Raw genomic sequence first — 90,688 nt, forward strand, 5'->3', positions numbered from 1 at the left:
GACCCCCGTATCGGCCTGAACGGCCTCGTCCTCAATCGCCGGACAGGCTGACAGGTGCCCCTACCCGTCCGTCCACCAGCTCCACCACCCGGTCCGCGACAGCGAGCCGCGCCCGGTCATGCGTCACGAGGACCGTCGCCGTCTCCCGCTCCCGCGTCAGACGGGCCAGCAGGTCCATCACCGCCGCTCCCCGCTCGTGGTCGAGCGCGCTGGTGGGCTCGTCCACGAGCAGTACCGCGGGCTCGTTCATCAGCGCCCGCGCGATCCCGATCCGCTGCCGCTGGCCGCCGGAGAGCTGGTGCGGCCTGCGGTGCGCCTGGTCCGCGAGTCCCACCGCCGCGAGCAACTCCCTTGCCCGGGAACGGACTTCGCGCGGCCGCCGCCCGTCCAGGTGTGCCATCAGCTGGAGCTGCTCGACCGCCGTGAGCGAGCCCAGCAGGTTCGGCTGCTGGAACACGATGCCCATCCGGCGCCGCCGCAGCTCGGCCCGCTCGGACCGGGACAGCGCCCCCGTCTCCGTACCGTCGACGCACACGCGCCCCTGGTCGGGCGTCACCAGCGTCGCGGCGACCGCGAGCAGGCTGGATTTGCCGGAGCCGGAGGGGCCGACGACGGCGGTGAGGGTCCCGGCCGGGACGTCGAGGCTCACGGCGTCGAGGGCGGTGAGCCGGCTGTCCCCGTCGGGGTAGGTCAGCGTGATGTCTTCGAGCGTGAGGCTCATCGGGCACGTCCCAGGGCGGTGAGGGCGGTGAGTGCGGTGAGGGCCGGAGCGGTACGGGTCATCGGGCGCTTCCCAGCGCGGTCAGGGGGTCGACGGCGGTGATCCGGCGTACGGAGAGCCCGGCGCCCAGCGCGCCGAGGGCGATCATCACGGCGGCGGGCCACAGGACGGTCGGCGGGTCCAGGACGAAGGGCACGTCGCCGCCGCTGATCAGGCCGCCGACCGCGACCGCGATCCCGGTGCCCGCGGCCGTACCGGCGGCGAGCATGACCAGCGCCTGCCCGAGGGCGTCCCGCAGCAGATACGGGGTGGAGGCCCCCAGCGCCTTCAGAACGGCGATGTCCCCCGCTCGCTGGATCGTCCACACCGTGAAGAACGCCCCTATCACCAGCGCGGAGATGACGAAGAGGAAGCCGCGCATCAGCTGGAGCGAGCCGTTCTCGGCCTGGTAGGAGCCGATGGCGGTGAGCGCACCGTCCAGGGACTTCGTCTCGGTCCCGGCGGCCTTGTCGCCCGCCGCGAGGTCAGTGTCCCCGCTGGTGCGCAGGGCGATGACGGTCGCCTGGTCGCCGCGGTCCGTGCCGCGGTGGCCGAGCCGCTGCCAGTCGTCGAGGGCGGTCCAGACGACGGGCGTATGGCTGTACGAGGCGGTGCCCGCGATGCGTGCGACGCGCCCTTCGACCGCGCCGCCGAGCCGCACCGTGTCGCCGACCCGGACCCCGAGCTCGTCCGCCGCCTTCTCGGAGAGCACGAGCTGCCCCGGCCCGATTCCCCGGGGCGCGATCCCCGAGTCCGGCGCGACGCCGAAGGCGGACACGGCGGCGGATCGCTTCCCGGAGGCGGCCCGGTCCCCCGCCGTGGCGTTCAGGGTGCTGATCCCGATGGGCTCCGCCGAGCGCACGCCGGGCTGCCCGGCCCACTCCGCCCAGGTGCGCCGCTCTACCTGGGAGTTGGTGAAGGAGACGGACTGGCCGCCCGGCGGCGCGGCGAACGCGAGGTGGTCCGCGGGCAGGCCCGTGATCGCCGAGGTGTTCTCGCGGGCGAGCCCCGCGGTGAGCCCCGACAGCAGGCCGACGAGGAGGGTGATCAGCACGACGACGGTTCCCATCAGGGCGAACCGCCCCTTGGCGAACCGCAGGTCTCTCCATGCGACGAACATGGCCCCCACCCTGCGTGCCGGGCCCCCGCCCGGGCATCGCGCCACGGCACGCTTCACCCGAATCGAAGGAGGGAGGCGGGCTTCAAACTTTTGGTTGACGGAGGTGGGGCGGGCCCGGCTTACGGTGGCGGGGGCTCTGCGTGCGGGGCGGGGCGCTTCGGCCTCCGGGCCTGCGGCGGAGGGGCTCCGCTTACGCTGGAGGTGACCATGAAGCCCGCACAGCACACCCCCGTGGCCCGCGCCCTGCGCCTCTCGTTGCACGCCCTGCTCGTCGGGCTGCTGTGCCTCGTGGTGGTGCGGGCGCTGACCGGCGACGCGCCGCGGCCGGCGGCCGTCGTCACCGCGGCCGTGGTCATGGGCGCCGTCTACGCCTTGGGCGCCGCCCGGCCCTCCGTAGGGCAGGCGCAGCCCACCGCGGCACTCTGGCTCGCCGCGCTCGGCGCGACCTGGCTGGCGCTGCTCGCCCTCTCGCCCGACGGGCTCTGGCTCGCCTTCCCGCTCTACTTCCTCCAGCTGCACCTGCTGCCGCTGCGCTGGGGGCTGCCCGCCGTCGCGGCGACAGCGGCCGCCGCGATCGCGAGCTTCCTGCTGCACGGCGCGGAGGTCACGCCGGGCTCCTTCATAGGCCCCTTGCTCGGAGGGGCCGTCGCCGTCGCGGTCGTCCTCGGCTACGAGGCGCTGTACCGCGAGAGCGAACGCCGCCGTGAGCTCATCGACGAGCTCATCGCCACCCGCGCCGAGCTCGCCGCCGCCGAACGCACCGCGGGCACCCTCGCCGAGCGCGAGCGCCTGGCCCGCGAGATCCACGACACCCTGGCCCAGGGCCTCTCCTCGATCCAGCTCCTCCTGCGGGCGGCCCAGCGCGCGCTGCCCTCCGGCTCCCCCGCCGCCGCGCACATCGAGCAGGCCCGCACCGCCGCGCAGGACAACCTCGCCGAGGCCCGCCGCTTCGTCCGCGCCCTCACCCCGCCCGACCTCGCGCACGACTCGCTCGCCGGGGCGCTGCGGCGGCTGTGCGAGTCCAGCACCACGCCCCGGGTCCGCTGCACGGTGAGCGGCACCCCGACCGAGCTCCCGACCCCGTACGAGGTGGCCCTGCTGCGCGTCGCCCAGTCCGCGCTCGCCAACACGGTGCGGCACGCGGAGGCCGAGCGGGCGGAGATCACGCTCACGTTCATGGACTCCTCGGTGACGCTGGACGTGGTGGACGACGGGCGGGGCTTCGACCCGTTCGACCCGGGAGCGGAGCGCGTACCCCGGGTGGCGGAGGGCGGGTTCGGGCTGCCCGCGATGCGCTCGCGCGCCGAGTCCCTGGGCGGCACGTTCACCGTCGAGTCCGCCGCCGGACAGGGCACCGCCGTGGCGATGTCCCTGCCGCTGCCCGCCCGCCCGGCCCGCCCCCAGGAGCACTCGGCATGACCACCATCCGTCTGCTCCTCGCCGACGACCACCCCGTGGTCCGCGCGGGCCTGCGCGCCGTCCTCGACGCCGAGCCGGACTTCACGATCGTCGCGGAGGCCGCCACCGCCGAGGCCGCGGCGGAACGGGCCGCCGAAGGCGACGTGGACGTCGTGCTCATGGACCTCCAGTTCGGCGCCGGGATGCACGGCTCCGAGGCCACGGCGGCGATCACCGCGCGCGAGGGGGCGCCGCGGGTGCTCGTCCTCACCACGTACGACACCGACGCGGACATCCTGGCGGCGGTCGAGGCGGGCGCGGCGGGCTACCTCCTCAAGGACGCCCCGCCCGAGGAACTGGCCGCGGCGGTACGCACGGCGGCCTCGGGGCGCTCCGCCCTCGCCCCCGCGATCGCCCACCGCCTGATGGACCGCATGAGGGCGCCCGCCGAGGCCCTGAGCCGCCGCGAACTCGAAGTCCTGCACCTCGTCCGCGCCGGCCTCTCCAACCAGCAGATCAGCAAGGAACTGTTCCTGAGCCAGGCGACGGTGAAGTCCCATCTGGTGCACATCTACGCGAAGTTGGGGGTGGACTCGCGGACGGCAGCCGTGGCGGTGGCGACGGAGCGGGGGCTGATCCGGCGGGCCTAGGGACCGCCGTGTCGATCAGGCAGCGGCCGGTCACCACGCGCTGATGACCGGCGGCGCGTCGGGTTCGCGCTGCCGCCACGTCTCGTTGAGGCGCGTGAGCCGGTCGCCGGCGGCGATGCCGTACAGGGACACGACCTTGCCGTCACCGACGCCGAACGCCACCGCGCCCACGACCCGGTCCCCGACCACGGCGAGGACGGCGGGGACGCCGTTGACCAGCGCGATGTGCATCGCGGGGGTGCCGCCGGCGAGGCGCCGCTTCGCCGGGGTGGCCTTGAAGCCGGCCCGTACGAAGGAGGCGATGCGCTCGCGCGACGTGTACCGCAGCAGCCGCCTGGCCAGTCCGGCGCCGTCCGAGACCGCGGTCGCGTCGGCGGTGAGCATCTCCACCAGCCGTTCGGTGCGCCCCGACACGGCGGCGGTGAGGAACTCCTCCACGATCCGGCGCGCGGACGCGGGGTCCACCTCGCCGCCGCCGCGACGCTCGGCGGCGACCCGGCGGCGGGCCCGGTGGACGTGCTGCTGGCTCGCGGACTCGGTGATGTCGAGGATCCCGGCGATCTCGGCGTGGGGGTACGAGAACGCCTCGCGCAGCACGTAGGCGGCCCGCTCGACCGGCGCGAGGCGCTCCATGAGGGTCAGCACGGCCAAGGACACCGATTCTCGCTGCTCGAAGGTGTCGGCCGGGCCGAGCATCGGGTCGCCCTCGAGGAGCGGCTCGGGCAGCCAGGCGCCGGCCGCACGCTCGTGCCGCACCTGCGCCGAGCGGAGCCGGTCGAGGCAGAGGTTGGTGACGACCTTGGTCAGCCACGCCTCCGGTACCACGATGTGTTCCCGGTCCGCGGCCTGCCAGCGCAGGAACGCGTCCTGCACGGCGTCCTCCGCGTCGGCCGCCGAGCCGAGCAGACGGTACGCCAGCGAGGCAAGGCGTCCCCGGCCGGCCTCGAATCGGTCGAGGGCTGCACTGTCCATGCGGCGCAGCCTAGGCGGCGACCCGCACACCGGTGACCCGCTCGGGCTCGGTGGCCAGGCGGTGCCTGCGCTTCGGCATGCCGTAGGTCGGGTGGGCGATACTCCAGCCGGCCCCGGTGAGCACGCCCGACTTGAGGCGGGCGGCGGTGCGGCCGCCCAGGTACCAGGACTTCGACCGGACGTCCCGGCCCACCATCTGGAAGATCGCGTCCCGCCGCCCCAGGCTGATGTGGTTGCCCGGGTACTTCAGCCCCACGGTCGGGACCTCGCCGTCCGTGAGGCGCGCGACGATCGCGGCGGTCGCCTGCATGGCGGTGAAGCCCGCCGAGGCGCAGGACATCGGCATCGGCCGGCCGTTGTCGCCGATCACGAAGGCGCAGTCACCGGCCGCGTAGACGTCCGGGTGCGAGACCGAGCGCAGGGTGCGGTCCGCGGCGATCTGGCCGGTCGCCGCGACCTCCAGGCCGCTGGCGGTGGCGATGGGGTGCACGGCGAACCCGGCCGTCCACACGGTCGCGTCGGCCGGCAGCGACCTGCCGTCGGCGGCGATCGCCCGGTCCGGTTCGACGGCGTCGATGCCGGTGTGCTCGTGGACGGTGATGCCGAGCCGGTCGAAGGCGCGGCTCAGGTGGCGGCGGGCCTGAGGAGAGAGCCAGCCGCCCGGCTCGTCACGGGCGGCGAGCGCGACCGAGAGATCGGGCCGCGCGTCGGCGATCTCGGTGACGGTCTCGATGCCGGTCAGCCCCTCGCCGACGACCAGCACGCTGCCGCCCGCTTCGAGCCCGGCCAGGCGCTCGCGCAGCCGCAGCGCCGAGGACCGGCCGGTCACATCGAAGGCGTACTCGTGCACGCCGGGGACGCCCTGGTCGGCGACGGAGCTGCCGAGCGCGTGGACGAGCGTGTCGTACGGGAGTTGGCCGTCGCCGTCCTCGCCGGTCACGGCGACGGTACGGCGCTCGGGGTCGATGCCGGTCACGTGCGCCAGGCGCAGCCCTACGCCGGTGCCCGCGAACATGTCGGTGAGCCTGCGGACCGGGAGGTCCCGGCCGCTCGCGAGCTGGTGGAGCCGCATCCGCTCCACGAAGTCGGGCACGGCGTTGACGACGGTGATCTCGGTGTCGGCGGGCGACAGCCGGCGGGCCAGGCTGCCGGCGGCGAAGGCCCCGGCGTATCCGGCGCCGAGGACCACGATGCGGTGCTTCATGGCGTTGCTCCTGTCTCGTTCGCGTGCCTCCTGAACGAGACGGCGCCCCGATTGCTGACAGGAGCCGGGTGTGACCCCGGTCACCGCGTCGCGGCGCCCCGCTGCCCACCCGCACCGGCCCGGTCAGCCCACCGTCACGAAGTCCTGTGCCGACACCTTCCGCAGCGCCCGCCCAAGCCCCTTCGGCACCTCGGGCGCCCGGACCACGAGGACCCCGCACACCGCCCTCCGCAGCACCCGCCGCCGCACCCGGCCACCCCCACGCCGCGCGTGCGGACGGGACCCCACCACCAGCAAGTCGTCCTCCCCCGGCGCCATGTCGCACAACGCGGCCGCCGGGCGCCCCCGCACCACCCACCGTTCCACCTCGACGCCCCCCGGCGCACCCCCGAAGACCTCGTCGAAGGCCCGGTCCAGGCGCGCCCGCGCCTCGGCCTTCCAGTGCGCGGCCCACTCTTTGTCGGGGTGGCGCAGGTACAGGGCCTCCCCCTCCGGCGGCTCCCAGGCCAGGACCGCGAGCAGCGGACGGCCGCTGTTCCTGGCCTCCGCCGCGGCCGCCCGCAGCGCCGCGAGGCTCGCGAGTGAGCCGGTCACTCCGACGACGACGCGCCCTCTCGCCGCTTCCTCCTTCTCCGTTGTCCCCGTCCCCGTGCTCTCCGTACGCACTTCCGCCTCCCCTTTCCGTGCCAACACACCCGACTCTGTACTCTCATTGGCCTGGATGGCAGGGCCAATACGCAGGAGTTGGCATGGCAGAGGCACGAGTGGTCCACTCCGTGGACAGGCGGCTCGGCAGCAGGCAGCTGGCGGGGCTCGTCACGGCCGCGGGCGGGGAGCACCCGGGGTATCGCGCGCTCGCGCAGAGCGTGCGGACGCTGCTGCTCGACGGGCGCATTCCGCTGCACACGCGGCTGCCCGCCGAGCGGGAGTTCGCGGTCGCGCTCGGTGTGAGCCGGGCCACCGTCACCGCCGCCTATGACGTGCTGCGGGAGGGCGGGTTCGCGCGCAGCCGGCGGGGGGCGGGGACCTGGACCGAGCTGCCCGAGGGGAGCAGGCCCGCCAATCTGGCCGCCTTCCCGGTCGGTGACGGGATGATCGAGCTGGCCTCGGCGGCGCCCGGAGCACCCCGCGCCGAGCTCGCCGACGCGTTCGCCGCGGCCGGGGAGCAGCTGGCCCGGCATGCCCCGACCCCGGGCTACCACCCTTACGGGCTGCCGGAGTTGCGGGCCGCCATCGCCGAGCGGTTCACAAGGAGGGGGCTGCCGACTCTTCCCGATCAGGTGCTGGTGACCACGGGAGCCCAGCACGCCCTGTCCCTCACGCTCTCCCTTCTCGGGCGGGCCGGTGACCGGGTCCTCGTGGAGAACCCGTCGTACCCGAATGCCCTGGACGCGATGCGCCGCCAGGGGCTGCGGGCCACGCCGGTGCCGGTGACCACCGAGGGCTGGGACACCGACCTGGTGGAGTCCACGCTGCGGCAGGCGGCGCCCCGCATGGCGTATCTCGTGCCGGACTTCCAGAATCCGACGGGCGCCCTGATGCCGGAGGATCAGCGCCGGAAGGTGATCGGGACCGCGCGGGCCACCGGCACCTGGCTGGTCGTCGACGAGACCATCTCGGACATCGCGCTCGACGTGCCGCCGCCCGCGCCCTTCGCCGCGCACGCGCCGCACGGGGCGGCCGAACAGATCGTCACCGTGGGCGGGTTGAGCAAGACGCACTGGGGCGGGCTGCGGGTGGGGTGGGTGCGGGCCGGGTCGCGGCTGATCACCGAGCTGGCGACCGCGCGCGTGCCCTCCGACATGGCGACGCCCGTCATCGAGCAGTTGATCACGCTGCATCTGCTGGAGCGCACGGACGACGTGCTGCGTCAGCGCCTGCCGCTGCTGCGGGCCCAGCGCGACTCCCTCGCCGCCGCGCTCACGCACCATCTGCCGGAGTGGCGGTGGCGGCTGCCGGCCGGCGGGCTCTCGCTCTGGGTGGACCTGGGGCAGCCGGTCGCCTCGGCGCTCGCGCAGGCCGCGCTCGCCCATGGCGTACGGATCGAGAGCGGGGCCCGGTTCGGGGCCGACCCCGGCACGCACGAGCACCGGCTCCGGATCCCCTTCACGGCGCGCGCCGAGGTCGGCGAGGAGGGGGTGCGACGGCTCGCGGCCGCGCTCGCGGGCGGGCTGCCCGCGACGGTACGGGAGGACGGCCACCCGCACTGGGTGGCGTGAACTGTTCGTTCAGGCGGACTATTTGGGCAACTGCAGGGGCAGGTGGGGCGGCCTGGAGGGCAAGCGGCAGCGCTATCGAGAGGGCTCGCCGAAGAGGTCCACGGCGGCCCGCACCCCGCCGAGCGCGGCCGTCAGGGCGCTCACCGAGCCGATCGCCGCGGCGACCAGAAGCAGGGAGCGGCGCAGGCGCGGGACCTCGGGGAGGCCGCCCGCGGCCATCGCGGCGAGCGCGGCCAGCTCGTCCTCGGCGATCGCGCGGTCGGGGAACTCGGCGGGATGCGCGGCCAGTTCACGGCGCAGCCGGGCCACGGCGGTGCGCAGCTCCGCCACTCTGGGGTCCGTACCGGTGTCCGCCACTGTCCGCCGTCCCACACCGCGCAACACAGCTCTCCCCCTCGCACTCCGTTGTGCGATGCCGTCGTGATTCCCGTGAATCTCGTGATTCCCGTGCCGGATCTCTTACGAGGTTCCGCGCCCGGTCTCTTGCCAGTTCAGATGGCCTCCGGCGGGCGCTGGTCATACGCCCGGGGGCCGCGGGCCAGTAAACGCCACGGGACACGGGCGGCGCCACTTCGGTGGCCGGAATCCGACGCCTCACTTTCCTGTGGGATTCGGGGGGCATTGCGGTATCCAGGAGGCATGACGCGTACACCGGATTCGCCCGGTACCGGCCCGGCCGCGCCCGTCGCGGGCCTGCTGCTCGCCGCGGGCGGCGGGCGGCGGCTCGGCGGGCGGCCCAAGGCCCTCCTGGAACACCGCGGCCGCCTCCTCGTGGAGCACGCCGTGGACGTGCTGCGGGCGGGCGGCTGCGAGCGGGTGCACGTGGTGCTCGGGGCGGCCGGTGCCGTCGTACGGGAGCGGGCGGCGGCCGCGCTGGCGGGCTGCGCCGTCGTCGACAACCCGGAGTGGGCGGAGGGCATGGGGTCCTCACTGCGTGCGGGGCTCGCCTCCCTGCACGGGACCGGGGCGGACGGGACCGGGGCGCACGGGATCGGGGCGGACGGGATCGGGGCGGACGGGACCACTGCGGCCGCCGCCCTCGTCGTCCTCGTCGACCAGCCGGGCATCGGCGCGGACGCGGTGGCACGCGTCCGGGCCGCCTACCGCTCGCCCGAGACCCTCGCCGCCGCCGCGTATGAGGGGCGGCGCGGGCACCCCGTGCTCTTCGGGTCCGCGCACTGGGCGGGCATCGCGGCGAGCGCGGTGGGCGATCGGGGCGCACGCTCGTATCTGAAGGAGAACGCGGACGCGGTGACGCTCGTCGAGTGCGGGGACGTCGCGGAGCCGTACGACATCGACACGGAGGCCGACCTGGGCCGCCTCGCCTGAGCGAGGGGAACCCGGGCCGCCTCGCGTGAGCGACGGGAAGGCGGGAACCCGCCCCCGAGCCGTGGACGGGCCCGGTCCACATGGAGTGACCGGCATGGCACTCAGCGCCATGTTCTGTCGACGAAGAGAATCTCGACGTCAACAAACCATTGAACTTCCACTATGAGGAAACTAGTATCCACTGTTCAGAAGCGCCTTTCCGCTTCGAGAGCGCCTGCGACGGTGCTCGGAGCCCTGGGCACCCAGTGCCACGGCGCACGCCTGTAGAAGTAGTGAAGTAGCTCGCTGAAGGAAGTGACAGCTCATGTCCGCACCAGCGCCCTCCCCGCTGGCCATCGTCGACGCAGAGCCCCTGCCCCGGCAGGAAGAGGTCCTCACCGACGCGGCGCTCGCCTTCGTGGCCGAGCTGCACCGGCTGTTCACGCCCCGGCGTGACGAGCTCCTCACCCGCCGCGCCGAGCGCCGCGCCGAGATCGCCCGCACCTCCTCCCTGGACTTCCTGCCGGAGACCGCCGCGATCCGCGCCGACGACTCCTGGAAGGTCGCCCCGGCCCCGGCCGCGCTCAACGACCGCCGCGTCGAGATCACCGGCCCGACCGACCGCAAGATGACCATCAACGCCCTCAACTCGGGCGCCAAGGTCTGGCTCGCCGACTTCGAGGACGCCTCCGCGCCCACCTGGGAGAACGTGGTCCTCGGCCAGGTCAACCTCGCCGACGCCTACGAGCGCCGCATCGACTTCACCGACCCGAGGTCCGGCAAGTCGTACGCCCTCAAGGACGCCGACCAGCTGGCCACCGTCGTGATGCGCCCGCGTGGCTGGCACCTCGACGAGCGCCACCTGCAGATCGACGGCCGCCCGGTCCCCGGCGCCCTGGTCGACTTCGGCCTCTACTTCTTCCACAACGCCAAGCGCCTCATCGAGCTCGGCAAGGGCCCGTACTTCTACCTCCCGAAGACGGAGTCGTACCTGGAGGCCCGCCTCTGGAACGACATCTTCGTCTTCGCGCAGGACTACGTGGGCATCCCGCAGGGCACGGTCCGCGCCACCGTCCTCATCGAGACGATCACGGCCGCGTACCAGATGGAGGAGATCCTCTACGAGCTGCGCGACCACGCGTCCGGCCTCAACGCCGGCCGCTGGGACTACCTCTTCTCCATCGTCAAGAACTTCCGTGACGGCGGCTCGAAGTTCGTCCTGCCGGACCGCAACCTGGTGACGATGACCGCCCCGTTCATGCGGGCGTACACCGAACTCCTCGTCCGCACCTGCCACAAGCGCGGCGCCCACGCCATCGGCGGCATGGCGGCCTTCATCCCGTCCCGCAAGGACGCCGAGGTCAACAAGGTCGCGTTCGAGAAGGTCAAGAACGACAAGGACCGCGAGGCCGGCGACGGCTTCGACGGCTCCTGGGTCGCCCACCCCGACCTGGTCCCGATCGCGATGGCCTCCTTCGACGCGGTGCTCGGCGAGAAGCCGAACCAGAAGGACCGCCTGCGCGAGGACGTCTCCGTGGCCCCCGGCGACCTGATCGCCATCGACTCGCTGGACGCGAAGCCCACGTACGACGGCCTCGTCAACGCCGTCCAGGTCGGCATCCGTTACATCGAGGCGTGGCTGCGCGGCCTCGGCGCCGTCGCGATCTTCAACCTCATGGAGGACGCGGCGACGGCGGAGATCTCCCGCTCCCAGATCTGGCAGTGGATCAACGCGGGCGTCGTCTTCGAGAACGGCGAGACGGCCACGGCGGACCTCGCGCGCAAGGTCGCGGCGGAGGAACTCGGCAAGATCCGCGAGGAGATCGGCGCCGACGCCTTCGCGGCGGGCAAGTGGCAGGAGGCCCACGACCTCCTCCTCCAGGTCTCCCTGGACGCCGACTACGCGGACTTCCTGACGCTTCCGGCGTACGAGCGGCTGGTCTGAGCCGGCGAGCTGAGCCGGGCGGCCCCGCCGCCCCCGTCATGCCTCCGGGCCCCGGCGCCGCACTGCGCCGGGGCCCGGTGCCGTTGTCGCCCGCCGGTCCTTACGATGTCGGTCGTCGATGTGGGACGACCGGACGGGGGCAGATGGTGAACAGCGGGCCGTACACGCAGTGGCCACAGATCGGGGGGCCAACTCCCTGGACCCCGTTGGACGATCACCTCCTCTATACGTGCCATGTCGTCGAGGACCTCGTGGCGGGCCGGCTCGCCGACCGGACGCCGATACCGTCGATGGCCCGCCTGGCGCCCGGGGAGCTGTCGCTCGCGGTGGGGCCCGCCGCCCGCGCCACCTGGCGGGGTCTCGGGGACGGCTCCTACACGCACACCTCGACGCTGGCCGTGGGGCGGACCGGGTTCGTGATCGGGAGCATGGTCGGCACGGCGCTCGGCAACGCGGCGCGGCGGCGACAGGCCGCGGCCAACGCCCAGGAGCGCTGGGTGCCCGACGGCCAGGGCGAGGTGACCGTCACCGACCGGCGCGCCTACTTCGGGCACCCGCAGAACTGGCTCGACCTCGGCTGGAGCGGCCTCGACACGGCGGACCTCGTCGCCCCCGACATCTTCCAGTGCTCCTTCCGGGACATGTACAACGGCTCGGCCCAGACGGTTCAACTCCACAGCTTCTGGGCGTCGTTGGTCTTTGTCCTGGCCGCGCATTCCGCCTTCCCCGCGCATCCCCGCCTCCTGGGCGGCACCTGGCTGCCTCCTGAGTTCGAGGCCAAGTGCCAGGCGTACGGGCGCACTTGCCCGCAAGTGCGCTGAGGTCGACCCCACCATGAGTCAACGTCTTTCCCAGCGTGCGCACGAAGAGCGGCGCGGCCTGCGGCTCTGGCCCGTCGGCACGGTCCTCGCCCTGGCCTTCGTCGTCGCTCTGCTCGTCGCCGCCGGGGTCTTCTACACCGCCTGGGACCTGCTGGGAGCACGGGAGTTGAAGCCCGAGCGCCGTATCGACTCCACGACGCTGTTCGACCTCGTCAAGCTCTCCTTCGGCGTGGTGGCCGGGGCCGGTGCGCTGGTGGCCCTGATCGTCGCCTACCGCCGCCAGCGCGTCGACGAGGACGGCGCGCTGCGGGACGCCACGCGCCTGCACACCGAACGCTTCACCGCGGCGGTGTCGCAGCTCGGCGACGACTCGGCCGCGGTGCGCCTCGGCGGCGTGCACGCGCTGGCCGGGCTCGCCGACGACGCCCCGACCCGCGAGCTCCGCCAGACCGCCATCGACGTCCTGTGCGCGTACCTGCGCCTCCCCTACGTCGCGGAGGCCGACCTCCCCGACGGCGACGCGCAGGCCCGGCACGCGTACCAGGCCCTGCGGGAGGTGCGGCACACCGTCATCCGGCTCGTACGGGATCACCTGCGGCTGGCGGCCGGGCATCCGCACTCGTGGCAGGGGCACGACTTCGACTTCACCGGGGTGGTGTTTGACGGCGGGGACTTCAGTGAGGCGGTGTTCTCGGGCGGGAAGGTCAGCTTCGGCGGGGCGGCCTTCTCCGGAGGGGAGGTGAACTTCGGCTCGGCGGTGTTCTCCGGGGGCGAGGTCAGCTTCCGGGAGGCCGCCTTCTCCGATGGTGAAGTGAGCTTCCTCGGGGCGAAGTTCAGCGGTGCCACGGTCCACCTCCTGAAAGCGCAGTTCTCCGGCTGCGGGGTCAGCTTCCTCGGGGCCAAGTTCTCCGGCGGCACCGTCTTCTTCACCGGGTCGGTGTTCTCCGACGGCTGGATCAACCTCTTCGGCGCGCAGTTCTCCGGAAGCGAAGTCGTCCTCACCGGGGCGGTGTTCTCCGGCGGCAGGGTCGACTTCAGCGCGGCGGAGTTCGCTGCCGGGGACGTCGACTTCCAGAGCGCGACGTTCCACGAAGGCACGGTCGACTTCGACAACGCGGCGTTCCTCGGCGGCACGGTCGACTTCAAGAACGCGACCGGCAGGGCGCCGCACCATCTGCTCCCGCAGTACGGGGAGACCGTACCGGCCGGGGTGGTCCTGCCCCCGGCCTGGCTCACGGGCCGCCCATAAACGGCCACGCCCCTACCCCTGCCTGTTCCGTGTGCACGCCCACAGCACCAGCCCCAGGCAGCTGAACCCGGCGCCCAGCCCGCACACCGCGCCCCAACCCGCCACCGCGTAAAGGGACGTCGAGGCGATCGCGCCGGTCGCGCTGCCGATCGAGTAGAAGATCATGTAGCCGCCGATCAGCCGGCTGCCCGCCTCCGGGTGCAGCGCGTAGATCAGCGTCTGGTTGGTGACATGGACCGCCTGCACGGCGAGGTCGAGCAGGAGCACCCCGAGGAACAGCGCCCAGAGCGAGCTCCGGGTGAAGGCCAGGGGCAGCCACGAGACGGCCAGCAGGGCCAGCGCGCCGCCGGTCGTACGCCGGGAGAGCCCGCGGTCGTTGAGGCGCCCCGCCGCGTTCGCGGCCAACGCGCCCGCGACACCGATCAGGCCCAGCGCCCCGATCTCGCTGTGGGACATGGAGTACGGGGCCTCGCTGAGCGGCAGCGCGACGCTGCTCCACAGGGTGCTGAACGAGGCGAAGACCAGCAGGCCGAACAGGGCTCGCAGCCGGAGCAGCCGCTCCCCCGCGAACAACGTGACGGTGGAGCGCAGGAGTTGACCGTAGCCGAGGCGCGGGGCCGTAGGCGTGGCCCCTCCGTGGCGCGGCAGCACGCGGTGCAGGACGAGGGCGAGCAGCGCGGTGAGCGCCGCCGAGGCGGCGTAGACGGAGCGCCAGCCCGCCAGGTCGGCCAGGAGGCCGGACACGGTGCGGGCCAGCAGGATGCCGATGACCACGCCGCTGGTGACCAGGCCGACGACCCGGCCGCGTCCGGCGGGCGGGGCCAGTGACGCCGCGAAGGCGACCAGTGTCTGCGTGACCACGGCGAGCAGCCCCGTGGCGGCCATGCCCACGAGCAGGATCGCCGCGGTGCGGGCGGTGGCCACGCCCGCCGACGCCACGACGAGGAGCAGCAGTTGGGCGACGACGAGCCTCCTGCGGTCGGTCACGTCGCCCAGCGGCACGAGGAAGAAGAGCCCCAGGCCGTAGCCGACCTGCGTGAGGGTGACGACGCTGCCGACGAGTGCCGGGCTCATGGAGAGGTCGTCGCCCATGGTCACGAGGAGCGGCTGGGAGAAGTAGACGTTGGCGACGGCGGCGCCGCAGGCGACGGCGAAGAGGGTGACGACGGCGCGGGAGAGGACGAACTCCTCGGAGCCGTCCCCCCGCGCACCGTCCCCCCGCGCACCGGCATCACAATGGCCCGTCGCCGTCACGCAGTTGCCCGACATCAGCACCCTCCCCATCCTGGTTGCAACTTGCTACCAGCGAGGACGGTAGCCCCACTGGTAGCATGTTGCAACCAGATCGGAGCTGCACAGCTGGGGAAGGAAGAGAGGGCGGTCGCCATGGTCACCAGAACCCGCTTCGACGACAGCGAATGTCCCGTCGCCCGGTCCGTGGACGCGATCGGCGACTGGTGGTCCCTGCTGATCGTGCGGGACGCCTTCGACGGCAGCCGGCGCTTCGGGGAGTTCCAGCGCAGCCTCGGCGTCGCGAAGAACATCCTCACCACGCGCCTGCGCACCCTCGTCGCCGGGGGCGTCCTCGAATCCGTCCCCGCCTCGGACGGCAGCGCCTACCGCGAGTACGTGCTGACGCCGAAGGGCAAGGCGCTGTTCCCCGTCATCGTGGCCCTGCGGCAGTGGGGCGAACAGAACTTCTTCGCCCCCGGCGAACCGCACTCGGAGCTGGTCGACCGCCGCCGGGGAGAGCGCCTGCGCGCCCTGGAGGTCCGCTCGGCGGACGGGCGCCGCCTGGATCCCGACGACACCACGGTCCACAAGGTCTCGGCGCAGTGACCCGAGTTGACCTCAGTTCCACGGATCCGTGAACGACCGGCCGGGGACCGGCTTGGCGATGAGGGCCACGGGGGTGAAGAAGTTGACCTGGCCGATCGCGAACATCAGCGTGGCGAGCGCCTTCGGCTCATAGTGCTCGGCCGCCAGCGCGTACAGCTCGTCGGAGACCCGCTCGCCGTCCGCGGTCGGCTGGAGCACGGCCTCCACCAGCGCCAGCGCGGCACGCTCCGCACCGGTGAAGTACGGCGAGTCCTGCCAGGACGCCACCGACGTGATCCGCTCCTGCGACTCCCCCGCCTTGTTCAGGAATCCCGTGTGCAGAACGGTCAGGTAGGTGCTGCCGGCGATCTGTCCGGCGCGCAGCTGGACCAGGCTGATCGTCGAGCGCGGCACCGAACCGTTGCCGGTCACCTTGAACAGGGCCGCCGACACCTCCGCCATCCCGGGAACGAGCCCCGCCGGGTCCTCCGTCATCCTCGGGGTCATCGGAACCTCTGCCGTGATCGATCGCGTTGCCATCACTGTCTCCTTGGGGCATTCGAATCGCTTTCACTGCCCTGACGGATCGCGAGGGAGAAGTGTGACCGCCCGCCGGGACTTGTCCGGTGCGAGGGCTTGCGGATCGGCGGAGAAGCGGTGCGCTGGTGGACACGAGCTACCCGAGGAGGAACGGCATGGCCCACGTCACGTCCCGGGACGGAACACCCATCGCCTTCGACCGTACGGGAGCCGGCCCCGCCCTCGTCCTCGTCGGCGGGGGCCTGGACGACGGCGCCGAGAACGCCCCGCTCGCCGTCGAGTTGGCCGCCCACTTCACCGTGCTCAACTACGCCCGCCGGGGCCGGGGTGAGAGCGGTGACACCCTGCCCTACGCCCTGGAGCGGGAGTTCGAGGACCTGGAGGCGCTGATCAACGAGCTGGTCAACGGGACCGACAGCCGGTCGGTCCACGTCTACGGCGTCTCGACCGGCGGCGCGCTCGCCCTCGAAGCCGCCGCGGCCGGAGTCCCCGGGATCGGCAAGCTCGCGGTCTACGAAGTCCCGTACAACATGGCGGCGGACTGGCCCCGCCAGTGGCAGGCGTACGTCCGCGAGCTGCACGCACTCCTGGAAGCGGACCGCCGTGGCGACGCGCTCGCCCTGTTCATGCGCCTGGCGGGCACCTCCGAGGAAGACATCGCGGAGGCCCGGAAGGCGCCCTTCTGGCCGGGCCTGGAGCCCCTCGCGCCCACGCTCGCCTACGACGCGGCCTGCGCGGGCGACGGGCAGCCGCCCACGGCCCGTCTGGCCCGCATCGCCCAGCCGACCCTCGTGGTGACGGGCGACGAGCGCCCCGCCGACGCCGCGCTCTGGGTCCGGGCCCTCGACCGGGCCGCCGACACGATCGCCGCGAGCATCCCGCACGCGCGCCGGGCGACGTGGCCGGGCCAGTCGCATGTGGCGGACCCGAAGGTGGCCGCGCGCGAACTCGGCCGGTTCTTCGCGGGCGGATGAGAGGCCGGCCCCTCCGCCGAGACGGCCGGGTCACCTCGACTCGGCGCACAGATATCCGCCGCTGATCAGGATCCGCTCCCGCGCGGCCACACCCGACCCGCAGGCTTCCTCTCCCAGCACCTTCAGATGCTGGTCGGTGCCCTTGACCCGCACCTCGTAGTCGGCGGCCTCCGCCCAGCAGGGCACCTTGCCCCACTCGGACGAGCCCTCGCCGTCGCCCATGGAAACGTCCCTGTACAGGCAGTCGCCCACATCGGCCGACTCGACGGAGCCGTGCCATTCGCGGCTGACGAACCCGGAGAAGCCCTGGTTGGTGGCGTACAGGAGCAGGGCGAGGCCGAGGGCGACGACGACGGCCATGAAGCAGCCGCCGGAGGAGGATGACGAGGAGGAGGACGACGACTTCGAACTGCCCGGGGAATGGGCGCTGTTCGGGGATCTCGAGCCGCTCTTGGGCTGCTGCCGCGCGGTCCCCTGGGGCTTCGGCCGGGACGTCGCCGTGCCCCTGCTCGCCGCACTCCCCGCACTCGCCGCGCTCAGACTGCTCCCCGGCGTCAGCACCAGGCCCGTCCCCTGCACGCGAGCCGTCAGCCGCAGGGTCGTCCCCGCCTTCACGTATGTCTCGTTGGGCGCGCTCCGCGGCCCGCCGGTGATCCACGCGCGCACGTCGCGGTCGCCCGCCTCGATCTCGAAGGTGCCGGTGCGGCCCACCGGGATGCGCCCGACGAGCACGTCGTCGACGAGGAGCCGCAGGAGCGTGCCGACGTCGTTGGTGACCTTCAGCGTCGCCCGCTCAGCCCGCCCCCAGCTCCCGGCCCGCCCCGGGCTCCCGGCCCGCTCAGGCCGCTCGGTCCGTTCCGCGCGCTCCACCTCTTCCTGCTCTTCCTGCTCTTCCTGCTCTTCCAGCTCTTCCAGCTCTTCCAGCTCTTCCAGCTCTTCCAGCAGCTTGGTGGTGCCATCCGAACCCCCGCCCCCCGGCGCCGACTTGAGCATCTCCTCGGCCTGCTCCATCGAGGGCCGCGCGTCCGGCTCCTTCGCGAGCAGACGCGTGATCAGCGGTTCGAGGCGCCCGGCACGACGCAGCGGCGGCGGGTCGTCGTACGCGACCGCGTGCAGCGAGGCCGCCGCCGTGTCCCGCTGGAACGGGCTGCTCCCCTCCGCCGCCTCGTACAGCGTCGTGCCCAGCGAGAAGAGGTCGCTCGGGGTGCCGCCCCGGTCCCCCAGGGCGCGTTCCGGCGCGAGGTAGGGCGCGGAGCCGATGACCGCGCCCGTCACGGTCAGGGAGGTACCCTCCTCGGATGCGGCGATGCCGAAGTCGGTGAGGAGGATCTGCCGGTCCTCGGTGAGCAGTACGTTGGCGGGCTTCACGTCGCGGTGCACGATGCCCGCACGGTGCGCGGCGCCGAGCGCGGCGAGCAGCGCGGCGGCGATGTCCTCGACGGCGGACGGCGCCAACGGCCCGCTCTTGAGGCGGTCTTGGAGCGTACCGCCGCTGACGAGCTGCATCACGATCCAGGGGCGGTCGTCGTGCATGACGACGTCGTGGACGGTGACGACGTTCGGATGGTCGCGCAGCCGCGCGGCGCTGAGGGCCTCCCGTTCGGCGCGCTTGAGCCGCGCGGACTGTTCCGCGGCCGACAGCTCCGGGCGCAGCCACAGCTCCTTGAGCGCCACCCGGGTCTCCAGGCGCCCGTCGTGCGCCTCCCACACGCGGCCCATGCCGCCGGACCCGAGGACCCGGACCAGCCGATAGCGGTCCGCGATCACGTCGCCCTCGCACGCCCCCTGCGTCACAGCTCCCCCTGCCTGCCACCTGAGCGGAGTCCCGCATCGTAGAGCGCCTGGGGGCACGTTCCGGTTCCACTCAACCGGAGCCATCTCAAGGGGAGTTCACCCTCGATCAACCATCGATCAGCCCTCGATCGGCCCTCGATCGGCCCTCAACAGGAACTCACCGCGTCTGCGGCCTCCCCTGCAAGTCCGGCACCCTCTTCAGCCACGCGGGCCGCCCCGCCTCCACCGCACGCGCCCGTCGCACGTCCTCCGAGGCGAGCTCGTCGCGCGAGGGGAAGCCGTCGGGCAGCCACGCCGCGGAGGACCGGGCGCGCTCCGCGAGATACGTGACGTACGCCTCCCGGACCTCCTCGGGGCCGGCGAACCCGGGCTCCCCCGCCAGCCACGCCTCCGGCACCTCCGCCACGATCTCCCGCAACAGCTCCTCGGTCACCTGCGGCGCCAGCTCCGCGTCCGCCGCCCGGGCGTCCGGCCCGTAGCCGCCGAGCGCGTGGTGGCGGAAGTCGTACGCCTTGTCGGGCGCCGACGTGCCCCAGCGGTGGTGGAAGACCAGCGCCGCCCCGTGGTCGATCAGCCAGAGCCGGGGCGGCTGCACCCCGAACGTCGGCCAGATCATCAGGTTCGAGCTGTGCACCGTGCGGTCCACGTTCGCGGTGAGGGCGTCGAGCCAGACGATGCGGCCCGCCTCCAGCGGGTCCACGTCGATCGCCTCGGGCGTGAAGTCGGCGGCGCCCGGCAGATAGTCCATGCCCAGGTTGAGCCCGGCGCTGGCGTGCAGCAGGTCCTGGACCTCCTGGTGCGGCTCGTCGGCGGCGACCGCCGGGTCGAAGTGGACCAGCACCAGGTCCGGGAAGCGCAGCCCGAGGCGGCGGGCGAGCTCGCCCACGATGATCTCGGCGACCAGCGCCTTGGTGCCCTGCGCGGAGCCGGTGAACTTCACGACGTACGTACCGAGGTCGTCGGTCTCCACGACGCCGGGCACGGAGCCACCGGCCCGCAGCGGGGTCACATACCGGACAGCAGTCACTTCTCGCAGCACACCGGCCACCTTAAGCGGCCGCGCGGCCGCCCCGCGATCAGGTTTCCCGCAGGGCCGCCAGGGCCTTGGCGAGGCGGCCCTCGCCCGTGACCTCGATGCGGCCGTCCCGCACCCCCTCCGCGAGCGTCACCGCCCCCCGGCTCACCTCGGCGCAGGTCTCGGCGGACAGTGCGAGGCGGACGTCGGGGTCCGTGGGCGCCGGGCCGTCGCCGTACCCGGTGTCACCGGCGGCGTCCCCCACCGGCGTCTCCCCCACGCGCACGTGGAACTGCCCCTCGTCCAGGCGCACTTCCGCGACCCCCGGCACCCCGAGCCCCGCCAAGTGCCGCAGCAGCGGCAGCGCGAACCAGTGCGCGCGCACCGCGTCCGTGTCCCTGCGCTCGGCGAGGGCCGGGGCACCCCACGTGCCGAGCGCCTGCAGGACGGGGAGCAACTCGCGCCCCCGGCCGGTGAGTTCGTAGACGGAGGCCGCCGCGGGCGGCGGGAGCCTGCGGCGGGTCACCAGACCCTCGCGCTCCATGTCCTTGAGGCGCGAGGCGAGGACGTCCGTACTCACGCCCGGGAGGTCGGCGTGCAGGTCCGTGTAGCGGCGCGGCCCGACGAGCAGCTCGCGGACGACCAGCAGGGTCCAGCGGTCGCCCACCGCGTCGAGGGCGCGGGCGGCCGCGCAGTACTGGTCGTAGCTGCGCCTGGAGGGTGTACGGCGAGGTGGCATGCGACGCAGTCTAAGCAATTTGTTGGACTTTCCAAGGTGCTACTTGGTAAAACCAAGTCACTAACGTCACAGGAGGCGCGTCGCATGGAGTTCCGGCAGTCGAGCAAGCTCAGCGAGGTCTGTTACGAGATCCGGGGCCCCGTCATCGAGCACGCCAACGCCCTGGAGGAGGCGGGCCACAGCGTGCTCCGCCTCAACACGGGCAACCCCGCGCTGTTCGGCTTCGAGGCGCCCGAGGAGATCGTCCAGGACATGATCCGGATGCTCCCCACGGCCCACGGCTACACGGACTCCCGCGGCATCCTCTCGGCCCGCCGCGCCGTCGCCCAGCGCTACCAGGCCCTCGGCCTGACGGAGGTCGACGTCGACGACATCTTCCTCGGCAACGGCGTCTCCGAGCTCGTCTCCATGGCCGTCCAGGCCCTCCTGGAGGACGGCGACGAGGTCCTCATCCCGGCCCCCGACTTCCCGCTCTGGACCGCCGTCACCACCCTCTCCGGCGGCAAGGCCGTGCACTACCTGTGCGACGAGCAGGCGGACTGGTACCCCGACCTCGACGACATGGCCGCGAAGATCACCGACCGCACCAAGGCCGTCGTGATCATCAACCCGAACAACCCCACCGGCGCCGTCTACCCCCGCGAGGTCCTCGAAGGCATCCTCGACCTGGCCCGCCGCCACGGCCTGATGGTCTTCGCCGACGAGATCTACGACCAGATCCTCTACGACGGCGCCGTCCACCACAGCGTCGCCTCGCTCGCCCCCGACCTGGTGGTCCTGACCTTCTGCGGCCTCTCCAAGACGCACCGCGTCGCGGGCTTCCGCTCGGGCTGGATGGTGGTGACCGGACCCAGGCAGCACGCGAAGAGCTACCTGGAGGGGCTCACCATGCTCGCCTCCATGCGGCTGTGCCCCAACGCCCCCGCCCAGTACGCCATCCAGGCCGCGCTCGGCGGCCGCCAGTCCATCCACGAGCTCACCGCCCCGGGCGGCCGCCTCCACGAGCAGCGCGACAAGGCGTGGGAGAAGCTCAACGAGATCCCGGGCGTCAGCTGCGTGAAGCCCAAGGGCGCGCTGTACGCCTTCCCGCGCATCGACCCGAAGGTGCACCCCATCGTCGACGACGAGAAGTTCGTCCTCGACCTCCTGCTCCGCGAGAAGATCCAGGTCGTCCAGGGCACCGGCTTCAACTGGCCGCGCCCCGACCACTTCCGCATCCTCACGCTGCCGTACGCCGACGACCTGGACGCCGCGATCAGCCGCATCGGCCGCTTCCTCAGCGGCTACCGGCAGTGACGTACCGTCGGTCCGCATGAGCCACGACTGCGCCGCCTGCCCGCTCCCCTCGTACACCCAGTTCGCCTCGCCCGAGCTGGTCGGGCCGATCGTGTACGAGGGCCACGACCGCGCCGACGACCCCGCCTGGCGGGAGTCCGGCGCGGCCACGCTCGACGACTACGCGCGCTGGTGCGGGCACCTGTGCGGCCTCACCTGCTTCCGCATGGCACTGGGCCCCGCCGCCCCCAGCCTCTTCGAACTCCGCGACGGGGCGCTGAAGTTCGGGGCCTACACGGAGGACGCGGAGGGCGAGATCCGGGGTCTCGTCTATGCGCCGTTCGCGGAGTACGCGCGCGAGGTGCACGGTGTCGGCGCCACCGTGCACCGGCATCTCTCGGTCGACGAGGTCATCGGCCTGCTCGACGAGGGGCGCACCGTCATGGCCTCCGTGCACTTCGAGATCCGGCGCCCGCAGCGCCCCGCGCCCGGCCGGGGCGGGCACCTGGTGCTCCTGACCGCCCGCACCCCGGACGGCAGGCTCCACTTCCACAACCCCTCCGGCATCGACGCCGCCACCCGCACCGCCGCCCTCGCACCGGAACACTTCGAGCCGTTCTTCGCGGGACGCGGCGTGTCCATGTACTGACGGAGGGTGCTGACAGCGGGTCATCGCTGCTGCCAGGATGGCCGGATGATGCGTGGAGGCAGGGTCGCCGTCGTGGGCGGCAGCATCGCCGGGTGCGCCGCGGCCGTCGCCGCACACCGGGGCGGCGTGGACGAGATCACGGTGTACGAGCGGGCGGCGGGCGACCTCGCGGAGCGCGGCGTCGGACTCGCGGCACACAACTCCCGTTACGCGGAGCTGGAGTCGGCCGGGTACATGGACGCGGGCATGCCGTGGGTGCAGCTGGTGCGCCGCCGGTGGTACGTGCGCGACGAGGCGGGGCCGGGCGCGGGGGCGAGGTCGGGGCCGGGGTCGCTCGGACGCGAGTTCGCCGTGACGCCGTTCCCCTTCCGTACGTACAACTGGGGTCCGCTGTGGCGGGAGTTGCGCGAGCGGGTACCCGCGGCGGTGCGGTTCCGGGAGGGCGCTCGGGTGGTCGCGGTGCGACCCGGCCCCGACGGCGCCGAGGTGGAGACGGAGAGCGGGACCGGCGAACGCTTCGACCTGGTGATCGGCGCGGACGGCTACCGCTCGGTGGTCCGCGAGTCCTTCGCCGAGGTCCGCCCCGCGTACGCCGGGTATCTCGCCTGGCGCGGCGCCTACCCCGAACACCGGCTCCCGCACCCGGAGTTGTGGGCGCGCGAGGACGCCGTGTACGCGGTCTTCCCGGGCGGCCACCTCATCGTCTACCGCATCCCGGACGACCACGGCGGCGACCGCGTCAACTGGGTCCTCTACACCGCCCCGCCGGCAGACCTGGACCTCGGCCTCGACCGGGACCTGGGCCTCGCGACCCCGACCAGCCTCCCGCCCGGCGGCCTCACCAAGGCCCTGGACGACCACCTCAGCTACGTGGCGGAACAGCTGCTGCCGCCCTACTGGGGCGAGTTGGTGCTCACGACCGCGCCCGCCGAGCGCTTCCTCCAGCCCATGTACGACTTCACGGCGCCCCGCTACACCGCGGACCGCGTCCTGCTCATGGGCGACGCGGCCACGGTCGCCCGCCCGCACACCGGCGCGGGCGCGGTCAAGGCGCTGCAGGACGCCACGGTCCTGGAGTCCGCCTTCGCGACCGCCACGACCTGGCCGGACGCCCTCGACACGTACGACACCGACCGCACCGTGGCCGGCCGCACGATGGTCGACCTGGGCCGGGCGCTCGGCCGTGCCCTCGTACAGGAGACGCCGGACTGGCGCGCGCTCGACCAGGCGGGCCTGGAGGCGTGGTGGAAACAGGCGGACGGCTCCGGGGCGTTCGGGGGGCGCGAGCTGCGGCGGTAGCGCGGGGCGCGGAGCGCGCGGCAGCGGGCGCCCGGAGAGCGGCGACCGAGGGGAGCGCGGCGCCCACGCCGGTGGGCAGCGGACGATGCGCCGTGCGAGGCCCGGATCCGCCTCCCGTTTTGGGGTTGTCGCCCCAAGATCAATAGGATCCGGCGATGATCACAAGACACCGGCCGGCGGGCTGGGCGCCGGCCCTGCTCGCCGCCCTGACCGCGGGGCTCGTCGCCGTGGGCGGCCCCGCCCTCGCCGACGACGAGGCGCCCGACGAGCCGCAGCAGGCCGCGCCCAAGGTCGAGTTGATGCTCGACGTCAGCGGGTCCATGCGGGCCAACGACATCGACGGCCGCTCCCGGATGGCCGCCGCGAAGCAGGCGTTCAACGAGGTGCTCGACGCGACGCCGGACGACGTCGAGCTCGGCATACGCACCCTCGGCGCCAACTACCGCGGCGACGACCGCAAGACGGGCTGCAAGGACACCGAGCTCCTCTACCCGGTCGGCAAGCTCGACTCGGCGGGCCGCACCGACGCGAAGGCCGCCGTGGCGACGCTCGCGCCCACCGGCTGGACCCCGATCGGCCCGACGCTCCTCAAGGCCGCCGACGACCTGGACAAGGGCGACAAGGAGGCGAGCCGCCGCATCGTCCTCATCTCCGACGGCGAGGACACCTGCCAGCCGCTCGACCCGTGCGTGGTCGCCCGCGACATCGCCGCCAAGGGCATCCACCTCACCATCGACACGCTCGGCCTGGTGCCGGACGCCAAGACCCGCGACCAGCTCAGCTGCATCGCCGAGGCCACCGGCGGCACCTACACCTCGGTCCGGCACACCGACGAACTCTCCGGCCGCGTCAAGCAGTTGGTGGACCGCGCCGCCGACCCGGTGGCCACGCCCGTGGCCACCGAGGGCGCCGCGCAGTGCACCGACGCGCCCGAGCTGAAGTCCGGCCTCTACACCGACCGCGAGACCTTCGGCGAGCACCGCTACTACCGCGTTCCCGTGAAGCCCGGCCAGGAGCTCCGCGCCTCCGTGAGCGTCGGCGCCGACCGGGCGGTCGACCCCGACTACGGGGTGCTGCTCACCGCGTCCACCGAGAGCGGCCGCGAACTGGTGCGCGGCGCCGAGGCGGGCGACGGCCGCACCGACGTCATCTCGACCGGCCTGCGCTACCCGAAGGCTGAAGCCGAGGACGACGAGGACGAGGACCAGGCCGAGTCCGTCTGCCTGCGCGTGAGCAACTCCTTCTCCGCGCCCGCCTCCGTCAAGCGCACGCCCGGCCTGCCCGTCGAGCTCGCCGTGGACGTCGTGGACGGCCCGGACCAGGCGTCCGACGTGGCCTTCTTCGGACTCGGCCACGGCTGGTGGCTGCTCGGCCTGCTGGTCCTGACCGGCTTCGTCGGCGGCGTCATCTGGGGCTGGCTGTCGCGCTGGCGCTTCGCGGTGTGGAGGACCAACTGATGCGTACGGTACGTGTGTTGCGCAACTCCGCACTCCTGGCGGGGGCGGCGCTGCTGGCCCTCGCGGGCCCGGCGACGGCCGACAACGGCGACAAGGACAGCGAGTCGGCACCCCCGTCCCAGGCGGGCACCTCCTTCCGCACCGCCACCGCGCTGACCCCCGACGCGGACGAGGCGGCCACGGCCGACGCCTCCACGGGCGACTACCTGTACTGGTCGTTCCCCGCGGACGCCGGGCAGCGCGCCACCGTGCACACCACGGTGAAGCTGCCCGAGGCCGCCGCCCGGCACGCCGCGTCGACCTGGCAGCTCGACGTGTACGACGGGCTCCGCCGCCACCAGGCGTGCCGCCTCGGCACGCCGACGAGGACGGCGGCCCAGGACGCGGGCTCGGTCTCGCTCTCCTGCACCCTGCGCACGGTCAGGTCCTGGTCGGAGCAGTGGGCCAACGACCCGCTCCCCGGCACCTATTACGCCCGTCTGACCGTCACCGGCCTCAAGGCGGACGACCTGGGCGCGCCCGTGCGGGCCGAGGCGAAGGTCACCACGACCGACGCGGGCGGCGCGCAGGCCGTCGACGGCAAGCTCGCCGAGCCGCTGGTGCCCGGCGCGGGCAGCGCGGGCAAGACGGTCGCCGACGCCGAGCCCGAGGACGGCTGGGCCTCCGGCTGGTGGTCCTCGCGCTGGATCTGGACCGGCCTCGGCGGCGTCCTCGCGGCGCTCGCCGGCATCGGCGGCTATGCCCTGACGCGCGGCTCGGGCCGCCCTTCGAGGGTGCCGCCCGCCGTCTGACCTGCCCGTCATGGCAATCTCGGTGGTGGCCGTGCCACACGGCAGGGCCACCACCGAGCGAACGGACGGTACGCGAACCATGGGTGATCTGCTCCTCGTGCGGCACGGCGAGACCGAGTGGTCCCTGAGCGGCCGGCACACGAGCTGGACGGAGATCCCCCTCACCGAGAACGGCCGCAGGCAGGCCCGTTCCCTCGCCCCGCTGGTCGGCACGTACCGCATCGGCGCGGCCTTCACGAGCCCCCGCGAGCGCGCCCGCGAGACCGCGGCGCTCGCCGGGTTCCCGGACGCGACGGTGGACCCGGACCTCGCCGAGTGGGACTACGGCGCCTACGAGGGCGTCACCACCGTCGAGATCCACCGCACCCGCCCCGACTGGTACCTGTTCACGGACGGCGCCGCCCCCGGCCCGCCGGAGCACCCCGGCGAGAGCCCCGAGCAGGTGGCGGACCGCGCGGACCGCATGCTGGCGAAGGTCGACGCCGCCCTCGCCAACAACGAGGGCAGCGTCCTCCTCTTCGCCCACGCCCACTTCCTGCGCGCCCTGACCGCCCGCCGCCTCGGCCTGCCCGCGTCGGGCGGCTCGATCTTCCTGCTCGCGACGGGGACGGTGAGCCGCCTCAGCACGGAGCATGGACGGCCGGTGGTGGCGAGCTGGAACGTACGGCCGTAACAGCGCGAGCGAGAAAGGGGGATTGACAGGGGATTGACAGAGATGTCCGCGATATCCAAATGGTCCGAACGCCACGCCTTGAAGCTGCCCTGGATCATCGTCCTCGGCGGCGCCGCATCGGTATTCACCGGAGACCACCTGTGGCGCTGGGCCGCCTCCCTGGGCCCGGGCGCGGCCGCCGCCTTCGGCGCGTTCTGCGGCAGCGCGGCGGTCTGCGTCTGGACCCTGGCCGCCGCCACCTTCGAGCGCCGCCAGTGGCTGCGCCTCTCGGGCACGGTGGCCGTGGGCGTGGTCGCGTTCCTGGCCCTGGCCTGCTTGATCCCGGGCCGCCGCCGCCTCACCGGCTCCCTCGCCCTGCCGGACGACCAGCGCATGTGGGTGGAGGAGCACCCTTCGGTGTGGTGGGCGATCGGGGGCGGCGTCGCGTTCGGGGCACTGGCGCTCTGGCAGGCGAAGCGATCGGCGAGGCCACCCCGCTGATCACTCCATGTAAGGTCCCGTCTCCCTCGGCCTGGGACATGTGGCCGTCGTCGCCGGGGCGTTCTGAGGTTTCCCTCGGACCGGCAGGCGCTCAGTCCGTCGCGGGCGGCGCCACCAGCCCATCGTCCTGCCCCGCCCGCCGCAGCGACTCCGCCACGAAGCCGCTGCCCTTCAGCTCCTCGACCACCTCGGCGAGGAACCGCACCGTCTCGGGCCGCCGCCCCTTCGTCGTCCCCACCGCCTGCCGGATCTGCATGAACCGGTCCTCGATCAGCCGGACTTCGGGGTGCGCGGCGACGTACGCGGTCATCGGCTGCCGGATGCCCGCGCCCGCCTCGAGGCCCTCCTCGCGGAACGTGTCGACGCCCTCCGCGCCCCGTACGACGGTCGCGTGCCGCAGGGTCCGGGTGAGGAACAGGTCGTAGGCCGACCCCTTCTTGACGCCGATGCGGACGCCGTCCCGGTCGACGTCGGCGGCCTCGGTGAAGTCCGCGTCCTGGGGCACCACATAGACGCCCTCGATGACGACGTACGGCGCCGTGAAGGCGACCTCGGCCTCCCGTGCGGGCTCCACGGCCAGGAAGCACAGGTCGGCGCGGCCCGTCGCCATCGCCTCGTACGAGGCCCGCGCCGCGTCGAAGCAGAGGAACTCCACGGGAAGCCCGAGCCGGGCGCCGACCTCGCGCGCGATGTCGACCGTGATGCCGCCGGGCGCCTCCGGGGTGCCCTGGGCGAGGACCGGGTTGCCAAGGTTGATGGAGGCACGCAGCACGCCGGTGGGCGCGAGGTCCTCGGCGACGGCGGGGCTCGGGGCGGCGGCGGTCGGGTTGGTCATGTGCCGGAGTGTAGGTCCGTACGGGATCAAGCGCCCGAATCCGGACCCGTACGTGATCAAGCGCACTCCGCCCCAAGAGAGTTCCGGTTTCACGTGCCGCCGGGACTGCGAAAGACTCGTGATCATGCGATACGGCGTGAACCTTCTCAACTTCGGCCCCGGCACCACCCCCGACTCCCTCGTCCGGCAGGCGGCCGACGCCCGCGCGCTCGGCTTCCGCTTCGCGATGATCTCCGACCACATCGCGGTCACCCCCGATGTGCACGAGGTCTACCCCGCCCCGTTCTACGACCAGTTCGTGCTCGCCGCCCACCTCGCGGGCCGCGTCCCCGGCCTCCAGCTCGGCACCACGATCACCGTCATCCCCTACCGCCACCCTCTCCAGACGGCCCGCCTCGCCGCCAACATCGACCGCCTCAACGACGCCGGGTTCATCCTCGGCGCGGGGGTGGGCTGGTCGCGCGCCGAGTACGAGGTCCTCGGAGTGCCCTTCGAGGAGCGCGGCGCGATCACGGACGAGTATCTGACCGCGATCCGGGCGGCGTTCAGCGAGGAGCAGGTCTCCTTCCAGGGCCGCTACGTCTCGTACGAGGGCGTGCACACCACCCCCACCCCCGCGACCCGCCCCCGGCTTCCCGTCTGGGTGGGCGGCAACTCGCCCGCCGCCCAGCGCAGGGCGGCCCGGCTCGGCGAGGGCTGGCACCCGTTCATGCCGACCCTCGACGCGCTGCGCACCGCGCTCCCTCGGATCGCGGCCGAGGCGGAGGCGGCGGGCCGCCCGGCGCCGGAGCTGGTGCCCCGCCTCCAGATCCGCCTCACCGAGGGCTCCGCGACCCCCGACACCGCCGACCGCCCGCTGGGCCACGGCAGCGTCGACCAGCTCCGCCGCGACCTGACCACCCTCGCCGAACTGGGCACGACCCACGTCCTGTTCGACACCTACCCGGGCTCCCCCGGCGAGCGGGGCAGCGCGGCGGACGACCTGCGCGTGCTTGAGCTGCTGGCCGAGAAGGTGGTGGACGTGGAGAGCGGAGAGGTGCGCTGAGCCGGGACGTGCGCTGAGCGCGCCTCCGGTCGGCCACCTCGGACGGCGATTGTCAGTGGGGCGGGGCACCATCGGTGTCATGGGGAAACCGACGACGGCGGCACAGCGCCGCATCATCGAGGCCGCGGACCCGGAGACGGGCCGTCTGACGGGAAGCGAGGCCCAACTCGCGGGCCTGGTGCGGCTGCGCCTCGCGTTCCGGCATCCCCGGCCGCCGCATGCGTACTTCCTGACGCCTGCGGGCCATCGCATACGGGAGGGAGAACCGGACCCGGCACCGGCACCCCGTCCCCCGGCGGCGGACAGCTCGGCCTTCGCGGCCCGCACCGGGACGGAGCAGACCGTCCCGGCGACCACCGGGCCTGCCCGGGCCCGGGAGGTGCGCAGCGCCTGGGAGGGCCTGATCGAGCTGCGCCGTATGACGAACCCGGACGGGTCGCGGGAGCGCCCGTGCGGCTGGGAGCGCTCGCATCTCGTACAGGCCGCGGCCCTCGCCCTGGAGTCGGCGGGCTGCCACCCCGCAGGCCCCTCCGAAGAGGGCTACCGGGTGGAGAGTTCGGCCCAGCCGGAGGCGGTCACGGTGCGGGCGCCGGGACCGGAGGCGCTGCGGGGCTGCGCGGCAGCGCTGGAGGGGGCGGGCTGGCAGGTGAGCGAGCATGCGGAGCCGCGGGCGCGGGGTTCGCAGGGTGCGCGCTGTCTGCTGGCGTCTCCGCGCCGTACGTGACCCCGAACCGACCACGAAGAACTGCCAACGTCGAAAGGACCCCTGTGACCGACCGCACCGAGCCGACCGAACTGACCGAGCCGGCCGAACCGTTCGCCACCCGCATCACCGTCCGCGGCTACGAGACGGACTCGCAGGGCCACCTCAACCAGGCCGTCTATCTCCAGTACGCCGAGCACGCCCGCTGGGAGGCGATGCGCGCGGCCGGGATCCGGCAGACCGACCTGCTCGACAAGGGCGTCGGCCCGGTCGCGTTGGAGACGACGGTCCGCTATCTGCGGGAGCTGCGCGCGGGCGACGAGGTGGAGGTGACGTGCCGGTTCGTCTGGGGTGACGGCAAGTCGTTCCGCATCGAGCAGACCATCCGCAAGGCGGACGGCACGACGGCGGCCACGGTGAGCGGGGTCGGCGCCCTCCTGGACCTCAAGGAGCGCCGCACCGTGACCGACCCCAAGTCGTACTTCCGCGCGCTCGCGTCGGACCTCGGCATCTTCGGCCTCTGACTCCGCTGACTCCGCTGACTCCGAGGGTGCTCAGAGGCTGTGGGCGGCGATGTCGCCGTGGGCGGTCGTGGCGTGGATGTCGAGTGCGGGGGCGCCGTCGTTCTTGAGGGCGTTGCTGACGCGGCCGTAGCCGGTGGTGGCGGAGAGCGCGGCGGAGACCCCGGCGGCGGCGCCGATCGAGATGTCGCCGGAGCCGGTGGTGAGGCTGACGGTGCCGCGAGCGGCTTCGGTGACGTGGATGTCGCCGCGTGCGGTGCTGATCTGGGCGGGGCCGCGCAGCCGGCCGACCTTGACGTCGCCGTCGGTGACGACGAGGCGGAGGCTCTCGGCGTCCTCGACCGTGAACTGTCGCTGTGCGCCGTCGACGGTGACGTCACCGAGTCGTCCGGTGCCGTGGAAGTCGGCGCCGCCCGACCTCGCCTCGACCCGGGAGCCGACGGGCAGGTGCACGGTCACCTCGACCGAACCGGAGGGGCCGAGGATCTGCTTCTTCGTACGGGACTCGATGCGCAGGACCCCGTCGGCGCAGGCGATCTCGGTGCGCTCCGCCGCCTGCACGTCGCGGCTGTTCGCGGGGTCGGCGGGGCGGACCTCGACCGTGGTGTCGGCGCGGTCGGCGGCGATGAACCGAATGTGCCCCGCGGGGATCTCCAGGACGGCCGAGACGGGGGCGGGGGTGTCGAACGTCAGCATCGTGCGCTCCTACCTGTAACTGCTGCCTGCTCCTGTGGTCCGCGGACTCCTGCGGTCCGCGAACAAGAAGGACGCTAGAGGCGTTGCCACGGCCTTGGCATGCTGCTTGAGCAGGATTCGGGGCGGGACATCCGGCTCGACGTGCTGCGCGACCGCGTGCTGCGCCGCCTGCCGCCACCCCCTACTAAGGTCACCCCATGCGCGTACTCGTACTGGGCGGCACCGCCTTCATCGGCCGGGCCATCGTGGAAGAGCTGCTGCGGAGCGGCGCCGACGTGACCCTCTTCGGGCGCGGGAAGACAGGGACCGGGCTCTTCCCTCAGCTCACCCGGCTCATCGGGGACCGGGACAGCGGCGACTACGAGCCCCTTCGGCACGGCACGTGGGACGCCGTCGTCGACGTGAGCGGCTATCTGCCCCGGCACGTGGCGCAGTCCATGCGCGCGCTGAGCGGGGCCGGACGCGTCGGCCGGTATCTGTTCATCTCCAGCCACGCCGTGTACCGCCAGGACGGACTCGCCCCCGGATCCGACGAGGACACCCCGCGCCGCACCCCCGTCCGCGACACCGAGGTCCTGGACGGCTCCACCTACGGCGCCTTCAAGGTGGCCTGCGAGGACGACGTGCTCGGGCGGTACGGGGACCGGGCCACCATCGTGCGGGCGGGCAAGGTCGCCGGGCCGCACGACCCGTCCGACACCTTCACCTACTGGGTGCGGCGGGCCGCGCGGGGCGGGCGGATCGCGCTGCCCGCCGACCCGGCCCAGCCGGTCCAGGTCATCGACGTACGGGATCTCGCCCGGCTCGTCGTGCGCCTGCTCGACGACGACCGGGGCGGCGCGTTCCAGGCCGTCGGGCCCGCCGAGCCCGTCACACTCGGCGGGCTCATCGAGACCTGTGCGCGGGTGGCCGGATCGGACATCGAGATCGTGCCCGTCGACGTCGACCCCGCCGACCTGCCGCCCCTCTTCCCCCTCGTACGGCCCAACTGGGCCACCCAGCAGCGGAGTTCGGAGCGGGCGCGGGCGGCCGGAATGCCCGCGACCCCGCTCCACGTGACCGCCGCCGACGTCCTGTCCTGGGACCGCGAGCGGGGCGAGCCGCCGCTCAGCAAGGGGTTCACACCCGAGCAGGAGCAGGTCCTGCTCGACGGGCACCGGCGCAGCTGAGAGTCAGTCCGCGTACAACTGCGCCCGCGGCACCACCTGTTGCTCCTGCCCGGGGCTCGACCACAGCAGCTTCATATGGGCCTCGCCCGTCTGTTCCGCGTACTCCACCTTGATCGCGTGGCGCTTGCCCGCCGTGAGGGCGATCTGGGCCTTGTCGGTCTTCGGCTCGTGCGGGGACCAGGAGTCGATGACGAGTTTGCCGTCGATCCAGACGCGGGCCATGTCGTCGGAGACCGTCGTGAGCGTGTAGGTCTCCGTGCGGCGCGGCACGATCGAGCCGGTCCAGCGGATGCTGAACCTGTCGGACGGTATGGACGCGTCCGGTGAACCGGCGAACTTCCAGGCGTGGTTGACCGTCGGGTCGGTGCGGGTGACCTTCGGGGTGCCGCTCAGGTCCGCGTTGTCGAAGATCTGCTGCTTGAGGCCCTTGCCGCGGCCCGCCGGTGCCGTCGCGCCCGGGTCCACCGTCAGCTCGACGACCGTCGCCGTGTCGTTGGTGGCCGCGCCGGACGGCGTCACGTCGTAGCCGTCTCCGGACTTCGCCACCGTGACCTTCTGGTCGCTGCCCAGCACCCGCGCCGACTTCACGGCGAACGACGGCGTACGGGACTTCAGGTGCAGCGAGCCGCCCGCCGCGGGCCACTTCGTGACCGCCGCGTACAGCTTGTCGCCCTTCCTGCTCACCGAGCCCCAGTCCGGCTCCTCGACGAGGCCGCCGTAGCGCGCGCCGAAGACCGCGTCGCCCTGGCCCGCCGTGCGCAGCCAGTCGCCCATCTGCCGCAGCCGGTCGACGGACGGGGTGGGGATGCGGCCCCGGGAGTCCGGCCCGACGTTGAGGAGATAGTTGCCGCTGCGTGACGTCGTCGAGAGGAGGTTGCGCGTCAGCGTCGTCGCCGACTTCCAGTTCTGGTCGTAGCGCGCGAAGCCCCAGTGGTCGTTCAGCGTCATGCAGGACTCCCACAGCTGGCCGTCCACCGGCGCTCCGGGGATCTCCTGCTCGGGGGTGCCGTAGTCGCCGTCGGTGACCCGGCGCTTGCCGACGCGGTTGTTGATGACCAGGTCCGGGTCGAGGCCGCGCAGATACGACTCGAGGCGCTCGCCGTCCTTCGACGTCCACGGGTTGTGCGGGTTCTCCGTGTCCCACTCGCCGTCGAACCAGAGCAGCGCCGGGTCGTAGGTGTCGATCAGCTCCTTCAGCTGCGCGTACATGCGCTTCTCGTACTTCGGGAAGGTCGCCGGGTCGGCGAAGTCCGGGTCGTGCCAGTCCCAGATCGAGTAGTAGAAGCCGAGCTTGATGCCCGCCTCGTCGGCGGCCTTCTTCAGCTCGGCGAGGATGTCGCGGTTCTTGTCGAAGGCGGAGTGGTCGCGGAGGTTCCAGCCGTTCACCTTCGTCGGCCACATCGCGTAGCCCTCATGGTGCTTGGAGGTGATCACGATGTACTTCATCCCGGCGTCCTTGGCCGCCTTCACGACGGCCTTCGCGTCGAAGTCGGCCGGGTTGAAGGCGGCGGCCTGCTTCTCGTACTCGGCCATGGGGATGTTGCACTCGCGCCTGATCCACTCGGCGTTGCGGCACACCGAGCCGTCCGGGCGCTTGTATTCGCCCTCCAGGTTCGAGTACGCGCCGAAGTGGATGAACATCCCGAAGCGGTCCTGGCGGAACCAGTTGGTGCGATCGGCCGTGAAGGGGTCGTCCTTCGCGTAGTCGGTGCCGGGGCCCGCGGCCCGGGGGCGGGGTTGGGGTGCGGCTCCGGCTGCGGTCGCGGTCGCAGCGGGGACTGCGGTGCTCAGTAGCGCCGCCGCGAGCAGGAAGCTGAACCCGGTGACTCTTCGGCGGACGACTCGGCGGCTTGCACGTGCGGGTGTTGCGCGCATGGGGCGGCTCCCGAGGTTGTGGGGTCGCTCGGGAACGTAGGGACGAATACATCCGATGTCAACGGGGCCAACTCGCCGACTTCGACAGCAAGTTGGCCCCGTCCTTCAACATCCGTCCGATGACTACTCGCCAGCTGCCCTCTGGCTGCCCGCCGGCTGCCCGCCGACCGCCCGTCGGCTAGCGGAAAGCCTCCACGTGGTCGTCCACCCAGTCCCCGTACGTACGGGGCCTTCGGCCGAGGATCTCCGCGACCTCCTCCGTGAGCCGGAGGTTGCCGCCCGCACGGATGAACGCCATGCCCTGTTGGACATCCCGGGCGTACTCGGGCTCCATGCCCGCACCGGTCAACTGCCCGAAGACCGCGTCCGCCGGCACCTCCACGGTCTCGACGGGCCGCCCGAGCGCCGACGCGAGCGTGGCCGCCTGATCGACCGCGCTGATCGCCTCGGGCCCCGTCAGGGTGAGCACCCGGCCCGAGTGCCGTGCGGAGAGGAGCGTCTCGGCGGCGACCTCAGCGACATCGCGCGGGTCGACGACGCCTTGGCGGCCCCCGCCCGTGAAGTTCGGGACGGGGGTGCCGGAGCGGATCGGCTCGGCCCACTGGAGGGTGTTCGAGGCGAAGGCGGAGGGGCGCAGGACGGCCCACTCCAGACCGCTGTCCCGGACGGCCTCCTCCCCCGGCAGATGCCGCGTCCCGACCGCACCGAGCCTCGCGTCCCCGGTGCCGATCGCCGAGAGCTTCACCACGCGCCGCACCCCGGCCGCCCGCGCGGCGGCGACGAGAGGGAGGTCGCGGTCGCGGTACCGGGGACCCAACACCCCTATCAGGAAGGCGGATTCGGCTCCGTCGAAGGCGGCCTTGAGGGAGTCGCCGTCGTCATAGTCCCCCGCCGTGATCTCGACGCCGGACGGAAGGAGGGCCTCGGCCCGCGCCGGATCGCGGGTGAAGGCGCGGACCTGTTCGCCGCGCTCGGTGAGGTGGCGGACGAGTGCGCTGCCGATGGTGCCGGTGGCACCGGTGATCAGAATCATGCGCTCAACGGTGGTGCGGGCGACGGCGGTTCGCTAGGAAGAACCGGCACGGATCGGTACGGTCGCCGGGCCCCGCCCGCCCGGCAGGGCGCGTTAGCGTGGAGCGGTGACCAGCGACGCCCTCGGCCGCATCGGCACCCATGGCCGCATCGGCACCCATCGCCACATCGGGGCCCACGGCCGCATCGGCATCCTCGGTACCCCCTGGCAGGCCGTACCGCCGCTGGCGGCGCTCGCTCCCTGGGTCACCGACATCGGGGCCACTTCCCTGGACGTGGAGCGGGGCACGGGCCGGGACTCGTTCATGGGTCATGTGCCGGACTCCGCGACGAAGTTGGTGTTCCGCCTCCCGACGGAGGGGTCCGGGGGCGGCGGCGACTGGCTCGTGCTCGGGCCCCGCACCCGCGCCTCGTACTTCGTCGGAGGCAAGCGGCTGCACGGCTGCCTGCAGCTGCGGATCCGGCCGGGCGCGGCGCGGCCGCTGCTCGGGGTGCCCGCGCGGGACCTGGTGGGGCGGGTCGTGCCGCTGGCTCAGCTGCCGGGTCCCGCGGGGCGCGCGCTGGCGCGGGGCCTTGCGGACACGGAGCCCGAACCCGCGTCCGTACTGCGGTACTTGGCCGAGGAGCTGCCGCGCCGCCTGACTCCCGGCACACCGGCCGAGCGGGCCCGGGACGCAGTGCTGCGCGCGGCCGTGGCGGGGCTCTCGGCGGGAGCGGCATCGGAATCGGGACCGCCACAGGCACGCGTGGCGGAGCTCGCCCACCGACTCGCCGTCAGCGAACGGCAGTTGCGCAACCTCTTCACGGACGCCGTCGGCGTCTCACCGAAGCACCACGCGCGCATCGACCGCGTACGACAGATCCTCCTCCGTGCCCCGCAGGGCAGCACCCCCGACTGGGCCCGCCTCGCCGGGGCCACCGGGTACTACGACCAGTCGCACATGGGGGCGGAGTTCCGGGAGCTGATGGGGGTGGCGCCCACGGCGTACGTGGCGGGGCGGCTGCCCGCGGGGACGCCGTGCCACCGCTCTGACCGGAGGGCGGGGTGAACCCCTCCCCCACCACCCGGAGGCGGCCCTCCGCCCCCACCACCCAGAGGTGACCTTCCTCCCCCCACCAGCGGCCAATTCCGGCCCACCCGGCCCGCACTCCGCCCCTCCCGCCCCCTCCCCCGTTTCGGGACCCCACGGGCGTGGGGAAGCCATTCCCGGCGCCCGGCCAGGAACCATGTACGCGACCGCGCGCGGCCACACCCAGCACGCGCACCACTTGCACACGCCGAACGGACCCGCACCCGAGCCGAACCCGGAGCCCCGAAGATGTCACCCCTGCCCCGCCGCACCTTCCTCAGCGCCCTCGCCGCCACCGCAGCCATCACCTCCGCGTCCGCCTGCTCCCCGACCCCCGCCGACAGCGTCCGGTCGAGACAGAAGGCCGGAGCAGCCGGGGCGACCGGGCCCGCCGAGGCCGCCGCGGCCGCCGCCCGGCGACTGCTGCCCCGCCACCACTCCCAGCTCACCTTCGTCACCGCGCCCCGCAAGCCCGGCCATCAGGACGCCTTCCGTGTGAGCGGCAAGGAGGGCGCCATCACCATCAGCGGCACCACCGCCGCCACCCAACTCACCGGGCTGCACACCTACTTGAAGCACTCCACCGACAGCCACATCTCCTGGGCGGGCGAGCAGCTCGACCTTCCCGAGCAGCTGCCGGCCCCGGCGGGTGGCGCGCCTCTGACCCGCGAGGCGAACACCCCCCACCGCTTCGTCCTCAACGACACGAACGACGGCTACACGGGCGCGTACAACGACTGGACGTACTGGGAGCGCGAGCTCGACGTCCTCGCGCTGCACGGCTACAACGAAGTGCTGATTTACGTCGGTGCCGATGCCCTCTATCACCGGGTGTTCCAGGAGTTCGGGTACGGGGACGAGGAGCTGCGCAAGTGGATCCCGAGCCCGGCCCACCAGCCGTGGTGGCTGCTCCAGAACATGTCCGCCTTCCCATATCCCGTCTCCCGCCAACTCCTGGACAAGCGCGCCGAGTTGGGGCGGCGCATCGCCGACCGGGTGCGCCAGCTCGGCATGAAGCCGGTCTTCCCCGGCTACTTCGGGACCGTTCCGCCCGGGTTCGCCGGGAAGAACCCGGGAGCGAAGACCGTTCCGCAGGGCGACTGGATGGGGCTCGCCCGTCCCGACTGGCTGGATCCGCGCACCGAGCACTTCGCGCGCGTGGCCGCCGCCTTCTACCGCACGCAGGACGACATGTTCGGCGCGTCGACCCTCTACAAGATGGACCTGCTGCACGAGGGCGGCAGCGCGGGCGACGTGCCCGTAGGGGCCGCCGCGAAGGGCGTCGAGAAGGCACTGCAGGCGGCGCATCCCGGTGCCGTCTGGGTCATCCTGGGCTGGCAGAAGAACCCGCCGAAGGCCATCGTCGACGCCGTCGACAAATCCCGCATGCTCGTCGTGGACGGGATCTCCGACCGCTTCCCCACCATCACGGACCGCGAGAAGGACTGGAACAACACCCCGTACACCTTCGGCTCCATCTGGAACTTCGGCGGCCACACCGCACTCGGCGCCAACACCCCGGACTGGGCCGCGCTCTACGAGAAGTGGCGCACCAAGTCCGGCAGCAAGCTGCGCGGCGTCTGTCTGATGCCGGAGGCCGCCGACAACAACCCCGCCGCCTTCGAGCTCTTCTCCGAACTGGCCTGGCGGGAGGGGAGCCTGGACCTCGCCGCCTGGTTCAAGGAGTGGTCCGTCGTGCGGTACGGGGGCGCGGACCGGCACGCGGCCGCCGCCTGGGACGTGCTGCGCCGCACCGCCTACGGCACCACCCGCGCCGACTCCTGGGCGGAGGGCGCCGAGGGCCTGTACGGGGCGCGGCCCTCGCTGACCGCGAAGAAGGCCGCGTCCTGGTCGCCGGAGGCCATGCGCTACAAGCCCGCGGACTTTGAGCCCGCGCTCGGCCATCTCCTCGAAGTGGCCGAGAAGTTGAGGGGGTCGTCCGCGTACCGGCGCGACCTGCTCGACGTCGCACGGCAGGCGCTCTCCAACCGCAGCCGCGTCCTCCTCCCGCAGATCAAGAAGGCGTACGACGCCAAGGACAAGGCCGCCTTCGACCGCCTCACCCGCGTCTGGCTCGGCCACATCGACCTGCTCGACCGGCTCGTGGCCACCGACTCCGGCCATCTGCTGGGCAGTTGGGTCGCGCAGGCCCGCGCGTGGGGCGCCGACGCGAAGGAGCAGGACGAGCTCGCGTACGACCAGCTCTCGCTGGTCACCGTGTGGGGCAACCGCGCGGGCGCCGAGGGCGGGCTGCACGACTACGCCAACCGGGAGTGGGCGGGCCTGGTCGGCGGGCTCTACCGGCTGCGCTGGGCCACGTACTTCAAGGAGTTGAAGGCGGCGCTCGACGAGGGGCGCGCGCCCAAGAAGATCGACTGGTTCGCGCTGGAGGACCGCTGGATCCGCAAGCCGGGCCAGCTGGCGACGAGCCCCACCGGGGACACGTACCGGCTCGCCGTCGAGGTGCGGGACCGCCTGAACGCGACGCGCTAGCACGCCACTTGGCAGCCGATGGGCGGGCCTCTCCCGGCGCAGCGGGAGAGGCCCGCCGTCTGTGGAGTCTCACCCTCCGCAAGAAAACTGAACAGTTCAGTTGACCTCAGAAAACTGAACCGTATAGTTTTCACTGCGTCGGGGGGGCGGCGGTCGAGCCACTCCCGAACAGCCCCGATCCGCCCACCACTCCTAGGAGTTCACGATGAGCGCCCTCACGTTCCTTGCCATCTCCGGCAGCCTGCGCGAGTCCTCGCACAACACGGCCCTGCTGCGCGCCGCGGCCAAGCACGCCCCGGGCGACGTCGAGATCGAGCTCTACGACGGCCTGCGCGACATCCCGCCCTACGACCAGGACCAGGACGCCCCCGGCAGCCGCCCCGCCGCCGTCGAGGAGCTGCGCCGCCGGATCACCGAGGCCGACGGAGTCCTCATCGCCACCCCGGAGTTCAACTACTCCATACCGGGCGTCCTCAAGAACGCCATCGACTGGGTCAGCACCGACTGGACCCGCGAGGAGGGGCTGCCGCTGCTCCGCAAGCCCGTCGCCATCCTGGGCGCCGCCCCCACCAACTTCGGTTCCGTGCGCGCCCAGTTGGCGCTGCGCCAGGTCTTCGTCTGGACGAACTCGGACCTCGTCGTCAAGCCCGAGGTGATCGTCTTCCGTTCGCACGAGCGCTTCGACGACGCGGGCAACCTCACCGACGAGACCACCATCGGCCTGGTCCAGGAGCTCGTCGCGGCCCTCGTCGAGAAGGCCCGGGGCAACTGAGTGTCCACCCCGATCGAGCGTGCCTTCGCGGCACATGAGGCCGTCCGGATCCGGCCCCTCACCCCGAGCGGGCCGGACAGCGTCGAGAGCCAGCGGCGGACCCTGGAGGAGACGGCGGCCCTGGTCGCGCCGCCCGCCGACGCCGTCTTCGAGAGCGTTCCCGGGCTGCCGGGGCTGCTGACGACCGTCCCGGAGTCCGCGGCGGACCGGGTCGTGCTGCAGCTGCACGGCGGCGGCTACCACGTCGGATCCACCGCCGTGCAGCGCGACCTGACCGCCCGCATCGCCCGCGCGGCCGGGGCCAGGGTGTACGGCATCGACTATCCCCTGGCCCCCGAACACCCCTTCCCCGCCGCGGTCCTCGCGGCCAGGAAGGCGTACGAGTGGCTGCTCGCGCAGGGGTACCCGCCCGAGCGGATCGTCCTCAGCGGCGACTCGGCCGGGGGCGGGCTCGCCCTCGCGACCCTCGTCGGGCTGCGCGACCTCGGGCGGCCGCTGCCGGCCGCGGCCGTCGTGATGTCACCGTGGGTGGACCTGACCACCGGCGGGGAGTCGGTCGAGGGCAGGGCGGAGCGCGACCCCATGATCTCCGTGCCGGGCATCCGGCAGTGGGCCCGCTCCTACCTGGCCGGAACCGACCCCCGCGACCCGCTCGCCTCCCCGCTGTACGCCGATCTGACCGGGCTGCCGCCGCTGCTCGTCCAGGTCGGCACGGAGGAGGTCCTCTTCGACGACGCCACCCGGCTGTATGTGAAGGCGGCGCGGGACGGCGTGGACGCCACCCTCGAAGTCGCCGAGGGGATGCCGCACATCTGGCAGATCTTCGCGGGCTACCTGCCCGAGGCGGCCGCCGCCGTCGAGAGCCTGGGCCGCCACGTGCGCGCCCATGTCCCGGCTGTCCCGGGCGACTTGGGCGTCCCGGAAGCGCCCGTCAGCGCCGCTTGAGCCAGGCGCAGCAGACGAGGACCGCCGCCCAGCCTCCCGTGCAGATCACCTGCGTACGGGAGTCCGGCTCCAGCACCATCATCAGCAGCACGCCGCCGATCGTCAGCAGCGCCAGCCAGGTCAGGTAGGGGAAGAGCCACATCTTCACCACCAGCCGCTCCGGCGCCCGCTGTTCGAGCCGGCGGCGCAGCCGCAGCTGGGACGCGGCGATCAGCAGCCAGACGAGCAGGATCGTCGCGCCCACCGTGTTGAGCAGGAACGGGAAGACCGTGTCCGGCCACGCCGCGCTCAGCAGCACCGACACGAAGCCGAAGGCCGCCGAGGACAGGACGGCGGCCCGCGGCACCCCGCCCGTCACCCGGCCGAGCACGCGGGGCGCGTCGCCGCGCCGCACCAGCGCGTACAGCATCCGCGACGAGCCGTAGATGTTGGCGTTCATCGCCGACAGCAGGGCGATCAGGACGACCGCGTTCATGATGTGCCCGGCGCCGGGAATGCCGAGCGTCTCCAGCGCTCCGGCGTACGGGGCGTTCGTGGCCGGGGAGTTCCAGGGCAGCAGCGTCACGACGACCGCCATGGAGCCGACGTAGAAGACGAAGATCCGCCAGACCACGGAGCGGGCCGCGCGGCCCACCGCCCGCGCCGGGTCGTCGGACTCGGCGGCCGCGATGGTGACGGTCTCCAGGCCCCCGTACGCGAAGACCGCCGCGACGAGCCCGAGCGCCGCACCGTGCCAGCCGTGCGGCAGGAAGCCGCCGTGGCCGGTGAGGTGCGTGGTGCCGGGTGAGCCGGGCGCGCCGGGCAGCAGGCCGAGGACGGCGAGGGCGCCGAGGAGCAGAAAGGCGCAGATCGCCGCTATCTTCAGCCCGGCGAACCAGAATTCGAGATCTCCGAAGCGCCGCACGGCGGCCAGATTGCTGCCCGTGAACAGCGCCATGAACACGGTCATCCAGACCGGCCCGGGTATCTGGGGCAGCCAGCCCGTGACGATGTCGGCGGCCCCGATCGCCTCGGCGGCCACGCTGACGACCAGCAGCGACCAGTAGAGCCAGCCCGCCGTGAGCCCCGCCCAGGGGCCGAGCGCCCGCGCCGCGTACACGGAGAACGACCCCGTGGCGGGCTGTGCGGCGGACATCTCGGCGAGCATCCGCATCACCAGGAGCACGAGCAGGCCCGCGACCACGTACGAGACGATGACCGCCGGACCGGCCGCCCTGATCCCCACGCCCGACCCGACGAACAGCCCGGCACCGATCGCCCCGCCGAGCGCGATCATCGACAGATGGCGCTGCCGGAGTCCGGGCGGCAGTTCGGTGTCGGCGACAGTCGGCGCGGACCGCGGCCCGGCGGCGGACGACGGCGGTGACGGTCTAGACGGTCTAGACGGTCTTGACGGTCTTGACGGTCTTGACGGCGGGGACGGTGAGGTGAGCATCGCTCGGCAGTCCAGGAGTTCGGCGGACGCGGACGCGTATCTCTATCCGCCGCCGCTCACGCCCGCCAAGCCCCCGCCGCGCACGTCTCAGGATGCGGGAGCCCGTCCCGGTGCATACCGGGCCAGAAAGGTGTCGACCCCGGAAGTGATCACCCGGGTCAGCTCCTCGGCGTCGAACTCCGCGTCCGGCCGGAACGTCCTCACCAGCTGCGGGACGCCGAGGCTGACGGCCACCAACTGCTGCACCGCGAGGACCGGATCGGGCACGTCCAGCTCCCCGCGCTCGCCGAGCTCGGTGAACGCGGCGATGAGCGGGCCGTTGTTCATGTCATAGCTGACCCGGTACCAGAGGTCGCCGAGCTGCGGGAAGCGGCCGACCTCGCCGATGCACAGCCGGCGCAGCCGCATGATGTCGTCGCTCAGCAGGATCCGGGCCCACTCGCTGCTCAGCTCGATGAGGGCGGCGCGCAGGTCGGGGGCCTCGGCGATATGGGAGTTGAGCGGCTTGAGGTCCGCGTACGCCTTCGGCAGACAGCCCGCGACGACGGCGAGGAAGAGCCGCTCCTTGTTGCCGAAGTGCTTGTAGACCGTCGCCTTGGAGACGCCCGCGCCGGAGGCGATGGTGTCCACCGAGGCCGCCGCGTACCCCTGGGCGAGGAACTCGTCCGTCGCGGCCGCGACGATGGACTCCCGCTTGCGCTGGGACACGTTCGAGACGGCGGGGACGATCGGGATGCCGAACTCGTCCCGCTCGTCGGCGATGGGGTCGGGGCTCATGCCATCAGACTATACCGTTCAGTTCAGTTGTGGTGACCCCCCTGCGCCTGCCCCCGGCGGCCGGGCCATGAGCCGCCGGAGGCAGACGCCGTCACGCGCGTCAGCACCGCACGCGCGTCACTTCTTCGGGCACTCCTTCCACGCCATGTGGTAGATCGTGCTGATGTCTCCGTCCGTCGAGTCCATGGTCATGAAGCTCGTCTTGGCCGGGTCCGACGTGCCCGCGTCGACGCGGAGTTCGGTGTTGATGTTGAAGTTGCGTTCCTCACCGCAGGGCTTCCACACCAGGTGGGCGTAGTCGGTGGTGTCGGTGGCCTGCCAGTTGTCGTTGAGGGCGCCGGGGAAGTCATGGCTGATGGAGGCCGTGTTCGAGGAGCCCTGGAAGTAGTACGACGCCTTCTCGGTGCCCTTGGCGCCGGGCTGCAGCGAGGCATAGCCCCGGTAGTCGGCGCTCGCGATCGCGTACGTGAAGCCCTGCGGGACGTGCACGATCAGATTGAGCTGGCAGTTCTTGCGGAACGAGACCGGGTCGGAGTTCCCGCCCACCCGCGCGATGTAGCTGCTGTAGGTGACCGTGAAGGCCGTGTTGTCCTCGGAGACCGCGACGGCGGCGGTGTCCTTGGGACAGCCGGAGCCGTTCACGGTGGCGACGTCGATGACGATCTTGTCCGGGGGCGGGTTGTCGAACGAGGACGGACTCTGCGTGGACAGCGGGGTCGTGAGCAGCGCGGCGACCGCACCACTCACCAACAGGGCACCTGCCATGGGAATCTCCCATCCATTCCATTGCATCAGGACCCGGCGCGGCAGCCGGGCATGCGGGGACGCGGGAGCGCAGGGGACGGCGTCCGGGCAGCACGGGGCGCGGCGGGGCGGGGGGTTTGGAGCTGTGCAAGGAGGAACACGGCACCACGGCAGAGGGCACGGCGGCGCCGGTTGGAGCTGAACCGGATGGAGCCGAAGTGGAGCGGAATCACTTGAGCGAGGGGATCGTACGGACCAATGGCGGCCGTCGGTAGGGCGATGTCCGGCCACATCCGGATCCTCAACTTCCTTTGGCCTGGACCGCCTTGACCATCCGGACCGTCTTGACGGGTATACGTCACTCCGGATCTCTGGTAGGAAACCTTCCTAACAGAACGCGGACCACCCACCGCACTCCCCTGGAGGCCCCGTGCAGTCCCCCCACATACGCACGCACCGCCGCACCACCTCCCGCCGCACCCTCCTCGCCGCGCTCGGCGCCGCCGTCGTCGCGGGCCCGATCGTCGCGACGCAGGCGGCGAACGCGGGCCAGACCCGCGACACCGGCAGCAGCGCGGCCGGCGGCCTGGACGATCCGGCGAAGAAGGAGATCGCCATGAAGATCGTCTGCAGCGCCGAGAACTCCGACCTGAACTGGAAGAAGTGGTACAGGTACTGCGAGGACATCGACGACGGCCGCGGCTACACCGCCGGGATCATCGGTTTCTGTTCCGGCACCGGCGACATGCTCGACCTCGTCGAGCTCTACACGGACCGCAAGCCCGACAACATCCTCGCGAAGTACCTCCCCGCGCTCCGCGAGGTCGACGGCAGCGACTCGCACGAGGGCCTCGACCCGACCTTCAAGCCCGACTGGGAGAAGGCGGCGGAGGACCCCGAGTTCCAGAAGGCCCAGAACGACGAGCGCGACCGCGTCTACTTCAACCCCTCGGTGAAGCAGGGCAAGGACGACGGCGTCGGCACACTTGGCCAGTTCTGCTACTACGACGCGATCGTGATGCACGGCGACGGCGGCGACAGCACGAGCTTCCGCAACATCCGCAAGCGCGCGCTCGGCGACGCGAAGCCCCCGTCACAGGGCGGCGACGAGACGGACTGGCTCAACGCCTTCCTGGACGCGCGCGTCTGGGCCATGAAGCAGGAAGAGGCCCACTCGGACACGAGCCGCGTCGACACGGCTCAGCGGGTGTTCCTCAAGAAGGGCAACCTCGACCTGGACACGCCGCTGGAGTGGAAGGTGTACGGGGACTCGTACCGCATCGACTGAGCGGACCCCGAGGCCCTCAGACCCTCAGGGTCCTCAGGTCCTCATTTCCCCTTGACCGGGCGGGGCGTACGGCGCGGGCGGGTGCCGTACGTCCCGCCCTCATGTTGTGTGTTCTACCTCTTGCCTCTCACCTACACGTGCAACTAGCGTCCCGCCAGCCACATCTACGCGCGTTTACCAGCCACGAAGTGAGAGCCCATGATCAAGCGCATGACGTTCCTGGCCGCAGCGGTGTCCCTGGCGGCCGCCAGCACGGGAGCCGCGACCGGCGCGACCGGGGCCACCGGCGCCGGCGGCTGGGTGCAGGTGGGCTCCGGCATGACGGAGGGCATCAGCGGCCTCGCCGCGTCCGCCCACTCCGCCCACTCCACCCGCTCCGGCGACACCGTGCGGGCCCTCGTCGTGCGCGACAACAAGAAGCCCGGCGAGAACCGGGTGGCTCAACTCTCTTACGGGGATGGGGCGTCGTCCTCGGCCTCCGTCACTCCACTGAAGTGGGCGGGGGTCGGCGAGCCGATCGACCTGGAGGCGATAGAGGCGGTCCCGGGCGGCGCGGACGGCGAGTACGTGGCCCTCGCCAGCCGTGGCCTGGTCTACCACCTCACGGTGAAGGGAGACACGGCGAAGGTCTCCGACATCTCCCCGCTCCCCGCGATCCGCGAGGGCGACGACTACGAGAGCTTCACGCTGATGTCGCGGCACGGGAAGCTGGCCGCGGTCTGGGCGGACCGGGGCGAGGGCAAGAGGCGTCCCTCGACGGTGCGCGCGGCACCCTTCTCCTTCAACAAGTACGGGGAGGCGGAGTTCGGGGCGGTGCGCACGGCCACGTTCCGGGCCCCATACCCGAAGGGTTCCGTCCGGCACGCCTCGGACATGACGGTCACCGACTCCGGCCGCCTGCTGGTGAGTTCGGCCTCCGACGCGGGCGACGACGGCCCGTTCGACTCGGCGGTGAGCGATGCGGGCCGGGTCACCGTCAGCGGGTCGGGCAAGGTGCGCCTGAAGCTGTCCAAGTCCCCCGATGTCCTGCGCAAGTTCACGGGGCACAAGATCGAGGCGGTGGAGTGCGCGCCCGGCACGTCCGGTTCGGCGGTGCTGGGGACCGACGACGAGAACGGGGGCGGGGCGGTGCGGAGGGCTTCGCTCTGCGGGGACCACTGAACCCGGCGGGTGGCAGCTGAACCCGGCGGGTGGGAGCTGAACCCGGCAGGTGGGAGCTGAACCCGGCGGGTGACGGCGTTGGGCCATTCGAGGGGCGGGGGATCGATTCTCCGGGGCGCGGGGCGAGGGGGCGTTGGGAACGTGGCGGCGGGGGCGGGCTCGCGGCCCGCTTTCTCCAACTCCCCCTCCGTACCTCGCACAAGGAGCAGTCCATGCGTATGCGCAACGCGGCCGTCGCCGCCCTCGGTGCCTTCATGCTCGCCCTGGCCGTCCCGTCATCGCCCGCGGCCGCCGCGGACGGTGAGTTCCGGTACATGTACACCGGCCTCGACGGCACTCCGCGCGTCGCCGTGCTGCTCGACCCGGTGGACGGCGAGTGCATCACCCTCCCGGAGGTCGCCGACCCCGGCGCCGGCGAGCCCGCGCACTCGCCGCGCAACCGGACCACCGAGTGGGCGACCGTCTTCACCGAGCCCGGCTGCGAGGGCGACTACTTCAGCCTCCGCCCGCTCAGCGGGTACGGAAGCGAGCGGCTCAAGCTCCGGTCGGTCGTCTTCGGCACGACCCCCGAGGACTCCTAGGCCCTGCCCCGGGGGGGGGACGGGGGATGCCCTCCCCCTCCCCCCCCGGGGAATAGCCCCTACCCGTACGGGACTTGGCCACAGTCATGAACGCCACTCCATTCGACCCCCGCACCCTGCTCGCCGAGAGCCGGCTCGGCGTCCTCGCCACCATCAAGGCGGACGGCCGCCCGCAGCTCTCCCCCGTGCAGCCCTACTACGACCGGGACAGCGACCTCCTCTACGTATCGATGACGGAGGGCCGGGCCAAGACGGCCAACCTCCGCCGGGACCCGCGCGCGACCCTGGAGGTGACGCGCCCCGACGGCCTGGCCTGGGCCACCGCCGAGGGCACGGCGACGCTGACCGGCCCCGGCACCGACTCGCACGGCGCCGAGGTCGAGGCCCTCGTCCGCTACTACCGCCTCGCGGCGGGCGAGCACCCCGACTGGGACGAGTACCGGTCGGTGATGGTGTCCGATCGCCGGGTGCTGATGACGATGACGGTGGAGCACGTGTACGGCGAGCGGATCGGCTAGCCCCGGCCGGAGTCGTAACCCCACCGCGCGCGGCCGTCCTTGCCCATGAAGCACTTGGCGGGACGGCCGTCGAGCGTGGTGCCGATGGCGCCCACCGGGGCGCAGAAGCGGCCGAAGTTGATGGCGGGGCGGCCACCGCCCGAGCCCCCGGGGCGCGATGGCGTGGCCTGCGCGGTGGGGGTCGTGGTCGGCTCCGGCGTCGGTGTCGGCTCGGGTTTCGGCTTCGACTCCGGCTTCCGCTGCGGCTTGGAGTCTTCACCGGGCGTCGCCGTGACCGTCGCCGTCGCGGTCCTGGTGACCGTGACGGTGGCCTTCGGCTCCTGCTCGGTGAGGGCCCCGCCCGACACGGCGTCGCCGATGGCGAAGACCGTGAGGAACGCGAACCCGGCGAGGACGCACGCGAGGACCAGCTTGTGCTTGACCTGCATCCCGCTGAGGAACGCGACGAGGGAAGGGCGCATCGCCCGGACGATACAGGGGCGTTCGCACGCGCCGGACGGGCGGTCGCCGATCGCTCGTCGCCTACCGCGTGGCCCCACTGGCAGGGGATCCTACGTCCGGCCATTCACGAATTGTCCTGATGTACAGCTGGATCCATACGTCCAACCGAATGATCCTCGCCTTCCTCTCTTTGGCCTCATTCGCACCTTTGCCGACACCTCGGCCGCCCCGATGGTGGGAGCTGCGCCGCCGACAGCCCGTCGGCGGCGGCGCAGCTCCCAGGAGAGAGGAAGCCCACGCATGGCCCCGATCCCGGTGAAGCCCGGCAAGTACAAGATCCACGCGCACATCATCGGCCCGTCGTCCCTGCTGACGGCCACGGAGTACGCCGTCAAGAACGGCGCCCCCGTCATCACCGACCGCTTCAACCCGCTCCCGATCGAGCAGGACTGGATCATCGACACCGCCGATCACGAGACGGTGGGGTCCCCGTACGTGATCCACCTCGCCTACCACCCGGCCGCCGGCCTCGTGGTCCACGAGGACAAGCTCTTCGTGAACAGCGTCCCGCGGGCCGAGTGGGCCAAGTTCACCTTCGAGCAGGTCATCGGCGGGGTCAAGATCCTCTCGGAGAAGGGGCTCGCCATGCGGGCCGGGCACCGGGGTGCCCAGATCGAACTTGTGCCGCCCAAGCCGGAGTTCCAGGAGACCTGGACCCTGGAGTATCAAGGCCCGATCCCGGAGGGCGAGGAGTAAGGGACAGCCGGGCCCAGACCGTCTTCCCGACCTCGCGCCCGGCCACGCCCCACTCGGCGGCAAGCGCCTCGACCAGGTGCAGCCCCTGCCCCAACCCGCCGTCACCCCCGGCGGGTTGGGGCTCCTTCCGCTCTTGGCGCTCTCTCCGCTCCCTCGGTCCGAACTCGGGCCGCGGGTCGCTGACTTCAATGCGGATCTCCTCTTCCGTGTACGTCAGGCAGAGCTCGAAGTCGCGCCCCGGCACCCGCCCGTGCGTGATCGCGTTCGCGGCGAGCTCGGCGACGATCTGGGTCGCGGCCTCCGAGGGCTCGGTGAGGTAGGGGACGCCCCACTCCGCGAGGTGGTACTTCGTGAGACGGCGGGCGAGCCGGGCGCCACGGGGCGTGGAACTGAAACGCTGCGTGAACGTACGTACGGGTGTGGGGAGTTGAATGTGCGGTGGCATGGCGCCCACTGTGGCCCGGCCCCACCCCCGCCACCAGGGACCAAACTCGTACAGTCCGCATCTGTACGAGTACGGAGTGTGGACAGTACGGGTAACCGTCCGTGACCATGGGCGAGTTGGCGGGGACGGTACGAGAGCGTCGGGGGTACACCCGTGATGTCTGCAAGCACCAACAGGGAGCCGGAGCCGTCCGACGGCCTCAAGACGTTCGGGGCGGTCCTGAAGAGCTTCCGCAAGAGGGCGGGGTACACGCAAGAGGGGCTGGCCCCGCTGATCGGCTGCTCGGCCCACTTCCTCGCCTCCGTCGAGCAGGGGCGGCGCTATCCGCCGCCGGGGTTCGTGGACCGGTGCGAGGGGGAGCTGGATGCGTTCGGGACGCTGCGGGTGGGGGCGAATCAGCTTCGGCGGCAGAAGGGGCTGGCTTCTTGGTTCCGGGAGTGGGCGCGGCTGGAGCAGGAGGCGATCAACCTCTACACGTATGAATGCCGGTTGGTGCCGGGCCTGTTGCAGACCCCGGCGTACGCACGCGCACTCTTCAACGAGAGGGTGCCGTCCCTGTCCGACCAGCAGGTGGAGGACCAACTGGCCTTCCGCCTTGAGCGGCAGAAGCTGCTGCGCGAGCACCCGAACACGGACTTCAGCTTCATCGTCGACGAGCACGTCTTCCTCCGTCCCACGGGCGGAGCCGACGTCATGCGCGAGCTCATCGAGCACGTATTGGAGGCCACGTCTCCCCGCAACGTCGAGTTGCAGATCATGCCGCTGTCGCAGGGCGTGCACCCTGGCCTCGACGGCCCCCTCCGGCTTCTTGAGACCCCGGACAACCAGTGGTTCGGGTACTCCGAAGGGCAGAAGAGCGGGATGCTCATCTCCGACCCGAAGGTGATCAGCACGCTTCAAACGCGGTATGCGAAACTGCGCTCACAGGCCCTCACACCCGAGGATTCCGTGAGCCTGCTGGAGCGACTGCGAGGAGCACAATGAGCACCAGTAGCGAACTGGCGTGGTTCAAGAGCAGCTACAGCGGCAGCGACGGCGACGACTGCGTGGAAGTCGCCCTCGACTGGCACAAGTCCAGCTACAGCAGCGGCAGTGACGGCGACTGTGTCGAGATAGCCACCTGCCCCACCACCATCCACATCCGCGACTCCAAGAACCCCGAGGGCCCCCGGCTAGCCCTCGCCCCCACGGCGTGGACCGGCTTCCTCACGTACGCCGCGCAGACGCCCGCGCAGGCAGCAACAGACTCCGCCGCTCCTCGGCCGTAAGGTCGCGGAAGGCACGTGAACGGGCGCGCTCCAGCAGCCCGTTCACGTCTTCCGTGGCCCGCCATACCCGCACCGTCCGGTCACGGGAGACCGTGGCGATCAGCGTGCCGTCCGGAGACCACGCGAGGTCGTTGACCTGGTCGTTGTGGACGCCCACGACGGCCAGTTCACGGCCGGTGTTCGGGTCCCACAGGCGGACCGTGTGGTCCCAGGACGCGGTCGCGAGCCGGCGCCCGTCCGGGGACCAGGCGACGCCCGCCACCCGTTCCTCATGCCCGCGCAGATTCGTGAGCTTGGCCCCTGTGTACGGGTCCCAGATCCGCACCATACGGTCACGCGACCCGGTCGCGACGCGGCGGCCGTCCGGGGACCAGGCGAGGCTCCAGGTGTAGTCGCCGTGGCCTTCGAGGAGGGTGAGGCGTTCGCCGGTGCGGGTGTCCCAGACGCAGGCCGAGCCGCGCGTGAGGGAGGTGGCGAGCCGGGTGCCGTCGGGGGACCATGCGGGGCGGGCGTACGACTGGCGGTCGCCCTCCAAGGTGAGAAGCGGGACCCTTTCGGCGGCGTCCCAGATGCGGGAGTCACCGTTGTTCTCCGTGGTGGCGACGCGGGTGCCGTCGGGTGACCAGGTGACAGAGACGAACTCGGTCTGTTCCCTGATGAGTTCGAACCCCATCCCCTGCTGAGGGGCATCGGTCCAGCCTCCCGACTGGGGAGAGCTGACCAGCAACAGCAGCCGCGCCTCGTCCGGAGAGAACACCGCGTCCACCACACCGTCGAAGTACTGCCCCCGGTTGAGCAACTGCCGTCGGGAAACGTCCCATGTCAGCGGCCTTCGGCTGTCCGCCACCACGAAGAGCCGCTCCCCGTCCGGCAGCCACTCGACGCGCCGTAGCCCTTCGACACCGCGCAGAGAGACCTCCTCCCCGCCCACCGGTGCCTCCGCGTCCCACAGGGAAACCGTCCCGTCGCGGGACGCCGTGGCGATGCGGTCCCCGTGCCAGGAGATGTCGTTGACACAGTCGGTGTGACCGTCCAGCCAGATGGCCGTGTTCACGGACAGATCCCAGAGGTGCACGGTGCGTTCGTTGTCTCCGTAGGCAAGACGGAAGCGGCTGGGTGCCCAGGTCACGCACGGCAGCGGCGCCCCGGCATGCTGCACGTGCGCCACTTCCCAGGACTCCCCCGGGGGCGGCACCCGCCAGACGACGACCCTGCGGTCCGCCGCGACCGAGGCGAGCCACTTCCCGTCGGAAGACCAGGCGACGTGGGCGACGCTCGCCCGGTGCTCGCGCAGCTCGGTCCGCTGCTCCTGACCGTCCGTGCCCCAGATCAGCACCGTGCCGTCGTCACCCGCGCCCGCCAGCCACGCCCCGTCCCACGACCAGGCGATCCGCCATACCGGCGGCCGGCGCTCCCAGCCCTCGGCCAGCTCGACCACCATGTTTCCGGTGCCCGCGTCCCGGACGCACACGCCCTCCCGTGACGCCACCGCGACGCGCGCGCTGTCCGCCGACCAGGTGACGCTGCCGCCCCAACTCCCGCCCAGGGAAAGGCATTCGGACCAGTCCTCTGTGTCCCAGAGGACGGCGAGACAGTCGCGGTACCCGGCCGCGAGCCGCTTTCCGTCGGGCGACCAGGCCACCGTGAACGCGTTGTCGCCCGCACCGCCGGTGCGCGCAAGCACCACGGGCTCGCGCGCCACGTCGTCCGGCCCCGACGCCCAGACCCGCACCTTCCCGTCCTCGTAGGCGACCGCGAGCCGGGCACCGTCCGGCGACCAGGCCACCGCCCGCGCGTTGCCGCCGTCGCAGCGGAGGACCGCGCACCGCCACGTGGAGTTCAGGGCGGTGTGCAGCGCGCGCTGGACGACGGGGATCGGCGCGCATTCCTCCGCAGCCGCCAACGCTGCGAGCAGCGCCAGCTCCGGGGTGCCGCGCGCGCCTTCGATGGCCCGGCGGGCCACCGCATCGGCCACCTGGGCCATGGCGGCACTGTCACGACGTATGGACTCCTCAAGGAATGCCGCGACCAGCGGACCGCCGCCGACTGCCTCGGGCTCGGCGGCAACCCACCCCCGCGTAACAGCCAGCCTCTCCCCTCCCAGCAAGTACCCGTCCCGCCGCCCCGAATGCTCCCAGTCCTGCGCGGACCGCTCCAACTCCGTGCGCCTGCGCAGCATTTCAGCGGCCCCGGCGACAGCACCACGCAGCGGCGCCCACTGCCGGAAGAGCGCCTCGTGGCTGACGTCGACGACGTCACCGTCACTCGTGAGCAGCCTCCCGGCCACGAACGCGTCGACGACGGCCCGCTCCCCCGGCGCGAGATCGCCCCGCCGCACGCGGCGCCGGGTCGGCTCCCCGTGCTCCAGGGTGACGAACTTCAGCAGCGCCCCGAGCACGGGCGCGCCGGGATCGGCGCCCCGCAGCTCGTCGGCGATCCGATCCGCCTGTTCGGCCAAAGCACCGGCCACACCCCCGAGTTGAAGGTAGTCAGCCTCCCGTACAACACCGTCGTCGGCAGCGCGGGCCCGCAGGTACAGCGCCTGCAAGGTGTAGGCGAGCAGCGGCAGGGCGTCCCCGCCGCCCGTGTCGTCGACCATGCGGGCGACGAGCCCGGGGGCGAAGGTCAGCCCGGCCTGCTCACCGGGCTTCTCGATGACGTCGACGATTTCGGCGCGCCCCAACACGCTGACGAGCAGCGGCTGTTGGCCGAGAGCGCCCGCGTACCCCGTCTCCAGCAGATCCGTCAGGAAGTCCGAGCGCAGGGTGGCCACGACCCACAGCCGAGGCCGTGCGGCGACGGCCTCCCCGATCCGGACGAGAAAGGCGTCGCGTTCGCGCGGCCCGGCGAGCGTGAACAGCTCCTCCAGCTGGTCGACGACGATCAGTACGGGCCCACCCCGTTCAGGCAGGGCCTCGGCCAGGGCGGTTTCGAGCCGCCCGACCGGGTCCTCGCCCGGCGTGAACGGCGGTACGACGACCCACCGTTCTCGTCGCCGGGCGAGCGCGGGCAACAACCCGGCCAGCACCAGCGACGACTTTCCGCTCCCGGACGGCCCGATGACGGAGACGACGCGCCCCGCAGGGCGGCCGCCCGCCACGGGGTGCAGCCGGGCGACCAGCTCCCGTACCTCCCGGTCCCGCCCGAAGAAGACCCCGCTGTCGGCCTCCGTGAATGCCTCAAGTCCCGGATAGGGAGGCTGGGTTGCATCCCATGCGCGCCGCACGGCGGCGACCGGCCGCTCCAGGACGTGCAGCCAGACGGCACAGCCGATGAGCAGCAGGATGGTCCCGCCGAGCAGGGGCAGCGACCAGTCCCGCAGCACGCGCAGGATCCACGGGACGTGATCGGTGCGGCTGGTGGCGTAGTTCGCGGCCATTCCCAGCAGGGTCGTGGCCACCAACGCCAGGACATTCACCGCGAGTTGGGCACGCCGTCGATCCACGCCCTCAGTGTGCCACCGCGCCCCCTACGCGGAGGGCGCGCCGTTCACGGCGTACTCGACCCCCTCCGCGTACGGCAGGGCGAGTGCCTCGGCGTAAGCGCGCTCGTAGTCCTCGTCGCCGATCTGCTCCCGTACCTGCTCCGCGCAGCGGCGGTGGGCGGCGGTGAACTCCCTGAAGCCGCGTTGCGCGGGGCCCGCGAAGTCCCAGGCGTGCTGGCCGACGGCGAGGATCCGGGCGGCCTGGTGGCCGTCGCCGGTGGCGCGGACGGCGGCCGCGAGGGCGTCGAGGCTCAGCGCGGCGGGGATCGTGCTGCGCATCGCCGCGTGACCGGCCACGGCGTCGCGGGCCAGGCGTACCGCCTCGTCCGGTTCGCCGCGCAGCAGCGCGATCCGCACGAGGAAGCACTCCGCGACGGAGCGGCACCAGCCCTCGCCGCACCTGCGGCTGGCCTCGCACAGGTCGACGAAGACCCGCTCGGCCCGGTCGTAGTCACCGCGCCCCAGCCACGCGTACGCGACCGCGGTGCGGTGCTGGAGGTCGGCGGCGCCCAGCCAGTCCGGACCGGGGTCCGGCCGCGGCACCAAGGACAGCGACAGGTCGACCTCGTCATACCGGCGGGTGAGGACCTTGTGCGCCATGTCGGGGTAGGTGGCGGCGAGGACGATCCGCGGGTCGTCCCGGAGGTCCTGGTCTTCCGCCAGGCGCTCGCACACCGCGCCCCAGCGGCGGACGGCGTCCAGGTCGCCCTGGAGGGTGGCCACCGCCGCCCGGGTCCACGCGGCCTGGAAGCAGGCGGGGCCCGGCTCCGGGTCCGCGGTGAGCACGAGGTCCAGGCAGTGCTGGGCCTCGCGCAGATAGCTGGTGTACCGCCACAGGAAGCCGATGCTGCCCGCCATTTCGAGGGCGACGGCGCGGTCGGGGCCGGCGAGGGCGTGGTCCATGGCGGCCTGGAGGTTGGTGTGCTCGGCGATGGTGCGCTCGCTCCAGCGGATCTGCTCCCCGGTGTTCCAGGTGGCGCACGCCTCACGGGCGAAGCCGCGGTAGAAGTCGCGGTGGCGCAGCCTCAGGGCGTGCTCCTCGCCCAGCTCGCGCAGCCAGTCGAGGCCGAACTCCCGGACGGTGTCGAGCATGCGGAGGCGGGCAGGGTCGGTGCGGTGGCGCACGACGACGGACTTGTCGAGGAGCCCGTCGAGGAGTTCCGTGAACCGCTCGGGCGCGAGCGGCCCGCCCACGCAGACCCGCGCGGCGCCCTCGGCGGTGAAGCTGCCCGCGAAGACGGAGAGCCGCGCCCACAGGAGCCGCTCCAGCGGGGCGCAGAGTTCGTGGCTCCAGCCGATGGCGGTACGGAGGGTCTGGTGGCGGCGGGGGCGCGGGTTGCGGCGGCCCTCGCAGGCGGCCAGCAGGTCGAGGGGCGAGGGCACGCGGTCGCCGAGCGCGGTGTACAGCTCGTCGACGGACAGCTCGGAGAGCCGGGCGGCGGCCAGCTCGATGGCAAGGGGAATCCCGTCGAGCCGGGAGCAGATGGCGGCCACGGTGGGGTGGCTGGCGTCGTCGAGGGTGAAGCGGGGGTCGACGTGGGTGGCGCGGGCGGTGAAGAGGGCGGTGGCGTCGGAGGGGCAGCTCTGTGAGTCGGGGGCCGTGCCCGACCCTTCGGTGCGCCCGGACAGGGGAAGCGGAGACACCTCCACGCACTGCTCCGCGGGGATCCCCAGCGGCTGGCGGCTCGTGGCGAGGAGCCGGGCTCCCGGGGCCGCGGCGAGCAGGATCGTGGCGAGCTCGGCGCAGCCGGACCGTACGTGTTCGCAGGAGTCGAGGATGAGCAACGCCCGTTTGTCGCGGAGCGATTCGGCCAGCACCTCGGCCACCGGACGGGTGGTGCGGTCGGCCAGGCCCAGGGCCTCCACGACGGCGAGGCCGACGGTGGCCGGGTCGCGCAGGGGGGACAGTTCCACGAGCCACACGCCGTCCGGGTGGGCGGGGTGCGAACGGGAGGCGGCCCGCAGGGCGAGCCGTGTCTTGCCGACGCCGCCGACGCCGACGAGGGTCACGAGCCGGCTCCCGGCACGACCGGCATCTCCGGCACCCCCGGCCCGGCGCGCACTGGGGGCGGGTGCCCCGCTCAACAGCTGCTGGAGACGGTCCAGTTCGGCCCGCCGGCCGACGAAGCTGGTGGCCTCCTCGGGCAGATTGCCCGCGACCTCTGTGACGTGGTGCTGGGACACGCGGCTCTCCTCGCCCGCTGCCTGTGAAGGCCCTGGTCAGGGGGCGTCACCCGCCCCGGCCCGCAACTGAGGGAGGACAGTCTGGCCGAGACCCGGCCGGTCGACCGCCGCATCCCGGCAAGTGATCAGAACCGGACGTTCCCCATCACAACCTGCCGCCTTGCGCCCGACACCTTTCAAGTCCCCCCGCCCCCACCGGGTTGGGTGAAACATGGCCCCTCACTACGGCCGTGCCCGACCTCCGAGGGGGAGCAGCAGCTCATGACCGCCGACAAGAGGGTGGGCGGGGCGGGTCGGCCACGCAGGCGTCGCCCTCTACTCCCACGAATCCCCCTGCGCCATCTCCTGCCGCTGCTCCCTCCCCTGGGAATCTGCGCGCTGCTCACGGCCCTGGGCTTTCTCACGCATGTCCTCTCCCCGCTCTCGGGCCTGCTGCTGCTCGCCCCCGTGCTCGCCGGGCTCCGACTCGACGCCCGGCACACGGCGGCGGTCGGCGCCGTCGCCCTGCTCCTCGGGCTCCTGGTGGACGGCCGCGCCTGGAGCCCGGGGTTCGCGGCGCACTGGGGCGGGCTGCTCACGGGCAGCGTCCTGAGCGTGCACGCGGCGGCCCGCCGCACCGCCCTGGAGCGGGTCCTTGCGCGGGTCAGCGAGGTGTCGCGGATCGCGCAGGCGGCCATCCTGCCGCCGGTGGCCGAGGAGTTCGCCGGGACACTCGTACGCACGCGCCACTACTGCGCGGCACCGGACGCCACGGTGGGCGGGGACCTGTACGACTGCGCGCTCACCCCCTTCGGCCTGCGCGTCATCGTCGGGGACGTACGCGGACACGGGGCGGAGGCGATGCCGCTGACGGCGGCGACGATCTCCGGCTTCCGCGATCTGGCGTACCGGACAAGGGAGTTGAGGTCGGTGGCGATCGGCCTGGACGCACGTCTGACGCCGCGCCTGGCCGACGAGGAGTTCGTCACGGCGGTCCTGGTGGAGTTCGGCAACTGCGAGATCCGCACGGTCAACTGCGGCCACCCCCCACCCCTGCGCGTGGGCACGGACGTGAAACTCCTCGAACCCCCCAAGCCCGCGCTCCCGTTGGGCCTGCGCCCGGACCCGGAGCAGTACCGCTTCCGCCTCTCCCCCGGCGACCGTCTGCTCCTCTACACGGACGGCCTGATCGAGGCACGCAACACGGAGGGCACCCACTTCCCCCTCCTCGAAGCAGCGGCGGAGGCCCTCACCGACCCCCTCCCGGAATCGGCCCTGGCCCGCCTGTACGAGCAGGTGACCGCCCACTCGGGCGGCACGCTCACGGACGACGTGGCGCTGGTCCTCTGCCAGCCGTCGGACCTGCGCACACACACTGGGCTCACCCCCGGGTCCCACCCTGGAGCTCCCGAACCACCTGGACTTCTCGGACCACTTGAACCGCCGCCCACGCTGAGCGGCTGACGCCTCGTCATCTCCGGGGACGCGGGGGCTCGTACGGTATCGGCGCGAGCGCACGGGACGTGGAGGGAGTGAAATCTGCTGAAGTCCCGCTTCCCGTACGGCTGTCGCCTGGCAACTTCACACGCTGCTGTTTGCCCGTGCCCAGGTCCTTCGCGCTCACGTGCATGATGCCGTTGGCGTCGATGTCGAAGGAGACCTCGATCTGCGGGACGCCGCGGGGCACGTGCGGGATGCCCGTGAACTCGAACATTCCGAGCCTCTTGTTGAACGCCGCGATCTCGCGCTCGCCCTGGTAGACCTGGATCTGCACCGACGTCTGGTTGTCCTCCACCGTCGTGAAGATCCCCGAACGCTTCGTCGGGAACGTGGTGTTGCGCTCGATCAGCTTGGTCATGATGCCGCTCTTGGTCTCGATACCGAGGGACAGCGGGGTCACGTCGAGGAGCAGGACGTCCTTGACCTCACCCTTGAGGACACCGGCCTGGAGCGAGGCGCCGATGGCGACGACCTCGTCCGGGTTCACACCCTTGTCGGCCGCCATGACCTTGTCGGCCTCCATGCCGCCGGTCAACTCCCTGACCAGGTCGGCGACGGCGGGCATGCGGGTGGAGCCACCGACGAGAACGACGTGGTCGATCTCGGTGGGGTCGACGCCGAGATTCTTGTCGGCGGCATCCTCGATGACACGGTGGAACGGCGTCTTGCAGCGCTCCAGGAGGTCGGACGTCAACTGCTGGAACTGGGCGCGCGTGAGCTTCTCGTCCAGGTGCAGCGGCCCCTCGGCGAATGTGGCGATGTGGGGCACGCTGATCGTCGTCTCGGCGGACGAGGACAGCTCGATCTTCGCCTTCTCGGCGGCCTCACGGAGGCGCTGCAGGGCCGTCTTGTCCTTGGAGAGGTCCACGCCGTGGCCGGCGTTGAACCGCTGGACCAGGTGGTCGACGACGCACTGGTCCCAGTCGTCACCACCGAGGCGGTTGTCGCCGCTCACCGCTACGACCTCGACGACGCCGTCTCCGACCAGCACCAGGGACACGCTGAGGTGTCCGCCACCGAGGTCGAAGACCAGAATGGACTGGTCGTCCTTGTCGAGGCCGTAGGCGAGAGCGGCGGCGGTGGGCTCGCTGACGATACGAAGCACGTTGAGCCCGGCGATCTCACCGGCCTCCTTGGTGGCCCACCGCTCGGAGTCGTCGAAGTAGGCGGGGACGGTGATGACGGCGTCGATCACCTTCTCACCGAGGTACGCCTCGGCCTCCCGCTTCAGCTTCTGCAGGATGAAGGCGGAGATCTGCTGGGAGTTGAAGTCCTTCCCGTCCAGGCTGATCTTCCAGTCGGTGCCCATGTGACGCTTCACGGACCGGATGGTGCGGTCCGCGTTCGTGACCGCCTGACGCTTGGCGGCCTCGCCGACCAGCACCTCACCGCTCTCGGCGAAGGCGACGACGGACGGCGTGGTCCTGGCGCCCTCTGCGTTCACGATGACGGTGGGCTCACCGCCCTCCAGAATGCTGACGGCGGAGTTGGTCGTGCCCAGGCTGATGCCCACCGCCCGGCCCACGAAGGGGCGGGCGGACGCGGTCGCGGACTTCGAGGACGCCTTGGCAGCCGCCAGTTCGCTCCAGAACACGCGGCTGGCCTCCGCAGCCTTCGCGTCGGGCCAGTTGGTTCCGTACAGCCGCACCAGAACCCGCCGGAAATCCTCGTACCTACGGGCGGCGGCCCCAGGGTTTCCCCCACGTCCGACGAGCTCTTCCTCATCCAGATACAGCCGGGGCTCGGCCTCACCGTCGCCACCCGTCGGTGCCCGCCTCTGCTCGCTCGAGGGCGGGCGATACCCCACGTTGCGGGCGACGATGAGGTCCGCGACGGTATCGGTGCCCTGCCTCCGCGGCCTCGGGAGACCCCGGCTCTTGAGACTCCGGTAGAGACAGCGGTAGAGATCGTCGAGCGTCAGATCTGCCGGCGCCTCGGGGTCGCCCTGGGTGAGCAGCCTGAGCAGCTGTGCCGTGAAAGCCGTGTTGCGCTCGCCGGGCGGGGCAAGGGCGGTCATCCCTGCCGGAGTGGCGGTGAGCGTGTACGTTCCCGTGATGTCGACCTGGGCCAGCACCAGATCTTCGAGGGGAGACATGACACCGAGCGCACGGCCGGAGAAGCAGCAGTCCAGGATGACGACGCGGTTGCGTGCGGGGCTGTTGGCGACGAGTTCCCTCAACCCGTCGAAGGGCATCGCGCCGTAGCGCAACAGATCGCCGCGTTTGGTGTGCGACAGCCCCAGGTGCAGCTGGCCCCGGCTGTCGAGCAAGCCGTGACCCGCGTAGTAGACCAGCAGCAGATCCTCGGCCTGCGGAATCACGTCGGCCAGTCGCTCTCCCAGTTCCGACGGGGTCCTGGGGTTGGCGATCACCTCACAGTGACGCGGGTTGAACCAGCCGTGCACGGACTGGCCCAGTGCCTCGACGATGTCGGTCAGGTTGTTGAGCACCGGCGGCAGGGCCGGCAGGTCAGGGTCGCGTGTGTAGTCGGCCGTGCCGATCAGCACGACGCGGGACCGCTCACCGTTCGGCAGTCTCATCGGGTTCCGCGTCCGACGGCTCACGGCTCAGAAATGCGCAGAACTCACTCACCACGGCATCAGGATCGCTGACCCGGCGAAGATCGATCTCGAAGCTCTCCCCGGTGGGCCTGACCGCCTTCACCGTCACATCGCTCTTGCGCTGCTTCACCCACTCGACAACAGCCCGGGCGAGGACAGTCGCCGAGCCGCCCGCCGAGACCGCGACCACCAAAGCCTCGGGGAGCCCGCCCATCTGGCCGGAATCGACGTCCGCATGCTCCAACCGCGCCTTGCCCCGCAGGTCCTCTTCATAGCGCAGCCAATCAGCAAGAGCCAGCAGAGATTCCGAAGCCCGTTCAAGATCGGCATCCTCGACGAGAAGCCTCATTTCAACAGCGCCCCCGTATCGCTCAGTTGACGGAACATCAGAGTACGCAACCCGGCCGCACCGAGGAAGATCGGATCAGCTCCGGCAAACCAACCACGCGGCTCCTGCTGCCTCTTGGTGGACCTGGCCCCCCTCCCCATACTCGCGCTGGCCACCTTGTTCCGTCACACTCCCCCTCCATAACGTCAAGCCCATGACCAAGGACAACACCCCACACACCTACGTCCTCGTACACGGCACGAACAGCGCGGGCGCGTTCTGGCAGCCGTACGCATCGGAGTTGGCCTTGCGCGGCCACCGGGTGGTGGCCCTGGACCAGCCCCTGCACGGCGCGGCGGCGTACTACCCACCCGCGTACCAGACCCAGGACCTCACGGCCCTGGCAACACAGCCCACCCCCCTGGCGAAGATCGGCCTGGCCGACTTCGAGCGCAGGGTCACGGAGACGGTGCGCCGCGCGGCACGGCACGCGGCGAACGGCAAGGTGATCCTGGTGGGCCACAGCCTCGGCGGCCTCTCCCTCTCCCGCGTCGGCAACTCGATCCCCGAACTCCTCCACCACCTCTGCTACATGGCGGCGTACTGCCCGAGCGAGAGCATGCCGACGACCGAGGCATGCATGACAGCACCGGAGTCGGCGGACGCGATCACGCCCGCGGACCAGGTGATCGGCGACCCGGCGAAGCTGGGGGTGATCAGGCTCAACCTCCGTACGCAGAACAGCAGGCACTTGGCCACACTCAAGGAGATGACCTGCGCGAACTACCCGGAGGCGGCGTTCCACCGCGTCCTCGCGGGCCTCCAGCCGGACGAGTCCACGCGCCCACCGGCGGAGCGGGCGGCGGGCGAGGCGGCGACGTGGGGCACGGTCCCCCGCACCTACTTGCGCTTCGGCAAGGACCGCCTGGTGACCCCCGCACTCCAGGACCGCATGATCGCGGAGGCGGACGCCCTGACCCCCGACAACCCTTTCCGCGTACGGAACTTCCCCTCGGCACCGCACATCGGCCCCCTCGATCCGGGGCCGGTGACGGAGGCGCTGCTCGCACTGGGAGGGGACCGGCACCAGTAACTGACCGCCCTTTCCTAATGGTTCAGACCGTTTCGGTCGGTGCGTTTGCTCTGGTGTTCCTCAATTCCCTTGTCCGGACTGGATCTTGGCTGAAAATATCCAGCCTCGTGCCCGGCGGTTACCGCCGGAAGCACATCCAGGAATGTCATTCCAGATCGGGGGATCATCCATGAAGGCTCGCACCAAGCACGGAATGGTGGCGGCGCTCAGCGCTGTCGCCGTCCTCGGCGGAACCGCGACCGAGGTCTTCGCCGCGGACGCCGCCACCGTGACCAAGCAGACCGTCACGCAGCAGGCCACCGCCCAGCAGAGCGACCCCGCCGCCACCCCGGCCGCGTACGTCACCTACCTGCGCCACTCCCACGAAGAGGGCGCGGCTGACACGCTCAAGAAGTTCAAGAACCTGACCCGGGTCCAGCAGCACAAGTACCTCGGCTACCTCCACGACCCGGCCCTGTTCAAGGCGTTCCTCGACAAGGGCACGGCGGCTCAGGGAAAGGGCATTTCCGTCCATTCCCAGAACGCCAGCAGCACGACCTCGCTGCGGGGCGGTGACGTCACCATGGGGCAGGAGCGCACCTTCAGCGGTCTCGACGCCGCCGCGAAGAAGCGGAAGAAGCCGCTGCCCAGGGGTGCGCACTCGGTCAAGTACAACGCCTATGTGAAGTACTTCGGCATCAAGGCCATCCGGTTGACGCTGAAGGTGAACTTCCACAGCAACGGCCGGGACATCGACAAGATGTACAAGGCCGAAGCCACCAAGCGGAACCTCAGCGGCGTCATCAGCCTCGACCACAAGAAGACGAAGCAGTGGCGCTCCAAGTGGATGTGGTGCCCGGTGGGCAAGCCCTGCTCCAACGGCCACAACGCCAACGCCTCGGTCATCTGGGAGGGCAGCGTGGTGATGAAGGGGAGCACGTTCCAGCTCGACAAGAAGCAGAAGGCGCAGGGGAACATCTACGGCCGGCTCTCGAACTACTCCCTCAAGAACGTCTAGACGTCTCGACGCCTCGGCGTCTGAGGGAAAACCACTGAGCTGATCCAGCGCCAACCGGGCAGGGGCGCCCTTCCGAGGGCGTCCCTGCCCGTCGTCGTGCCGGGAACAGTCGGTCCGCCCGAGGCTGTTGCACGGAGTGATTGAGTGAGGGACCGGCGTCGCACGCCGCCCCGCACTCGCCCCACGACACGCTTCCGCAGGAGGACTCCTTCATGACTGACCGCCCCTTGACCCTCATGGCCGTGCACGCCCACCCCGACGACGAGGCCACCAGCACCGGAGGGGTCCTCGCGCGGTATGCGGCGGAAGGGATCCGCACGGTGCTCGTGACCTGTACCGACGGCGGTTGCGGGGACGGGCCCGAAGGCGTCAAACCGGGTGATGCCGGGCATGACGCGGCGGCCGTCGCCGCGATGCGCCGGCAGGAGCTCGAGGCGAGCTGCGAGGTCCTGAAGGTCAGCGATCTGGAGATGTTGGACTACGCCGACTCCGGGATGATGGGCTGGGCGAGCAATGATGCCCCCGGTTCCTTCTGGCAGACGCCCGTCGAGGAAGGCGCCGCGAGACTCGCGGAGCTCATGCGCCACTACCGGCCCGATGTCGTCGTCACCTACGACGAGAACGGCTTCTACGGCCACCCCGACCACATCCAGGCCCACCGCATCACCATGGCGGCGGTCGAGATGACCGCACGGGACGCGGAGCCGCTGGCGCCCAAGGTCTACTGGACGACCATGCCGCGCTCGGGCATGCAACGGTTCGGGGAGATCATGCGCGAGTTCCACCCGGACATGCCGGAGCCGGATCCGGAGGAGGCCGCCGCGATGGCCAAGATCGGGCTGCCCGACGACGAGATCAGCACCTGGGTCGACACCACCGCGTTCAGTGATCAGAAGTTCGACTCGCTGGCCGCGCACGCCAGCCAGGGCGAGAACATCTTCTTCCTCAAGATGGGCAAGGAGAGGTTCGGCGAGCTGATGGGCGTGGAGACCTTCGTACGGGTCCAGGACGCCACCAGCGCGGCCGTACCCGAGAACGATCTCTTCGCCGGGCTGCGCTGAGCCGGCCGGCCCCCGTCGAACGCACAGCAAACGCAGAGCGCGCCGCCCCAACTGGCAGGGCGGCGCGCTCACTTGGCAGGGAAAGGACGCCGAGCGGCAGCGCCCCTGGGACACGTAACGGAATCAGTGCGCCGCCACCTGCCCCGGCACCTCGGCACTCTGCACGCGCGACTCCGAGATCTCCCGTCCCGACTCCATCGGTGACGTCACGTCGTCGTCGCCGCTGCGCTTGCCGATGTGGTTGAAGAGGAGGTTCAGGACCACCGCTGCCACACAGCCCGTGGAGATGCCCGAGTCGAGGATGATCTTCGCGCGCTCGGGGAACGCGTGGTAGAACTCCGGCGCCGAGATCGGGATCAGGCCGACGGCCAGCGAGACGGCGACGATCAGGACGTTGTTGTCCTTCTCCAGGCCCGCCTTGACGAGGGTCTGGATGCCGCTCGCCGCGACCGAGCCGAAGAGGACGACGCCCGCGCCGCCCAGGACCGGGCGCGGCACGACCGCGATGAGCGAGGCCGCGACCGGCATCAGGCCCATGAGGACGAGGAAGCCGCCGCCGACCGCGACCACGAAGCGGCTGCGGATCTTCGTCATCGCGACCAGGCCGATGTTCTGCGCGAAGGCGCTGCACATGAAGCCGTTGAAGAGCGGGCTGAGGGCCGAGCCGAGGGTGTCCGCGCGCAGGCCCGCCGCGATGGTCTTCTCGTCCGCGGGGCGGTCCACGATCTCACCGAGGGCCAGCATGTCGGCCGTTGACTCCGTCATGGAGACGACCATCACGACGATCATCGAGACGATCGCCGCGCCCGCGAACTGCGGGGCGCCGAAGTGGAACGGGGTCGGGAAGCCGACGATGTCCGCGTCACCGATGGCGCTGAAGTCCGTCATGTCGAAGGGGATCGCGACGATCGTGCCGAGGACGAGGCCGAGGAGCACCGCGATCTGCTTGACGAAGCCCGTGGTGAAGCGGCGCAGAAGCAGGACGATCACCAGGGTGATGCCCGCGAGGGCCAGGTACTTCTCCGCGCCGTAGTCCTTCGCCGCCGGGTTCGGGCCCTGTGCCCAGCCGAACGCCACCGGCATCAGCGAGATGCCGATGAGGGTGATGACCGTGCCCGTGACCACCGGGGGGAAGAAGCGGATCGCCTTGGAGAAGAAGGGCGCCGCTATAAAGCCCAGGACGCCTGCGACGATCACCGCGCCGAAGATGATCGGCAGCGCGTCGTCCTTGTCCTTCGTCGAGTCGACGACCGCGAGCATGGGGGCGACGCCCGCGAAGGTGACGCCGTTGACGAAGGGCAGCCGGGCGCCGATCTTCCAGATGCCGAGCGTCTGGAGGAACGTCGCGAGGCCCGCCGTGAAGAGGCAGGCGCCGGTGAGGAAGGTGAGTTCCTTGGGAGACAGGCCGACGGCCGCGCCCACGATCAGCGGGGGTGCGACCACTCCCGCGTACATGGCCGCCACATGCTGGAGGCCCGTCGTGGCCATCTTGAGTGGGGGGAGCTTCTGGTCGACGGGATGGACCCCGTCGGGGGTCGTCGCGTCGGGGGACGCCTCCTCCTCGGAGGCGGTACTGCCTTGCTTGGTGAACCTGGGCTCTGTAGCCACTGTGGCTCCTCCGGTTGTTTTCCAGTACCGGCTGCGGACCGGCACTTTGCTTCTGGGAGGTGGGGGGTGATGCACGTGGTGCAAGGACTTGCTCGGTGTTCGGTTGTGCTGTTTCGCGCCCAGGTAGTACTTGAGTGAGTACTGACCGCCCCGGTGACGTGAGGCTTTGGGCCACGTCCCGGGGCGGCACTTGAGCAGCCCGCTCGGCTGCTCAAGTCCGGTCAGGGGCCGTCCCCCCTGACCGGAGATCCAGGGTCAGCTCGTCGCGGCGATGCGCGCGAGCCGCTGTGCCTCGTCCCGCGTGGAGCGGGCGATGGCGTCCTCGTCGGCGGTGAGCAGGCGTCCGTTCTCGACGACCGGCTTGCCATTGACGAGGGAGAGGGTGACCGGGGCCGCCGCGCCGAGGACGATGGCGGTCACCGGGTCGGCGATCGAGGAGTGTCCGATGCCGTCGGTCTTCCACAGGACCAGGTCGGCGAGTTTGCCGACTTCGAGGGAGCCTATGTTGTCGGCCCTCCCCAGGACTTGGGCTCCCCCGTACGTGCCGAGGCGCAGGGCCTGGCGCGCGGTGAGCGCCGCCTCGCGGTGGGCGCCGAGGCGGTTGATGAGCAGCGCGTTGCGCAGCTCGGTGTGGAGTTCGCCGGACTCGTTGGAGGCGGTGCCGTCCACGCCGAGGCCGACCGGGACTCCGGCGGCGAGCATGTCGGGGACGCGGGCGATGCCGGCCGCGAGGCGTGCGTTCGACGACGGGCAGTGCGCAACTCCCGTACCGGTACGGGCGAATGCCGCGATGTCGGAGTCGTTCATGTGGACGCAGTGCGCCATCCACACGTCGTCACCGAGCCAGCCCGTCGACTCGAAGTAGTCGGTGGGGCCCATGCCGAACAGCTCGTGGCAGAACTTCTCCTCCTCGACCGTCTCACTGCCGTGGGTGTGCAGCCGCACCCCGAGGCGGCGTGCCAACTCGGCGCCCTGGCGCATGAGTTCGGTGGAGACGGAGAAGGGCGAGCAGGGGGCCACGGCCACCTGCGTCATCGCGTCGAAGGAGGCGTCGTGGTGCTTGCGTACCGTCTCCTCCGTCGCGGCGAGCGCGCCGTCGAGGGTCTCGACGGCGAAGTCCGGGGGCAGGCCGCCGTCCTTCTCGCTGCGGTCCATGGAGCCACGGGCCAGGGTGAAGCGGACACCCGTCTCGGAGGCGGCCCGGATGATCGAACCCGACAGGTCGCCGGAGCCCTGCGGGAAGACGTAGTGGTGGTCCATCGCGGTGGTGACACCACCGCGGGCCATCATCGCCAGGGAACCCTGCGCCGCCGCGTACGTCATCTGCTCGTCGATGCGCGCCCACGTCGGGTACAGCGCCACCAGCCAGTTGAAGAGGTTGTGGTCCGTGGCCAGGCCCCGGGTGATCCACTGGTAGAAGTGGTGGTGCGTGTTGACCAGGCCCGGGGTGACCAGGTGGCCGGTGGCGTCGACGCGACGTACGACGTTCTCCAGGCCCTCGGGGGCCGGGCCCGCACCGATCGACTCGATCGTGTTGTCGGCGACGACCACGTGACCCGAGGCGTACTCGGTGTCGTGGGCGTCGACCGTCGCGATCGCGGCGTTCTCGATGACGATGCGCTGAGACACTGTCGCTGGCGCCATGGTGCTACCTCCGTGAAAGGGGTGGGGTGGGCACGGCAGGACCCTAGGAGGATTTGAGTGCCGCGGCGGTGGTGCTGCCGCGGGTGCCGAGGTGGTGGAAGAAGAGGTTCAGCGAGACGGCGACGAGCGCGCCGGCGCTGATGCCGGAGCCGAGCACGGTCTGCGCCCAGGCGGGGAAGTCGGCGTAGAAGGTGGGCGCGGCGAGCGGGATGATGCCGCAGCCGAGCGAGACGGCCACCAGGATGATGTTGGAGCTGTCGTCGAGTCCGGCCTCGGAGAGCGTACGGATGCCGCTGACCGCGATCGAGCCGAAGAGGACGATGCCCGCACCGCCGAGCACCGGCATCGGCACCGTGTTGACGACCGCGCCGAGCACCGGGAAGGCGCCGAGCACGATGAGCGCGCCACCGGCGACGGCGACGACGTACCGGCTGCGGACACGTGTCAGCGAGACGACGCCCACGTTCTGCGCGAAGGCCGAGGTGGGGAAGCCGCCGAAGACGGGGCCGACGAGCGTCGCGATGCCGTCCGTGCGCAGGCCGCGGGTGATGGTCTTCCCGTCGGTCTTGCGCTCGCAGATCTCTCCGAGGGCGAGCATCCCGGCCGAGGACTCGGTCATCAGGACCAGCATCACGATGCACAGCGAGAGGATCGCGGCGGGCTGGAACTCGGGGGCGCCGGAGGCGAAGGGCGTGGGGAGCGCGGCGACGGGCGCCGACTTGAGGGAGCTGAAGTCGGCGAGGCCGAACGGGATCGCGGCGAGCGTTCCGATGAACAGGCCCATGAGCAGGGCGACTTGCTTGAGGAAGCCGCGGCCGAAGCGCTGGAAGAGCAGGATCACGACGAGGGTGAACCCGGCGAGCGCGAGGAAGCGCATGTCGCCGAAGTCGGCGGCTTCCTTGTCACCGCCCTGCGCCCAGGTGACGGGCACGGGCATCAGGGTCACACCGATGAGGGTGATGACGACGCCGGTGACGAGCGGCGGGAAGAAGCGGAGCAGCCGTCCGAAGAACGGTCCGACGGCGAGGCAGAAGACGCCCGCGACCATCACCGCGCCGTAGATGGCGGGGAGTTGATGGCCCTTCGCGCTGTTCTCGGCGATGGCGAGGATGGGCGCGATGCCCGCGGAGGAGGCGGCGTTGACGAAGGGCAGCCGGTTGCCGACGAAGCCCTTGACGCCGAGCGTCTGCAGGATGGTGGCGAGCCCGGCGATGAGCAGGCTGGCCGCGATGAGCCGCGTCTGGGCGGCGGTGTCCAGGCCGACGGCCTGGCCGATGATGAGCGGAGGGGTGACGACGCCGGCGTACATGGCGGCGATGTGCTGGAGAGCGGCGGGGACGAGCCGCGAGAAGTGGAGCTTTTCATCCACCGGGTGACAGGCGGCAGTTGAGTCGCCGTCAGCTGTGTCAGCCGGTGTGCCGGCCTTCTCCGGTGGGGTGGAACACGGGCCCTCGGCTGCTGCCGGCCCCTTTGCTGGCTGTGCCATTGCTGTCGTTCCCTCCGGTGTGGCGCGCCCCCGCTCACTGCGGCGGAGCGGGGGCGCGCGTCCCGCGTCAGAGGTTGGTCATGTCGACCGGGATGCGCTGGTCGGCGCCGTCCCGCAGGATCGTGGCCTCGATCAGGCCGTACGGGCGGTCGGCGGCGTAGTACACGGCGCCGTCCTTGGCCTCGTTGTCCACGCCGCAGAAGGAGAGGTCCTGGCGGAAGTGGTGCTTGTTGGGCGCCGAGATGCGGATCTCGTCGATCTCGCTGCGGTTGTTGATGACGCGCGAACCCATCTGGAAGAGGGTCTGCTGCAGCGAGAGGGAGTAGGTCTCCACGAAAGCCTGGATGATGTGCTTCTTGGCCTGCTCGTAGGACTTCTCCCAGTTGGGCATCCGCTCTTCGTCGGAGGTCCAGGTGTGGCGCCACCAGGTGGACAGCGACGTCGCGAGGATGCGGTCGTAGTCCTCCTTCAGCGTCGTGTAGCGGTCCTTGATGTAGCCCCAGAACTCGGAGTTCGTGGTGTTCATGACCGTCAGGTCCTTCAGACCCGACAGGACCTCGAACTTCTCACCGTCGTAGGTGACCTGGACGAGCCGCGTCTCCTGGCCCTTGCGGACGAAGGAGTGCTTGACCTCGTCGGAGCCGATGAACTTGGAGTTCGAGTCGGACCCGGCGATGCGCTCCCAGGAATACTCCTCGATGCGGATGCGCGCCCGGTGGATCGAGGGCTGGCTGTCGACGAAGTGCCGGGCCAGGTGGATGCCGTACTGCTCGGCGGACTCGATGCCGAATTCCTTGGCGAACGCGAAGCAGGTGTTCTTCGTGGTGTCCGTCGGCAGGCAGTTGGCGTTCGAGCCGGTCAGGTGGACGTCGTCGAGGTCACCGGAGAGGGCGACCGAGACGTTGAGGTCCTTGATGTGGTGGGTGTCGCCGTCCCGCGTGATCTTTACGACCCGGTTCTCAGCCTTGCCGTACTGGTTCTGACCCAGAATGGTGGGCATGTCTGCTAGCTCCCTCGGTAAACGGAGTAGCCGAACGGGTTGAGCAGCAACGGCACGTGGTAGTGCTCGCCCGGCTTGACGGCGAAAGTGATCGCCACCTCCGGGAAGAACGCTCCGTTCGTGCCGCTGTCCCGATTCGCGGGGGCGTCCTGCTGCGCCTCGGCTTGCTGGTTGTTCTTGCTCAGGAAGTACGCCTCGGTCTCGAAGTCGAGCCGTACGTGGGTGGTGCCCTCCGGCAGCGCCGGGAGGTCCTTGCAGCGCCCGTCCGCGTCGGTGGCGCTCTTGCCGAGGTGCTGCCACGCGGCGTCGCTGCCCGAGCGGGCGGCGAGCGAGATGGCGACGGACTCGGCGGGGCGGCCGATGCTGGTGTCCAGGATGTGCGTGGACACCGAAGCGGTGGTCTCGGTGCTCATCGGTCGGGTCACTCCCCTTCTTCTACGAGGCGGTTGAGACGGATGCGGTTGATCTTGCCCAGTTCGGTGCGGACGATCTCCCGCTCCTGCTCCGCGTCGTTGTCGATCCGGACCTTGATCTGGCCGAGCATGAACTCGGCGGTGGCGCCGGTCGCGCAGATGAGGAAGACGTGTCCGAACTTCTCCTGGTAGGCCAGGTTCAGTTCGAGCAGTTCGGCCTTGAGCTCCTCGGAGGCCCCGGCCATCCCGCGCTGCTCGCGGGCGGAGGTCGGGTCTCCCGGCTTCGGGCGCCCGATCGGCGGGTGCCCCGCCATCGCCTCGGCCAGGTCCTCGGCGGTGAGCTCGGCCATGGCGGCGTCGCTCGCGACGAGAAGGGCGTCGACGGCGGCGAAGGGGCGCTGGGCAAGCAGCTTGCTTCCCCACGCCGAAGAGGCGCATGCCTCGTGGAGCGCGGCGGTGGCCGCGGCCTCCTCCAAGGCGTTGAACCGGGAAAGTCCCGGGGTATTGCTCGAAGTCACGGGAAGCCTCCGTGGCCTTGTGCTGGACGGGCTGCGCATTAGCTAAGACCTTCAACAACACCGCGTCAACACTTTGTTGAAATCTCTTGAACAAAGAAGCCGCCACCCGGCATTTCGGGTGACGGCTTGCTTGCTCTTAGTGACGCGAGGCGCTCTCCGTGACCGGGCGACTCCTCCGCGACGACCGCGCTATTTCTCCTTGGCGGCGGAGTTTTCCCTGTTCAGGTAGTTGTACACAGTGAAGCGGCTGACGCCTAGGGCGCTCGCCACAGTCTCCACGCCATGGCGCACGGAGAAGGCGCCGCGCGCCTCCAGTATCCGTACGACCTCCTGTTTCGCCTTCCGGTCGAGCTCGGCCAGGGGGCGGCCCTGCTTGCGCTCCAGGGCGAGCAGAATATGGTCGAGCGAGTCGGCGAGCTGCGGCAGGCGTACGGCGATTACGTCGCGGCCCTCCCAGCTGAGTACGACGTCGTCCGTACCCGCCTCGTCCGGGTCCAGCATCTGGCCGCCCATCGCGTCGACGAGCGGCTTGACCGCCGTGACGAAGGGGTCCTCCCCGATCCCGGTCATCTGTCAGCCCCCTCCACCGGCTCGTCGGGTTCACCCGACTCGCCGACCACGTTCACCTGGAGCGAGACGCGCGTCGCACCCGCGGCCAGGGACTTGCGCAGCAGCGCGTCGACCGCGGTGAGCACCGCGTCGGCGCCGCCCTCCGCGGTGTTGCCGAACGGGCCGACATCCACCGCGTCCAGCTGGGCCCCCTGAATGACCTCACGGGCGACGACCGCGTGGGGCGGGGCCTCGTCGAGGTCGAAGGGTTCGGTCGTGAACTCCACTCTCAATCGCACGGCGACAACCTACTGCGCGGTTCTTGATTTCTGGCAGCCCCCTCTTGACAGCTTCGACGGATCGCAGGCAGTCTTCCATCAAGCAGAAATGAACTTCCGCAATACGGAAGGAGCGCGGAACTCCTCATGGCGTACACCGACCAGCGCTTCAATGTGAACCTGTCGATCCTCTTCACCGAGCTCCCGCTCCTGGAGCGCCCCGCGGCCGCCGCGGCGGCCGGCTTCACGGCCATCGAGCTGTGGTGGCCCTGGGTCGACGCCCCCACCCCCGAGCAGGCCGAGCTCGACGCCCTGAAGAAGGCGATCGAGGACGCGGGCGTCCAGCTGGTGGGCCTGAACTTCTACGCGGGCCAGCTCCCCGGCCCCGACCGCGGCGCCCTCTCCGTCCCCGGCGAGGAGAGCGACAAGTTCCGCGCGAACCTCAAGGTCGCGGCGGACTTCGCCCAGTCCCTCGGCTGCAAGGCGCTCAACGCCCTCTACGGCAACCGCGTCGAGGGTGTGGACCCGGCCGAGCAGGACAAGCTCGCCCTGGAGAACCTGGTGCTCGCGGCCCGTGAGGCCGACCGCGTCGGCGCGATCCTGCTCATCGAGGCCCTGAACAAGCCCGAGTCGCCGCTCTGCCCGATCGTCAGCGCCCCCAAGGCCATCGAGATCGTGGACAAGGTCAACGAGGCGACCGGCCTGGGCAACGCGAAGTTCCTCATGGACCTGTACCACCTCTCCATGAACGGCGAGGACCTCCCGTCGGTCATCGAGCAGTACGCCGCCAAGACCGGCCACGTACAGATCGCCGACAACCCGGGCCGTGGCGCTCCGGGCACCGGCTCGCTCCCCCTCGAGGAGCTCCTCGACCAGCTGAAGAAGGTCGGTTACGAGGGCTGGGTCGGCCTGGAGTACAAGGCCGCCGACGCCGCCGCCTCCTTCGAGTGGCTGCCCCGCGAGGCCCGCGCCGCGCGCTGAGCGCCGCCCGCCGGACGCCTTCGCTGAGCGCCGGGCGCCTTCGCTGAGCGCCAACTCACCCTCGTACACCAGTAGTTGAGAAAGGCAGTACCCTCATGAGCAACCTCCCCAAGATCGCGTGGGTCGGCCTCGGCATCATGGGCTCGCCCATGTCCGAGAACCTGATCAAGGCCGGATACTCCGTCACCGGCTTCACCCTGGAGCAGGACAAGCTGGACCGCCTCGCGGCCGCCGGCGGCACCGCCGCCACGTCGATCGCCGAGGCCGTCAAGGACGCCGACGTCGTCATCACCATGGTGCCCGCCTCCCCGCAGGTCGAGGCCATCGCGTACGGTGCCGACGGCATCCTGGAGAACGCCAAGTCGGGCGCGCTGCTCATCGACATGTCGTCGATCACCCCGCAGACCTCGGTCGACCTGGCGAAGGCCGCCAAGGACAAGGGCATCCGCGTCCTGGACGCCCCCGTCTCCGGTGGCGAGGCCGGTGCCATCGAGGCCGTCCTGTCCATCATGGTCGGCGGCGAGAAGGCCGACTTCGACGAGGCCAAGGCCATCTTCGACGCTCTCGGCAAGACCATCGTGCTGTGCGGTCCGCACGGCTCGGGCCAGACCGTCAAGGCCGCCAACCAGCTCATCGTCGCCGTCAACATCCAGGCGTGCGCCGAGGCCGTGGTCTTCCTGGAGAAGTCCGGCGTGGACCTGAAGGCCGCGCTCGACGTCCTGAACGGGGGGCTTGCGGGCTCGACCGTCCTGACCCGCAAGAAGGACAACTTCCTCAACCGCGACTTCAAGCCCGGCTTCCGGATCGACCTGCACCACAAGGACATGGGCATCGTCACCGACGCCGCCCGCAATGTCGGTGCGGCCCTCCCGGTCGGCGCCACGGTCGCCCAGCTCGTCGCCTCCCTGCGCGCCCAGGGTGACGGCGGCCTGGACCACTCCGCGCTGCTCCGCGCGGTCGAGCGCCTCTCCGGCGCCCAGCTGTAAGACCAGCTGCAACGCCTGCTGTGACGGCGGCCCACCCGCCGCCACAGCGGCTCACAGACTTCCGGGTCGCGGCGGCGCTGACACCTGTCCTGTCGCGCCCAAGCGTCGCCGCGGCCCGGAACCATGCCCGTTCACTCAACTTCAACAAACTGTTGACTTAGCTGGTCAGGCGCTCTTAGTCTCGCGTCACCGTCAGCAGTTCCAGCAGTTCCGTACGGAAGGTCACCTCGCCACCATGTCGAAGCGTGTGCTCACGACCGAGTCCGGCGCTCCCGTCGCCGACAACCAGAACTCCGCCACCGCCGGCGTCGGTGGCCCGCTCCTCCTCCAGGACCAGCACCTGCTGGAGAAGCTCGCCCGCTTCAACCGTGAGCGCATCCCGGAGCGCGTCGTGCACGCCCGTGGCTCCGGCGCGTACGGCTACTTCGAGGTGACCGACGACGTCACCGGCTTCACCCACGCGGACTTCCTCAAGGAGGTCGGCAAGCGCACCGAGGTCTTCCTGCGCTTCTCGACCGTGGCCGACAACCTCGGTGGCGCGGACGCCGTCCGTGACCCCCGCGGCTTCGCCCTGAAGTTCTACACCGAAGAGGGCAACTATGACCTCGTCGGCAACAACACCCCGGTCTTCTTCATCAAGGACCCGCTGAAGTTCCCCGACTTCATCCACTCCCAGAAGCGCGACCCCTTCACGGGCAAGCAGGAGCCGGAGAACGTCTGGGACTTCTGGGCGCACGCCCCCGAGGCCACGCACCAGATCACCTGGCTCATGGGCGACCGCGGCATCCCCGCCTCGTACCGCCACATGAACGGCTACGGCTCCCACACCTACCAGTGGACCAACGCCAAGGGCGAGGCGTTCTTCGTCAAGTACCACTTCAAGACGAACCAGGGCATCCGCTCCCTCTCCTCCGAGCAGGCCGCCGAGATCGCGGGCAAGGACCCGAACTCGCACCAGACCGACCTGCTGCAGGCCATCGAGCGCGGCGTGAACCCGTCCTGGACCCTGCACGTGCAGATCATGCCGGCGGCGGACGCGGCGGAGTACCGCTTCAACCCGTTCGACCTCACCAAGGTGTGGCCGCACAAGGACTACCCGCTGCAGCGCGTCGGCCGCCTGGTCCTGGACCGCAACCCCGACAACGTCTTCGCCGAGGTCGAGCAGTCCGCGTTCTCCCCGAACAACTTCGTGCCGGGCATCGGCCCGTCGCCGGACAAGATGCTCCAGGGCCGCCTCTTCGCCTACGCGGACGCCCACCGCTACCGCCTCGGTGTGAACCACACCCAGCTCGCGGTGAACGCCCCCAAGGCGACCCAGGCCGACAACTACGGCCGCGACGGCCTGATGGCGGCCAACGCCTACGCCCGCTCGCGCAAGAACTACGAGCCCAACTCGTACGACGGCCCGGCCGAGACCGGCCAGCCGCTGTCCGCCCCGCTCGCCATCAACGGCTACACGGGCACGCACGAGGCCCCGGCCCACACCAAGGACGACGACTTCTTCCAGGCCGGTGAGCTCTTCCGCCTGATGTCGGAGGACGAGAAGTCCCGCCTCGTGGCGAACATCGCCGGCGGCCTCTCGCAGGTCTCCCGCGACGACGTCATCGAGAAGAACCTGGCCCACTTCCACGCCGCCGACGCCGACTACGGCAAGCGCGTCGAAGAGGCCGTCCGCGCCCTGCGCGAGGACTCGGACCAGTAGTGACTCCCCAGCTTCGCCGGTGAGTTGACGGGAGGTCGACTCACCGGCGATGAGCCCGCACCACGGACCCGGATGAGGGGTGGTCCCGTGGCACGGGCAAGGCGAGGACCGCGGCGGCTCGCGAGCCAGTGCGGTGGTAAAGGTCCTGGGCTCCCCTTCTCGACCTGAGGGAAGAGGAACCCACGGTCCGTCGCTGCCGCCGCGGTCCCACCCATCGCCTCCACAGAATCCGCCCGGCGACAGGTATGCATGTCCTGCCAGTCGCCCGTCGTCGGGCGGCAGCAACTAGCGGCGAGCACGGGACGGTCCCCGTGCTCGCCGCTCTCTTGTGCCCGTGCTCGCCGCTCTTTTGTGCGTGCGCGCCCGGGCCGTGTGCGTGCGCACCCCCGCCTGGGTATCGGTCAGCCATGCCGCAGCAAGGCGACCTGTACCGGCGCTGGCCCGCCGACGACATTCCCAACTTCGTGGTCTTCCGCCTCGCGGGGCTCTCCATGTCCCCTTCCGGGGGCGCCCGTTGGGACCGCCGCCGCGCGCTGTGCTTCGCTCTCGTCTCCGCCGCCCCCTTGCTGCTCATGGGGGTGGCGATCGGCACGGGTCTGGCGCACGAGCTGAAGATCCCCTCGTATGTGCTCTGGACCGCCTGGTTCGTCGTCCTCGACGTCTTCGGCGTCGGTGCGCACTGGTACGTGTGCCGCCTCTTCCTCGGCGTCGCCGAGGACCTGGACCCCATGCTGACCCCGGCGGGGCGCACGGCCGTGCACGCCTGGCTGGACACCGTGACGTCCCGGTGGCGGCAGCTGCGGGCCATGGCCGTCGGCGGCGCGCTCTTCCCCGGCTGCCTCCTGGTGGCCAACTCGCTGTCCGCGAGGGGCGTCCGGCTCGGCCACGGGCCCTTCCTCTTCATGTCGCTCACGTCGTACGCCGCGGTCGCCTGGACCGGCGCCCTGTTCGGCTCCTGCGGCTACTGGCTGCTCAAGGGCGGCCACCTCACCACCCTCGTCGCGCACCGGGGCAACGTGAAGCTGCTCTGGTCCGCGCCCGCGCGCACCCCCGGCATGGAGACGCTGTCGTCGGCGTACCGCCTGGCCTCGCTGATGGTCACCCTCGGCACGGTGGCCGGGCTGTTCCCGGTCCTCACCTGGGCCTACTCGGGGCCGCCCGGCGCGACCAGCGTCTCCGTGGTGAAGTGGGCCGTCATCACCGTGACCCTCCTCATGGACGCCGCCTTCTCCCTGGTCCCCCAGTGGCGCCTGTCCATGGCCATCCGCGCGGCCAAGGCCGAGAGCCTGCGCAAGATCTCGGAGCTGCTGCCGGAGGAGGTGCCCACGGCCCGGCGCCCGGTCGACGAACAGACCGCCCGCAACATCGAGTTGCTCGCCATGGTCGCGAGCAGCCCGAGCTCCACGATCACGGGGCAGACCGTGGCGGGGGTGATCCTGGCGCTGGCGGGGGCGACGGTGCCCTGGCTGGCGCAGGTCGTCTTCTGAGCGGCTCAGCCGGCCCGACCTCGCCTTCACCGCGAACATCAACAGCCACTATTCTCAACCGGGTTGCGCCAGTGACCGGGCGAGATCAGTCGGGGGATTCAAAGCATCATGAGTGGTACGAACGAGGACGACCAGGACGACTTCGTCGACGGGGGCATCAAGCCGCTGCTGGTGAGCGACCCCGCGCGCATCGGGCCGTATCTGCTGCTCGGGCGCCTCGGCGCCGGCGGCATGGGCCGCGTGTTCCTCGCGCGCTCGGACAGCGGGCGGACCGTCGCCGTGAAGGTCGTGCACGAAGAGCACGTGTCCGACGCCCAGTTCAGAGCGCGCTTCCGGCGCGAGATCGAGGCGGCGCGGCGGGTCGGGGAGCAGTACACGGCGCCGGTACTCGACGCGGGCCCGGCCGACGCGCCGCCGTGGGTCGCCACCGGCTATGTCCCCGGGCTCTCCCTGGAGCAGGTCGTACGCCGCCACGGGCCGCTCCCGGCCGAGTCCCTGCACGCGCTCTCCGACGGCCTCCTGAAGGCGCTCAAGGACATCCACGGCGCCGGGATCGTGCACCGCGACCTGAAGCCGTCCAACGTGATGCTGACCGTGGACGGCATGAAGGTCATCGACTTCGGGATCGCCCGGGCGATGGAGACATCCGTCGAGTCCCTGCTGACCAGCACGGGAATGGCCGTCGGCTCGCCCGGGTTCATGTCGCCGGAGCAGGTGCGCGGCGAGCGCGCGGGCGTGAAGAGCGATGTGTTCACGCTCGGCTGCGTGCTGACGTACGCGGCGACCGGGCAGCTGCCGTTCGGGCAGGGAGCCAGCAACCAGCACGCGGTGATGTTCCAGATCGTGGAGGGCGAGCCCGATCTGACGCGGATCAAGGACGCCCCGCTGCGCGCGTTCATCGCCCGGTGCCTGACGAAGGACATCGACGAACGTCCGGGCGTCGACGAGCTGTTGGCGGACGACGAGCGCCCGCGCCCCTCGTCCACCCGCGCCGCCTGGCTGCCCGCGAAGGTCGTCGCGCGCCTCGCCCAGCAGTCCGCGCAGCTGCTGGACGCGGAGGCGACACCGCTGCGTGAGGAGCCCGTACAGGAGGCTCCCGTGGACCGGGCGACGGTGGGCCTGCGCCCCAAGGACGACGAGCGCAGCCCGGAGGCGGCCGCCGCCGCGGTCATCGCGGCGCGCGGGGCCGCCACGGCCGAGGACTCCGAACGGCGCCCCCGCCGGCGCCGCACCCTCATCGCCCTGCCCATCGTCGCTGTGCTCGCCATCGGCGGCGGCACGGCCGCTCTGCTCCAGCTCCAGCCCTTCGGGAAGGACGGCGGGGACGGGACGCAGGCCAAGCCGCCGGGCACCAGCCAGAGCGCCACCCCCGGCGCCGACAACTCACCGGCCACGCCCAGCAGTTCCCCCTCCAAGAAGAAAAAGAAGGACGGGGACGCCGACAAGGGCAAGGACGGCAAGAAGGAGGACGACAAGAAGGGCAAGGACGACCCGGACTCCGAGGAGAGCGAGGGCAGTTCGGGCAAGCAGGGCGGCGACAGCGGCGGCAGCGCGTCCGGCGGGGGCGGCGACACCGGCTCCGTCGGCGACGGCGGGTCCAGCTCCGACGGCGGCGGTTCCGGCTCCGGCGGCTCCTCCGGCTCGGACAGCGGCGGCAGCTCGGGCGGCTCGTCCGGCTCCGGCGGCTCGTCCAGCGGCTCCAAGCCGCCCGCCCTGACGGCCTACAAGCTCGAGTGGGTCCACGGCTGCGTGGGGGCCTGCGACATGCCGCTCCGGGTGACCTGGGACGCGATCCCCCGGGCGACGAAGTACGACATCCACTACACCAACAAGGGCAGCCAGTACACGAAGAAGAACGTCGACACGATCCTCTCCACCGGCAACACCAGCTACACGATCAACGGCCCGTACTCGGGCGACAAGATCTGTGTCGCGGTCCGCGCGGCCAACAGCCACGGGGCCTCCGCCTGGGCGGAGACGTGGTGCGCCGAGGTGCCCTACTGACCGACGGCTGGCGGCTGACGGCTGACGGCGATCGACAGCTGACAACAGAAGGGGCGGCCCACCCCGCTCGGGTGGACCGCCCCTTCTGTGGTGCGGGTGTCTGACTCAGACCTTCAGCGGACGGATCGCCGTCGGGGCGTGCCCCGGCTCCGTGGCGAGCTCCTCGAACTCCTTGACCGCGCTGATGTCGGCCGTGGGGCTCATGGCGATGTTGGTGATGCGCTCCAGGATCGCCTCGACGACGACCGGGACGCGGTACTCCTGCGCCAGCTTCTTGGCCTGCTCCAGGGCGGTGCCCAGCTCGGCCGGGTCGGTGACGCGGATCGCCTTGCAGCCCAGGCCCTCGGCGACCTTGACGTGGTCGACGCCGTAGACGCCCAGTTCGGGGCTGTTCTGGTTCTCGAACTCCAGGTTGACCTGGAAGTTGATGTCCAGACCGATCTGCGCCTGCCGGATCAGGCCCAGGTAGGCGTTGTTCACCAGGACGTGGACGTACGGGATGCGGTGCTGCGCACCGACCGCCAGCTCCTCGATCATGAACTGGAAGTCGTAGTCGCCGGAGAGCGCGACGACCTGGGTGTCCGGGTCGGCCTTGGCGACGCCGAGGGCGGCCGGGATGGTCCAGCCCAGCGGGCCCGCCTGGCCGCAGTTGATCCAGTGGCGCGGCTTGTAGACGTGCAGCATCTGCGCGCCCGCGATCTGGGAGAGGCCGATCGTCGTGACGTAACGCGTGTCCTTGCCGAACGCCTTGTTCATCTCCTCGTAGACGCGCTGCGGCTTCATGGGGATGTCGTCGAAGTGCGTACGGCGCTGCAGCGTCGACTTGCGCTCCAGGTGCGAGGCGACCCACTCGGAGCGGTCGGGCAGCTTGCCCGCGGCCTTCAGCTCCTTGGCGACCTCGACGAAGAGCTCCAGGGCGGCCTTGGCGTCCGAGGTGATGCCGTAGTCCGGCGCGAAGATCTTGCCGATCTGGGTCGGCTCGATGTCGACGTGCACGAACGTGCGGTCCTTGGTGTACACGTCCAGCTTGTAGCCGGTGTGACGGTTGGCCCAGCGGTTGCCGATGCCGAGGACGAAGTCCGACTCCAGGAACGTGGCGTTGCCGTAGCGGTGGCCGGTCTGCTGGCCGACCATGCCCGCGTTCAGGTCGTGGTCGTCGGGGATGGTGCCCCAGCCCATCAGGGTCGGGACGACCGGGGTGTTGGTGATCTCGGCGAACTCGACCAGCAGGTCGGAGGCGTCCGCGTTGATGATGCCGCCACCGGCGATGATCAGCGGGCGCTCGGCCTCGACCAGGAACGTGATCGCCTTCTCGATCTGGGCGCGGGTCGCGGTCGGCTTGTAGACCGGCAGCGGCTCGTACGTCTCCGGGTCGAACTCGATCTCGGTCTGCTGGACGTCGATGGGCAGGTCGATCAGGACCGGGCCCGGACGGCCGGAGCGCATCAGGTGGAACGCCTGCTGGAAGACGCCCGGGACCTGCGCGGCCTCCAGGACCGTGACGGCCATCTTGGTGAGCGGCTTGGCGATCGAGGCGATGTCGACGGCCTGGAAGTCCTCCTTGTGCAGGAGGTGGCTCGGGGCCTGGCCGGTGATGCACAGGATCGGGATGGAGTCACCGGACGCGGAGTACAGACCGGTGATCATGTCGGTGCCGGCGGGACCCGACGTACCGATGCAGACACCGATGTTCCCCGGGTTGGCCCGGGTGTAGCCCTCGGCCATGTGGGAGGCACCCTCGACGTGGCGGGCCAGCGTGTGATCGATCCCCCCGACGTTCTTGAGCTCCTTGTAGAAGGGGTTGATAGCGGCGCCCGGCACGCCGAACGCGTTGGTGACGCCCTCGCGCTTGAGGATCTCAACTGCCGCGGCGGCAGCGGTCATACGAGCCATTGAGTACTCCTGCTTCGGCTTGCGGATTCCGGCTCCCGGCGCGCCCCGCGGTGAGCTTGTGAATTCCGTTCCTGCTCCACGTGGTCCGGGCCTCGCCTTCGCGGCGACTTCCGTATCGTGGAAATTATGTTCTGCTATATGGAAGCAATGTAGGGGGCGTGAGGGAGACCGTCAAGAGCCGTCTGTTGTGCCAAACCCACTGCCGCGCCCCACCCCGTTGGTGGACGATGACCCCATGTCCAGGTCCATGGATGGAACCGGCCCCGCCGCCGGCGAGGGCGTCCCGGTGCGCTGCCCGGTCTGCGGCCGCCAGCACACCTACGCACCGCCGGCCTTCCCCTGCGCGTGCGGCGCCCCCGTCACCCCGCCCATGGCCCGCGGCACGGTCATCGCCCCGGTCACGGACCGGTCCTGGTCCGACGAGTGGGTCACGGTGCGGTGCGGTGCGTGCGGCCGCAAGGACCAGTGGCCGCAGCCGGAGCTGGGGTGCGGGTGCGGGGCGGTGCTGCGGATACCCGTACGACTCGATTCCCCGAAACCGGCAGAGCCCGCGGAGGCGGCGGAGGCGGCGGAGGCGGCAGGGACCGCGGAAGCGGCGGAGGCGGCAGAGACCCCTGAGCCGGCAGAGCCTCCCGGACCGCCCGGGCCCGCAGCAGCCCCGGCCTCGCCCGAACCCCGGAAGCGGTTCCTCTCCCCCCGGCCCCGCCCGGCCTTCGAGCCCATGACGATCCGCACGGTCCGCGACGCCGTGACGGCGGTCGCCCTCTATCTGCGCTGGCTCGGCTTCCAGGACATCAGCGGCGGCAGCCAGCGGCCCCCGTCCGGGGTACGGGTCTGCGCGCGCGGCATCGTCGCCCAGGTCGAGCCCTCGGTGCGCCCCGCCTCACTGCGGGACGTCGAATGCGTGTGGCTGACCGGCCTGACCCAGGACGCGGAGTGCGCCTGCTTCTCCCTCTCCGGCTACGCGGACGACGCCCGCGACCGCGCGGACGAACTGGGAGTGCCCCTCTTCGTACTGGACCTGACGGGCACGCCGCAGCCGGTGAACGGGGCGGCGGACGACCTGATCGGCACGAGCGGGTAGCGACGCCGTACGAGGGGTCAGGCCCCGTACGCAGGGTCAGGCCCCATATGCAGGGTCAGGCCCCGTACGCAGGGTCAGACCCTGTACCGCTCCCTGAGCTCGATCTTGCGCACCTTGCCCGAGACCGTCATCGGGAACTCGGTCAGGATCCGCAGCCCGGACGGGATCTTGTAGTGGGCCAACTGCCCGGCGCAGTACTCCCGCAGCTCGGCCAGGGTCAGCGGGTTCGCCGGGTCGCGCAGGATGACGCAGGCCAGCGGGGTCTCCCCGTACCGCTCGTCGGGGACGCCGACGACCTGCACATCGGCGATCTTCGGGTGGCCGTACAGGAACTCCTCCACCTCACGCGGGTAGATGTTCTCGCCACCCCTGATGATCATGTCCTTGATGCGCCCGACGATCTGGACGTACCCGTCCTCGCGCATGACCGCGAGGTCCCCCGTGTGCATCCACCGCCCCGCGTCCAGGACCTCCGCGGTCCGCTCCGGCTCGTCCCAGTAGCCGAGCATCACGCTGTAGCCGCGTGTGCACAGCTCACCGGACTCGCCGCGCGGCAGCGTGCGCCCGCTCGCCGGGTCGACGACCTTCACCTCGATGTGCGGCAGCACCCGCCCGACCGTCCCGGTGCGCCGCTCCAGGTCGTCGTCCATGCGCGTCTGCAGCGACACCGGCGAGGTCTCGGTCATGCCGTAACAGATGGAGACCTGCTCCATGTGCATCTCGGCCACCACCCGCTTCATGACCTCCACCGGGCACGGCGAGCCCGCCATGATCCCGGTGCGCAGCGAGGAGAGGTCGTACGTCGCGAAGTCGGCGAGGTTCAGCTCGGCGATGAACATCGTCGGCACCCCGTACAGGGACGTGCAGCGCTCCCGCTCGACGGCGTGCAGGGTGGCGACGGGGTCGAAGGACGGCGCGGGGATGACGATGCAGGCCCCGTGCGAGGTGGCGCCGAGGTTGCCCATGACCATGCCGAAGCAGTGGTAGAAGGGCACGGGCAGACAGACCCGGTCCTGCTCGGTGTAGCCGACGGTACGGCCCACCCAGTAGCCGTTGTTGAGGATGTTGTGGTGGGAGAGCGTGGCGCCCTTGGGGAAGCCGGTGGTCCCGGAGGTGTACTGGATATTGACGGGGTCGTCACAGCTCAACTCACCCTCACGGTCCCGGAGTTCGGCGACGCCGACCCCCTCCCCCGCCCGCACGAGCGCACCCCACGACACCTCGTCCCCGATGTAGTGCACGGCCCGCAGCGCGGGACAGTCCCCCCGCACCTCCTCCACCAGCGCCCGGTAATCACTGCTCTTGTGCGCAAGCGAGGCGACGAGCAGCGAGATCCCGGACTGCTTCAGCACATACGCCAACTCATGGGCGCGGTAGGCCGGGTTGATGTTCACCATGATCGCGCCGATGCGCGCGGTGGCGTACTGCACGAGCACCCACTCCGGGCAGTTGACCGCCCAGATCCCGACCCGGTCCCCCTTGGCGACCCCGGCCCCGATCAGCCCGCGCGCCAACGCGTCGACGGTGGCGCCGAATTCGGCATAGGTCCAGCGCGCCCCGGAGGCCATGTCGACCAGCGCGTCGCGGCCCGGCCACGCCTCGATCGCCCGGTCGAGATTGCGGCCGATGGTGTCGGGGAGGAGGGCGGTGGTGCTGGTGCCGTGGGCGTACGAGAGCGAACCGTACGGGTGTTCATTCACCTGTTCAGTCACCGGAAGTCCTCCTCCTTGCCGGACGCTGCCCCACATCGTGTAATGCGTGATGCGGGTCGCACTACCCCCGAACGGGGGTGCCGTACAGGGAGAGGGCGGAGCACGTGACGGCTGAGGCAAGTGCGGCCGGCGGGGCCGGTGAGGCGATCGAGATGCGGGCCGCGCTGGTGCGGCTGCGCCGCGGCACGGACCTGCCCGTCGCCTTCGGCGGTCTGATCGAAGACACCGTGGACGCCGCGGACACGGGAACCGGCAGAGGCACCGTCGGCCAGAGGGGCGGACGCCGGGTCCGCATCGCGGAGTTGAGCGGCACCGGCACACACGTACTGCGCGGCCTCACCATCGCCTCCGGCAGCGGCCTGGGCGGCAAGGCCATCGCACTCTCCCGCCCGTGCGCGGTCACCGACTACCGGGTCTCGCGCCACATCAGCCATGAGTACGACGTGGCGGTGGAGACGGAGGGCCTGCGCTCGGTGCTCGCCGTACCGGTGGTGGTGCGCCGCAGGGTGCGCGGCGTCCTGTACGGCGCCCTGCGCTCGGCCCAGCCCCTGGGCGACCGGGCCCTCGCGGCGGCGGTGGCGGCGGCCCGCGACGTGGAGCAGTCCCTGGTCGTACGGGACGAGGCCCACGACCTGCTCGCGACGGCGCGCGAACCGGTGCCGGGCCCCGGGGCGAGCGGCGCATGGGAGCAGATCCGTGAGGCGCACGGCGCGCTGCGGGCCCTGGCTCCACGGGTGCTGGACCCGACGCTGCGGGCAGAACTCCTGTCGGTGTGCGGCCAGTTGGCGACGGCGGGCGCGACGATGACCCCACCGGCCCGCCCGGTGAGCCTGGCACCCCGGGAGGTGGACGTGCTCGCGTGTGTGGCGGGCGGCGCGACGAACGCGACGACGGCGGAGCGGCTCGGGCTCCGCCCGGAGACGGTGAAGGGCTATCTCCGCTCGGCCATGCGGAAGCTGGGCGCACACACGCGTCTGGAAGCGGTGGTGGCGGCCCGGCGGGCGGGCCTGCTTCCATAGGGCCCTTGAGACGTACGATCCCCGCACCCCCAAGGACTCGGACGCCTGGGGGACCCTAGGACTCAGACGCCTTGGGGGGCACCTCCAAGGACTCGGACACCCTGGGGATACGGGGGGGGACAGACAACACACGGGGGTGTAGAGCGACATGGTGTCCACCGACCGATTCCTGGCCTTCGCCGCGATGTCACTGCTGGTCATCGTGATTCCAGGACCGAGCGTGCTCTTCGTGATCGGCCGGGCCCTGGCACACGGCCGGCGCACGGCGGTGGCGACGGCGCTCGGCAATGTCTTCGGCTCGTATCTGCTGGTCGTGGCCGTCGCGTTCGGTGTCGGCGCGGCCGTGGAGCGTTCCGTGGCGGTGTTCATGGCGGTGAAGCTGGCGGGCGCGGCGTACCTGGTGCTGCTCGGCGTCCAGGCGTTCCGGCACCGCAAGGACATGAAGGCGTCCGCGATCGGGACGGCGCCGACGGGCCCGGCCCACGGCGACCTCCGGACGGTCCTCGACGGCGTCCTGGTGGGCCTGACCAACCCGAAGGGCATCGTGTTCTTTGCTGCGGTGCTGCCCCAGTTCGTGGACCACGGCGCGGGCCGACTCCCGCTCCAGATGCTGCTGTTGGGCCTGGTCCCGATCAGCATCGGCCTGGTCACGGACACCCTGTGGGGCCTGACGGCGTCGGCGGCCCGCACCTGGTTCGCCCGCTCCGACCGCCGCCTGTCGATGATCGGCGGTGCGGGCGGGTTCACGATGATCGGGCTCGGTGTGACGGTGGCGGCGACGGGCCGGGCGGACTAGGACGGCAGGGGAGCCCGCTCCACGAGAGAGCGGGTCAGCTCCATGAGCCGGGCCCGCGCCTCCCCGTCGTACGCCTGCTCATGGGCCCGTACGTCCGTGAACTGATCGAAGTAGCGGCCGGTGACCCCCTCCAGCGCGGGATCGACGAGCAGCCGCACGGTGGGCCGCACCCCTTCGTCGACACCGACAGCGGGCGTCAGCCCGTACTCACGCACACCGTTGGTGTCCATCAGGTGCGCGGGGTGGAGCGTATTGACGACGACACCACTGCCCTCCAGCTCGGCGGCCAGCTCGAACGTAGCCATGATCAAGGCGAGCTTGCTGCGGCAGTAGGCGCGCAACCCTTCATACCCGCGCTCCAGCATCACATCATCGAAGTCGATGGCCTCCTGCCCGATCGAGGCGACGTTGACGACGCGTGCGGGCGCCGAGGCGGTGAGCAGCGGCAGCAGCCCCCGGGTCAGGGCATAGGGCGCCAAGTGATTGACGGCGAACCGCAGTTCATGCCCCTGCGCACTCACCTCCCGGCGCAGCGGCTCGGCCCCGCCGCCCGCGACGGCGTTGTGGATGACTCCGTCGAGCCGTGGTTCGGCGGCCCGGATCCGGTCGGCGAGGGCGTGCACCTGGTCGAGGTCGCCGAGATCCGCGAGGTAGGTGCGGACGTCGGCGCCCGGCGATGCGTCCCCGACCTCGGCCACGACGGCGTCCAGGCGCCCCTGGTCCCGGCCGTGCAGGAGGAGGGTGTGCCCGCGCTCGGCGAGATCGAGGGCGAGGGCACGGCCGAGGCCCTGGGTGGCACCGGTGATCAGGGTGATGCGTCGATTCATGCGCTCATCGTGAGGGGGCCGCAGGCCGGCCGGGGAGTGCGTGGCTGACCTGGTGTCGGGACCACCAGGCTGGCCTTCGGGGACGACGGCTAGCCGGGGATGACCGTGCCGAAGCGGATGTCGTACGAGGAGGAGGCCCCGAGCACATCGAGGGTGCGGGCGGCCTCGGCCTGGACCTCGCCGCGCTGGGCCCGGGACAGCGCTCCAAAGGGCTGAACGGTGAGCACATCACCCCCGTCCCTCCCGTCCCTCCCCTCATCAAGGGCCCACACCCCGGCCAGGAACCCGTCCACCAGGAAGGTCCGGTAGGCGATGTTCCCCTTCCAGCTGCGCCCCCAGTGGGCGGCGGGGATGACACGGGTCCGGTCGGCGTGCGAGAGCAGCAGGTTGTCGAACTCGGGCAGGAAGCGGACCGGCGCGGAGGTGTCCTCGTCGGGCAGCGGCGCATCGGCAAGGTCGAACAGCTCAACTCCCGCCTCGCTGCGGAAGGTTCGCAGCCCGGGCCGCAGCCGCTCGAAGGCGTCCCGGGTCCGGGTGAGACCGGCCCAGGTCTGGAAGTCCTTGACGGAGGCGGGCCCGAAGGCACGCAGATAGCGCAGTACGAGGTCGTCGAGGCCGGGCAGGCCGCCGAGACCGGACAGGTCCGCGAGACCGGGCAGGTCCGCGAGTCCGGACGCGTCCGCATCGCCCACCACCACTCCCCGCCCCACCCACTTCTCGACGGTGGTGAGCGCGACCTGGCCGCTGCGCCGCCACAGCCCGCGCGGTGTGACCTGCACAAGGGGCAGCAAGCAGCGGGCGGCCACGGCGAGGGACTGCGGATCACCGTCCGGCCACTTCTGGGACAACTCCGCACGCAACTGCTTCATGGTGCGGGGCTCCTCCTCCACCAAGGCCCGTGCCAGCACGGCGAGTTCGTCGAGGTCGACCCCGACGAGCCCCTTGCGAAAGGCGTTCAGCTCCCGTCGACGGGCCACCTGCACGAGCGGCCGCACACCGAGGGCGTCAGCGGCGGTGTGGAGGTGGATGGTGGAGCGCAGGGTGACGATGCGCACGAGCTCGCGCCGCTCGATGAGCCCGGAGAGAGCCTCGGGCGCAAACCCCTCCAGCCGAGCGGCCAGCGCGAAGTAGGGCGGCTTCACCTCCTGCGCCTGGAGCCCGATGAGACGTTCGACGGCGTCGCTGACGGACACCTCACCGACGGGCGCCCGCCGCAGCAGGAGCTGCCGGTCGAGGGTGGCGCGGTTGAGGGCGCGGGTGCTGAGGACGGGGGCACCGGTCGTCTTGGTCATGCCGGAACGGTAGCGAGAGCCGAGGACAGCTACGGTCCGCAAGACGCCAGGGGGCCAAGGAGCCAACCCAACCCCGCCCCCGCCCCCGCCCCCAACCCTGAGGAGGCATCTCCCAACTTTTGGGACGTATGTCCCGCACGGCTATCCTTCACGGCGTCCGCCGAACCACCACGAACTGACGCGAACGTGCCGAGGAAATCCCCGACCGGGAGGTCAGCCCCCATGCCAGAACGCCGCGCACGCCGCCCCGCACCGGGGTCGAAGAAGCACACGTGGCGACGCGCCGCGTCCCTGGCGAAGCCGTCCACGACGGGCCGCGCCCCCGACCGCACACCGCACACCCCGCCCCCGCCCACTCCCTCGCCCGCGCACCAGCCGGGCAGCATCGTGCACGCGGCGCTCTACCGCGACGGCGTACGGGTCTCCTCGCCGGACTCACTCGCGGACACGTACCGCGAGCTGCGCGAGGAGCCGCACGGCATGGCGTGGATCGGCCTGGCCCGCCCCACGGAGGCCGAACTCCTCTCCCTGGCAGCCGAGTTCGACCTGCACGAGCTGGCGGTCGAGGACGCGATGGAGGCACACCAGCGCCCGAAGCTGGAGCGGTACGGCGAGACCCTCTTCGTGGTCCTGCGCGCGGCCCGCTATCTGGACGCCCCGGAGGAGGTGGACTTCGGCGAGCTGCACGTCTTCGTGGGACCGGACTTCGTGATCACGGTCCGCCACGGCGCGGCCCCCGACCTCTCGGCGGTCCGCCGCCGCATGGAGGAGACCCCCGACCTCCTCAAACTGGGCCCGGAGGCCGTCCTCTACGCGATCCTCGACGCGGTGGTCGACGGCTACGCCCCCGTCGTCTCCGGCGTCCAGAACGACATCGACGAGATCGAGACCGAGGTCTTCAGCGGCGACCCGGAAGTCTCCCGCCGCATCTACGAACTCTCCCGCGAAATGGTCGAGTTCCAACGCGCGACCCGCCCCCTGGTCGGCATGCTGCACGCCCTGATGGCGGGCTTCGCGAAGTACCGCACGGACGAGGAACTCCAGCGCTACCTCCGCGACGTGGCCGACCACGTCACACACACCAGCGAACGCGTCGACGGCTTCCGCCAGGCCCTCGCCGACATCCTGACGGTCAACGCGACACTGGTGACGCAGGAACAGAACGCGGAGATGAGAGCGCTGGCGGAGGCGGGCTTCCAGCAGAACGAGGAGATCAAGAAGATCTCTTCATGGGCGGCGATCCTCTTCGCCCCCACCCTCGTCGGCACGATCTACGGCATGAACTTCGACGCGATGCCGGAGCTGAACTGGGCGTTCGGCTATCCCTTCGCGATCCTGCTGATGGCCGTGGTCTGCGTGAGCCTGTACTTCATCTTCAAGCGGCGGGACTGGCTCTGAGCCTCCCGTTCCCGGGAGGCTCAGCCCCGCGTCACGTCGTCGGCAGGTAGCGCGGTGCCCGCCACGCCTTCAGGCGGTTCTCCACCGCGGCCCCCAGCGACAGGAGCTTGGCGTCCTGGTGGTCGCCGGCCATCAGGAGTACGCCGACCGGCAGTTCGTCCACGGACCCGGCGGGTACCGAGAGGGACGGGTAGCCCGCGACGGCGGCCGGGGTGGAGGACGGGATGACGTCGTTGTCGCCGCGCGCGCAGTCGGTCGTCCAGGCCGGCGGGTTCGTGGGCGAGGCGATGGCGTCCAGGTGGTGGGCCGCCATGGTCTCGTCGATGGAGCGGCTGGAGAGGTCCTTCAACTCGGCGCGCATGGCACGGTACTTGGGGTCGGTGGTGGGGGGAGCGGCGAGGGCCTGCTCGAACAGCTCCTGGCCTGCGAAGCAGGACTGCTCCTCGGGGTGGGAGCGGTTGAACTCGATCAGCTCGGCCAGGTTCCGGGGGCCCTTGCGTGTGCTCAGGTAGGCGTCGATGTCCCGGTGGAACTCGCTGAGCAGCGCCGCGAATTCGAGTTCGGCGAGTCGCGCCTGGTACGGGGGTGTCACCTCGACGACCTCGGCTCCGGCCGTGCGCAGCTTCTTCGCCGTACGGGTCATCAGCGCGTCCACCTCGGGGCCGAGGGAGGGCAGGCGCCACAGGCCGATCCGCTTGCCGCGGAGGCTGGCGGCGGGGCCTGCCGCCGTCTCCCGGGCCTCGCCCTGCCCCTCGCTCAGCACCGAGAGCGTGAGCGCGGTGTCGATCACATTGCGCGCCATGGGCCCGGCCGTGTCCTGCTCGGCGGAGATCGGCACCACGCCCGACTGGCTGACCAGGCCGAGGCTGGGCTTGTGGCCGACGACGCCGTTCATCCCGGCCGGGCACACGATGGAGCCATCCGTCTCGGTGCCGATCGCCACCTGCGACAGCGACGCGGCGAGCGCGGCGGCCGAGCCGGCGGAGGAGCCGCACGGGTTCCGGTCGAGGACGTAGGGGTTGTTGGTCTGTCCGCCCACCGCCGACCATCCCGAAGTCGGTTTGGCGGCACGGAAGTTGGCCCACTCGGACAGGTTGGTCTTGCCGAGGATCACCGCTCCCGCCCTGCGCAGCCGGGTCACGAGCACGGCATCGGTGGCGGGCGGGCTCCCGGCGAGTGCGAGCGACCCGGCCGTCGTCGGCATGTCGCGGGTGTTCACGTTGTCCTTGAGCAGGACGGGGATGCCGTCCAGCGGACCGAGGGTCTTGCCGTGCCGGTGCCTGGCGTCGCTGGCGGCCGCCTGGCGCAGCGCCGTCGGGCTGGTGCGCAGCACGGCGTGAATCTTGGGATCGACGTTCTCGATCCGTCTCAGGTAGGCCCGGGTGAGCGCCGACGAGGTCAGCGAACCGTGCGCCATGCGCGTCTGTAACTCCGGAATCGTCACGGTGTCCAGGTCGACTCCGGGCGCGAGAGGCGACCTGGTGGACTTCGTCGACCTGTCGGCGCCGTGTCCGGCGGCTTCCGCCCCCGCGTTCGGTACGCCCATCAGAAGGGACCCCGCGACGAGGGCGGCGGTCATTGCGGCCATGCTTCTCTTCCCCATGCGGCTCAGCGGACTACACGGACAGCGTCCGGCGCAAGGGGGTCTTCGCTCGCCCTCATGTCCCCGTGTCCTCAGGTGGTGAAGAAGTTGATCATTTCCTGGGGCGTGGGGTCGTGGGCGACTGCGGTGGCAGCCGCGGCGCCGCGGGGGAACAGCCCTCGCTCGTACGCGGTGAGGGCGGTCTCGATGTCGTCGGGGTGTGCGGCGAGGGCCTCTCCGAGTTCGGCGCCGTCCTGCATGGCCAGGTTGGCGCCTTCGCCGTTGGGGGTGGAGAGGTGCGCGGCGTCGCCGACCAGGGTCACACCCGGCACCCGGTCCCAGCGGTGTCCGACCGGCAGGGCGTGCAGGGGGCGCAGGACTGGCGGGATCTGGCCGCCGGTGATCAGGGCGGTGAGTTCCGGCGCCCAGCCGGCGTACTCCTCCACGATCCGCGCGGCGGCCGATGCGACCTCGGCGACCGCGGCGACCGCGGCCGCATCGGTGAAGTCGATGGCGGCGAACCAGTCCTGAGGCTTCGTCAGGGTGATGTAGGCGTGGAGGGTCCCGCCCTTCTCCCGGTGGGCCACGAGCCACTTTCCCTTCTCGTCCGGGTCGAGCGCCACGAGCGTGCCGCCGCCGACCGCTTTCGCGGTGGCCGGGTGCCTGCTGTCGGCGTCGTGCAGGGAGGTCTCGACGAAGGACCGGCCGACGTATTCGGGTTGGGCGTCGGAGAGCAGCGGCCGGACGCGTGACCAGGCGCCGTCCGCGCCCACGAGAAGGCTCGTGACGATCGTGGTACCGCCCGCGAAGGTCACCTCGTGGCGGCCCTCGGCGAGAGGGCGGACGCCGATGACCTTGCGGCCCCAGCGGACGGTGCCGTCGGGGAGCGCGTCGAGCAGCATCCGCCGCAGCTCGCCGCGCTGCACCTCGGGGCTGCCGCCCGTACCGTCGTCGGCCCTGTCGAACAGGACGGTCCCGTCCCGGCCGAGAAGCCGTAACGCCTGACGGCCCTCCAGGACGATGCCGCGGAACTCGTCCATCAATCCTGCTTCCCTGAGGGCGAGTTGACCGCTGCGCTCATGAATGTCGAGCATCCCGCCCTGCGCACGCGCCGTCGGGGAGGACTCCGCCTCGTAGACCGTGACCGGAATGCCGTGGAGGTGCAGGACACGGGCCAGGACGAGGCCACCGAGTCCGGCTCCGATGATCGTGACAGGGGTACGGGTTCGCATGGGGCTCCTTGCGTGTCGCGCTCCTACCGGGTGACCCCCGGCAGGAGCGCTAGAGGGAGGGAAGGCGGAGGCAGGGGGCGGGAGCGGGACGAGGGCCGGGTCCATGCCCCGGGCGCGAGCAAGCACGGAAGGACCTGCAGCCGGGCGACGGCGCAAGGGGTGGGGACGCGGCTACGGGCCCGCAGCCGGCCGACGACGCAAGGGGTGGGGACGCGGCGGTATGTCCGCCCGCAGTACAGCACCCCACCCACCCCAGTACTCATGAACTCGTCCGGCGCCCCCGGCTTTTCG

At 71.4% G+C, this 90,688-nt stretch carries 80 protein-coding genes and 3 pseudogenes; 44 read left to right on the forward strand and 39 right to left on the reverse strand.

Annotated features, from left to right (window positions below; genetic code table 11):
• Window positions 1-31 precede the first annotated feature (31 nt).
• Both ACFWYM_RS36695 and ACFWYM_RS36700 read right to left on the reverse strand, forming a co-directional pair.
• Window positions 32-721, reverse strand: coding sequence for an ABC transporter ATP-binding protein (locus ACFWYM_RS36695; protein ID WP_384847163.1), 690 nt, complete (start codon window positions 719-721; stop codon window positions 32-34).
• A gap of 58 nt (window positions 722-779) precedes the next feature.
• The gene (locus ACFWYM_RS36700; RefSeq protein WP_384847164.1) at window positions 780-1,880 is read right to left on the reverse strand and encodes an ABC transporter permease; all 1,101 of its coding nucleotides are present in this window, start codon (window positions 1,878-1,880) and stop codon (window positions 780-782) included.
• A gap of 207 nt (window positions 1,881-2,087) precedes the next feature.
• On the opposite strand from ACFWYM_RS36700, the gene ACFWYM_RS36705 reads away from it, so the two are divergent.
• Both ACFWYM_RS36705 and ACFWYM_RS36710 read left to right on the forward strand, forming a co-directional pair.
• Window positions 2,088-3,299 carry a sensor histidine kinase gene (locus tag ACFWYM_RS36705; RefSeq protein WP_384847166.1) on the forward strand — a complete coding sequence of 404 codons (1,212 nt, stop codon included), beginning with the start codon at window positions 2,088-2,090 and terminating at the stop codon, window positions 3,297-3,299.
• Window positions 3,296-3,928, forward strand: a complete 633-nt coding sequence (locus tag ACFWYM_RS36710; RefSeq protein ID WP_384847168.1) for a response regulator — start codon at window positions 3,296-3,298, stop codon at window positions 3,926-3,928. The genes ACFWYM_RS36705 and ACFWYM_RS36710 overlap by 4 nt, the downstream gene beginning before the upstream one ends.
• Window positions 3,929-3,958: 30 nt before the next feature.
• On the opposite strand, the gene ACFWYM_RS36715 is transcribed toward ACFWYM_RS36710, so the two are convergent.
• The 3 genes from ACFWYM_RS36715 to ACFWYM_RS36725 all read right to left on the reverse strand — a co-directional run bounded on the left by ACFWYM_RS36715 (window position 3,959) and on the right by ACFWYM_RS36725 (window position 6,770).
• Complete coding sequence (locus tag ACFWYM_RS36715) at window positions 3,959-4,900, reverse strand: sigma-70 family RNA polymerase sigma factor (RefSeq protein ID WP_384847170.1); 942 nt, start codon at window positions 4,898-4,900, stop codon at window positions 3,959-3,961.
• Window positions 4,901-4,910: 10 nt separating this feature from the next.
• Complete coding sequence (locus ACFWYM_RS36720; RefSeq protein ID WP_384847172.1) at window positions 4,911-6,104, reverse strand: NAD(P)/FAD-dependent oxidoreductase; 1,194 nt, start codon at window positions 6,102-6,104, stop codon at window positions 4,911-4,913.
• Window positions 6,105-6,227: 123 nt separating this feature from the next.
• Window positions 6,228-6,770: a universal stress protein gene (locus tag ACFWYM_RS36725; protein WP_384847174.1), complete on the reverse strand. Its 543-nt coding sequence runs from the start codon at window positions 6,768-6,770 to the stop codon at window positions 6,228-6,230.
• Window positions 6,771-6,853: 83 nt separating this feature from the next.
• Here ACFWYM_RS36725 and ACFWYM_RS36730 point away from each other — a divergent pair, with 83 nt between their 5' ends.
• Window positions 6,854-8,323, forward strand: coding sequence for a PLP-dependent aminotransferase family protein (locus tag ACFWYM_RS36730; protein WP_384847176.1), 1,470 nt, complete (start codon window positions 6,854-6,856; stop codon window positions 8,321-8,323).
• Between the two features lie 72 nt (window positions 8,324-8,395).
• On the opposite strand, the gene ACFWYM_RS36735 is transcribed toward ACFWYM_RS36730, so the two are convergent.
• Window positions 8,396-8,707 (reverse strand): DUF5955 family protein, encoded by a 312-nt coding sequence (locus tag ACFWYM_RS36735; RefSeq protein ID WP_384847178.1) that lies wholly within the window; start codon window positions 8,705-8,707, stop codon window positions 8,396-8,398.
• A 255-nt stretch (window positions 8,708-8,962) separates the two neighbouring features.
• On the opposite strand from ACFWYM_RS36735, the gene ACFWYM_RS36740 reads away from it, so the two are divergent.
• The 4 genes from ACFWYM_RS36740 to ACFWYM_RS36755 all read left to right on the forward strand — a co-directional run bounded on the left by ACFWYM_RS36740 (window position 8,963) and on the right by ACFWYM_RS36755 (window position 13,646).
• Complete coding sequence (locus ACFWYM_RS36740; RefSeq protein WP_384847180.1) at window positions 8,963-9,652, forward strand: NTP transferase domain-containing protein; 690 nt, start codon at window positions 8,963-8,965, stop codon at window positions 9,650-9,652.
• Between the two features lie 304 nt (window positions 9,653-9,956).
• A complete protein-coding gene (aceB, locus tag ACFWYM_RS36745) occupies window positions 9,957-11,576 on the forward strand; it encodes a malate synthase A (RefSeq protein WP_384847182.1) in 1,620 nt (539 codons plus the stop codon).
• 206 nt (window positions 11,577-11,782) lie between these two features.
• The gene (locus tag ACFWYM_RS36750) at window positions 11,783-12,397 is read left to right on the forward strand and encodes a hypothetical protein (protein WP_384847184.1); all 615 of its coding nucleotides are present in this window, start codon (window positions 11,783-11,785) and stop codon (window positions 12,395-12,397) included.
• Between the two features lie 13 nt (window positions 12,398-12,410).
• Window positions 12,411-13,646: a pentapeptide repeat-containing protein gene (locus tag ACFWYM_RS36755; protein WP_384847186.1), complete on the forward strand. Its 1,236-nt coding sequence runs from the start codon at window positions 12,411-12,413 to the stop codon at window positions 13,644-13,646.
• Between the two features lie 12 nt (window positions 13,647-13,658).
• On the opposite strand, the gene ACFWYM_RS36760 is transcribed toward ACFWYM_RS36755, so the two are convergent.
• Complete coding sequence (locus ACFWYM_RS36760; protein WP_384847188.1) at window positions 13,659-14,915, reverse strand: MFS transporter; 1,257 nt, start codon at window positions 14,913-14,915, stop codon at window positions 13,659-13,661.
• 117 nt (window positions 14,916-15,032) lie between these two features.
• On the opposite strand from ACFWYM_RS36760, the gene ACFWYM_RS36765 reads away from it, so the two are divergent.
• The gene (locus ACFWYM_RS36765) at window positions 15,033-15,485 is read left to right on the forward strand and encodes a winged helix-turn-helix transcriptional regulator (protein ID WP_384847190.1); all 453 of its coding nucleotides are present in this window, start codon (window positions 15,033-15,035) and stop codon (window positions 15,483-15,485) included.
• A 12-nt stretch (window positions 15,486-15,497) separates the two neighbouring features.
• Here ACFWYM_RS36765 and ACFWYM_RS36770 read toward each other — a convergent pair whose 3' ends face one another.
• Window positions 15,498-16,004, reverse strand: a complete 507-nt coding sequence (locus ACFWYM_RS36770; RefSeq protein ID WP_384847192.1) for a carboxymuconolactone decarboxylase family protein — start codon at window positions 16,002-16,004, stop codon at window positions 15,498-15,500.
• A gap of 155 nt (window positions 16,005-16,159) precedes the next feature.
• Between ACFWYM_RS36770 and ACFWYM_RS36775 the strand changes: the two genes are divergently transcribed.
• A complete protein-coding gene (locus ACFWYM_RS36775) occupies window positions 16,160-16,978 on the forward strand; it encodes an alpha/beta fold hydrolase (RefSeq protein ID WP_384847194.1) in 819 nt (272 codons plus the stop codon).
• Between the two features lie 30 nt (window positions 16,979-17,008).
• Here ACFWYM_RS36775 and ACFWYM_RS36780 read toward each other — a convergent pair whose 3' ends face one another.
• From ACFWYM_RS36780 to ACFWYM_RS36790, 3 genes are all read right to left on the reverse strand, one after another.
• Entirely contained in the window at window positions 17,009-18,772 is a 1,764-nt protein-coding gene (locus ACFWYM_RS36780) for a serine/threonine-protein kinase (RefSeq protein ID WP_384847196.1), read from the reverse strand.
• A 157-nt stretch (window positions 18,773-18,929) separates the two neighbouring features.
• The gene (locus ACFWYM_RS36785) at window positions 18,930-19,811 is read right to left on the reverse strand and encodes a HipA family kinase (protein WP_384847198.1); all 882 of its coding nucleotides are present in this window, start codon (window positions 19,809-19,811) and stop codon (window positions 18,930-18,932) included.
• Window positions 19,812-19,848: 37 nt separating this feature from the next.
• The gene (locus ACFWYM_RS36790; RefSeq protein ID WP_384847200.1) at window positions 19,849-20,526 is read right to left on the reverse strand and encodes a winged helix-turn-helix transcriptional regulator; all 678 of its coding nucleotides are present in this window, start codon (window positions 20,524-20,526) and stop codon (window positions 19,849-19,851) included.
• An 84-nt stretch (window positions 20,527-20,610) separates the two neighbouring features.
• On the opposite strand from ACFWYM_RS36790, the gene ACFWYM_RS36795 reads away from it, so the two are divergent.
• The 7 genes from ACFWYM_RS36795 (at window position 20,611) to ACFWYM_RS36825 (ending at window position 27,150) form a co-directional block, all read left to right on the forward strand.
• Window positions 20,611-21,822, forward strand: a complete 1,212-nt coding sequence (locus tag ACFWYM_RS36795) for a pyridoxal phosphate-dependent aminotransferase (RefSeq protein WP_384847202.1) — start codon at window positions 20,611-20,613, stop codon at window positions 21,820-21,822.
• A gap of 16 nt (window positions 21,823-21,838) precedes the next feature.
• The gene (locus ACFWYM_RS36800; protein ID WP_384847204.1) at window positions 21,839-22,450 is read left to right on the forward strand and encodes a peptidase; all 612 of its coding nucleotides are present in this window, start codon (window positions 21,839-21,841) and stop codon (window positions 22,448-22,450) included.
• 48 nt (window positions 22,451-22,498) lie between these two features.
• Entirely contained in the window at window positions 22,499-23,749 is a 1,251-nt protein-coding gene (locus tag ACFWYM_RS36805) for an FAD-dependent monooxygenase (RefSeq protein ID WP_384847315.1), read from the forward strand.
• 155 nt (window positions 23,750-23,904) lie between these two features.
• On the forward strand, window positions 23,905-25,206 hold the full coding sequence (locus tag ACFWYM_RS36810) for a VWA domain-containing protein (protein ID WP_384847205.1): 1,302 nt from the start codon (window positions 23,905-23,907) through the stop codon (window positions 25,204-25,206).
• Entirely contained in the window at window positions 25,206-25,997 is a 792-nt protein-coding gene (locus tag ACFWYM_RS36815; protein WP_384847207.1) for a hypothetical protein, read from the forward strand. The genes ACFWYM_RS36810 and ACFWYM_RS36815 overlap by 1 nt, the downstream gene beginning before the upstream one ends.
• Before the next feature lie 79 nt (window positions 25,998-26,076).
• Window positions 26,077-26,670 (forward strand): histidine phosphatase family protein, encoded by a 594-nt coding sequence (locus ACFWYM_RS36820; protein ID WP_384847209.1) that lies wholly within the window; start codon window positions 26,077-26,079, stop codon window positions 26,668-26,670.
• 42 nt (window positions 26,671-26,712) lie between these two features.
• A complete protein-coding gene (locus ACFWYM_RS36825; RefSeq protein ID WP_384847211.1) occupies window positions 26,713-27,150 on the forward strand; it encodes a hypothetical protein in 438 nt (145 codons plus the stop codon).
• Window positions 27,151-27,241: 91 nt separating this feature from the next.
• Here the strand turns inward: ACFWYM_RS36825 and ACFWYM_RS36830 are convergent, their stop codons facing one another.
• Window positions 27,242-27,985 carry a transporter substrate-binding domain-containing protein gene (locus tag ACFWYM_RS36830; RefSeq protein WP_384847212.1) on the reverse strand — a complete coding sequence of 248 codons (744 nt, stop codon included), beginning with the start codon at window positions 27,983-27,985 and terminating at the stop codon, window positions 27,242-27,244.
• Between the two features lie 124 nt (window positions 27,986-28,109).
• On the opposite strand from ACFWYM_RS36830, the gene ACFWYM_RS36835 reads away from it, so the two are divergent.
• The 3 genes from ACFWYM_RS36835 (at window position 28,110) to ACFWYM_RS36845 (ending at window position 30,257) form a co-directional block, all read left to right on the forward strand.
• Window positions 28,110-29,030 carry a TIGR03619 family F420-dependent LLM class oxidoreductase gene (locus ACFWYM_RS36835; protein ID WP_384847214.1) on the forward strand — a complete coding sequence of 307 codons (921 nt, stop codon included), beginning with the start codon at window positions 28,110-28,112 and terminating at the stop codon, window positions 29,028-29,030.
• 79 nt (window positions 29,031-29,109) lie between these two features.
• Complete coding sequence (locus tag ACFWYM_RS36840) at window positions 29,110-29,754, forward strand: hypothetical protein (RefSeq protein ID WP_384847216.1); 645 nt, start codon at window positions 29,110-29,112, stop codon at window positions 29,752-29,754.
• Window positions 29,755-29,798: 44 nt separating this feature from the next.
• Window positions 29,799-30,257, forward strand: coding sequence for an acyl-CoA thioesterase (locus ACFWYM_RS36845; protein WP_384847218.1), 459 nt, complete (start codon window positions 29,799-29,801; stop codon window positions 30,255-30,257).
• A 30-nt stretch (window positions 30,258-30,287) separates the two neighbouring features.
• Here ACFWYM_RS36845 and ACFWYM_RS36850 read toward each other — a convergent pair whose 3' ends face one another.
• Window positions 30,288-30,950: a DUF4097 family beta strand repeat-containing protein gene (locus ACFWYM_RS36850; RefSeq protein ID WP_384847220.1), complete on the reverse strand. Its 663-nt coding sequence runs from the start codon at window positions 30,948-30,950 to the stop codon at window positions 30,288-30,290.
• A 197-nt stretch (window positions 30,951-31,147) separates the two neighbouring features.
• Here ACFWYM_RS36850 and ACFWYM_RS36855 point away from each other — a divergent pair, with 197 nt between their 5' ends.
• On the forward strand, window positions 31,148-32,119 hold the full coding sequence (locus tag ACFWYM_RS36855) for an NAD-dependent epimerase/dehydratase family protein (protein ID WP_384847222.1): 972 nt from the start codon (window positions 31,148-31,150) through the stop codon (window positions 32,117-32,119).
• Window positions 32,120-32,122: 3 nt separating this feature from the next.
• Here ACFWYM_RS36855 and ACFWYM_RS36860 read toward each other — a convergent pair whose 3' ends face one another.
• Both ACFWYM_RS36860 and ACFWYM_RS36865 read right to left on the reverse strand, forming a co-directional pair.
• Window positions 32,123-33,994, reverse strand: a complete 1,872-nt coding sequence (locus ACFWYM_RS36860; RefSeq protein ID WP_384847224.1) for an alpha-L-fucosidase — start codon at window positions 33,992-33,994, stop codon at window positions 32,123-32,125.
• A 178-nt stretch (window positions 33,995-34,172) separates the two neighbouring features.
• The gene (locus tag ACFWYM_RS36865; RefSeq protein ID WP_384847226.1) at window positions 34,173-35,027 is read right to left on the reverse strand and encodes an NAD(P)H-binding protein; all 855 of its coding nucleotides are present in this window, start codon (window positions 35,025-35,027) and stop codon (window positions 34,173-34,175) included.
• A gap of 106 nt (window positions 35,028-35,133) precedes the next feature.
• Between ACFWYM_RS36865 and ACFWYM_RS36870 the strand changes: the two genes are divergently transcribed.
• From ACFWYM_RS36870 to ACFWYM_RS36885, 4 genes are all read left to right on the forward strand, one after another.
• Window positions 35,134-36,075, forward strand: coding sequence for a helix-turn-helix domain-containing protein (locus tag ACFWYM_RS36870; protein WP_384847228.1), 942 nt, complete (start codon window positions 35,134-35,136; stop codon window positions 36,073-36,075).
• 270 nt (window positions 36,076-36,345) lie between these two features.
• Entirely contained in the window at window positions 36,346-38,589 is a 2,244-nt protein-coding gene (locus ACFWYM_RS36875) for an alpha-N-acetylglucosaminidase (protein ID WP_384847230.1), read from the forward strand.
• Between the two features lie 205 nt (window positions 38,590-38,794).
• Complete coding sequence (locus ACFWYM_RS36880) at window positions 38,795-39,361, forward strand: NADPH-dependent FMN reductase (protein ID WP_384847232.1); 567 nt, start codon at window positions 38,795-38,797, stop codon at window positions 39,359-39,361.
• Window positions 39,362-40,306: an alpha/beta hydrolase gene (locus ACFWYM_RS36885; protein WP_384847234.1), complete on the forward strand. Its 945-nt coding sequence runs from the start codon at window positions 39,362-39,364 to the stop codon at window positions 40,304-40,306.
• Here ACFWYM_RS36885 and ACFWYM_RS36890 read toward each other — a convergent pair.
• From ACFWYM_RS36890 to ACFWYM_RS36900, 3 genes are all read right to left on the reverse strand, one after another.
• The gene (locus tag ACFWYM_RS36890) at window positions 40,293-41,582 is read right to left on the reverse strand and encodes an amino acid permease (RefSeq protein WP_384847235.1); all 1,290 of its coding nucleotides are present in this window, start codon (window positions 41,580-41,582) and stop codon (window positions 40,293-40,295) included. The genes ACFWYM_RS36885 and ACFWYM_RS36890 overlap by 14 nt on opposite strands.
• A 246-nt stretch (window positions 41,583-41,828) precedes the next feature.
• Complete coding sequence (locus tag ACFWYM_RS36895) at window positions 41,829-42,518, reverse strand: TetR/AcrR family transcriptional regulator (protein WP_384847237.1); 690 nt, start codon at window positions 42,516-42,518, stop codon at window positions 41,829-41,831.
• Window positions 42,519-42,635: 117 nt separating this feature from the next.
• Window positions 42,636-43,283 carry a DUF4360 domain-containing protein gene (locus ACFWYM_RS36900; protein ID WP_384847239.1) on the reverse strand — a complete coding sequence of 216 codons (648 nt, stop codon included), beginning with the start codon at window positions 43,281-43,283 and terminating at the stop codon, window positions 42,636-42,638.
• 409 nt (window positions 43,284-43,692) lie between these two features.
• On the opposite strand from ACFWYM_RS36900, the gene ACFWYM_RS36905 reads away from it, so the two are divergent.
• The 4 genes from ACFWYM_RS36905 to ACFWYM_RS36920 all read left to right on the forward strand — a co-directional run bounded on the left by ACFWYM_RS36905 (window position 43,693) and on the right by ACFWYM_RS36920 (window position 46,810).
• Window positions 43,693-44,550 carry a chitosanase gene (locus ACFWYM_RS36905; RefSeq protein ID WP_384847241.1) on the forward strand — a complete coding sequence of 286 codons (858 nt, stop codon included), beginning with the start codon at window positions 43,693-43,695 and terminating at the stop codon, window positions 44,548-44,550.
• A 198-nt stretch (window positions 44,551-44,748) separates the two neighbouring features.
• Window positions 44,749-45,711 carry a hypothetical protein gene (locus tag ACFWYM_RS36910; protein ID WP_384847243.1) on the forward strand — a complete coding sequence of 321 codons (963 nt, stop codon included), beginning with the start codon at window positions 44,749-44,751 and terminating at the stop codon, window positions 45,709-45,711.
• 212 nt (window positions 45,712-45,923) lie between these two features.
• A complete protein-coding gene (locus tag ACFWYM_RS36915; RefSeq protein ID WP_384847245.1) occupies window positions 45,924-46,292 on the forward strand; it encodes a hypothetical protein in 369 nt (122 codons plus the stop codon).
• An 86-nt stretch (window positions 46,293-46,378) separates the two neighbouring features.
• Window positions 46,379-46,810: a PPOX class F420-dependent oxidoreductase gene (locus tag ACFWYM_RS36920; protein ID WP_384847247.1), complete on the forward strand. Its 432-nt coding sequence runs from the start codon at window positions 46,379-46,381 to the stop codon at window positions 46,808-46,810.
• On the opposite strand, the gene ACFWYM_RS36925 is transcribed toward ACFWYM_RS36920, so the two are convergent.
• A complete protein-coding gene (locus ACFWYM_RS36925; protein WP_384847249.1) occupies window positions 46,807-47,271 on the reverse strand; it encodes a hypothetical protein in 465 nt (154 codons plus the stop codon). The two genes, ACFWYM_RS36920 and ACFWYM_RS36925, sit on opposite strands and share 4 nt — an antisense overlap.
• Before the next feature lie 280 nt (window positions 47,272-47,551).
• Here ACFWYM_RS36925 and ACFWYM_RS36930 point away from each other — a divergent pair, with 280 nt between their 5' ends.
• Complete coding sequence (locus ACFWYM_RS36930) at window positions 47,552-48,007, forward strand: hypothetical protein (protein ID WP_384847251.1); 456 nt, start codon at window positions 47,552-47,554, stop codon at window positions 48,005-48,007.
• 10 nt (window positions 48,008-48,017) lie between these two features.
• Here the strand turns inward: ACFWYM_RS36930 and ACFWYM_RS36935 are convergent.
• Window positions 48,018-48,452: pseudogene (locus tag ACFWYM_RS36935) on the reverse strand (ATP-binding protein); the annotation flags it as partial.
• Between the two features lie 156 nt (window positions 48,453-48,608).
• Between ACFWYM_RS36935 and ACFWYM_RS36940 the strand changes: the two are divergent.
• Window positions 48,609-49,436 (forward strand): Scr1 family TA system antitoxin-like transcriptional regulator, encoded by an 828-nt coding sequence (locus ACFWYM_RS36940; RefSeq protein ID WP_384847253.1) that lies wholly within the window; start codon window positions 48,609-48,611, stop codon window positions 49,434-49,436.
• Window positions 49,433-49,720, forward strand: a complete 288-nt coding sequence (locus ACFWYM_RS36945) for a DUF397 domain-containing protein (protein ID WP_384847255.1) — start codon at window positions 49,433-49,435, stop codon at window positions 49,718-49,720. Before ACFWYM_RS36940 ends, ACFWYM_RS36945 begins: the two co-directional genes overlap by 4 nt.
• Here ACFWYM_RS36945 and ACFWYM_RS36950 read toward each other — a convergent pair.
• Window positions 49,659-53,165 carry an AAA family ATPase gene (locus tag ACFWYM_RS36950; RefSeq protein ID WP_384847257.1) on the reverse strand — a complete coding sequence of 1,169 codons (3,507 nt, stop codon included), beginning with the start codon at window positions 53,163-53,165 and terminating at the stop codon, window positions 49,659-49,661. The genes ACFWYM_RS36945 and ACFWYM_RS36950 overlap by 62 nt on opposite strands.
• A gap of 24 nt (window positions 53,166-53,189) precedes the next feature.
• Window positions 53,190-55,388 carry an ATP-binding protein gene (locus tag ACFWYM_RS36955; RefSeq protein ID WP_384847259.1) on the reverse strand — a complete coding sequence of 733 codons (2,199 nt, stop codon included), beginning with the start codon at window positions 55,386-55,388 and terminating at the stop codon, window positions 53,190-53,192.
• 261 nt (window positions 55,389-55,649) lie between these two features.
• On the opposite strand from ACFWYM_RS36955, the gene ACFWYM_RS36960 reads away from it, so the two are divergent.
• Window positions 55,650-56,831, forward strand: coding sequence for a PP2C family protein-serine/threonine phosphatase (locus ACFWYM_RS36960; protein WP_384847261.1), 1,182 nt, complete (start codon window positions 55,650-55,652; stop codon window positions 56,829-56,831).
• A gap of 100 nt (window positions 56,832-56,931) precedes the next feature.
• On the opposite strand, the pseudogene dnaK reads toward ACFWYM_RS36960, so the two are convergent.
• From dnaK to ACFWYM_RS36975, 3 genes and pseudogenes are all read right to left on the reverse strand, one after another.
• A pseudogene (gene dnaK, locus ACFWYM_RS36965) lies at window positions 56,932-58,392 on the reverse strand (molecular chaperone DnaK); the annotation flags it as partial.
• Window positions 58,393-58,758: 366 nt separating this feature from the next.
• A pseudogene (locus tag ACFWYM_RS36970) lies at window positions 58,759-59,406 on the reverse strand (caspase domain-containing protein); the annotation flags it as partial.
• Entirely contained in the window at window positions 59,387-59,776 is a 390-nt protein-coding gene (locus ACFWYM_RS36975) for a hypothetical protein (protein ID WP_384847263.1), read from the reverse strand. The gene ACFWYM_RS36975 and the pseudogene ACFWYM_RS36970, both read right to left, overlap by 20 nt.
• Before the next feature lie 193 nt (window positions 59,777-59,969).
• On the opposite strand from ACFWYM_RS36975, the gene ACFWYM_RS36980 reads away from it, so the two are divergent.
• The 3 genes from ACFWYM_RS36980 to ACFWYM_RS36990 all read left to right on the forward strand — a co-directional run bounded on the left by ACFWYM_RS36980 (window position 59,970) and on the right by ACFWYM_RS36990 (window position 62,906).
• The gene (locus ACFWYM_RS36980) at window positions 59,970-60,848 is read left to right on the forward strand and encodes a lipase family alpha/beta hydrolase (protein ID WP_384847265.1); all 879 of its coding nucleotides are present in this window, start codon (window positions 59,970-59,972) and stop codon (window positions 60,846-60,848) included.
• A 169-nt stretch (window positions 60,849-61,017) separates the two neighbouring features.
• The gene (locus ACFWYM_RS36985; RefSeq protein WP_384847267.1) at window positions 61,018-61,845 is read left to right on the forward strand and encodes a hypothetical protein; all 828 of its coding nucleotides are present in this window, start codon (window positions 61,018-61,020) and stop codon (window positions 61,843-61,845) included.
• Window positions 61,846-62,057: 212 nt separating this feature from the next.
• Window positions 62,058-62,906 carry a PIG-L family deacetylase gene (locus tag ACFWYM_RS36990; RefSeq protein ID WP_384847269.1) on the forward strand — a complete coding sequence of 283 codons (849 nt, stop codon included), beginning with the start codon at window positions 62,058-62,060 and terminating at the stop codon, window positions 62,904-62,906.
• 123 nt (window positions 62,907-63,029) lie between these two features.
• Here the strand turns inward: ACFWYM_RS36990 and ACFWYM_RS36995 are convergent, their stop codons facing one another.
• The 8 genes from ACFWYM_RS36995 to ACFWYM_RS37030 form a co-directional block, all read right to left on the reverse strand.
• Entirely contained in the window at window positions 63,030-64,394 is a 1,365-nt protein-coding gene (locus tag ACFWYM_RS36995; RefSeq protein ID WP_384847317.1) for a nucleobase:cation symporter-2 family protein, read from the reverse strand.
• 375 nt (window positions 64,395-64,769) lie between these two features.
• The gene (locus ACFWYM_RS37000; protein ID WP_384847271.1) at window positions 64,770-66,158 is read right to left on the reverse strand and encodes an 8-oxoguanine deaminase; all 1,389 of its coding nucleotides are present in this window, start codon (window positions 66,156-66,158) and stop codon (window positions 64,770-64,772) included.
• A gap of 43 nt (window positions 66,159-66,201) precedes the next feature.
• Entirely contained in the window at window positions 66,202-67,644 is a 1,443-nt protein-coding gene (locus ACFWYM_RS37005; RefSeq protein WP_384847273.1) for a nucleobase:cation symporter-2 family protein, read from the reverse strand.
• A 67-nt stretch (window positions 67,645-67,711) separates the two neighbouring features.
• Window positions 67,712-68,644, reverse strand: coding sequence for a factor-independent urate hydroxylase (pucL, locus tag ACFWYM_RS37010; protein ID WP_384847275.1), 933 nt, complete (start codon window positions 68,642-68,644; stop codon window positions 67,712-67,714).
• Window positions 68,645-68,649: 5 nt separating this feature from the next.
• On the reverse strand, window positions 68,650-69,057 hold the full coding sequence (gene uraH / locus ACFWYM_RS37015) for a hydroxyisourate hydrolase (RefSeq protein ID WP_384847278.1): 408 nt from the start codon (window positions 69,055-69,057) through the stop codon (window positions 68,650-68,652).
• Window positions 69,058-69,065: 8 nt separating this feature from the next.
• Window positions 69,066-69,575, reverse strand: a complete 510-nt coding sequence (uraD, locus tag ACFWYM_RS37020; protein WP_384847279.1) for a 2-oxo-4-hydroxy-4-carboxy-5-ureidoimidazoline decarboxylase — start codon at window positions 69,573-69,575, stop codon at window positions 69,066-69,068.
• 189 nt (window positions 69,576-69,764) lie between these two features.
• Entirely contained in the window at window positions 69,765-70,145 is a 381-nt protein-coding gene (locus ACFWYM_RS37025) for a helix-turn-helix domain-containing protein (protein ID WP_384847281.1), read from the reverse strand.
• Window positions 70,142-70,423: a hypothetical protein gene (locus tag ACFWYM_RS37030; RefSeq protein ID WP_384847283.1), complete on the reverse strand. Its 282-nt coding sequence runs from the start codon at window positions 70,421-70,423 to the stop codon at window positions 70,142-70,144. Before ACFWYM_RS37030 ends, ACFWYM_RS37025 begins: the two co-directional genes overlap by 4 nt.
• A gap of 126 nt (window positions 70,424-70,549) precedes the next feature.
• Between ACFWYM_RS37030 and ACFWYM_RS37035 the strand changes: the two genes are divergently transcribed.
• The 5 genes from ACFWYM_RS37035 (at window position 70,550) to ACFWYM_RS37055 (ending at window position 77,562) form a co-directional block, all read left to right on the forward strand.
• A complete protein-coding gene (locus ACFWYM_RS37035) occupies window positions 70,550-71,383 on the forward strand; it encodes a TIM barrel protein (protein WP_384847285.1) in 834 nt (277 codons plus the stop codon).
• 95 nt (window positions 71,384-71,478) lie between these two features.
• Window positions 71,479-72,369 (forward strand): 2-hydroxy-3-oxopropionate reductase, encoded by an 891-nt coding sequence (locus ACFWYM_RS37040; RefSeq protein WP_384847287.1) that lies wholly within the window; start codon window positions 71,479-71,481, stop codon window positions 72,367-72,369.
• Between the two features lie 235 nt (window positions 72,370-72,604).
• Window positions 72,605-74,071, forward strand: a complete 1,467-nt coding sequence (locus ACFWYM_RS37045; RefSeq protein ID WP_384847289.1) for a catalase — start codon at window positions 72,605-72,607, stop codon at window positions 74,069-74,071.
• 407 nt (window positions 74,072-74,478) lie between these two features.
• A complete protein-coding gene (locus ACFWYM_RS37050) occupies window positions 74,479-75,558 on the forward strand; it encodes a hypothetical protein (RefSeq protein ID WP_384847291.1) in 1,080 nt (359 codons plus the stop codon).
• Window positions 75,559-75,666: 108 nt separating this feature from the next.
• Window positions 75,667-77,562, forward strand: coding sequence for a protein kinase (locus ACFWYM_RS37055; protein ID WP_384847293.1), 1,896 nt, complete (start codon window positions 75,667-75,669; stop codon window positions 77,560-77,562).
• Window positions 77,563-77,667: 105 nt separating this feature from the next.
• On the opposite strand, the gene gcl is transcribed toward ACFWYM_RS37055, so the two are convergent.
• Window positions 77,668-79,455 carry a glyoxylate carboligase gene (gene gcl / locus ACFWYM_RS37060; RefSeq protein ID WP_384847295.1) on the reverse strand — a complete coding sequence of 596 codons (1,788 nt, stop codon included), beginning with the start codon at window positions 79,453-79,455 and terminating at the stop codon, window positions 77,668-77,670.
• Between the two features lie 235 nt (window positions 79,456-79,690).
• On the opposite strand from gcl, the gene ACFWYM_RS37065 reads away from it, so the two are divergent.
• Window positions 79,691-80,539, forward strand: coding sequence for a hypothetical protein (locus ACFWYM_RS37065; protein ID WP_384847297.1), 849 nt, complete (start codon window positions 79,691-79,693; stop codon window positions 80,537-80,539).
• Between the two features lie 74 nt (window positions 80,540-80,613).
• On the opposite strand, the gene ACFWYM_RS37070 is transcribed toward ACFWYM_RS37065, so the two are convergent.
• Window positions 80,614-82,251, reverse strand: coding sequence for an AMP-binding protein (locus tag ACFWYM_RS37070; RefSeq protein ID WP_384847299.1), 1,638 nt, complete (start codon window positions 82,249-82,251; stop codon window positions 80,614-80,616).
• Window positions 82,252-82,403: 152 nt separating this feature from the next.
• Between ACFWYM_RS37070 and ACFWYM_RS37075 the strand changes: the two genes are divergently transcribed.
• Together ACFWYM_RS37075 and ACFWYM_RS37080 are read left to right on the forward strand one after the other, a co-directional pair.
• The gene (locus ACFWYM_RS37075) at window positions 82,404-83,270 is read left to right on the forward strand and encodes a response regulator transcription factor (protein ID WP_384847319.1); all 867 of its coding nucleotides are present in this window, start codon (window positions 82,404-82,406) and stop codon (window positions 83,268-83,270) included.
• A 148-nt stretch (window positions 83,271-83,418) separates the two neighbouring features.
• Window positions 83,419-84,066, forward strand: a complete 648-nt coding sequence (locus ACFWYM_RS37080) for a LysE family translocator (protein WP_384847301.1) — start codon at window positions 83,419-83,421, stop codon at window positions 84,064-84,066.
• Here the strand turns inward: ACFWYM_RS37080 and ACFWYM_RS37085 are convergent.
• Together ACFWYM_RS37085 and ACFWYM_RS37090 are read right to left on the reverse strand one after the other, a co-directional pair.
• Window positions 84,063-84,893 carry an SDR family NAD(P)-dependent oxidoreductase gene (locus ACFWYM_RS37085; protein WP_384847303.1) on the reverse strand — a complete coding sequence of 277 codons (831 nt, stop codon included), beginning with the start codon at window positions 84,891-84,893 and terminating at the stop codon, window positions 84,063-84,065. The two genes, ACFWYM_RS37080 and ACFWYM_RS37085, sit on opposite strands and share 4 nt — an antisense overlap.
• A gap of 89 nt (window positions 84,894-84,982) precedes the next feature.
• Window positions 84,983-86,185: a winged helix DNA-binding domain-containing protein gene (locus tag ACFWYM_RS37090; protein ID WP_384847305.1), complete on the reverse strand. Its 1,203-nt coding sequence runs from the start codon at window positions 86,183-86,185 to the stop codon at window positions 84,983-84,985.
• Window positions 86,186-86,407: 222 nt separating this feature from the next.
• On the opposite strand from ACFWYM_RS37090, the gene ACFWYM_RS37095 reads away from it, so the two are divergent.
• Entirely contained in the window at window positions 86,408-87,583 is a 1,176-nt protein-coding gene (locus tag ACFWYM_RS37095) for a magnesium and cobalt transport protein CorA (protein WP_384847307.1), read from the forward strand.
• Between the two features lie 31 nt (window positions 87,584-87,614).
• On the opposite strand, the gene ACFWYM_RS37100 is transcribed toward ACFWYM_RS37095, so the two are convergent.
• Both ACFWYM_RS37100 and ACFWYM_RS37105 read right to left on the reverse strand, forming a co-directional pair.
• Window positions 87,615-89,186, reverse strand: a complete 1,572-nt coding sequence (locus ACFWYM_RS37100; RefSeq protein ID WP_384847309.1) for an amidase family protein — start codon at window positions 89,184-89,186, stop codon at window positions 87,615-87,617.
• A gap of 71 nt (window positions 89,187-89,257) precedes the next feature.
• The gene (locus tag ACFWYM_RS37105) at window positions 89,258-90,397 is read right to left on the reverse strand and encodes an FAD-dependent oxidoreductase (protein ID WP_384847311.1); all 1,140 of its coding nucleotides are present in this window, start codon (window positions 90,395-90,397) and stop codon (window positions 89,258-89,260) included.
• Window positions 90,398-90,688 lie beyond the last annotated feature (291 nt).

The sequence above is a fragment of the Streptomyces sp. NPDC059009 genome (assembly GCF_042740175.1).
In the GTDB taxonomy this organism is placed as follows: domain Bacteria; phylum Actinomycetota; class Actinomycetes; order Streptomycetales; family Streptomycetaceae; genus Streptomyces.

What these genes read in the sequence shown, in the direction of transcription:
- ACFWYM_RS36860 (WP_384847224.1), bottom strand. Translation starts at nt 33,994, where the DNA reads ATGCGCGCAACACCCGCACGTGCAAGCCGCCGAGTCGTCCGCCGAAGA.
- ACFWYM_RS36700 (WP_384847164.1), bottom strand. Translation starts at nt 1,880, where the DNA reads ATGTTCGTCGCATGGAGAGACCTGCGGTTCGCCAAGGGGCGGTTCGCC.
- ACFWYM_RS36805 (WP_384847315.1), top strand. Translation starts at nt 22,499, where the DNA reads ATGCGTGGAGGCAGGGTCGCCGTCGTGGGCGGCAGCATCGCCGGGTGC.
- ACFWYM_RS36835 (WP_384847214.1), top strand. Translation starts at nt 28,110, where the DNA reads ATGCGATACGGCGTGAACCTTCTCAACTTCGGCCCCGGCACCACCCCC.
- ACFWYM_RS36910 (WP_384847243.1), top strand. Translation starts at nt 44,749, where the DNA reads ATGATCAAGCGCATGACGTTCCTGGCCGCAGCGGTGTCCCTGGCGGCC.
- ACFWYM_RS36890 (WP_384847235.1), bottom strand. Translation starts at nt 41,582, where the DNA reads ATGATCGCGCTCGGCGGGGCGATCGGTGCCGGGCTGTTCGTCGGGTCG.
- ACFWYM_RS36865 (WP_384847226.1), bottom strand. Translation starts at nt 35,027, where the DNA reads ATGATTCTGATCACCGGTGCCACCGGCACCATCGGCAGCGCACTCGTC.
- ACFWYM_RS36925 (WP_384847249.1), bottom strand. Translation starts at nt 47,271, where the DNA reads ATGCGCCCTTCCCTCGTCGCGTTCCTCAGCGGGATGCAGGTCAAGCAC.
- ACFWYM_RS36695 (WP_384847163.1), bottom strand. Translation starts at nt 721, where the DNA reads ATGAGCCTCACGCTCGAAGACATCACGCTGACCTACCCCGACGGGGAC.
- ACFWYM_RS36795 (WP_384847202.1), top strand. Translation starts at nt 20,611, where the DNA reads ATGGAGTTCCGGCAGTCGAGCAAGCTCAGCGAGGTCTGTTACGAGATC.
- ACFWYM_RS36995 (WP_384847317.1), bottom strand. Translation starts at nt 64,394, where the DNA reads ATGGCCACGACGGGCCTCCAGCATGTGGCGGCCATGTACGCGGGAGTG.
- ACFWYM_RS36825 (WP_384847211.1), top strand. Translation starts at nt 26,713, where the DNA reads ATGTCCGCGATATCCAAATGGTCCGAACGCCACGCCTTGAAGCTGCCC.
- uraH (WP_384847278.1), bottom strand. Translation starts at nt 69,057, where the DNA reads ATGAGCACCGAGACCACCGCTTCGGTGTCCACGCACATCCTGGACACC.
- ACFWYM_RS37065 (WP_384847297.1), top strand. Translation starts at nt 79,691, where the DNA reads ATGTCCAGGTCCATGGATGGAACCGGCCCCGCCGCCGGCGAGGGCGTC.
- ACFWYM_RS36790 (WP_384847200.1), bottom strand. Translation starts at nt 20,526, where the DNA reads ATGCCACCTCGCCGTACACCCTCCAGGCGCAGCTACGACCAGTACTGC.
- ACFWYM_RS36830 (WP_384847212.1), bottom strand. Translation starts at nt 27,985, where the DNA reads ATGACCAACCCGACCGCCGCCGCCCCGAGCCCCGCCGTCGCCGAGGAC.
- ACFWYM_RS36850 (WP_384847220.1), bottom strand. Translation starts at nt 30,950, where the DNA reads ATGCTGACGTTCGACACCCCCGCCCCCGTCTCGGCCGTCCTGGAGATC.
- ACFWYM_RS36820 (WP_384847209.1), top strand. Translation starts at nt 26,077, where the DNA reads ATGGGTGATCTGCTCCTCGTGCGGCACGGCGAGACCGAGTGGTCCCTG.
- aceB (WP_384847182.1), top strand. Translation starts at nt 9,957, where the DNA reads ATGTCCGCACCAGCGCCCTCCCCGCTGGCCATCGTCGACGCAGAGCCC.
- ACFWYM_RS36840 (WP_384847216.1), top strand. Translation starts at nt 29,110, where the DNA reads ATGGGGAAACCGACGACGGCGGCACAGCGCCGCATCATCGAGGCCGCG.
- ACFWYM_RS36975 (WP_384847263.1), bottom strand. Translation starts at nt 59,776, where the DNA reads ATGAGGCTTCTCGTCGAGGATGCCGATCTTGAACGGGCTTCGGAATCT.
- ACFWYM_RS36990 (WP_384847269.1), top strand. Translation starts at nt 62,058, where the DNA reads ATGACTGACCGCCCCTTGACCCTCATGGCCGTGCACGCCCACCCCGAC.
- ACFWYM_RS37045 (WP_384847289.1), top strand. Translation starts at nt 72,605, where the DNA reads ATGTCGAAGCGTGTGCTCACGACCGAGTCCGGCGCTCCCGTCGCCGAC.
- ACFWYM_RS36930 (WP_384847251.1), top strand. Translation starts at nt 47,552, where the DNA reads ATGGCCCCGATCCCGGTGAAGCCCGGCAAGTACAAGATCCACGCGCAC.
- ACFWYM_RS36710 (WP_384847168.1), top strand. Translation starts at nt 3,296, where the DNA reads ATGACCACCATCCGTCTGCTCCTCGCCGACGACCACCCCGTGGTCCGC.
- ACFWYM_RS36920 (WP_384847247.1), top strand. Translation starts at nt 46,379, where the DNA reads ATGAACGCCACTCCATTCGACCCCCGCACCCTGCTCGCCGAGAGCCGG.
- ACFWYM_RS36960 (WP_384847261.1), top strand. Translation starts at nt 55,650, where the DNA reads ATGACCGCCGACAAGAGGGTGGGCGGGGCGGGTCGGCCACGCAGGCGT.
- ACFWYM_RS36880 (WP_384847232.1), top strand. Translation starts at nt 38,795, where the DNA reads ATGAGCGCCCTCACGTTCCTTGCCATCTCCGGCAGCCTGCGCGAGTCC.
- ACFWYM_RS36765 (WP_384847190.1), top strand. Translation starts at nt 15,033, where the DNA reads ATGGTCACCAGAACCCGCTTCGACGACAGCGAATGTCCCGTCGCCCGG.
- pucL (WP_384847275.1), bottom strand. Translation starts at nt 68,644, where the DNA reads ATGCCCACCATTCTGGGTCAGAACCAGTACGGCAAGGCTGAGAACCGG.
- ACFWYM_RS36760 (WP_384847188.1), bottom strand. Translation starts at nt 14,915, where the DNA reads ATGTCGGGCAACTGCGTGACGGCGACGGGCCATTGTGATGCCGGTGCG.
- ACFWYM_RS36740 (WP_384847180.1), top strand. Translation starts at nt 8,963, where the DNA reads ATGACGCGTACACCGGATTCGCCCGGTACCGGCCCGGCCGCGCCCGTC.
- ACFWYM_RS36810 (WP_384847205.1), top strand. Translation starts at nt 23,905, where the DNA reads ATGATCACAAGACACCGGCCGGCGGGCTGGGCGCCGGCCCTGCTCGCC.
- ACFWYM_RS36705 (WP_384847166.1), top strand. Translation starts at nt 2,088, where the DNA reads ATGAAGCCCGCACAGCACACCCCCGTGGCCCGCGCCCTGCGCCTCTCG.
- ACFWYM_RS37050 (WP_384847291.1), top strand. Translation starts at nt 74,479, where the DNA reads ATGCCGCAGCAAGGCGACCTGTACCGGCGCTGGCCCGCCGACGACATT.
- ACFWYM_RS37095 (WP_384847307.1), top strand. Translation starts at nt 86,408, where the DNA reads ATGCCAGAACGCCGCGCACGCCGCCCCGCACCGGGGTCGAAGAAGCAC.
- ACFWYM_RS36770 (WP_384847192.1), bottom strand. Translation starts at nt 16,004, where the DNA reads ATGGCAACGCGATCGATCACGGCAGAGGTTCCGATGACCCCGAGGATG.
- ACFWYM_RS37080 (WP_384847301.1), top strand. Translation starts at nt 83,419, where the DNA reads ATGGTGTCCACCGACCGATTCCTGGCCTTCGCCGCGATGTCACTGCTG.
- ACFWYM_RS37000 (WP_384847271.1), bottom strand. Translation starts at nt 66,158, where the DNA reads ATGGCGCCAGCGACAGTGTCTCAGCGCATCGTCATCGAGAACGCCGCG.
- ACFWYM_RS37040 (WP_384847287.1), top strand. Translation starts at nt 71,479, where the DNA reads ATGAGCAACCTCCCCAAGATCGCGTGGGTCGGCCTCGGCATCATGGGC.
- ACFWYM_RS37100 (WP_384847309.1), bottom strand. Translation starts at nt 89,186, where the DNA reads ATGGGGAAGAGAAGCATGGCCGCAATGACCGCCGCCCTCGTCGCGGGG.
- ACFWYM_RS36815 (WP_384847207.1), top strand. Translation starts at nt 25,206, where the DNA reads ATGCGTACGGTACGTGTGTTGCGCAACTCCGCACTCCTGGCGGGGGCG.
- ACFWYM_RS36775 (WP_384847194.1), top strand. Translation starts at nt 16,160, where the DNA reads ATGGCCCACGTCACGTCCCGGGACGGAACACCCATCGCCTTCGACCGT.
- ACFWYM_RS37035 (WP_384847285.1), top strand. Translation starts at nt 70,550, where the DNA reads ATGGCGTACACCGACCAGCGCTTCAATGTGAACCTGTCGATCCTCTTC.
- ACFWYM_RS36980 (WP_384847265.1), top strand. Translation starts at nt 59,970, where the DNA reads ATGACCAAGGACAACACCCCACACACCTACGTCCTCGTACACGGCACG.
- ACFWYM_RS36875 (WP_384847230.1), top strand. Translation starts at nt 36,346, where the DNA reads ATGTCACCCCTGCCCCGCCGCACCTTCCTCAGCGCCCTCGCCGCCACC.
- ACFWYM_RS37055 (WP_384847293.1), top strand. Translation starts at nt 75,667, where the DNA reads ATGAGTGGTACGAACGAGGACGACCAGGACGACTTCGTCGACGGGGGC.
- ACFWYM_RS36720 (WP_384847172.1), bottom strand. Translation starts at nt 6,104, where the DNA reads ATGAAGCACCGCATCGTGGTCCTCGGCGCCGGATACGCCGGGGCCTTC.
- ACFWYM_RS36900 (WP_384847239.1), bottom strand. Translation starts at nt 43,283, where the DNA reads ATGGCAGGTGCCCTGTTGGTGAGTGGTGCGGTCGCCGCGCTGCTCACG.
- ACFWYM_RS37005 (WP_384847273.1), bottom strand. Translation starts at nt 67,644, where the DNA reads ATGGCACAGCCAGCAAAGGGGCCGGCAGCAGCCGAGGGCCCGTGTTCC.
- ACFWYM_RS36855 (WP_384847222.1), top strand. Translation starts at nt 31,148, where the DNA reads ATGCGCGTACTCGTACTGGGCGGCACCGCCTTCATCGGCCGGGCCATC.
- ACFWYM_RS36755 (WP_384847186.1), top strand. Translation starts at nt 12,411, where the DNA reads ATGAGTCAACGTCTTTCCCAGCGTGCGCACGAAGAGCGGCGCGGCCTG.
- ACFWYM_RS37085 (WP_384847303.1), bottom strand. Translation starts at nt 84,893, where the DNA reads ATGAATCGACGCATCACCCTGATCACCGGTGCCACCCAGGGCCTCGGC.
- ACFWYM_RS36945 (WP_384847255.1), top strand. Translation starts at nt 49,433, where the DNA reads ATGAGCACCAGTAGCGAACTGGCGTGGTTCAAGAGCAGCTACAGCGGC.
- ACFWYM_RS37105 (WP_384847311.1), bottom strand. Translation starts at nt 90,397, where the DNA reads ATGCGAACCCGTACCCCTGTCACGATCATCGGAGCCGGACTCGGTGGC.
- ACFWYM_RS36800 (WP_384847204.1), top strand. Translation starts at nt 21,839, where the DNA reads ATGAGCCACGACTGCGCCGCCTGCCCGCTCCCCTCGTACACCCAGTTC.
- ACFWYM_RS37075 (WP_384847319.1), top strand. Translation starts at nt 82,404, where the DNA reads ATGCGGGCCGCGCTGGTGCGGCTGCGCCGCGGCACGGACCTGCCCGTC.
- ACFWYM_RS36985 (WP_384847267.1), top strand. Translation starts at nt 61,018, where the DNA reads ATGAAGGCTCGCACCAAGCACGGAATGGTGGCGGCGCTCAGCGCTGTC.
- ACFWYM_RS37090 (WP_384847305.1), bottom strand. Translation starts at nt 86,185, where the DNA reads ATGACCAAGACGACCGGTGCCCCCGTCCTCAGCACCCGCGCCCTCAAC.
- ACFWYM_RS36940 (WP_384847253.1), top strand. Translation starts at nt 48,609, where the DNA reads ATGTCTGCAAGCACCAACAGGGAGCCGGAGCCGTCCGACGGCCTCAAG.
- gcl (WP_384847295.1), bottom strand. Translation starts at nt 79,455, where the DNA reads ATGGCTCGTATGACCGCTGCCGCCGCGGCAGTTGAGATCCTCAAGCGC.
- ACFWYM_RS36715 (WP_384847170.1), bottom strand. Translation starts at nt 4,900, where the DNA reads ATGGACAGTGCAGCCCTCGACCGATTCGAGGCCGGCCGGGGACGCCTT.
- ACFWYM_RS36730 (WP_384847176.1), top strand. Translation starts at nt 6,854, where the DNA reads ATGGCAGAGGCACGAGTGGTCCACTCCGTGGACAGGCGGCTCGGCAGC.
- ACFWYM_RS37025 (WP_384847281.1), bottom strand. Translation starts at nt 70,145, where the DNA reads ATGACCGGGATCGGGGAGGACCCCTTCGTCACGGCGGTCAAGCCGCTC.
- ACFWYM_RS36895 (WP_384847237.1), bottom strand. Translation starts at nt 42,518, where the DNA reads ATGAGCCCCGACCCCATCGCCGACGAGCGGGACGAGTTCGGCATCCCG.
- ACFWYM_RS36915 (WP_384847245.1), top strand. Translation starts at nt 45,924, where the DNA reads ATGCGTATGCGCAACGCGGCCGTCGCCGCCCTCGGTGCCTTCATGCTC.